Here is a 115,343-nt window from a genome sequence, read left to right on the forward strand (position 1 = left end):
TTACCGCATCGTTATATTTTCCTTCGTATACAGTTCCAGAGAACCAGCCAACCAGAGAGCCGGCCAGTTTCCAGCTTCCCAGCCAGTTCAGTAGTCCGAAGGCTACGATAAAATAAGCGATAGCAAGCAGGCTATGCTGGAGAATAATGTTTATCCTTACTTGCTTCAGCAGGTAGACTGAAATTATGAATATCGCTGCAAACATGCTCTGGATGAACATCATATTCATAGCTGTATAATTGGACACGGCAACGAATAAGGACAGGTTGTATGTAACCGGCAGCAGCACAGCAGCCAAAGGGATGAGATCACGCTGCTCGGTTATTTTGAATTTGGCAGCATCCAGAGCGATCCAGCCCAGCAGCATCAAGAGGCTTATTAAGGCAGCTATATACAGAGGTTTCTCAAAATCCGCCCTAAGCCCATTAAATAAACCGATTTGAAAAGGGGTCCAGACTAAGAATAGGATAAATGCAACAACCAGGGCCCATATCGGGCTTGCAATCTTTACAGAGCTTTTAAGCTTCACTGCATTTTTACCGTACACAGGATTTGGCACGTAAACAATCTCCTTTTCTTGTAGATATTACAATACTTTATCATACTTATATTTACATAGTCTTCTAATAAATGTTTTTTTGTGTAATTCTAATAAGTTCGCAGGCTTTTGTTTACTACCCTTGTTTTAATAAAAAAAATTTGAGACAATAAATAGGCATTGTTAGCCTGGCTGGAACACGCTAGAATAGACTGGACTTTATGTGTTGAAAAGAGGATAACCAATGAATAAAGAATCCATTTATGGATTGACTTTTGAACAACTGACGTCATGGCTGCTGGAACATGGGCATAAGAAATTCCGGGCCACCCAGGTGTGGGAATGGCTGTACCGGAAACGGGTCACAGACTTCGCCGAGATGACGGATGTAAATACAGACTGTATCGCCCTGCTGGCTGACCACTTCGTGATTCGTACGATGGAAGAGCATGTGAAGCAGGAATCTACAGATGGCACGATCAAGTTCTTGTTCCGTTTGAAGGATGGCAACCTGATTGAGACTGTACTCATGCGGCAAAAATATGGCTTGTCTGTCTGTGTAACCACACAGGTGGGCTGCAATATTGGTTGTAGTTTCTGTGCCAGCGGACTATTGGCCAAGAGCCGGGACCTCTCAGCTGGAGAAATTGTAGAGCAAATCATGAAGGTGCAACTCGATCTCGACAGTAAAGGAAAAGGCGAGCGAGTAAGCCATGTGGTCGTGATGGGGATTGGTGAGCCGTTCGATAACTTTAAGAACATGGTCGACTTCCTTGGAGTCATCAAGGATCATAAGGGCTTGGCGATTGCCGGAAAAGGCATCACAGTATCGACAAGTGGTCTGGCCGATAAGATCAGAGAATTCGCCGACGCCAATCTTCAGGTGAACCTTGCTGTGTCTTTGCATGCGCCTAACAATGAGCTACGGACACGGATTATGAAGATTAACCGCGCCATTCCGTTGGAGAAATTGATGCCTGCCATCGATTATTATCTGGAGAAGACCAATCGGAGACTTACGCTGGAGTACATTCTGTTAAAGGATGTGAATGACCAGCGGGAGCAAGCGCTGGAGCTGACGGAACTGATCGGGGATCGGAGACAGCTCGTCAACGTGAACTTGATCCCGTACAATCCGGTGGATGAGCATGGCCAGTATCAGAGACCTGAGCGGGAAACGGTGCGCGCGTTTTTTGATACACTCAAGAAACAGGGCGTTAGCGTCAGCACCCGTCTGGAGCACGGAACCGATATTGATGCTGCTTGCGGTCAGCTGCGCAGTAAGCAGATCAAGAAGACTAAAGAAGGCAAGTCTGCACAGGATACAGTTGCGGCTGGCTAAGCATGATATTGCGGGCGTCCCTTCGGGGACGTCTTTTATTATGCCTAAACACAGATGCTGTCTGTGCTCAAGAAGACATCAGAACTTATGGATACTCAACCCCGTTTGCCGCCCAGCGGATGTTAGGTTATGATACAGGTAAGCGGCAGTTACGAGGAAAAGAGGCTGATGGAGCAGTGTTAACAGTTAAAAGCTACATAGTGGAACATATCAAGGACCCGTTCGGAATTATTTCCGGCAAACGATATGAGTTTATGGTTCATCTGGATATTGACGAGGACGATGAGTTGTATGTGGACGGCGGCGTTACCGCACGGACCATTGTGAAGGTCGAAGATGATGTTACCAGTATCGTGACCTATGATCTGCTGGGGACGACAACTCACCAGATTCTGGAGTTCGACCTGGAAGAAGATGAGGAAGCAGAGCTGCTGCAGTTCTGCAAAGACAACTTGCCGGAAGCATAAGGCATAACGACAAGACAATCACAAGAGCGCCCCGGGCAGGATGCCCGGGGCGCTTTAACGTCATCAGGACTTAGAGGCAGTCGCTGACATAATGATGAATTTGCCGGTTCCACCAGGGCCAGTCATGGTCGACATCTGTGCCCCAATAGTCGATACGTGCCGGGATCTCCTTGCGTTCCAGCAGATCCTGTAGCAGGTGTGTCTCTTCCAGCATCTCGTCTTCATAAGCACCCTGGCCGCAGCAAATGATGATGCTGCTGTGCCTGTACTGGTTCAGGTAATAGTCATCGTGCAGTTGGGGCAGATAGTCCAGTGGTGAGTTGAAATAGACAGATTCACTTACATAATCCCCAAAGAAATATCTTGTAGAGTAAACCCCGCTAAGGGCAATCAAGGTATCGAAATATTGCGGATAACGGAAGAAGAAGTTGCCGCTGTAATAAGCGCCCATGGAGCAGCCGGAGATCAGGATGCGCTGCTCGTCACCGCCGTTATTCCATTTGCTCTGCTGAAGGATACCAGGTACTAGCTCTTGAGTAATGTACTTATCGTATTGCTCATGTCTGGCGACCCTGTCTTCAATATTCCAGTGCGTAGAGAAAAAGGTCTCCTCATCAATGCTGTCGCAGGCCCAAATCTGCAATTTTCCGGCATCGATAAATTCCCGGAGCGTGTTCACCATGCCAGAGTCTTCATATTGATAGAATCTGCCCAGCGAGGTGGGGAATACCAGCATCGGCTTGCCGGTATGGCCATAGATTTTATACTCCATATCACGGTTCAGAAAATGACTGTACTCTTTATGATAGCTTATCCTCATCCTCACACTCCCTGTTCTTCTTGTTGGATATAGCGGACAATCTGTCTGATCTTATCCAGATCTTCTGCACGGAATTGATAGGCGCTGTTCCCTGAGGCCCTGCTAAATACCTCCTCGATCACATTGAAATGGACGATATTTGCGCCAAAGGTGGCCAGAATATCTTCATGGCTATAAGTATAGGTTTTGTGATTTTTACGGCTGGCATAACCGGTGTAGTATTTGCCTTCGTAGGGACCACCAACCTCGTTATGGACAATCATGGAGGCCCATTCCTTGTATACATCGATATCATGAGTGTAGTTGATAGCATCCGTCATCCAGGCTCCGGGCGGCCGCATGTTGACCTCCAACGCAATGATCCGGCCATCCTTGTTCGATTTGAACAACTCAATATGGAAGAAGCGTTCGCGAATATCGAAAGCCTTCAGAATACTCTTGCCTGCCTGCTCCACATCCGGACTGATGTACTTGAGGCAGAAGTAGAAGAGATGATCATCATTGTTGACGACGTCCATGACACTTTGCTCAAAACGGTGGCTAGTCGCAAAACGCACGGTCCCATTAATATCGACCAGTCCGTCATAGGTGAGGATGATGCCGTCGATGAATTCCTCGATGATAAAAGCCACGTCCCCGGGCTTAGTTGCAAAAAATTCGTTCAGTTCTTCTTCATTGCTGATCTTGTAAGTCATGCTGGCTCCTGAACCAAGGTCAGGCTTAACGACCAGAGGGAAATCGACGGTCTGAAGGAAGGGATCAATGTCAGCATGGGTGGTTCCTGTAGAGAACTGCACGGTACTTACACCGCTTTTATGAAAAAACTCTTTCATCTTGGACTTTTGCTTTAGGTTATACACAAAATCCGTTTTGGTGCCATAGATATTGAAATCGGTTCGAATGCGGGCGTCCTGTTCCAGCCAGTATTCGTTCAGGGATTCGAAGCGGTCGATTTTGCCGTATTTATGGGTGAAGTACCCTACGGCCCGCAGAATCTCATCATAATTCTCCAGATCCCTTACCTTGTAATACTCTGTAAGCGAGGTTGTCAGCTTGTCCTCCAAGTGGGCATACTCGACATCGCCAATCCCTAACACAGTTGCTCCCTGTTCATGTAGATGGTAACAAAACTCTGTGCTGTTCTTCGGGAAGTGAGGGGAGAAAAATACAAAATTCATGATAACAACCCCTTTAGCTTAAAAGTATTAATTCCGAGTTGAATTGTATGATTTAGATTCAATCTACCAGCTTCGTCCTGATCCGTCAATGCTCATTCACCGGTATTCTTGCTCTTGCTTTGCTATTGCAGCACGATCTTATAATCCTTGGCCAAGTACTGATGGATTATCTTGAAATCGGCCGGTGTCAGGTCAACCAGCCGCTTATTCTTTTCTCGTCCTAAAATAATCCCAATCGTTTGTGCGGCAAGCGCTGTGGTTGGCATAATTCTGGCGCTGCCGTATGCCTTGATGGCAGCACCGACATTTTTTCCAGTTACCAGCACATTATCATAGGATTTCAGCTCGAACGAACGCAGCGGGAGGCCGTAACGATCCGGCTTGCCGAAGCCGATGCCGGTTGGAATGGCCCGCGTACCTTGCAGATCTATCGAATAGCCGCCGATGCTGACATTATCCCAGAACATCTTGCTGTCCATGAGATCAGGGTAGTCCAGAACATATTTCGTCTCGAACCGGTTATAGTCGCGGATGTACAGATAGTCAGGGAAGCCGTTCAGCTCCGCCTTGGCGAAACCAGGGATATTGGCCCGCAGGAAACTCAAGATGTGCGGCGCTTCAGCACGGCCTTTGGCTACCGCACCCTGTACAGAGATGGGGTCAGCAGGATCGACATCATAAATGAGCAGAGCGTTGATGATGGCCTGGCCATCCTTCTGATAGGTTACGTTCAGCCCGCGCAGCTTCAATAGCGTAGTTAGTGCCTTGTACTGGCTGGTAATGTTGCTGAAGCCGGTGGCAAATTGCCAGTCTACATAGGTGTTAGGACCATATTTTTTGGCCACGTTGGTTAATGGATAGTCTTTCAAAACAGCCTGGTGCAGCTTGCCCCAATCCACATTCTTAAAGTTCAGCATATAAGTAGCTGCCATGTAATCCGGCTTTTTGCCGTTGTACAGGGTTTCCATTCCGGGGATACGCTTGCCAGCAAGCTTACCGGATAGGGCATTGAAGTCTGTATTTTCCACCCAGTATCTGGAGGTGACGTTAGTTTTGGAACCGTCCTTGAGACGGTAAGTCAGGGATTGCAGGGACTTATCCTTGGCACCACTCAAGGTGGACACGGAATCAATGGTGATGCCGCTCTTCAGCGGAATGCCTTGGAGTAATTTCTCATAATAGAGCTCGAAATCGGCAGCCTTGCGGATCTTGCCTTTCTTGTAGTCATTGAAGAGGTTCTTGATCTCGCCTTGAACCAGGTTCTTCTTGCTGTTGTCGTTCACATCATCCAGGAAAAACATCTGACCCTGAATTAATTCGCCGCCCGGACGATTGCGCGGGTCTAGAATCAGTACGTTCAATCCCTGATTCCGCGCCTCTCTGGCCAGCAGGACGCCCTGAATTTCGCTTCCAATCACAACGACATCATACTGGGCAGATCCTGAACTGGATGCTGAAGCGACCTGGGTCGTTGAGGAGAGAGGAATAGGGGTGAGCAGCGACAGAATAAGTGTAATAAGCAGCCATCCATAAGTCTTCTTGAGCTTGCTTTTAGTCGGTTTGAGATTCACATGCCATACTCCTTACTGTAGTTATTTTAGAGGCATATTCCTGGAAACGTGGAACATTCATGCGACTATGGTACAGTAAGTTTATACTTTCCAGCAGACGGAAAGTTCTTGCAAAGATTTTAAATCGTAGATTATCGTCTGGTTTCGCGTTTTCTTTTCGCAAGTTTGGCCAATATAGGTTACACTACAGTAAAGGAAAGCCAAATAGGAGTTGTAGAATATGTCCAATGAAGAGGTATTGTTAACCAAAGAAGGGTTGGCCAAGCTGGAAGATGAGCTCAGAGACCTGAAGACCGTCAAGCGGAAGGAACTGGCCGCACGTCTGAAGCTGGCAATCAGCTATGGGGACTTGAAGGAGAACAGCGAATACCACTCTGCGAAGGAAGACCAGTCGTTCATGGAGACTCGGATCATGATTTTGGAGAAGATGCTGACTAAGGCCCGGATCGTGGATGAGAGCAGTGTGGATCTCTCCGCGGTTAGTGTAGGGGCGACGGTCACGCTGAACGATATTGAATATGCGGAGAAAATCGACTATAAGATCGTCGGCCCAGCCGAGGCAGATGTGCTGGACAACAAGCTGTCCTATGAGAGTCCTCTAGGCAAGGAATTGCTGGGAAAGAAAGTCGGCGATGTTATCCACGTTAATGCACCTGCTGGCGTCATCAAGTACGAATTGCTTGAAATTAAAATGGTATAACCGACTCCCGGGAACTCTGGATCAGAGCCCCGGGAGTTTGTTTTTAGAGCAGGGGATAACCATGTTTTGCGAAATGGATGAAATGGTTTATTTCATTAAGGCAGGGAGAAACACCCTTAAAATTTTGCTTGTAACACCTGAGCTGACCGTGTAAGATAAACAAAGTATTCAATCGGAATATTCATAAAAACTCATATAATCATGGGGATATGGCCCATAAGTTTCTACCGGATGACCAATGTAATTGTCCGACTATGAGTGAAGTAGCGCATCTAGGGTTCCGCTTCTGCTGCTGCGGCGAAGAAGGACTGGTCCAAGCGATGCGGACACTATAATGTGTTACACCACTAAGGGACAAAAACCCAGAAGGACAGATTCACTTGAGAGAAACTGCTCAAGGAGTCTGTCCTTTTTTATTTTTCAACATGAGAAGGGGCGACGAATTTTCATTATGAAGGTACTAGAGGAACGCATTAGACAAGAGGGCTTGATTCTATCGGACAAGGTGCTGAAGGTGGATTCCTTTCTGAACCATCAGGTCGATACGGAGCTGGCACTGGCGATCGGGCAAGAGTTTAAGAGGATCTTCGGTCACTTGCCGATTACAAAAATACTCACGGTGGAGGCCAGCGGAATTCAGTTTGCGATGGCTGCGGGGATTGCCCTGGGCGTTCCGTTCATCTATGCCAAGAAAAGAAAGGCAGTCACTCTATCCGAAGCAGTATATTCTGCTCCTGTACATTCTTTCACCCGTCAGGAAGATTACCAAATTAGCATTTCGCAAAAATATCTTGGGCCCGAAGATAAGGTACTCGTTGTCGATGACTTTCTGGCTACGGGCGCAGCCCTGGTGGGGCTGGCTGATATTATCGAGGAGGCGGGCGCAGAACTGCTCGGCGTAGGCTGCGTGATTGAGAAGAGCTTCCAGGAAGGACGTGGACTGCTGGAGCAGCGGGGCATCAACGTTCATTCTTTGGCCCGTATATCTTCTATGGCACCAGGGGAGATTCATTTTATAGACAATGATACAAAGGTAGAATCACAATTAATGAAGGAGAGTGCAGGATGTTAAGCAAACAAAAAGTATTCACACTCGGGCTTCAGCATGTACTGGCGATGTATGCCGGCGCGGTCATTGTCCCGCTGATTGTGGGAGGCGCGCTGAAGCTTAACAATACGCAGATGGCGTATCTGATCGCCGCCGACCTATTCACCTGCGGGCTGGCAACACTGCTGCAGGTCATGGGCACCAAGTATTTCGGCAGCCGTCTGCCGGTCATTCTCGGCTGTACCTTTACGGCCGTAGGTCCGATCATTGCGATCTCCCTCTCCAGCAATCTGGCGACGGCCTACGGAGCTATTATTATTTCAGGTATATTCGTCGTGTTGGCGGCTCCCTTATATGGCAAGCTGCTGAAGTTCTTCCCGACTATCGTTACTGGCTCTGTCGTAACGATCATTGGTCTTTCGTTAATCCCGGTAGCCATGAACAACGTGGCTGGCGGCCAAGGCAGTCCTGACTTCGGACAGCCCCGCAATCTGCTGCTGGGCCTGATTACACTACTGGTCATCCTGCTCGTCAATCGTCTGGCGACTGGCTTCCTCCGCTCGGTATCCGTTCTGGTCGGATTGGTTGTCGGTACGGCCATCGGCTACGGTATGGGTATCGTGCATTTCTCCTCTGTAAGTGAAGCCTCTTGGGTGAGCATTGCCCAGCCTTTCTACTTCGGCTGGCCGGAGTTCAATCTGACGGCGATCGTGACTATGATTATCGTGAATATCGTTAGTATGGTCGAGTCCACAGGCGTCTACTTTGCAGTAGGCCGTGCGACAGATCAGAAGGTAGAGCAGAAGCAAATTGTGAACGGACTGCGCTCGGAAGGCCTTGCCATTATGCTGGGCGGGATCTTCAACGCCTTCCCGTATACCGCATTCTCCCAGAATGTTGGCTTGATCTCTCTGACGCGCGTGAAGACACGCAATGTTATTTTTGCCGCAGGCGGAATTATGATCGTGCTTGGTCTGCTGCCTAAGCTTGCTGCACTGACTACTGTCATTCCTAATGCAGTGCTTGGCGGAGCCATGATCGTAATGTTTGGCTCGGTAGCTGCCTCTGGGATGTCAATTCTGTCGGAAGTAGATCTGCGCAAGGACGGCAACCTGCTGATTGCTGCCTGCAGTATCGCAGTAGGTCTTGGTTCAGCTACGCTGCCTGCCATGTTCGACCAACTGCCTGAGTTTGCCAAAATGTTGCTGCAGAACGGCATCGTGTCCGGTTCGCTGACCGCCATCATTCTAAATATTTTCCTATCCAAAACCAAGGATAATGCGGCGCCTGTAGCGGTTTCGCAGGAAGCCCAATAAGATATCCCTATTAGGGACAGCAGAAGAGCAAGCCTATTCCCAGGCTTGCTCTTCTTTGCATGAAGGTTATACTGGATTCATAACAAGAGATAGGGATGAAACCTGATGAATGATAAAGTCGTGATGCCGCTTTGGACCTTTTGCCTCTTTATTGTCGTGATGAATACAACGATGTTTAACGTATCCATTCCAACGATTATACAGGATCTGCAGATCACCGCCGATTTGGGTTCATGGGTGATCTCCAGCTATTCGATCGGATATGCGTTGTCTACAGTGATATACAGCCGATTATCGGATCTGGTGCCGATTCGCAGACTACTCAGCGTGGGTCTGATTACGCTCGGACTAGCTTCGGTCTTCGGGCTGTTTGCACATGATTTTACGGCACTCTTAATCACGAGAATTTTGCAGTCGGCAGGATCGGGTTCTATGGCAGGACTCGGTCTTGTTCTGGCCAGCCGGTATGTGCCAGCCGAGCGCCGGGGCGCAGCGATCGCCATGATCTCGGCGGGGAGTGCTATGGCCTTCGGCCTCGGACCGATTGTGGGCGGCCTCATCAGCCAGTATTGGGGCTGGAACGGACTGTTCGGGGTTACCTGTCTGGTGTTGTTAGTGTTGCCGGTGCTTCTTCGCCTGCTGCCCAAGGAGATGCCGCAGCAGGCGAGCTTCGATGTGACAGGCGCTACTCTTACAATCATTAATGCGGCCAGTCTGCTCATTGCTGTAACGGGTCAGTCGTTGATCTGGCTTAGTATCAGTATCGTTTCGTTCGCGGTGCATGCGCTACATCTTAAACGGGCGAAGAGCCCGTTTATAAATCCTCAGCTACTAGGCATGTCAGGCTATAGAAAGCTGGTCGTCATCGGATTTTGTATCCTGGTGTTGAATCTTGGCAATCTATTCCTGATGCCGCTCGCTCTCGCAAATCTATTCCATCAATCGGCGCTGGCAATCGGCCTGTTTATTGCCCCTGGCGCAGTCTTTTCCGCTTTCTGTACCCGCTTTGTCGGCCGCTGGATCGACCGTTATGGCAATATGCGCTTCCTGCTGATCGGGCATGCCGTCATGGCCATCACGCTGGGAGTGTTCGCGCTGGATCTTTCGGCCTCGCCAGCGATTATTCTGCTCGGCTATCTCTGCTTTTCCCCAGCCTTCTCAGCAACGATGGCGTCGCTCAACAATGAGACCTCACTGATTCTTCCGCCTAAATGGATCGGGTCCGGATTGGGGCTGCTGCAATTAATTCAGTTCTTCGGCGGATCGGTGTCTGTGGCTGTCTGCGGTTTACTGCTGCATGCCCAGAAGGATCTTGCTCCAGCTATAGCTTACAAGCAAGTATATGGGGTACTACTAGCAGTCTGCCTATGTTCACTGGGTATGCTGATGTGGTACAGAGGGTCACGATCAAGGCGCCAAGTCATCGTAGAAGGGAAGTGACGTGTTGAAGGGAACAATGAAACGAAAGATGAGCGCTATTGCGGCGATAGCCGTCACTATGACCGTGTTGTCCGCCTGCGAAGCAAAGGTAAAACCTGTTGTCCAAGACCCAATTAGCCATACGGAAGCTCCAGAGCAGATAGACAGAGCGGTGCATAAGGCAGGCGAGATACAGGAGGCGAAGACGCTCTATTCCTTTATCTCCTCCAGACTGACTGGAGAGTATGGCGTATACACGAACCTGCTGGATACCGACCAGAAAGGCGAAGCTGCCACTGGACACGAGATTCTGAGCGAATCAGCGTCTCTGATAATGAGATACGCAGTGCTAACTGGTAACCGAGCATTGTTCGCCGCGGAATGGGAGACGGCCAAGAAGACGTTTGATATGGAAGGCGGCTTTAGCTATCGCTTCAGCCCTAAGCTACAGAAGCAGTATCCTGTAAATGCGGCAGTGGATGATCTGCGCTTGATTGGGGCGCTGGAGGAAGCTGGAGCGGCCTTTAAGGATGAGGGCTACTCGCAGGAAGCAGAGAAGTACGGGCAAAGATTTTATAATTACAATGTAAAAGATGGATATATGTATGATTTTTACGATAGGAACTATAATGTCACTAACAAGTTTGTAACTTTATGTTATATTAATCTAAGTGGATTGCAAAAAATGTCGATTCCTGTTGAAAAACGCGCCGTCCTCATGCATAACATGCAGGAAATTCAGGAGCAGGGCTATCTCTCGGATTCATTTCCTTTCTACGAGACTCGTTTTGATTATGAGACCGGAAGGTATAGCTCTGAGAACATTAATACAGTAGAATCCCTACTAACCATTTTGGCTCTATCGGAGGTCCATTTGCAGAAGCCTGCTAGCATCCAGTTTATCCGTCAGCAGGTTGAGGCGGGAACACTGTATGGTCAATACACGCGGGAAGGCACTCCGGTGAATGATATTCGTTCCACAGCGATTTATGCCATAACGGCCCTGATCGGGGCGCAGCTCGCAGATGATGAGCTCTACCGTACAAGCATTGAACGGATGAACGAGTTCCGTGTGCAGGACACTGGTAGCGTGCTGTATGGGGGATTCGGCGACACGGCGAGCGGACAGGCTTACTCTTTTGACAACCTGATGGCGCTGTTGGCTTACTGTTACGAAGACTAATCTATACAGAAGGAAAGGAACCTGTATGCTTGAATACAATCTCAGACCGTCTTTCCGGCAAAGGCTGGTGCTTTCAAATCGCCTTACATCTCCTGCGTTTATAGCAGCATTTGGGGTATTGTTAATTACAATCATCGCTTTATTTACAGCCCCCTATATTGGTATGGCCGATAATGGCGATTTCTTTCGCATCACTTACAGCAACGGGCTTTATTTCAACCAGCCGGACTATGACAGTCAGTACTTTGGCTACTTTATCAAGCAGTTCGGAATCTTTCAGTATTACAATGAGAACCAAGCGATTCTGAGCTCTTCCCAGTCGTTGTTTATCAAGCTGGCGATCGGCCTGAACAAGTTGTTGTATAGCGATAAGGTGTTTGATGTTCGTTTTCAAGCTGCGATGTATACCATACTGTATGTGTGCGCTATTTATATTCTGATAGAATCGATTACGTGGAAAATGTCCCGCAAGCAAGGGCTGCTAATTGCAGCGATTGCTATTTTTATCTTTGGCGATACGGCCTATACGGCTTTTTTTAACTCTTTTTTTGGTGAAAGTGTGGTCACGATCATGATGATTTTCGTGTTCGGTTCATGGCTGGCTTTATACCGCAAACGATACAATGACTACGCGATGCTGGCCTTGTTAGTCACCAGCACTGTTATTCTGACCACCTCCAAGCAGCAAAATGCCCCAGTGGGCATGATTATCTCCGTGTTAGCTATCACACTTATCTGGATTCGCAAGGATAGATTATTTCACTGGCTGACCATGGGCTCCGTGATCTTGATGATGTTCACTGGCGTTGCAACCTACTTGAACATTTCCAAAGAATTCGTGGATATCAACCAATACCATGCCATGACCCGCGGGGTGCTAAATCAGTCCTCGAACCCGGAAGATACACTGAAGTCCTTTGGCATCGATGAACAGTACGCCATTTTGAAAGGGACGATTTACTATGAGCAATACAGTACGATTGATGTGAACTCACCTATTCTCCAGAGAGAGTTCTACAGTCAATACGGGTTCGTTCCTATTCTGAAATACTATGCCAGCAATCCGGGGCAGTTGACTTCTATTCTGAATGTAGCTGCCAAAAGCGCGTTTACAATAAGGCCGCCGGCGATGGGGAATTACGAGAAATCTGTGGGAAAAGAATATGGTGCACACACCTTTTTTTTCTCTGGCTACAGTTTACTTAAACAAAAGCTTGCTCCTCATACATTCGGTTTTGTTGTTATCTGGGTGCTGCTAATTTTGGGGTTGTACATGCCGTCCTGTATAGCAGCTGTCAAGGAAGGGAACCTGCGGGGAATTCAGCGCATGGCGCTCGTGCTGGCAACGATGGGTGTAGGGGTATCGGGTATCTTGGTTTCGATTATCGGAGCGGGTGATGCCGATTTATCCAAACACGAATTTCTGTTCACGTTATCGTTCGATCTCGTTACCTTCCTGGCTGTGTCCAATGTCATTGGCCGTTCCATATTCAAGGATGTAGAACGGAATACAACCGGCGGTTACAATCCGGAAGTGCAAAAGGGTGTGGGCGCATGAGGACTCGAGTTACAATGGTTGTACTGCCGTTATTCCTCTGTCTGCTGCTCCTTACGCCTGCCCCTGCGCAATCCGCCGCCGCGCCGCTGCGTGTCCTGCTGCTGTTCGATAGTCTGGCGAAAGGGACCGTACACGAGGGCAATGTTGATGAGCTTCAAAAGCAGCTGGCGGCCTACAGTGCGCAGGTTACAGTGGTGCACCTGGATCAATATGTTAAAGGCGCCATGAATGATTATTCCAATGTGATAACGGTAATAAATGCCGCTGATATTACTACTGACAATCATGTTTTTCTGGAGGATTTAGCGGATTATAAGGGGCAATATTTGCATATTGGGTATAACCCTATGGCCGATATGAAAGACGCCCTGCATCTATCGGTGGCTGTACAGCCTGGCGGTAGCGCAAGTCTAAGGATTGGCGGGCTGCCGGAGGCAAGCCTACAGGTGCAAGATATGCCTTACATTGCTGCAAGCGAAGCAGACCGTTCATATGGGAATCTATTGTTTCTTGGAAGCAGTGTACAGGCTCCTTATGCTGTGAGCAGCGGCAAATATACGTATGCTCCATATTTAAATCAGGGAGATGGAAGTTCGCTGGCGATGGCCTGTGTCCTGAGAGAGTGGCTCCGTATTACGGATATCCCTCATTCGTATCTCATATTAAAAGAGATTTATCCGTTCACTGATCTAAGCCTGCTGCAACAGATGGCGGAACGGTTATATCAGGAGGGCATTCCTTTCATTGCGAGTATCCGCCCTGTCTTTACCAATACTGACTTCCCGGCAATGATGCGGTACCTGGAGGCGCTGAAGGCTGTTCAAGCCCGTAACGGCAGTATTGTGGTTAATGTCCCGGTGATTGGCCCCGTCATTAGCCGGAGCGACGATACGCTACGGGAGAAGATGAGCAGCTTCATCAATCTACTGGCAGATCAGGGCGTTGCTCCACTTGGCGTCGGCGCAGAGAGCTACTGGACCTATGACAAGGAATATGCACAGGACGGCCTCCTTTTCTTTGACTCGGCAGTGCTTTTTCCCAATAAGGAACTCCATTATATGGAGCAGACCAATACATCGAAGGCATTTATCTCCTCACTATACAGTGTGCCACTGGATGATCTAGTGACACAATACAAAACAGGGAGCAGTGGACTGACAGATCTACCAATGGACACCGCTATAGTCGCCGATTTTCCGGAGGATGAAGCTGGAATGGAGAAGCTATTGCAGAAGCTGGAGCAGTCCTGGATTCCTTTTGCAGATTATAAACAGGAAGCGCATAAGGTGGCTACAGACACCTATACAATCACCTCCTCGCAGGGCGTGATCTCTATAAATGGTCAAGAGCTGAATATAGATTACAGCCCCAAGGCCGTGAGTGCAGATTTCGAGTATTCACAGAAGCAGGTCAAGAGCTTCACAAGGCTGTTCAGTGTACAGAACCAGTTCTTCATTGTGGCGATTATCGTATCCTTGGTGTTCTTCGGTGGACTGCTCATTATCGGCTACCGGATATATCGCCGTAAATATATGAAATAATAAAATAACTTGTTCATAGGAGAAAACCATGACAATCTCGGATGTGTTGATGGTCATTGCAGTGGTCTGCATCTGGTCGCTGCTGCTGGTGAATGTGGTTCTTATTATTGCCGGGTACCTGTATTACATTAAATCTGAAGATGAGGAAGTGCCTGATATCAAGGGAGAGATCCCCTTCGTCTCCATCATGGTGCCAGCCCATAATGAAGGTGTTGTCATCAGCAGAACGGTGGAATCATTGCTGGAGCTGGATTACCCGCATGACCGCTATGAGATCATTGTCATCAATGACAATTCATCGGATAATAGTGCTGAATTGCTGCAGAATATCAAGGATCGCCATCCCGGGCGGAACCTGATCGTGATCAATACGGATGCTGTAACCGGCGGTAAAGGCAAGTCGAATGCCCTCAATATTGGCTTCAGCCATAGTAAGGGGGAGCTCATCGCCATCTATGATGCCGACAATACGCCGGAGAAAACGGCGCTGAGGTACCTGGTAGGGGAGATTATGAATGATGCTACCTTAGGCGCGGTGATCGGGAAATTCCGGACCCGCAATCGTGATGCCAGCTTACTGACCCGGTTTATTAATATTGAGACCTTGTCTTTTCAATGGATGGCACAGGCAGGTCGCTGGAAGCTGTTCAAGCTGTGCACCATACCTGGCACCAACTTCATTATGCGCAGGTCGATTGTGGAGAGTATCGGGGGCTGGGATGTCAAGGCAATCGCAGAAGATACCGAGATCAGCTTCCGCATTTATATGATGGGCTACCGGATCAAATTTCAGCCCAAGGCCGTGACCTGGGAGCAGGAGCCGCAAACGGTGAAGGTCTGGTTCAAGCAGCGGACGCGCTGGGCTAAGGGCAATATTTATGTCATCGTTAAGAATATTCCGTTGCTTTTTAATAAGTCTGCCAAGCGAGTACGCTTCGACATCCTGTACTTTCTGTCCATCTATTTCCTGCTCCTGACCTCGCTCGTAACCTCTGATGTGCTGCTGATTCTGCATGCATTGGGCTACGTGCATACGACCATTGCCGGATTAAGCAACTTTCTGTGGCTGCTGGCGGTCATCCTGTTCATAGTAGGCACTTTTATTACACTGACAACCGAGAAGGGCGAGATGAGCCTCTCCAACCTGTGGATTATCCTGCTGATGTATGTCTCCTACTGTCAGATGTGGATGGTAGTTGCCGCTTATGGACTTTATAACTATATGAAGGACCAGATCTTTAAACGGGAAGCCAAATGGTACAAGACCGAGCGTTATTAGTGCCAGACGGCAGACAGAGCTTGAACCCGATGCGCACCGAAGAGAAATACAAGAGTACAGGAGAGTTTAACTATGATTAAAAAACAACTGGCACTATGGGCGGTCTGCCTCATCCTTTTCCTGACCCCTCTGCAGGTCGTGGCTGCCGAAACGCTCCCCGGAACCCAAGGAAAGAGCTATGAGACCTTCTTTACCGGAACCGACTCCTCATTGATGGGGACAAGCTCCCGGCAGCAGTTCTTTGAGGTCATGGATTACTGGAATGTGCAGGATCTCAGAATCAACTTGCATTTTCAAATATCGCAAATTACCGAAGATCAGTTGTCCAGTGTGACTCTGTCGCTCAACGGCAGCCCTTTTTACACCTTTCGTCCTTCCCTTGGAAACAATGGAGAGCAGCAGTTGACGATTCCTGCACCAAAGGGATTTCTGAAGCGGGGGACGAACACGCTCAGTATTCAGGGATATTTGCGGACCAAACTCACTGATGATCAGCTCTGTTCTGTCGATAATACGCCGGATAATTGGTTACATTTATTCAACACCTCCAGTGTAAGTGTGACTTATACACCGAAAGACCTGACCGGGGGGATCAGCGACTTCAGCAGGCGGTTCTCAGGCATTGATATGGTCAAAGGGGGCAAAAGCCTGCTTACCGTGCCGGAGAACGCTACAGCTGTGGAATTGGAAGCCGCAGCTTACGCCCTCTCTGGGTACGCCAAGGCCAATACATTGAATGACCGCACCATCCCGCTGCTTCCCTACCGGAGCGATACCCTTCAGGATAAAGAAGCGGTAGTGCTGATCGCCATGTATGACCGCCTCCCGGCCAGCCTCAAGGCAGCAATTACTCCATCTCAGGATATGGGAACTCATGCGGTGATTGAACTGGTGAACAAAGAGACCCGACCTACATTGGTTGTCACCTCCAGAGACGAGAATTTGCTGATTAAAGCCGGTCGGCTGCTTGCCAATGGGGAGCTGACCCGTCAGATCAGCAGTGATCTGAAAGTCGTTGGTGATACAACAGAAGTGGCTTCACCTCCGTTCGATCTTAGCACCAACATTACCTTTACTGAGAATGGGGATAAGCTAACCGGACCGTATCATCAGGAGCAAACTTACTTTGTCTCGTTGCCTTCCAACCGTTCGATTGCCGATTCTGGTAAGATCAGTCTGGATCTCCGCTATGCGCAAAATCTGGACTTCGACCGTGCGATGGTGACGGTGAGCATCAACGATACCCCGATCGGCAGCAAGAAGCTGAATCGGGAGCTGGCGAACGGGGATACCCTGAATCTGGCCATTCCGCAGAATCTGAACATCTCGGGCAACTTCTCGGTCAAGGTGGCTTTTGATCTGGAGATGACGAACGCGATTTGTACGCCGAATACAGAGCAAATGCCGTGGGCGTATATCGGCAAGGACTCTATGATGCATTTGAATACAAAGGACCGCACCGATCTCTTGTTCAACAACTATCCGTATCCGTTCCTGCGCGATGGAGTTTATAATCATGTGGCTGTGGTGCTTCCGCAGAAACTGGATGATTACGCGTTTCGCAGCCTGTCCAATGTTTTCAATTTGCTAGGCAAATATGCGGGCAGCAATACAGGCGACATTATTTTCTACCCGGACAATGTCAACGAGGATCGTCTGAAGAACAATAACATTATTGCCATCGGTAGCTTCAAAGACAATAAGGTCATCCGGGATACGAATAACAAGCTATATTTTCAATATAATTCTGACGGTACTAGATTTCGCTCGAATGAGAAAATGAGCATTGAGGACAACTACGGAGGACAGATAGGTACCCTGCAGTTAATTGAATCGCCATTTCAAGCTGGCCGGGGGATGCTGGCTGTTACGGGCGCTCGCTCCGAGGATTATTATGTGGCTTCCAGACTGCTTGCCACGGAGAAGGACAGATGGAAGGTGTTTGGCGATGGCGTAATTGCTGACAAAGATGGCAATGTCAATGCCTATCGTTTCAAGACTGTCACCGGTGCTCCGAAGGACTCGGCAGTACAGCAGGTCTTGGAACGAGGCGACGTGCTAGGTTTTGTGGTTGCGACCGTAATGGTCATTGCGCTGGTACTGATATCCCTGATTCTGCTGCTTCGCAAACATATGAAGAAACGTGGTGATAAGCGTGAGACGTAACCGCAGCATTCTGGTATCTGATGCCGCCTTTCTGGGATTTCTTGTTCTGGCCTACATTTGTATTGTGTTCATTGCCGGATCACCAGATCATTACATTCAGAACATTATTATTCTGAATGTGGCTTTTATCCTGGCGGTAGTCACTTATTTCACTACAGTGACGGCTGGACTGGTGCTGAATCTTGCGTTTATTTTCGGCTACGGGTTCTTCGTTATGTTCCAGACGATATCGCAGGGTGAGACCATTGGTCTGAACACCTATTTCTGGCTCATCATGACCCCGCTTCTGACCGTTGTGGTCTGGATCTTCACGCTCGGCAACCGCCAGCTTCAGACGGAGAACGAGAACCTCAAGAAACGTGCAGATCAGCTGGCGACGGTGGACGAGAACACCGATCTGCGCAACAGCGTGGCCTTCCAGAAGGACGCCAGCCTGTTCACCGGCATCTCTACACGGTACAAGATTCCGCTCACCCTACTTGTAGTCAAGGTCAAATATTGGGATGAGATCCGGCGCCTGATTCCGGAAGATCAGCTTACAGAGGCCATCTATGATGTCTCACAAATCAGCCAGTCCAGTATCCGTACCAATGATGCGATCTACCTCTTGGACAAGGAGGATGCCACGTGGGGTCTGCTGCTGTTCACAGACCGCGACGGGGCAAAAATCGTCATTGAACGGATCAAGTATAAGCTGCAGGAACTGAACGATAACGGGTTTATGAGTAAATACAAGGTTAAGCTGGGACTGAAGATTGGGGCTGTGCAATATCAGCCGGATACCATCGAGAACCCGCTCGATTTCATTGTTCAGGCCAAGAAACAGTTGGAGTACGATGTTTGATCAGATAAGGCCATGGATTTATTGAGCTGCAAGTGGACTATAAATAACCGGTTTTGGGAATGCTGTTTCATTAAGATTGCTTTCATGTCAGAGTTAGCGTATGATGTAGACATGATTTAAATCGTAATGATTACTATTTAAATCCAATAGCTCAGAAAGAGGGTCATCGGCCATGAGAGAAGGCATACATCCCAGAACCAACCAGGTTATATTCCTGGATGCCAGCGTAGGCTTCAAATTTCTCAGCACCTCCACCAAGTCGTCCAATGAGACGATGGAGTGGGAAGACGGCAACACTTATCCGGTGATTCGGGTAGATGCCAGTTCTGCCTCCCACCCTTTCTATACCGGTAAGCAGAGAGAAGCAGAAACCGGCGGACGTGTGGACAAGTTCAAGCAGCGCCTGGCACAGAAGAAATAAGATACCATTTTCGGACCAGACAACCCGTTCAAGTGGAGGGTTGTCTTTTTTTGTCTGCTAAGTGTCTATTTCTGCCTATACAGGAGGTCACATCCTGCATAATTAGTGTTACAATTATAGGATCATACATTTTATCATGCGCTGAAGGAGAGTCAGGATGACACAAGAGATCAAGGTGGATACCGAGTTAAGCGGCGGAGATGTTCAGGAGTTTAACCTGTGGTTCAGCCTGAATAGCAGAATTATCATCACTTCGTTCAGTGTGGTTGCCTATTTCGCAATTATGCTGGCGATAACTAAGAATTACAGTACTTCCAGTCTTTCGATTCTCGCGGTAACAGCAGTTGGACTTGCTGTAGTTCTCTGGTTTATTACGCGAACAAACTTGATCAAAAAGTCGAAAAGAGCTTTTGAAAATGACAGTCAATCGAAGTTACCCCAAAGCTATGTAATCTCGGATGAGGGCATCCGGCATCAGTCTGATTCAGGCTCCGGGCACGTCAAATGGGAAGAGATATATAAGATTGGGGAGACAGCTAGTTTATTTGCTTTTTTTCTCTCTCCCAATCAGGCGCTAATCCTTCCCAAACGTTTCTTCCATTCGGAGGAGGACAAGCAGTTCTTCAAAGAACTGGCCAGAAAGCATATGTTCTCAAATCGGGTTAAATTTAAGGGATAATCCTATAACTACAGCGGCTACGTAAATATGCCTACCAATATTATCCTTGAGGATTATGGAAGAATGATTCAATTGTTAGTGAGAGTGAGCTATAATAAGGCAAAGCTATCTAATAATAGGAGAAATTTTACATGCCGTGGATACAGGGTTATCCGTATTACTTAATCATGGGCAGTATTCTCAGTCTTTACATGGGTGTCAAAGCTTATCAGTTTCGTAAAACACCAGGAAGACACTATTTATGGATTTTGATGCTGCTGGTTAGCTGGATATTTGCAGCGACGGCCGGAGAGATAATTGCTATTCCTTTTGAGGCTAAGCTGTGGTGGAAGAACCTGCAGCAGCCTCCGCTGTTTCTGAGTACGATTTTTACATATGCCGTAATCAAGGACTACGTGTCCCGCTCCACGGCAGAGCTACCGCGTCGGCTATTTCTGTTCTCTATCCCTGTTTTCGCGTATGTGCTGCTTATCTTTACGGATTCCTATCACCATCTGATGCGCAGCGAAGTCGGCATGGCAACAGAGGCGGGAATCAGCGGAATTATGGTTCAACCTACATTGCTCAGTATGAGTCTGATCGCCTATGATCAGCTTTTTGGCGTCTATGCAGTTTATTTGTTGGTCACCTCTATGTGGGGTGCTCCCAAATACTACTTGAGGCGCAATTTGCTGCTGCTTGGCGGACTACTGGTACCCGTGGCTTCCATCTTTCTGCTCCCGATTCTGAAGATTACGGTTACAGGCTTCACAGCCTTTACGTATTTGCCAGCAACGATAGCCGCGTACTTCACCGTATTTAGAGATCCGTCTCTTGCTTTGTACCCACTAGATAAGAACAAAGTTTTTGAGAATATGAAGGACGGCATTGTTGTGATTGATCCCCATGACATCATTATGGATATCAATGAGAATGGTGCCATGATGTTATCTGATTTGTTTGGAGAATGGCCTTCGACTTGGATTGGCAAGAATATTACTCCGTTCTTGGCAGAGGATGCGGAGCTTACCCAAGCCTACAGACAGAGACAGGCGGGCGAATACGAGATTGAGGCCGCTGGCCCGAGCGGTTCATATTATGGGGTTTCACTGATTGTGACAGAGCCTAATGAGCTTGAGACAACAGGCATGCTGCTGGTCTTCAGCGATCAGAGTGAGAAGAAGCGGTACGAGCGGGAGCTGCTGCATCAGGCTACGGTGGACGATCTGACCGGGCTCTACAACCGCAGGCACTTTATGGGACTGGTACAGAAGCATGGATTGCAGGAAGGAAAGGGCACAGCGCTGCTGCTGTTCGATATTGATGACTTCAAATTAATCAACGATACATATGGTCACCTGGCGGGTGACCAGGCGCTAGTCGACTTGGCCAGTAAAATTCTGAGTGTATACAAAGACATAGGCATCTCCGGAAGAGTGGGTGGTGAAGAATTCGCGGTCTGCTTCTTTGCCAGCAGCGAGGCGGCGGCGCTGGAGGAAGCGGAGTTTTTCCGGACTATGATCAGGGATCATGTCGTGAAGCTGGATGACCAACATAACATATCCCTGACTGTGAGCATCGGAATCGTCTATACCCAGCGAGGTGATGTGACTTTCGAGGCACTGTACCGCGAGGCGGACGAAGCGTTGTACGTATCCAAGACGACAGGTAAGGATAAAGTTACTTTGGGTGGTCAATCGCCAGCTCAGGAGGTCCTGAAGAGTTAGCGCGTAAGTTATACTAAACAAAGAAGCCCTGACTTCAATACTGGAGTCAGGGCTTCTTTGTGATATGTGCTGCCGTTGGTACGGTATTGCTTTAAGGCCTAGCAGGTGCAGGCTGCACGACGATTTTGACGGCTGTGCCGATTGGCGGCAGACTCTTGGTCATCATCGGAGTATAGAAGCCAATAACTTTGGCCCCTTTTACAAGACTGCTACTGTCCATAGCCTCGCCTTTTCCATTCACCACTTCGGTGTCCTTAGCCAAGCGAAGTACAATTTCACTTTGCGAAAGATCGGTGAGAGGGTCGCCTTTCAGACGGAAACTGATACTACCATCTGCATCCTTCAGCACTTCCTCCAGGGTTCCTGCAGTTCCGAGCAGGTCACCCTGTTTCTTTTGATCCAAAACGGTTATGGAATACGTAGGGGTTTGCGGCGGCAGACTGAAGGTGCTGATTATGGAATGGGCTGCCTGCACGGTCATCCCGATATGAAGATCAGTGAACGCAAGAGTCTTTCCGTCAGCCGACTTAATGACAGTATCCGGACTGACAGTGAGGATGATCCCGTCTGTACCTGCGCCTTGAATCTGAACAGATTTGTATTTGCCGTTTTCGCTTTGGTAAACCGATGTAATAACGCCGGTGTCGATCAGAGTATCTTGATCTTGAGTGTTGGTATGAATAACAATCGAGGCTCCTTTCACCGAGACGGATTGATGCAGCACTTCGCTAGCGAAGGAAGCTGGTACATACAGCTTGTCTCCCTTGAGCACAGGGGCGGTGCCAAGCGTGGTGTACATTCTATTGATGACATAGCGGTCCTCGCCAGTCTTTACGGTTGTGAAAATATTACCTTGGCTCAGCTCGACCGATTTGGTCTTGCTGTTCCACTCCAGCTTGAATCCCAAGGCCTCGGACATTGCCCGCAGAGGAACCAGCGGTTCCTTGCCTCCAGGAAGCTGATAGCCTGTGTCTGTAAGAGAAGCTCCGTTAATCTCAATGGTGAAGACTTGTTGTCCTGCGCTCGTCGCAGACGGCTGCACACTATTGTTCTGATTAGCTGGTGACGGCTTGGCCAGGGCTGAGCCTGTGGTCAAAGCCATGGACAGGGTCAAGAGGACTGCACTGGTTTTAAGTATGTTATTCATGTTGTGAGGCTCCTTTAATCATGAGTATTTTAGACCATTGTTACGTATCTGACGCTGGTTTCTTCCAGAATGTTGCACCAGATGAACCAAAAACCGCAAATCTGTGGGCAAAACAGGCAAATCTCTGTAGTTTCAGGCAAATTGCATCGAACTATTGTTCATTTGTAGTAAAATGAAAATATTAACAAATAAAGACATGGGGAGGCGCTATGGAGCAATTCAGAGAACGGATGAGGTCCGTGCAAGAGCGGCAGAATGAGCTTCTGCAAGACTACGGAAAACTGATCGCTGAATATGAAAGTCATGACTTGGTACATGAGCATGAAGCGCTGAAGAAGCAATATGACGAGCATCTCATTGTCCTGGATGAGCTGAGAGTCAAGGCTTCCCGTCTGGAGATGGAGAACTCCGAGCTGCGTATTGCTCTGTCAGAACAAATGATGGACGAGAAGCGCAACATTCTTAGAATTTCACAGCAGAAGCTACATACTTATTTTGCATCCCAAAGCCGTGGTTATACGGATCGTCTGACGGCTCTTGAACAGGAGGCCAAACACCGTGTGGAGCGAATGTACAGTACCGCTAACCGTCAGTTGGGTGAGGATAAGGAAGCAATCACCGCCCGACTGGGGGGCCTTGCTGTGGAATTGAACCAGCGAATTCAACTACGCCGTGAGCGGCAGAGGGAACTAGAACAGATTCATCAGGCTGGGCTTTCCGATAAATACCGTGAGCTTGAAGCCGAAGGGGTCAGTGAGGAGGTTCTGCAGCGTAGAAGGAAGCAGAATCAGATCGAGATGAAGATCGGCCTGAACTGGATCAACCGGCTGGGTATTCTGCTCCTAATCCTCGCCGTCGGCGCAGGATTCAAGTACAGCTATTCCACCTGGTTCAATGGCTATATGAAGGGCAGCGCCTTTTTCCTGCTAGGGGCCTTGTTATTGGGCGTTGGGGAATGGCTGTTTCGTAAGGGTAGAAATACGTTCGCCCTAGGTCTTCTTGGCGGCGGGATTTCCATTCTTTATGGATCCATCTTTTACAGCTATTTCTTACTGGGGATTATAAGTATTTATGTTGGGCTGTCCCTCTCCATACTCGTGACGTTAACGGCAGTGCTGCTGTCGTTAAGGTATGAGTCACGGACAATCTGCTCGCTCGGCCTTGTCGGCGGCTACTTACCTCTCTTTTCCTACATACTGGCGTTTGGACTGGAGGGCAGCGCAGTCTATGTCGCGATGGGTTATCTATTTTTGCTGAACCTTTCGGTGCTGCTGATCTCGCTGCGAAAGCGCTGGGTGGTCGTGAATTACATCAGCTTCTTGTTTAATACGCCATCCATGCTTCTGCTGATCATGTTGTCTGGTAGTGATGGCGCAAGTATGTTATATGCCGTGCTGACTTTTGCCATGTATCTGTGCATTACCTTGTGGTATCCGTTCAAGTATCGCATCAAGCTGTCCTGGTGGGATTTCGCCTTGCTGGGTTGCAACACGCTAGTTAGCTGCATCACCTTGTACGTGCTGCTAGTGGATACTGGACTGGGCCATTACAAGGGTGCTCTGGCACTGCTCTTCTGTCTCATGTATCTGGGACTTGGTCGATTGCTGGAGAAGTATATGGTGCAGGAGAAGCAGAGTATGCTGCTGTTCTACGCCACCTCATTAACCTTTGCGGTGCTGATGATTCCCTTCCAGCTGGGTGCAGCCTGGTGGTCTATTGGCTGGCTGGTGGAGGCGGTCGTTCTAACCGTTTATGGCAGCCAGTATCGGTTCAAGGGACTGGAACGGGCAGGTTGGGGGATACTTGCCCTTTGCTTGGGAGCCTTCTTTGGACTGTCGGTACCGATGCAGGTGATTATGGAAAATACGGTCATGCCTGATGGCGATCCTTATTTTGCCTTGAAATATGCTTTTGTTACTGTCGGGATGATGATTATTGCTGTATTGTATGCCATCCGTCATAACAACAAAGAGGCGTCGGCAATGAGCGGACTAATGGAAATTCGCTTGGCCGTCTGGTTTAAGTATGCTGCCCTGCTGAATGTTTGGGCCTTTCTACTCTACGGATCGGGCCTGCTCTATCAGCGTGTGGTTCCCGATGACTTCACCCATACGGTTTTCTACCGCTGGGTATTGGTTGCTGTAATCTCCATAATTCTGGCCTATTTACTGCCGAAGGTGAAGATACTGTTTGACACTATAGTCAGGTATTTTGCAATACTGCTATATGGCGTCGGTTATGTTATTTGTATCGGAATTACAGCCGGACTACCGAGCCTGGAAGGCGAACTGGCGCAAAATACTTCAGCCGATTACATCGCGCTGGGGCTGCTTGTGGTCTTCAACATCTTCGTCTGGTTTAGCAGTCGTCAACTGCTGGTCGCTATCCTGAAGCGGGAATATAAGAGCATGGAGTTATACCCTGTCATTCTGGCGATATATCTACTCGGCATTATTACTGCATTCCTGGGTGTGCAGCTTCAATTACATGATGCCGGTCTGATCTTCAGTATGGTCTATCTGCTGCTGGCTGTACTGTTCATTTTGTATGGTTTCAGCCAACGGTATGTATATATCCGCCGCTTCGGCCTCGGGCTTACACTCTTGGCAACAGGCAAACTGCTGCTGTATGACCTGAGCCTCCTCAGCACGGGCCACAAGATCATCGCGTATTTCAGCTTCGGGGTTTGTCTGCTCGGGATCTCCTACTTGTATCAAAAAGTATCGAACAGAATGGAGGAGGCTCATGCGGAGGCAAAGACGGATACGCAGGGTTAGTATCACGCTGTTTTTTCTAAGCTGTCTGGGACTGAGCGGGATAGGAGCAAGCATGCTCCCACCGGGTCAGATTAGTGGAGTGCGTGTTGCAGAAGCGGCTGCATCCAAGACGGATGGGGCAAATAACAGTGCCCAGTGGCGATTCGCCAAGGCTATCGAACCAGGTGATGGCGCGATATATCAGAAGTTATATCTTGACGAAGAGGTATATAAGCACGCCAACAGCAGTTTGAGCGACTTGCGAATTGAAGATAACCAGGGGCAGTTTGTCCCTTTCTATCGGGAATCCAGAGAGGCGGAGTGGAAAGAGCAGAGTAATAGCTACAAGACCGACTTAACCCTTAAATTCAATAAGAACCTGGAGACGACCTTTGATTACAGGGTGATCCCGAATGAAGAGAATCGTGATATTCAGGGCAGCAGGCTGGAATTCGATCTACCCGGCGAAGCGTTCCTGAAGCATGTTCAGATCTACGGCGGATATGACGGGAATACGTGGGAGCCTCTGGCCAAGGGCGATCTGTATAGGGTGGGGGAATTTGCGCAGAATGGCATTGATTTGGGCTCGGCTTACAAGTTCACCCACTACCGTCTGGTGGTCCCGAATAACGCTGAGAAGCTGGAATTCGGTCAAATGAAGCTGATCCACAAGACAGCTATGGTGACTGTCCAAGACTTCATACGGCAGCGAGATCCTGTCTACGAGATGAAGCAGGAGGGTTCGAAGACACAGCTTGTTATCCGCAATGATGACCGGCTGCAGGTATCGATGGTCCGGCTGGAGGCGACCGGGAATTTTACTCGTACTTATGTGCTGCGCGATGACAGTGAAAGGGAGCTTGGTGTTGTAGGGAGCAGTAAGCTATATCGGCTTGACTTCAAAGATTCCCGAATTGCTGGGACAGATATTATTCTCCAGGAGCCCACGACCGCGCCTTATTTTGCAGTTGTCATTGAGAACCGGGATGATGCTCCTATCTCACTCCAGGGAGTCCATCTGGAATACTTGGTGGATAAGCTGGTGTTTCCCGCTGAAGGCGAAGGACCTTTCCGGTTAGTGTATGGGAACATTGGGGCTCTAGCGCCCCAGTATGACATTGTAAGCTTCAAGAGTCATATTGAAGGGGAAAAGATAGGCACAGCCAGATTAGGACCTGAGAACGCCCTACCGGAGGTGTCAACGGTATCTTCTACCGGGTTGCGCTGGTTGACTGGTGCCACGGGGTTTAATACTGTGATTATCATCGTATCACTGTTGCTGATTATTTTGCTGGTTCGTAAACTGAATCGGAAATAAGCTGACAAAAGTCCCGTATCCAGCGATGTGTGTCATTTTGGCTGGATACGAGACTCTTTTTGGATATAGAAGAGGGACCCTTAAATTGCAGGGTCCCTCTGTCAGTGGCCGGCTATTGAATAATCGGCCTTATTATATTAGATAACACCTTCAGCGAGCATAGCGTCTGCAACTTTCTTGAAGCCGGCGATGTTAGCGCCAACCACAAGGTTACCAGGGTGTCCATATTGCTCAGCCGCTTCTACGGACTGTTTGTAGATGTCGACCATGATATCATGCAGCTTGGCATCTACTTCTTCGAAGGTCCAGGACAAGCGCATGCTGTTCTGCGCCATCTCCAATGCCGATACGGCTACACCGCCTGCATTTGCAGCTTTGGCTGGTCCGAACAGAACGCCGGCTTTATGGAACTGCTCAATAGCCTCCAGAGTGGATGGCATGTTCGCACCTTCACCAACCGCTTTTACTCCGTTCGCGATCAGTTTCAATGCCAGGGTCTCGTCGATTTCGTTCTGGGTTGCACTTGGCAGCGCGATGTCACAAGGAATTGTCCAGATCTGGGAGGAATCCTCGGTGTACACAGCGTTCGGATGCTCCTTCACGTATTCGCTGATCCGTTTTCTCTCTACTTCCTTCAGACGACGGACAGTGTCGAGGTTGATGCCGTCTTCATCATATAGGTAACCGGAAGAGTCACTACATGCTACGACTTTCGCACCCAATTGTACAGCCTTCTGGATTGCGTAGATAGCAACGTTACCAGAGCCGGAGACAACTACACGGCTGCCTTCAAAGGACAGGCCTTTGGATTTCAGCATCTCATTGACGAAGTACACGGTTCCGTAACCTGTTGCTTCAGGGCGGGCATGGCTTCCGCCGTAGACTACGCTCTTACCAGTCAATACGCCGGCAGGGTAGCCGCCGCGGATGCGCTTGTATTGTCCGAACATGTAGCCGATCTCACGTGCGCCGACACCGATGTCGCCAGCCGGAACGTCTACTTGTGGTCCAATGTAGTTATGCAGTTCTGTCATGAAGCTTTGGGCAAAACGCATGATTTCGCCTTCCGATTTGCCTTTAGGGTCGAAGTCGGAGCCGCCTTTACCGCCGCCAATATGCTGGCCGGTGAGGGCGTTCTTGAAGATTTGCTCGAAGCCGAGGAATTTGATGATACTGGAGTTTACGGACGGGTGGAAGCGGAGTCCGCCTTTGTATGGTCCGATGGCACTGTTGAACTGTACCCGGTAGCCGCGGTTCACGCGAACCTTACCTTGATCGTCTACCCAAGGCACCCGGAAGAGAACAAGACGCTCCGGTTCAACAATTCTTTCGAGAATGGAATTCTCTTGGTACTTAGGCTCTGCTTCCAGGACAGGAAGAAGGGATTCCAGGATTTCCTTAACGGCCTGGTGGAACTCAGGCTCATGCGGGTTCCGTTTCACAACGTTGTTGTAGACCTTCTCAACATAGAGTTGAGCATCGTTGCGGGAGGTGTCTGTATCGATCGAAGGTACTAAGCTCATGAATTCAACCGCCTTTACGTATAATTATTTTTCCTTGGTTTTAATGCTTCTTCGCGTTACTGCTTTCACGCTGGGATATATTTTTTATTATTTTGGCATAAGAACGCGCCGCTAACAACTGTTTTTTAAAAAAACTTTACTCTGAATGATACGTTTTATTGGAGAAGGGGGTGAATAATTATACGTCTATGGGAGTAATTACAAGGCAAAACAAGGGTTCTTGGCTATATTTATGCGGGTAATTCCCGAATTTGAACGCTTTCGCACAGTTTGTGCTAAAGTTAAATCTCCCGGCTCAGGGCATACTGTGTTACAATGACTTTGCAGCAACTTGTAAGGAGATGACAATCAATATGAGCGAACAGGTGAATGAGCAGGAATTGGTGGCGGTGTTGTCTGCCAAGACTAAAGTCGATCCCGGACTAATCCGGCTGGTGCTGAAGCATGAACAGACCTTTATTAATAAAGCCCAAGCTAATGCTAAGGGTGAGGTAGACATCGATAATGATGATCTAGTGGATTATATCACAGCCCAGCGTGATGTGAAGCTGGACGAGCTGACTGTGGAGACGATTCTCGATGCCGAGATGGATTATCTGATGGACAAGGGACTCGCTGGATACATCGATTAAGCTTCAATTTTGTTGATGTATTGCGGGTACCTGAATATTGTCTTCTGTTTCTATGAATTAAGCAAGCATAAGTCGTGCACTTATGCTTGCTTAATTTTAGAAGTGTGACGGGTATTGTCCAAGAACAGCCTGCCCCTGATGGAGGGGCGGGCTGTTACCTGTTGTCCGAGTGCGCCAGGATACTCGGTTATTGGATGCTGAATTTGAATTTCTCCCAGCCGTCAATGCTTGTACGATTGGCTATCAGTGGGCTATTGCCGTAGTTATCAGCCGTCACGTACCTGTTGTTGGCATTCGATAGCAACGAGAAAGTGCCATCCCCGTTGTCAATCCATTTGAACTGCTCCCAGCCCTGAACGGTGTCTCTGCTGGCAATGAGACTGTCAGCGCCGCCGTTTTCTGCTGTCACATATTTGTTGTTCGCCAGTGCTCTCAAGGAGATGAAGCCGCCCCCAGCATCGGCCACCAGGAATCTCTCCCATGTGCCGACCGTCGCCCGGTTGGCAATCAGGGGACTGGCACCTGCATTATCCGCTGATACATACAGATTGTTGGCCATCGATTGGAGTGCGATGGTGGAACCGATTGGCACGCTGCCGCCACTACCGCCTCCGCCACGGGTCCAGATGTACGTACCTACAGTCTTAGCGGGAAGGGTTCCGAGAAGCTGCTGACCTTCAGAGAGAATTTTGAAGCTCTTGGCGGAACTGGTCTGGTTAATGACGACTGTCACGATGCTGTTGTCAGGATTCAGGAAAGCGACATTGGTGACTGTCGCGGCAGAGCCATAGTTGCTGTCGATCCGCTTGGCTCCTGGCTTCACGAATTTGGCGTACTGACCGATAAAATTCACCTCTGGCGCTACCCAGTACGTATTGCGGTTCGACGTGCTCTGGATTAGCATGGTCGGTCCTGGCGTTCCTGTCCACTTCTCGGGCTGAATATTCTGGTCTAGCATTGTGACCCAGTTGGTGTAGGAACCGGACCAATTGCGGAAATATTGTGCCATCCTGTCGGCTCCTCCCGTGCCCCACAAGGCACGTTCGGTCATTTGCATGGATTTACTCGGATAGGTGTTGCGCACCGCTGTCATAGCCGTAGGATCGCCGGAGTAGTCATGGAAAGCGACCCCTTCAATAGCAGCATTCGCTGCCGCATTGTCCAGAACACCGGGAAGATGAGTCCAGACCTCGCCGAAGTTATGATCGTACGCCCATAGCTTGGTGGAGATGTTGTAGGTGTCTAGCTGGGACTTCAAGGCAATCGCCAGTTCTCGTTCATTGCTGGAGGTCAGCAGCATGCTGGGATAATCAGGCGCGGCATACAACGGTTCATTCTGCAGGGTCATAGCGTAGATGGGGATGCCGCGGCTTTGGTATTCCTGAATGGCGCGGCGGTAGTAGACCGCCAGATCATTTGTATTTTCCCGTTTTAAATAGCCGCCAATCAGGCTATTGTTAGTCTTCATCCAGGCTGGTGCGGTCCAGGAGCTGGCGAAGATTTTGACCGGATTGCCGGTCTCGTTCCCGATAGCGATGGCGCGCTGCACGGTAGAGATGATGTTATAGTCAATATCCTTCTGGATGGAGAAGCTGCCTCTGGTATCCTCATAAGTGTAGAAATTCCGGCTCGTAAAATCAGAGGTACCGAAAGTGATCCGGAAAAGGTTCATGCCAGCTCCGTTCACGGGATCAATCAATCTGCGCAGTACCTCATCCCGCTTGGTTGTGGACATCAGGGACAGGTTATAGATCGTAGACTCCTCCAGCGACGTGCCGAATCCCAGCATATTTTGATACTGGACATCTGGATTTACGGTGATGGCTGTGGCAGTGGAGCTTGTGGGATTGGTGAGGGGAATATCGGCCTGCTTGCTTGTAGCGTACTGAATTCCGGCAGCAGCGGCGGCGGGATTATTGTACCAGATGCCGCTACCCGGCGAACCTGTGGATGACTCGGAGCTGAAATAGACCTGTGCGGCTCCTGGTGCGGCCTGAGCGGAAGGGGTCTGGAACGGTATAGCGAAAGAGGTGAACAGTACAGCTGCAGCTAACATTAGCTTAGAGAGCGGCCTGGGCCGGGCGTGCTTCTGTCTACGCTTGCGGGAGTGCTGAATCATTGAAATTCCTCCTTTTCAACTATATTTGATAACGCTTACATTATAATAGGAAGCTTGTCAGAAAAAATATGTGTTAAAATTTAGAAAATAGTCCTCATTTTTTAAGAAATTAAATAAAAAGGGCAATTCTTGGCGTCTGAATGACGCGAAGAACTGCCCTTTTTTTTAGTATAAATTAATGTACAGCTGCCATTGTTGAAGCGGAGGAGGACTCCGGACGATCCGGTTCCAGCAGCGCATGTTTTTCCCAAGCCCGGCTCTTCCAGCGGAAGTACATGATAACCGCTCGTAACCATTCATCTGCTGCTGTGGCAATCCACACACCGGCAAGACCAAGGTGAAGCTTGAACACCAGCACATAACCGAGCGGCAAGCTCATGCAGACCATGGAGATCAGACCCATGTAGACAGGAAACTTGGCATCACCAGAAGCGCGCAGGGAGTTAATGATAACTAGATTGGTTGTACGACCCGTCTCCAGGAAGAAGCTCAGCAGGATAACCTGGGCACCCATAATAATGATGTTCTCATTATTGGTGAACAGTCCAAACAGCGGCACCCGGAACACAATAACGATAACGTCAATGATAACGGTGACGAGCATGGCCCATTTTACACTGGAGAATACACGTTTATACGCTTCTTCCTTACGTCCTGCACCCACCAGATGGCCCACGATAATGGAGGTACCCATGGATACAGCTACACTGAACAGATAGATGTAGTTAGAGATGTTGAGTGCATACTGACGGGTAGCCATGGCTTCCGCGCCCAGGTACGTAATATAGAGCGTAAATACAAGCTGACAAGCTTGATAGATAATCGATTCAAAAGCGGATGGGATACCAATCTTGAGAATTTGCATCACATAGTTTTTGGTCAGGTGGGTATAGTATCTCCACTTAACCCGCACTTCCATAATTCTGTAGAGCAGCCAGAAGAATAAAGCCAGACAGATCAGACGGCTCGCAACCGTCGAGATAGCGGCACCTTCCACGCCCAGCGCAGGGAGACCGAAATGTCCGTAAATCAGCAGATAGTTGCCAATTACGTGAAAAATGTTCATCAGCAGGGAAATTACCATCGTCTGCTTGGTGAAACCATGTGTACGGATCGTGGCAGCAAGTCCGTTGATCAAGGCTTGAAAGAAGATCAGCCCGCCAACAATATTCATATAGGACAGCGCATAATCGAAAATATCGCCCTGAACATTAAGGGCATGTAACATAGGACGGCCTAGTCCGAACAGTAACACACTCAAGATCAGCCCTACAATCAGATTGAGGGTAATGGCATTCCCGGTCACCTCTGCGGCTTCCCGTGGTTTTTTGGAACCGAGGTACTGGGAGACGACGATAGATGCGCCGTTCCCGATTACGCTGAGAACCAGAATGGCAATGGCGATAATCTGATTGGCTGCGCCTACCCCGGATACGGCATCATCTGAGACGGAGCTGATCATAAAGGTATCGACACTACCCATGAGCATGAACAGGAAGAGTTCCAGAAAGATCGGCCAAGTCAGCTTCATTAGATTAAATTGTTGATGATTTTTGTTTTCCATGATGCACCTTCTTATTATTTATATACTTATATAGTGTAGGCTCACACTCTATATAGTTTTTTTATCCTCCAAACAAAGTGTAATATTAGCACAGCTTTTCTGAAAATGCAGCATCTTTTCTCCGAAATATTCAGAAAATTGCTTGGGTAATCTGGGCAAAATAACCTTGGGTGAATTCATCCACCATAAATACAGGTGTTTATGTGGAGAGAACAGTGGAAGCGAATCTTGTTTGCGTGGATTAATTGAGTGATTATGCGTGGATTAATTGAGTGATTAGAGGGTATTAAAAAAGCCGGGCAGAGGATTTATCCCTCTGCCCGGCTTTTGCTATTATGCTTTTTGCTCGAATAGCTGGGCTATTTCTACAATGACTTGAACCGCCTTCACCATGTTATCGGCGGAAACGTACTCGAACTTCCCGTGGAAGTTCTCTCCCCCGGCAAAGATATTGGGGGTTGGCAGCCCCATATAGGAGAGCTGCGAGCCGTCGGTCCCACCACGGATCGGGCGAATGATCGGCTTGATGCCGAGGTTCACCATCGCCTCGTGTGCGATATCGACGATCTGACGCACGGGCTCAATTTTCTCACGCATATTGTAATACTGATCCTTGATCTCCAGAATCACGTTCTCATTACCGTAGGTGGCCTTGAACTCGTCCACAATCGCTGTCAGATGAGCCTTACGTGCCTCAAACTGGCTGCGGTCAAAGTCACGGATAATGTAGTTCAGCTTGCTCTGCTCGGCCGATCCCTGAATGGAGATCAGGTGGTAGAAGCCTTCGTAACCCTCTGTGAGCTCGGGAGCTTCCTCCTCCGGCAGTCTAAGATGGAGCGCCATGGCGATTTTGGAAGAGTGAATCATTTTCCCCTTCGCCGTTCCGGGATGGACGTTTACGCCGTTCACAGTGATTTTGGCTGCGGCTGCGTTGAAGCTCTCGTACTCCAGCTCCCCTAGCGGTCCGCCGTCCATCGTGTAAGCATAAGAAGCGTTAAAAGCCGCCACATCGAATTTATGTGGTCCGCGACCGATTTCCTCATCCGGGGTAAAGGCCACCCTGATCTTACCGTGCTTAATCTCTGGGTGCTGCAGCAGATAATTCATGGCCGTCATAATCTCGGCAATTCCCGCCTTGTCGTCTGCGCCCAGCAGCGTCGTTCCATCTGTGGTGATTAGCGTATGTCCCTTGTATTCAGCCAGCTCAGGGAAACTCTGCGTGGACAAGACCACATTAAGATCTTTGTTCAGAACAATATCGCCACCGTCATAATTCTCTACGATCTGTGGTTTTACATTTGCTCCGGTAAAATCCGTTGCTGTGTCCAAGTGGGCCAAAAAGCCGATGGTCGGCACTTCCTTGTCCGTATTGGACGGCAGCGTAGCCATCACATAGCCATGCTCGTCCACCGTCACTTCCTGCATGCCAAGCTCTTTCAGCTCTCCGACCAGCTTATGGGCCAGCTCAAACTGCCCTGGTGTGGAAGGACAGGTATCATTGTCTTCATTAGACTGTGTATCTATTACTGCATATGAAATAAAGCGTGTCATCACTTCTTGCTTCAATTTGTCTCAGCTCCTCAACACAACATTTTCAAATCCTCTCTCTTTATAGTATCACGTTCCATCGCTGGTCTCATCCTCAGGCCATCTTTCAAAATGAACCGAGTGGTTCTTTCCCCACTAGCCTCGCAGTGAGCAGATACCGGTCAGGCGCCGAACCGACGAAAGAGAATGGATAACATGTAATCAGCGTGAGAACAGGCTCTGCACTCGATTTGATCGCTCCGCGTTCGTCCTTGTCCACAATTACACTTCCTGTAATTTCGTACGTGAATTTTCCACTTGCGGTCTCCACCTCGATGGGATCATGGATTGCCAGCTCCCCGAGATTGCGGAATACAGTGTCACGATGTCCAGCCAGCACGCTATTGCCGTCCATACCTATAGCTGCACTTCCTGCGTAGTGCCCGGCTCCTTTTTTCAGCTGCGGGCTGTCCGTCCCCTCCAAGATAGCTACTTTTTTATTCAAGGTGGGGAAAAAAATCTCCCCGATCACTTCGCCCTCCGTATAGGATGGCTTGGAGCCGGGGTCTGTCGCAGGGACATTAATCATCCCTTCCGGCAGGGGCTGTTCTTCAATATGGGAGGGATTTACAGCTTCCTCCCTCTTTTTCTCCCAGGCTTGCAGGGCTTGCCTGGCCTCTATAGGGGCTTTAACCACCTGCACGACAGCATACAGCAGCACAGACAAAGAGAGTATGAGGATCAGCTTCACGGCAATGACGGCACCGGAACGCTTCTTCTTCATACTCTCTCCTCCAGACTTAGGGAAATTCAGTTTACCCCTTCGATCTCAATCTGCGCAAAATGATGACACTGATCACAGCGACAGCCAAGCTGATGAGAATCAGATTATACCAAGGCTCCGCGGTATCCGGGAGCTTATCACCGGCATCCGGAGCCGCCAGCGGCAGCTTATCGTCGGTCAAGGTGACATCTTTACCTGGTGACGATGTCGGTGATGGTGCTGGTTTAGCTGTACTACCAGCAGTGGTGCCTGCACCTGGTGAAGCCGATGGAGCAGTTCCGCCACTGTGATCACCGCCACCCAGTGGGACCGAATCGTCGGTGATGATAATGTCGCGTGGCACTGGTGTTGCCGTTGGCGTTGGAGCGACCGACGGTCCAGGCGTTACAATGAAGCCTGGTATACCCGGGGAAGCCGTAGCCGTAGGTCCGGATGTAGGCTCACTAGTAGCCGGAGCTGTCGGCTGAGTACTAGGTCCAGCCGATGGTCCAGGTGAGGCCGTAGCGGACGGAGTCGGGCTAGGACCAGTAGACGGCTCAGGCGAAGCAGAAGCTGTTGGCTCAGGACTAGGCTCTGACGATGGTCCAGGTGAGGCCGTAGCAGACGGAGTCGGGCTAGGACCAGTGGACGGCACCGGCGAAGCAGAAGCAGTCGGCTCAGGACTAGGCTCCGCAGATGGTCCAGGTGTTGCCGTAGCGGACGGAGTCGGGCTAGGACCAGTGGACGGCACCGGCGAAGCAGAAGCAGTCGGCTCAGGACTAGGCTCTGACGATGGTCCAGGTGTTGCCGTAGCGGACGGAGTCGGGCTAGGTTCGGTAGACGGCACCGGCGAAGCAGAAGCAGTCGGCTCAGGGCTAGGCTCCGCAGATGGTCCAGGTGTTGCCGTAGCGGACGGAGTCGGGCTAGGACCGGTAGACGGCACCGGCGAAGCAGAAGCAGTCGGCTCAGGGCTAGGCTCTGCAGACGGTCCAGGTGAGGCCGTAGCAGACGGAGTCGGGCTAGGTTCGGTAGACGGCTTAGGCGAAGGTGTTGGCGTCGCTGTGCCCGAAGCCGTGAATTCGAACGCTACCGTAGTCTTTTTCCCTTGGTATTCGTTACCGGCCTCCCATGGGAACGTGACATCCATGATGATGGCTTCCTGCCCGCCTCCGGCGAGCGATCCTACCGCTACTCTTCCGGCGGCTTCGCTCATCACCCCGGAATAGAGGATTACTCCCTCTTTTTGCAGGGTCATTTGCAGTATTTTATACAGTTCAACGTCCCCGGACTTGAATTTAAAGTCTACATAATAATCGAAACCCTCATTACCCTCATTAATAATCGTGTAGTCGGAGCGCATCTGATCGCCAGGCTTCATATTGTTCATTGTTGCTGTGCTCGTCGTATGCGAGTTTACTTTAAGTTTAATGGTGTCCTGTGCGCTTGCCCCACCCGCATGCCAGATGACACCTGCCAGAATAATCAGGGCATACGCAGCTATAAAGGCCGAGCGATATTTCTTAATCACAGTCTTCGCTCCTCTCACTTGGGGCCCTTTGCCATGTGCATAGACAAACTATGTCGGTACCCGCCAAAATACGCTGTTGATTTACACATATATCCTCATACTTTGTCGAAAAGTAGTTCTTTTAAGAACTACTATAAAAACGAAGTCAACCGTTCTCTACAGTCTGTAATCGTTAGAGGCACAGAGAAGAGGATATAATGAACACAATTGTTCGTTATAGCGAATAACTAAAGTATAATCAAAATGCGATATAAAGAAAAATGACCAATTTCAAGTGTTATACCTGAAATCGGTCATTTTCTAATCATTATATGATTTTATTGAGTGATTCCTCTTGTTATCTCTTTATTTTTAGAGATTACACCAGATAAGGTGTATTTTATTGCGAACAGTTTCACCTGAAGATATTAGCTCTCCTTGATGGCTTCGGCCACCAGCTCATAGGAATGCAGTCGTGCAGCATGGTCATAGATCTGAGAAGCAATGATCCATTCATCCGCATCTGTTTCTTCGAGAATTTGTTGTAGTCTTTCCTTAATGGCAGACTTGTCTCCGGCAATGGCATATTTCCCTTTGTCGAGAAGTATAGCTTTCTCGTGCGGAGTCCAGAGCTCATCCATGCTGTCAACCGGTGGCTGAAGCATCCCGGTACGTCCGCGGATCAGATTCAGGAATTGCTGCTGCTGGGAAGTAGCAAGCCGCTTGGCTTCCTTCACGGTATCTGCTGCCGTAATCCCGAGACCGACCATAACATGCGGTTTCTCCAACACTTCAGACGGACGGAAGCTGGTGCGATACAGATGCAATGCAGGCAGCAGATATTCTGGTGCAAAATGGCTGGCGAAGGCGAATGGCAGACCTAGCTGACCAGCAAGTCTGGCGCTAAAACCACTGGAGCCCAGCAGCCAGATCGGAATGTTCTGACCTTCGCCAGGAACGGCGCGCACGCCTGCTGGGCGGAACTCCGCGCCATTCGGGTCAAAGTAAGCCCGCAGCTCGCTAAGCTGCTCGGGAAAATCACTTCCGTCGCTGCCGAGTCCTCGGCGTAGCGCACGGGAAGCAGGCTGATCCGAGCCAGGAGCCCGGCCAAGGCCCAGATCAATACGGCCTGGATATAAGGATTCCAATGTACCGAATTGCTCGGCAATGGTGAGAGGCGCATGGTTGGGCAGCATAATGCCGCCAGAACCAACGCGGATCGTCTTGGTTCCTGCTGCCACATGGCTGATCACAAGCGATGTTGCGGAACTGGCAATACCGGGCATATTATGATGCTCGGCCAGCCAGTAGCGGTGATAGCCCCAATCTTCGGCATGGCGAGCCAGGTCGAGTGAATTATTAAAAGAATCGCGTGCCGAACCGCCCTCCACAATCGGAGCCAGATCGAGCACAGAGATACGAACGTCCTGAAGTTTTTTCAAGTATAATCCCTCCCATACTATTGATAACAGTATTTGCAATGCTGTGCGGAGATACACAGGACATTATACCATGATTAATTATAATTTACACACTTCAAGTAAGTTAATTGCTTTTTGAAATTCCGGATTCTCTATAGAGGATCTGCTAGGCAACATATTTTTGAAAGCGCATAACAAAATCTCTTGTCAATTTCAAACAGCCTTGCTATAATCCCCTTGAAAAGGTTTTCTAAAAAGGAAGTATCTATAATGAAGCCAACAATCAGAGATGTGGCCAGGATGGCCGAAGTATCCATCAGTACCGTATCCAGAGTGATGAATTCCCCTGATTCGGTGGTGGAGAGCAAGCGTAAGCGGGTCATGGAAGCAGTGCAGAAGCTGCAGTACCAGCCGAACGCTTTTGCACGTGGTCTGATTTACAAGAAATCCTTCACGCTAGGGCTGTTAATACCGGATATCGAGAACCTCTATTTCGCAGGAATTATCCGGGGCATGCAGGATGCATGTATTAAGCTAGGCTACAGTCTGATGATCTGCAACACAGACCGTGACAAGGAACGCTTGTTGTCCTACATCGATAACTTCCATGAGAAGCAGGTGGACGGCATCGTGTTCGCCAGTGACGTTCTTTACCCCGAGTATTACGACAAGCTTGTTGGTTGCCGTATTCCTTTTGTACTCTTATCCTCCCACACCTACGACTATGAAATTCCTTCTATTGAGGTTGATGACGAAGCGGCTGCCTATGATGCGGTAAAATTCCTGATTGAGCTTGGCCACAAGGAAATCGGTATGATCGGCTTTAACCATGACAATTCCATCGCTGGTCCACCACGTTATGAAGGGTTCATCAGGGCCTTGACGGAATGTGGTCTTGAACAGAATATCGGCAAAATCAGATACGCCAATCATCGTTTTGAGCATGCTTATGAGGCTGCACATGAGTTGTTCACGGCATATCCGGAGCTAACCGCCGTCTTCTGCGTAGCTGATGAATTTGCGATGGGTACGATCTCCTATCTTAAAGACCGGAATATTCATGTCCCAGGCCAGGTATCCGTTGTCGGCTTTGATAACCTTAGAATGTCTAGTATGTTCATTCCGAAATTGACCACCATCGCACAGCCAATCTATGAACTTGGATATCGTGCCGCTGAGAAGCTGCATGAGCTGCTTGTGACCGGTTCGGTTGCTATTCTGCGGGAAAGAATGGATCACAGACTGATCGTAAGGGAATCTTCAAGGGAAAAATGAGTGGCAGCATTCTTTTTCCATCTATTTTGAAAAGCTTTTCACTAAAATAACCATAACTTCATGCATCGTATTCTCTTCTCCTATCCCACCATGAATTACACCCAATCCAACTTTAGAGTTTACCTATAAAAATAAAACTGCAAGCGCATTCATTATAAAATAACACTTAAATGTAAGCGCTATTATAATGACTGCTGTTTAATCCGACTATTTAAGTACGGCAATATCCATATTTTGAAAACCTTTGCAAAGGGGGTGATCCAGGAAAGCTGGTAGCGTCGGGCTACCTGGCGTGATTAACAGCAGAAACTTCTCTAAACCACTAAAAGGGGATGTATGCAAAGATGAAAAAATCTTCAACACGCAAAGTAACTCTGCCACTTGTACTCTGCTTGTCCTTCGCTATGATGCTAAGCGCATGTGGCGGCGGCAACAGCAATAACGGAACAGCACCGACAGATCCTCCAGCAAAAGCCAACAATCAGACGAACAATACTCCGGATTCAACAAATTCAGGTACGGACACCGTAGCGGGATCACCGCTGGATTTAGCGATGAAAGGTGAATATAAAGGGACCAAGGTCACTATGTTCGGACCGTTCGTAGATGCCGACCAGGTGAAATTCGAGAACAGCATCAAGGAGTTTGAAGAGAAGACCGGCATTGATATTCAATACGAGGGCTCCAAAGAATTCGAAGCGACGATCAACATCCGGGTAGACGGAGGCAACGCGCCTGATATCGCTGATTTCCCGCAGCCGGGGCTACTAGCCGCCATCGCCAAAACCGGGAAGGTCGTTGATCTGACAGATGTGCTGGATCAGGAGAAGATGAAGTCCAACTACAACAAGAGCTGGCTGGATATGTCCACGATGGACGGCAAAGACGGCAAAATTATGGCTGGTGTCTGGAGCCGCAGCAACGTGAAGAGCCTGGTGTGGTATCCGAAGAAGCAATTTGATGAAGCCGGCTACAAGATCCCTGAGACCTGGGATGAGATGATGGCTCTTACGGAGCAGATCGCCAAGGACGGGGACCCTGCTTGGACCATCGGTATCGAGAGCGGTGCGGCTACTGGCTGGGCAGCTACAGACTGGGTGGAGGATATCATGCTCCGTACCACTTCTCCAGAGAACTATGACAAATGGGTCAAAGGCGAGCTACCGTTCACTTCTCCTGAGGTAAAGCATGCTGTGGAAGTGATGTCGAAGATCTGGATGAATAAAGACTATGTCTACGGTGGCACGAAGTCGATTGTAACCACAGCGTTTGGTGATGCGCCAAAACCGATGTTCGACAATCCGCCAAAAGCCTGGTTCCACCGTCAAGGAAATTTTATCACCAGCTTCTTCCCTGAAACTGCCAAGGTGGATGTCGATTACGACTGGTTCTACCTGCCGCCAATTGATCCTCAATACGGCAAGCCGGTGCTTGTAGCTGGCGACATTTATGCGATGTTCAACGATCGTCCGGAAGTCCGGGCCGTAATGGAGTTCTTCACAACAGGTGAATCGGTCAAGAGCTGGGTTCAATCTGGCGGGATGATTGCTCCGATGAATGATGCTTCCCTGGATTGGTACAGCTCCGAATCCGATAGACGTATGGCGAAGCTAGTTCAGGACGCATCAACTCTGCGCTTCGATGGATCTGACCTCATGCCGGGCAAGGTGGGTGCAGGGACCTTCTGGAAGGGCATGACCGATTATGTAAGCGGGACGGCTACCCTGGATCAAGCACTGGAGCAAATCCAGTCGGGATGGAACAACTAAACGGAATACGTAAACACAGGACTGTATGACAACAAGAAGAGAGGCGGGCCACAGCAACCGTAAGCTGCCTCTCTTTTTCTTGCTTGCAAAGAGAGTTTTGCTCGGCAGAACTTATAGGAGGAAGCTAACATGGGTGCACAAGCAAAGCAACGAATCAGTGTATCGGCGGTGTTGTTATCCCTCGGTGTATTGCTTGCTAATATCGTTGTGAATGGACTGATTTTTCTATTTTTCCGGGATTCAACGCTGAATCCGCTGGTGACCGCCGTTCTTGCCGTGCTTTGGGGCGTGCTGGGCGTCTATCTGATTTACTATACACTGACCTGGGCAGTTGAGCGATACCCCGCCCATATTCGCAGGAGAGTGCTCCCCTATGTTTTCATAGGACCAGCGGTGCTGATATTGGGTTGGCTGCTGGTGCTGCCTGCATTGCGGACACTGTACTTGAGCTTCTTCAATGCTTCTTCGGAGAAATTCGTTGGACTGAGCAACTATACGGCGATTTTTAATGACCGTCTGCTGGCGACGGCACTGCGTAACAATCTGCTCTGGGTGTTCGTGGGAACACTGGCATGTGTAGCCTTGGGGCTACTCATTGCTATTCTTGCCGACCGCAGCAGCTATGAGAAAATCGCCAAAGCGATTATTTTTATGCCCATGGCGATATCTTTTGTGGCCGCAGGTGTCATTTGGAAGTTTGTGTACTACTATCAGCCAGGTGATGAACAAATTGGGTTGTTGAATGCAATTGTGACTTATTTTGGCGGTGAGCCGCAGGCCTGGACTAGTATGATTCAGCCGTGGAACAATTTCTTCCTCATCATCATTCTGATCTGGATGCAGACAGGGTTTGCCATGGTCATTTTTTCGGCAGCGATCAAGGGGGTTCCTGAAGATATTCTGGAGGCGGCAAGAGTGGACGGTGCGGGTGAGATCAAAATTTTCTTCAGCATCATGATTCCCTACATCTCAACCACGATCCTGACGGTTACGACAACCATTATCGTCTTTACTTTGAAAATATTTGACGTCGTCATGGTGATGACGGGAGGTCAATACGATACAGAAGTGGTAGCCACACAATTCTACAGACAGTTTTTCATGTACCGGAATTTCGGTTACGGCTCGACGTTGGCGATTGTTCTGCTGATAGCAGTCTTACCGGTGATCTTCATTAATCTGCGTCAGTTCCGCAAGCAAGGGGGATTCTAATGGTCGGTAACAAGAAGAGAAAAGGTAGCAAAACAGCTGTTAACATCGTGCTGGGCATTATCTGCTTCATCTGGCTGCTGCCGACACTGGGCCTTTTCATTTCCTCCTTCAGGCCGGCGGCGGATATTTTGCAGACCGGCTGGTGGAAGGTGTTCCCTCATCAGACCTGGACGGCAGGGGAAAGCATTCAACTCTCCAAGGATGTGGATCTGCGCCAGCCAATAGAGGTCAAGGGCAAGACCTATACGGATGACCAGTTAAAAGCGGGGGTAACGGTAGACGGCAATCGCCTAATGTGGGAGAACCGCCGGGCACGTACCCTGAACATCCAGGAGCAAGGCTGGAAGACCACGCCAGATCTGACACTCGAGAACTATAAGAATGTGCTGTCCGGTAAGGAATACAAGCTGAAGGAAGCCGATGGCAGTGAAAAGGTGCAAAAAGGCTCTGGTCTGTCACAGGCGTTTTGGAATACGCTCACGATTGCCGTGCCGGCCACAGTGATTCCGGTGCTGATTGCCTCCTTTGCCGCGTACGCTTTCGCCTGGCTGCGGTTCCCGGGGCGCAAGACGCTGTTCGTCACCATTATTGCCATGCTGGTGATCCCGATTCAAGTAGCACTTATTCCAGTGCTGAAGGATTACACTGCGCTTGGTCTGAACGGGAGCTACCTGGGCATCTGGCTGGCGCATACTGCGTTTGGACTGCCGCTGGTGACTTACTTTATGTACAACTTTATTAGCCAGCTGCCTAAGGACCTGTTTGAGTCAGCCTTTATAGACGGGGCTAGTCATTTTACGATTTTCAGCAGACTGATTCTGCCATTGTCCGTTCCGGCTCTGGCTTCAATCGGCATCTTCCAGTTCCTGTGGGTGTGGAATGATTATCTGGTGTCGCTGATCTTTATCGGCAGCCAACCATCCGTGCAGGTCATGTCCATGAAGATCGCCGACCTTGTCGGCTCGCGCGGCAACGATTGGCATCTGCTTACTTCGGCCGCATTCATCTCTATGCTGATGCCACTGGCGATCTTCTTCCTGCTACAAAAATATTTTGTCAGAGGTCTCATGGGTGGATCGGTAAAAGGGTAAGCACTGCGATAAGATAACGCTATGAGAGAATGAAAAAAGGCCCTCGTCCTGCTTCCTACGATGGAAGCGTGACGGGGGCCTTGTGAGTTTTAAAGGAAATCAATATCCGGGAATATTTGTTTCAGGTGGTGCACTATATGATTCAGATAGTCTTCTACCAGCCACTGTAGGGTGACGTTGTCCCCGTTAGGTAACTTACAGGACAACGATAACTGAGCGGGCTTCAGATCCGAGATTACCCGTAATATAGATTGATTCAAGCTAATCCAGAGACTCAGCACCTCTTCTACGGAGGCCTGGTTGTAACGCTGCGCATCTACCCAATGATTTTGTTCATAGGCAAAAACCACCAGGGGCTGTGGCTCGTACGAAATCCGGATGAACCTCGATACATTATTGATAGCTGAATCGCACAGATGTCCTAGAATCTGCAGCCGGGACCATTTGCCAGGTGCTAGTGGTTCTAACGCCTCGGCATGGGTGAGACTTCGAAAGGTCTGCGGCACTTCTTGCAGCAGCACCTGTATACATGGAACAGCGTTCAAAGTCATCGTTGTGACCTCCTTATTCATGTAGCGGTCTCACCATAGCGAATCCGCTGTTATGTAGTGGCGCCTTCCTCCAGCTCTACCGGCAGGATATGCTCGGAGGCGACAGCCTTGCCTTGCATTTGCTCGATAATCAGTTCGACCGCGCGTTTGCTAATCTCTTCAATCGGTTGGCGGATAGTGGAGATCAGCGGCGTTTGCAGCTTCCGCTGGGCTATGCCGTCATAGCCGATGATGCGGACATCCTCCGGAACCCGTCTACCACTGTTCTGGCAAGCCTTGAGGGCATACGCCGCCAGAATATCGCTGCTGGCAAAAATTCCGTCGATATCCGGGTGTTCCAAGAATAGTCGCTCCAGCAAAGCATCGTATTCCTCCAGTTTATAGCCATTAACATCTGTGTGCAGCGAGGTATGCCATATCCCGCGTTGCTCCGCAACGTCCCGAAAAGCGACATATCTCTGGTGGGACAACAGATTAAGGTGCGGATGTACGCCAATGTGGGCCAGTTTCCGGCAGCCTTTGTCAGCCAGTAAGCTCGTTGCCAGTACTCCCCCCCGGTAGTTATCGGAACAGACGTAAGGGATCTCTGGTGATATCTGCCGGTCAAAGGTGACCAGCGGCAGATGAATCTGGCGGTAAGCCTCCACTTCTAGCGTATGGCTCCCCATAATAATGCCATCCACACGGCTGGAGCGCAGCATGTCGATATATTCGAACTCCTTGAGTTTGTCCAATTGAGAGTTGCAGAGCAGAAGCTTATACCCATTCCGGTAGGCATGTTCTTCAATATGGCTTGTCAATTCACCGAAAAACGGGTGCGAGACAAAGGGAATAATGAGGCCAATAATGTTAGACTTGGAGCGGCTTAATGAACGGGCCAATTCATTGGGCCGATAGTTCAGCTCCTCCATGGTATCATAGACCTTTTTCTTCAGTTCTTCACTGAGATAACCTCTGTTGTTCAGCACTCTGGATACGGTTGTCACTGAAACACCAGCCTTCAGTGCCACATCTTTAATTGTCGGCATTTCATTGATCTCCTGATTCCATTATATATTTGTTAATACTAACTTGGAGGGGGCTTTGTGTCTATAATCGTAAGGCCTTCCTGACTATTCATAACAACTATTCAGTGCTATTGTCTGAGCCAATCTCACTATATAGTCCAGCTATTATCCCTAAGCATCAGATTCTGTTTTCACTTCGGTAAGGTCACTAATCAGAAATTCTCTAAGTCGCTCGATGAAAATGCCCGTGGCATGACTGATGAATCGGTCACTCCGGTAGATTAGTCTCAATTCACGTTGTGGAGGATGATTAATAATCGGAATGGAGCAGAAGCTGCGGTCCTCCAGATGATTGAGCAGACTGGCAGGCTGGATCGTGCCTCCAATCCCCGCTTTGACCAGTTGGAGTACAGAGGTAGCTGATCCGGTCTCCATGAGGGGCGTGATCTCCAGCCCTGCTTCCCGGAAGCAATCCTCCACCAGCTCCCGACCAAGCAAGCCTCGCGGATACATGACCAGAGGAAGATCAGGCAGCTCGGATAATTCAATAGATTTGCGGTCAGCATAGGGATGATCTTTGCGAATGATCAACTGGTACAGCTCGATGCCTAGATCCTCTTCGACCAGCATAGGGTCTCGCGGGCCTTTGAGGCTGATCCCGATATCCAGCTTGTTATCCAGCACCTCTTGCCGAATCAGAGTGGTGGCGTATACCTGTAGTCGTATATTGGGAAACTCCTGGTGAAATTGTACGAGGAGCGGTGTAAGGCGATAATCGAGGTCAGAGGGAAGCAGACCCAGCCGGATTGTTCCACGGCTGTCGGAACGAAGCTCGTTGATGGCATTTTTGGCGTTCTGCTCATCCTGGATCATCCGGGAGGCATAGGCTTTGAGCAGAACCCCGGCTTCCGTAAGTGCGATTTTTTTACCAATACGGTCAAAAAGGGGCATATTTAATTCACCTTCCAGCACCCGAATCTGCTGGCTTAAGGTTGGCTGACTGATGCCGAGCTGTTCTGCAGCCCTGGTGAAATGCAGTTCTTCGCATAACGCAAGAAAATAATGCAGATGTCGTGTCTCCATGCTCTGCTCCTTACCAATCATAGTTATTTTCTATGATAATAATACAAACAATAGTATTGAACAATTCTTATGCAGGGTCGTATACTCAGGAAGCAGAAATGATACTACTTTGAACAGGAGATGATCCACATGCCAATCGTGCTTTTACTGGCCGCGTTGTTTCTGGCCTCTTTAAATATGCGCCCGGTCATTACGTCTGTGGCTCCGCTGCTGAGCAATATCCAGGGTGATCTCGGGATGAGCGGGTTATCTGCTAGTCTGCTGACCACGTTACCTGTATTATGTATGGGCGTCTTTGCTCCTCTTGCTGTTAAGATCAGTCGCAAAATCGGTATGGAGCGAGCCATTCTGTACTCCATGATCCTGATTGGTGCGGCTACAGCCGCCCGGGCAGTAACGAGCTCCTCCGGGATCCTGATTCTGACAGCGTTCCTGTCAGGCATCGGGATCGGGATTGCCGGACCGCTCTTGTCAGGTTTTATTAAAGCTCATTTTCCCAGCGGTTCCGCGCTGGTCAGCGTCTACTCCGCCTCGCTGGTGTTCGGAGCTTCACTGGCGGCAGGATTATCAGTCCCTCTGTATACCTTACTGGGCGAATCATGGCAGAAATCATTGGCCATATGGGCAGTCCTGGCGATTGCCGCCATTCTTGTCTGGTGGAAGGTCGCCTCGAAGCCTGTGCCGGTTAATAACAACGCCGATTTTACGCTGCCGCTGACTAATAAACGAGCTTGGCTGTTAACCGTATTCTTCGGAATGATGGCCAGTATCTTCTATTCGTTGACGGCCTGGCTGGCCCCGATTGTATCATCCATGGGGTATACCAGACATGAGGCGGGTAATCTGCTAACCCTGTTTACTTTAATTCAGATCCCGGTCAGTATTATCATTCCGATTATGGTAGCTAAATATAAACGGCGCACCTTCTGGCTGGTGCTGTGCAGCTTGTTCGAACTGGTTGGGATCATTACGCTAATCAGTGCAGTATCGCCATTCCTGAGTGCAATCCTGCTCGGGATTGGAGCAGGGGGCTTGTTCCCACTAGCGCTGATGCTGCCGATTATTGAGGCACAGCGGCCTGAGGAAGTCAGTTCCTGGTCAGCCATGAACCAGGGCGGTGGTTATATTCTAGGTGCTGCGGGTCCGCTTCTGATCGGTCGGATTTATGACTGGACGGGTGAGTTCCGGTTGGCCTTGATGGGGCTTATGGTCGTGATTGTTCTAATGATTGGTGTCCAATTATGGATTGGTAGAGGATCAAGAACCCCAGTTGCAGCAGTGACGGGAGAGCCAAAGCCGACGCGTCCTTGAATAAATTGAAAAACAGCAAGTCCCGAAATCAGGGACTTGCTGTTTTTCAGCTTTATGATGCTTATGACAAGCGGTAGTAGGCGAATGGTTCGCCGTAACGAAAGGCGTTACTAGCTTCCTCCAGCTTACGGAGTGTCTCTGCATCAAGCGCCAGCGTGGTGCTTGTGAGATTCTCCTGCAGCTGATCCACACGGGTAGCGCCTACGATGACGCTGGAGACAGCCGGCCTATTCATCAGCCAGGCGAGAGACAAGGCGGTAGGCGTAGTATCTAGCGCTGCCGCCAATTGGCTTACGGTCTCGCCAAGCGCGATCCGCTCCTTGCTGAGGAAGCGGGAGAAGCTTGGATCGGTCTCGACCCGTGAGCCTTGCGGGACATCGCTGACCGATTTATATTTGCCGGTCAGGATACCCCCGGCAAGTGGGAAGTATGGAATGATACCGAGGCCTTGATCGAGGCAGAGTGGTAGCAGCTCATTCTCCGGTGTCCGGTCAGCCAGCGAGTAACTGCACTGAATGGAGACATATCTGGTGAAGCGGTGTGCTTCGCTGATGCCAAGAGCCTTCATCAGCTCCCAGGCGGCATAGTTGGAGGCACCGATATAGCGGACTTTGCCTGAGGAGACCATATCGTCCAGCGTACGCAGGGTCTCTTCCAGTGGAGTATAGGGATCAAAGGTATGAATCTGGTACAGATCAACATAATCTGTTTTCAAGCGGCGCAGACTACCTTCCAGCTCTTGCATTAGATGATGGCGGGAGGATCCGCTTCCGTTCGGGCCCTCACTGCGGATTAGTCCTGCCTTGGTAGCGAGTACCGCATGGTGGCGCCTGTCTTTCAGGGCCTGGCCGATAATCCGCTCCGACTCTGTTCCAGCATAGATATTGGCAGTATCAATGAAGTTAATACCTCCGTCCAGGGCTGCATGGACAATTTCGATGGAAGTACCCTCGTCAGCCCGTTTGCCGAAGGCATTCGTTCCTAAACCGAGTGCAGATACCTGAAGTCCACTGTTTCCAAGTCGATGATAGTTCATAGCCTTCACTCCATATTTTTATTGGTGAATAATTGCAGCGCCGTCTCGATGAAGAGCTTCACCGCAATAGATGAATCCTCCAGCGATTGGACGGCGATATGGATGTCGCGGTAGGCATCCGGGGACAGCTCTCGTACGATTACGCCCGAGGGTATTGAGATTAGCGACAGCTCGGACATAATGCTAACGGCCAATCCTTCCTTGACCATGTTCAATGCGGTGGCGAAATTGCTCACCACATACTTGGGGTTCAGTGTGCTGCCGCTGCGGCGGAACAGGTCCTCTACCGGCGGTTCGTAACCAGCTCTGCAGATTAGCAGAGTTTCCTCCTGAAGATCACTTACATGAATAATTTTTTGTTTGCCAAGCGGGTTATCCTCCTGCACCACACCGAACAATTGCTCACGGAAGAGGGGGAAGGTCTCAAAATCTCCAATGGGAGGCAGGATCAATCCGACATCAATAAAGCGGGAATCCAGCCAGTCCTTAACCTCAGTGACAGAGCCTTCGTACATTTCAATCTCCACACCGGGATATTGTAAGGCGATTGAACGGATAATCTTTGGGAAAAAATAAGCGGCAGCCACGGGAAAAGCGCCAATGCGGATTCGGCCTTTCTCGAGGCCCTTCTCCAGAGCGATCTCCTGATTAACTTTGTCGAAGCCGGCCAGAATTTCACGAAAGAGAACAAGGACACGCTTTCCTACATCGGTAAGCGCCAGACCGTTGCGCCGGTCACGGAGCAGGAGCTTCACATCTAGCTCTTCTTCCAGCGTTGAAATGGCCCGGCTGACAGCGGGCTGGGTCATGTTTAGCTCTAATCCGGCTTTAGTGAAGCTGCCGCTTTCGGCGATTTTAACGAATAAGCGAATCTGATTGTTGTTCATATCATTTTTGATATGCCCCTTATGATTAATATTTATTTCTATTATGAGTATGATTATTGTATCATTTGACATGAAGCCGATTCAAGGAGATGAAACCTACATCTATGCAGAAGAAAAATATACTGCTGCTCTTATTTCTTGTTATTGTTTGGGGCGTTAACTGGCCCTTGTCCAAGATTGCACTGGCCTACGCGCCACCCTTGCTGTTCGCAGGGATTCGCACGCTGATTGGCGGTGTGCTGCTCATACTGCTCGCTCTACCCAGATGGAAGAGCCTGCGCTTTAAAGAGCTGTGGCCGATCTATCTTGTCTCTGCCATTCTCAGCATTGTCTTCTACTATGGCTTTCAGACCATTGGGCTACAATATGTGCCGGCCGGTCTGTTCTCTTCGATTGTTTTTTTGCAGCCAGTCCTGCTAGGAATCTTCTCCTGGATGTGGCTGGGGGAGAGCATGTATGCACTCAAAATTGCCGGACTGATGCTGGGTTTCATCGGAGTAGCCTCCCTGAGCGTCGGCGGATTTACAGGCAGCATTTCCCCTTGGGGCATTCTTCTCGCCCTTGCCAGTGCGTTAAGCTGGGCATTTGGCACGATCTATATGAAGCTGCGGTCTGCCCGTGTAGATACGCTATGGATGACCGCCATGCAGATTACGATCGGCGGACTGATCCTGACGGTTTCGGGGTCCGTGACTGAACGTTGGGGAGATATTGTGTGGAATGGTGCTTTTATTGCCGATACCTTGTTCATTTCGATTTTTGTGATCGCGATAGGCTGGGTCGTGTACTTCAAGCTGATTAATGAAGGGGAGGCGGGCAAGGTAGGTTCGTTCACCTTCTTGATTCCGTTAATCTCGATTGGCACCAGTGTAATTTTCCTTAAAGAACAAATCACGCTTAACCTAGTCATCGGACTGCTGCTAATTGTGTGTAGTATTGTCCTGGTGAATGTGAAGTTCAGGCGTTCGGCCAAACTGTCGGCTAACTGATCAAGACCATATGCCTTATATTGAATAGTAAAAGGAGATCCCTGCTGACAATGCTGCAAGGGACCTCCTTTTCTTTTTATTTCATTTATTGTCGGCGCTGTAGCGTCTGTGGTGTGATCACGGCGTTCTCCAGCAATCCGGTAACCTCTTCTGAGTAGCCGCCAACACTGATTCTGCCGCCGCTCATTTTGTGCAGAACAAGTCTCTTTCCGGCCTTCAGGACGGAGTTGGTTTCACTTGTCCCGCCAACCGTCTGCGCGGTGATGGCACCTGTGGCCTCTAAATTGGAGTCCTCGCAGACCGCATTGCGGCTTGTGTAGGCAATGTCTCCATCGGACTGCAGATTGCTTTGCCGAGTACCCTTCCCATAAATGGTGATGTTGCCACCAGATTGAATGATGCTATTGTCGCTATAGGGCAGATCAATTCGGACTTTGCTCTCCAGCATAACCGTAATGCCGTTGTACATATCCTTTAGCAGCTTCAGGAAGGATTCCACAACCGCATCATTCAACATCCCGATAAATTGATCCGGCTGCAAAAAGACCTCGAGCAATCGTTTCAACTGTTTTATATCCTGAGGGTAGGAATGCTTGATATCGGAGAGAACATGCAGAAGCTCGGGGATCAGAATCGCAAATCGTTTATATTTGGTATCAAGCAAAAGCTGAATGACCTGGCCGTAATTCACAGGCTGTTGGCGGTTTTCTAACTTTTTGGCCAACACCTTGGCTGCCTTCCGTAGCAGATTGCCTTCCTCTAGGATCTGTTTTGACAGATGGTAGAGTCGGTTATTCAAAACTCCATGATATCCCGAATACAGTCTGCTCTCCACCACATCGCCATGTATCCAAATACTCCCGGTTGCAACGATGGTCGCATTCTTCACGTTTCCGTAAATATAGACATTTCCAATCGCTTCAATAATCATCTGCTCTTCCACATCGCCGTGAACAGCAACGTCCCCCGGGAATACGATGTGGCCGGTCTCAGGATTGACATTCCCCAGAACCCTGTGCGCTGCGGCAATGTCAAAGGTTCTGCCCTTCACTCCTGTCAGGCGGGGTCTGCCTGTACGAAGCGCCATGACCTTCAGACCGGATATAAGCTGTGTATGCTCCTTGGCTATAAGCTGGAAATCCTCAGGTGGGGCAGCAGGCAGCAGATGTCCATACACATCATATCCGGGAACCCCTTCGATGGGTGGATGCTTGATAGCTACGATGTCGCCCTCTTGGACTTCTGGGATGTCCGGGTAATTCTGCTCTTCCTGTCCACTCACGTTTCTATGGAAGATTTCTGCGGTCAGGGCTTCCTCGGAAAAAGGGATCTCGATTCTTGCATTGATCGCGGGTTTGGGCGCGGTACCTTCCGCTACACGGACAGGCCGTCCGGTAGGGTGGTTCAATGCCTCGTAAATCGCTGGAATATTGAGATTCTGGGAGATGGATTTTTTGTCAAAGTCGGCAAGGACCTGTTCGATGCGGACTGTAGACAGCAGGGCTTTCTTGTCCTGCTCCGCACTAACCGCAATGTTATTCGTGGCTGCACAATCCTTCAGGCGCCAGGCGTACTGTTCCAACCGTCGCAGGGTAAGGAAAGCCGATAACTTGTCTTCGGAGACTGTAATCTCATACGGTGCGGGCTCTTCAATCTCCCACTCCAGGCGGTCGGATGACAATACTTCGGTAGGGGCAGTAATGATCTGCCGGTTCTTCCTAAGGACAACGGGAGGAACGGGAGAGATGACAGCAGGTTTGCCGCCAGATAAAGGTGAGGTGATGAAAAATTGATTATTTTGAATAATGATGATGCCGTCCTTATTGTTCGTGTCGTCCAGTGGTAGAGATTGTGGAGCACTATTCAAGATTTGTTCGGAGGGCTCTATCGGCAATGGCCGGGCAAATTCTTTTACGTCATTTCGATTAGGGTGTTGCGACATTCTGTTACCTCGCTTCTTTGTATAATCAAAGGCATCTGTACATAGAGAGCACCGGGTTAAGATGCGATATCCGCTAGGGATATCCGCCATGCAGGCGTCTAATTGGCAGCCTGGCAACCATAAATGCAGCTTGTGCATTCTTAGGCCCATTGCTTTGCGTCCTACCCTTTCGAATAGTTTGCCTTTAAAAATGGATCAATGATGTATACTCAGCATCAGGCACTTTAATCGACTAAAATCGACAAAAAAAGAAGGCGCCGGTACGTCGTATATATAAAATTGTCGGCATTAAATCCTTTTAATTTTAGTGCTAAAGTAACGAATTGACAATATAAAATAAATAAATTCACCCAGACCGTCCACATGTAAAAGAGAGGCGTCTAAGCCGGATGGCCCGGGACGTCTCTCATGGGATCAAATAGTCCACAGAAGTACCTATATATTCCACATTTCCTTAATTATAACGCGTAAGATGGTTTTAGTAAAATAAAAGGACGCTCCCGTTTATAGCTTTTGGGAGAGTCCTTTTTTCATGTAATGAATACCTTGTGCGATATTGGTCTTGGCCTCATGCGGTACAACTGAACAGGTGGCATATTCCGCCCGCTCCACCTCTTCCAGCACCCGGTTCAAGTGGGAGAACACTGCACCGAGATCGCGCATGGCTGTCAGAGGGCAATGTCTCTGAAGCTCTGAGAAGCAAGAGAGCTGTAATTCCCGTGCATGGCGCAGGGCGTCTGGGAGGGAACGGGTGCACTCGATATCGGACAGGGTCTTCGTTCCGTACAGTGCGATGCAATCCGCGGTGGCTTCCAGCGAACCAGCCAGCCCTTCTGCAGCTGCATAATGCGGTGGAAGCAGAGCAATCTCATCGGCAATTTCCTTCACATAGGCATGAACGGTTTTCAGATGAGTAGTAGCTGTGCTCAGCTTGTGCAATTCATTACGGCATTGGTAATGGGATAGTGTGTAGTGAATCTCTTTCTGTTGCTTGCGGCTTCGTGTCAGCAGCTCCCCGGCTTGTTTCGATACGGCTTTGCCCTTCTCCGTACTTTGTTCTCCGGCGGCAAGTCCTCTCAGTGCATCTGCGAGCAGCAGGCTTCCTTCAAGTGCCAAGGCTTTTACCTTGACGAACCCCTTCGGCGGAACGATAATCATATTGATGAGGACGGCAATCAGTACGCCGATGAAGGTTTCGAATATTCTAGAGACTACATAATCGTTTTGATAGAAGGAAAGGGCCATAACAGAGGTGACGCCTACTTGGGTCACGGCCTGAATATTCACGCGGCAGGCGGTGGCGATGCCAATGCCGATGAGCAGCATAAGCAGGATAGAGAGCCCGCTTATGTCAAAGAACTTACCGACGATCAGAGCGACGATCCCGCCAAGAATGATGCCGAGGAGCCGGTAGATTCCTTTTTCTACAGAGCCCTTAACAGTACCTTGGGTAATCAGAATGGCAGCTAGCGGAGCAAAGTACAGATAATGATTGCTATAAAGACTGTGCACCACCACCCAAGAGAGCGATGCAGCTAGCGTCACACGTATCATATATAGGGAAAAACCAAATTTCTCAAGGCGGTCCAGTAACCCCTCGTTCATGTTCTTCATCTTCTTTCGCAAAAATAGGAAAACATCAATTAACTTTCATCCGTTTTCATTATATCACCTCATTTTTGACGAAAATCCTGATAAGTTTTACGAAGTTGTTAAGTTTCTGGGGGATGTTAACAATCTAAGCTATCGCATAAGGGGAAGCTATCTATTATGCTATACCTATATGGAGTGTCGAACGAAAGGAGGAATTGTCGCTTATCCGCACTGGGCATGCCGATATCGATTGTTCCCCGCAGGAAGCGGGTAAAATAGGATTGTATTACTAAAGGCAGGGAGGTTGTTAGCTATAGCTACCCAGGAAGGCACTATTATTTCTTTTGAGAAGGTAACGAAGCAATACGACGATGAAGAGGCTGTGCTCAAAGAGGTCAGTTTCGAGATTGAGCGGGGCAAATTTTATACATTGCTGGGTCCGTCCGGTTGCGGTAAAACGACGATTCTGCGGCTGATTGCAGGCTTTGCAGAGGCGACAAGCGGCTCGATCATACTGAACGGCCAGGTGATTAACCACATTCCTGCCAACGAGCGGCAGGTCAACACAGTATTTCAGGACTATGCTTTGTTCCCGCACCTGAATGTGTTCGAGAATGTGGCGTTTGGTCTGCGCATCAAGAAGATGAAGAAAGATGTCATCACGCAAAAGGTACAGGAGGCGCTGGGCTTTGTGAACCTTGCAGGCTACGAACAGCGGGCCATTAACGAAATGTCCGGCGGTCAGCGGCAGCGCGTAGCCATCGCCCGTGCCATCGTCAACGAGCCACAGGTCTTGCTGCTGGACGAGCCCTTGTCGGCGCTGGATTTGAAGTTGCGGACGGAGATGCAGTACATTTTGCGAGAGATGCAGCAGCGACTGGGGATCACGTTTATCTTCGTCACGCACGATCAGGAAGAAGCACTGGCGATGTCGGACTGGATCTTTGTCATGAACAAGGGCAAAATCGAGCAGAGCGGCACACCGCACGATATTTATGATGAACCGATTAACCGTTTCGTGGCTGACTTCATTGGCGAATCCAATATTGTTCCGGCGGTTATGATCGAAGATTACCTGGTGGAGATCAACGGGCGCCATTTTGAGTGTGTCGATGCTGGGCTACGCCCAAATGAGTCCGTAGAGATCGTCATTCGCCCAGAAGACTTGGAAATTACGACTCTGGAGCAAGGCAAGCTGCGCGTGCGCGTCGATTCCCAGCTGTTCCGGGGTGTGCATTATGAGATCAGCTGTTATGACGAGTCCGGGCATGAATGGCTGGTCCATTCCACACGTCAAGCTACTGTCGGCAGTGAAATTGGCCTTTATTTCGATCCTGAAGCGATTCATGTTATGCGATTCGGGGAAACGGAGGAAGAGTTCGACAGACGTCTGGAAGCTTACGGCGAGGTGGAGAGTCATGAACAATAAGGGCCGGTCGTTCTATCTCATCCCTTATTATTTGTGGATTGCCTTGTTTGTTATTGCTCCGGTATTGCTAGTCATCTACTATTCTCTGTTTGATCTGGACGGTCATTTGACGCTGGACAATTACGTGAATTTCTTTACACCTGTATATTTGAAAATGACGCTGACCTCCTTCTGGTACGCGTTTCTGATCACACTATTCTCGCTGCTGGTCGCCTATCCGGCGGCTTATCTGCTGACGAGAACGAAGCATAAGCAGCTGTGGCTGCTGCTGATTATTTTGCCGACCTGGATTAATCTGCTGCTGAAAACATATGCTTTCATCGGGATCTTCGGCACCTTCGGACCGATCAATAACCTGTTCGATGTGCTTGGGATCGGTGAGCAGCAAATTTTGTTCACGGGCTTCAGCTTTGTGTTCGTGTCGGTCTACATCTTTATTCCGTTCATGATTCTGCCGATCTTCAGTGCGCTAGAGGAGCTTAATCTGTCTCTGCTCGATGCCGCGCGTGATCTGGGAGCGTCCGGCTGGACAACCTTCCGGCGGGTGGTCTTTCCACTGACGATTTCGGGTGTGCGTTCTGGCTGTATGGCGGTATTCATCCCGGCGCTATCTCTGTTTATGATTACGCGCCTCATCGCCGGTAGCCGGGTCATTACGCTCGGTACCGCGATTGAGCAGCACTTTTTGGTTACACAGGATTGGGGCATGGGCTCCACAGTAGCCGTATTTCTGATTGCGATTATGGCGCTGTTCATGATTCTGTGGGGCGGCGCACGGAAAGGGGTGCAGAGATGAGGAAAAGAAACGGATTCTCGAATCTGTATCTCGTTTTAGTGTTCGCTGTGCTGTATGCACCGATTGTTTATCTGATGTACTACTCGTTCAACAGCGGGGGGACGATGCACAAGTTCGAAGGCTTCACCCTGGAATATTACCGTGAGGTGATTCAGGATACCCGGCTGATCATTATCGTGATCAATACACTGGTCATTGCGCTGCTGTCTTCGGCGATTGCCACGTTGATTGCGACGATTGGTGCGCTGGCCATCTATCGCATCCGTAGCCGCCGGGCGAAGAACACCCTGTTGTCGTTGAACAATGTACTCATCGTGAGCCCAGACGTCATCATCGGGGCTTCGTTTCTGATCTTGTTCACGATTGTCGGGATCAAGCTGGGCTTCATGTCCGTGCTGCTCTCGCACGTGGCCTTCAGTATCCCGATTGCGGTGCTGATGATTCTGCCGCATTTGCAGGAAATGAGCCCTACATTGACCGATGCGGCCCGCGATCTGGGTGCCAGCCGCCGGGATGTACTGACCAAGGTCATTCTGCCGATCATCAAGCCGGGTATTTTTAGTGGATTCTTCATGGCGCTAACCTACTCGCTGGATGATTTTGCGGTTACCTTCTTTGTGACCGGTAATGGATACTCGACCTTGTCGGTTGAGATTTATTCCAGAGCGAGACAGGGCGTATCGTTGTCTATCAATGCGCTCTCGACCTTGATTTTCCTCTTCACCATTCTGCTTGTGGTCGGTTATTACTTCCTGACAACTCGCAAGAACCGCACAGCCGCTCCGGTTGCAGAATCGGTGTCAGAAGCGGGGGTGCCTAGATGAAACAGTTGGTTAATGCTTTTCTCGCCATTGTCATCGTCGCTTTTGGCTTGATGTATCTGGGGTCATGGATGAACTCCAACCAGGGCTACACGGGAAAAAACACGCTGACCATCTACAACTGGGGCGATTATGTTGATCCCGCCATGCTGAAGGAGTTCGAGAAAGAGACCGGGATTACGGTCATTTACCAGACCTTTGATTCCAACGAAGCGATGCTGACCAAGGTAGAGCAGGGGGGAACGACCTTTGATGTCGTGATTCCTTCGGATTATGCCATTTCGAAGATGAAGGAAGAGAACCTACTGCTGCCACTGGATCACAGTAAAATCCCGAATCTCGTTAATATCGATCCACGGTTCATGAATCTGTCGTTTGATCCGGATAATCTTTATTCCGTTCCCTATTTCTGGGGAACAGTCGGGATTATCTTCAACCCGGAGATGACGAAGGGGATGGATTTCAGCAGCTGGGATTCCCTGTGGGACAGCCGTCTGAAGAATAACATTTTCCTCGTGGATGGGGCACGTGAGGTCATGGGCATGGCGCTGAACAGCCTGCACTACTCCGTTAACGATACCAACGAGGAACACTTGCAGGAAGCGCTGACCAAGCTAAACAAGCTGTCGCCGAACGTGAAGGCCATCGTCGGGGACGAGATCAAAATGCTGCTGGCGAACGAAGAAGCCGCAGTAGGTATCGTCTGGTCAGGCGACGCCTCGGAGATTATGGGCGACAATGACAAGCTGGACTTCGTTGTGCCGAAGGAAGGGTCGAACAAATGGTTCGACAATATGGTCATTCCGCGTACAGCGGGCAATGTGGAAGGTGCGCACAAGTTCATCAACTTCATGCTGCGTCCTGATGTAGCGGCAAAAAATGCCGAGTACGTCGGCTACTCCACGCCGAACGCTCCGGCGCTGAAGCTGCTGCCGCCGGATGTTTCCGAGGACACTCGCTTCTACCCGCCGCCCGAAATCACAGACCACCTGGAGGTCTACGACAACCTGGGCAAAAAAATGCTCGCCCATTATAACGAGTTGTTCTTGAAGTTCAAGATGAACAAGAAATAATCACCGTCCGTATATGGGGATGGTGAACTAAAGTAATCATCAGTCCTCTTACGAGAAGGCTGATGGACAAAAGAAGCGCCCAACTGCGGAGTACCGCGGTTGGGCGCTTCTTTGGATTGGGGAGCAGGGTTAAGAGGTTTGAGTGTAGTTAGCAACCTGTTATTTTTATTTTCATTAGCCTGAGATTAAGGATGGCACCGGCTTGTTTTAAGAAATTAAAACCGAGTATGCCGTCGATTTCCATGCCATAGTCCATATTTCCGATTTCAACTTGAAAATTATTAAGTGCCGTATCGCCGAGCGTTAAGGAATCTAGAGTTTTAGTGTAAACATACTCGACCCCGCCCACACCTCGAATAATATCAACTACGTCGTTTTCTTCGGGTACCATTCCTATGTCTCTTACAATATCGGCGTTCAGTAGTGTGCTGGCAGATCCAGTATCCAAGAGTACTTTTCCGAGCTGCACTTCTGTCCCCCGAAATGCTACAACGAGGCTAATAAAGGGGAGTTCGTATCTTTCTATAATGTTCATCTTAACCCTCGTATTCCTACATATCTTTCCTTCGCCACCACGCTAGGACGGGAAGTGTGGAAGAAACAATACTCTCGGTGGGGGGCCTCCTTGTGTAACTCACTATATCGTTTCAATGCCTTAGTAGAATCGTCAAAGGATTCAATGACGTCCATCTCTTCAATATAACGGTGCCCTTCCTTTGAATATGCTTTAGTTGCCTCAAGAACGACCCATTCATCGGGAAAACGCTCCTTAATTTCATCCCATCGCATCCTGGACACCTCCGGGTTGGATAATTGCTGTTATTATACCATTTTTCATTACAAAAATATCAGGAAATGCTTCCTCAAATCCCACTATTCTCACCCTTTCATAAACATAAAAAAACGCCCCGAATCCCTTGCTTAAAGGGATCGGGACGTTCTTCGTCTCTTACTGGTCAGTATAGGGTAAATTCCGTTCTCTGACCAGTCTAGTTAATGTGTATTTTGGAGGAGGACTCAAAACCAAACTCAGCGGTTGTTGCCAGGTGAATAGTAACGATGCAGGATCGGAGGATCTTACGATCGCTGATTAAGCCCGTTTCCTGTTTGAACAATGAATATAGGTTTGTGTAGAGCTTTAAGCGCGAAAACACTAATATGTTTTATTTAACCCCCAGCCGCATCCGGTAGCTGATCAACACATCCAGAGTTCTGCCTTGAAAATGCTGCTCAACCGCGGTCTGGAATTCGGTGATATAGTTGTCAAGATCCTTGGAGCCGAGCTTCCACACGGTTTGGATGCCTCCCTGGCTGAGGGCCAGGCCGATATATCGCGCTGCATCACAGGTCTCCTTATTGTGAAATACGATTTCACGAGCGAAGGAGAACAATCCGCTGTTCTTGATGCTGTCCAGGTGGCTCTCTTTACCCCACTTGTGTGCTCTTTCCGATGCTGGTACCAGCGTGTCCAATATCTCATTGGCCTTGTCGATCAAGTTGTTATAGAGAACTTCGACATTGGCTTGCAGAGCTAGCGGCCAATCACAGTCATATGCAGCGAACACACCTCCGTCCCGCAGGACACGGGAGACTTCCTGGAGTGTGCTCACAGGCTCCATCCAGTGAAAGGACTGCGAGCAGGTGACAATGTCTACACTGCCTGTTGCGAAGGGCAATTGGTTGGAATAGCCTTGTACAAAAGATATTGCTGCAGCATCCGACATCTCTGCAAGCTTCTCCTGCGCTTTGCCCAGCATGTCAGGATTTGGCTCAACGCCCAGCACGGCATCTGCGGCATGGTTCCAGATAAAGGTGGACAGTCCGGTGCCACAACCAATATCTGCGACAAGGGCGGGGCGATGCCCGAGGTAAGTGGTAAGCAATTCAGTTACCAGTTGTGGGGCTTCAGGGCGGTAGCGATCATAGTCCTCCTGAAAGCCAAGAAAACGGTCGATATTGGCCTTGCTGTTTCTGGCAGGAATCATAGGGTTCTCCTCCTTGGGGTAAAGTGAGCTCATCTATTCCTGAGTCTATAGTTACTATACACCTTCCTGATTCAATGCAAGAATAGCAGTTTTATTTCGCAAAGTCACATTATTAGGTGGCTTACATATTAAGAATCCCCGGTGCCAAATGGCATGACCGGGGATGGTATGGTTTGTAGAGGGCAGTCCTGTAGATTACCGGTGTTACTGGAGTAATTCCGGGAACAATATAGTTGTATAGGTCCACAATAGCCCTCGGGTGCTACCTGAGCAACCTAGTTGTAGAGGGTTTCACCGTAACTGTCGAAGGCTACCGGAGCAACTCGGGGTCTATTGCCGGAACAAGACCTTCAGCAGCGGCTCGGGTCAGTAAAGATGTGATGGCATCATAGCCACTGTCACCGAGGTTCATGCTAAAGTCGTTGACGTAGAGATCGATATGAGACTTTGCCACTTCCGGGGATAGCTCCTGAGCATGGCTCAGCACGTAATCGCGGGATTCCGTCGGATGATCCCAGGCGTATTGCAGGGAGCTGCGAATCCATCCGGAGATGGCTTCGGCATCCAGGTCGCGGCGAGCGACAATCGCTCCGAGCGGGATTGGAAGTCCAGTATCTTCTTCCCACCAGCTGCCTAGGTCGGTCAAGAGATTAAGACCATAGGAAGAATAGGTGAAGCGTGCTTCGTGAATTACCAGCCCGGCATCGATTTTTCCGTCGCGCACGGCAGGCATGATCTCATCGAAAGGCATGACGACGATCTCTCCCACACCACCTGGAACGTGCTGGGCTGCCCACAAGCGGAACAGCAGATAGGCAGTGGATCGTTCACTAGGTACAGCGATTCTGCGTCCGGCGAGTCCGGCCGGACGTCTTACCGCGAGCGGTCCGTTGCCGGTCAGCACTAGTGGTCCGCAGCCGCGGCCCAGCGCGCCACCACAGGGCAGAAGGCGGTATTTCTCCAACACCCAAGGCAGGGCGGCGTAGGAGATTTTGAGTACTTCCGGTCCAGTGCCGTCGGCAGCGAGTCCGTTTGTAATGTCGATATCGGCGTACATCACATTCAGTGCCGGGGCATCCGCCACCAGCCCATGCGCCCAGGCATGAAATACAAAGGTATCATTTGGACAAGGGGAAAATGCAATATTAAGCTCGTTATTCATTACAGCACCTCCTTTAGGATAGCGGCTGCTGCCGCAAGCGCGTCCATCGCTTCGCCGATGGCCCAAGCTGCCCGGTCGCGGGGACCGACCGGGTTCGAAATCGCGCGGAGCTCCAGCACCGGGAGCCCCAGCGCCTGTGCGGCCACGGCAACCCCGTGGCCTTCCATGGCTTCGGCGGCCGCCCCGGGATGGCGCGCCGCAAGAGCGGCGGCCGTCTCTGCCGTGCCGGTCGCCGTGGACACCGTCAGCACAGGACCTGTGCTGACGGTAAGACCGGCCGCTCTCAGCGCGGCCGTAACGACCTCCACCGTGCCGGAATCCGCCGGCACGGTCACGCTGCCGAAGCCAAGCTCGGCAGCACTGCGGAAGCCCTCCGGCGTCTCCGCCCCGAGGTCGGCCGCAATCAGCTCGCTGGCAATCACCAGCGAGCCTACCGGGGCCACCCCCGGGAACCCGCCGCCGATCCCGGCGTTGATCACGCAGCCGTAGGAGCCGGCTGCCAGGGCCGCGGCGGTACCCGCCGCAGCGGCTGCGGTGCCCGCGCCCGCAGCCACTACGTGGAACCTACTGCTGCCCTGCAGTCCGCGCAGGATGGCGTCGCGTTCTGCCGCGACCGCAGTCACGATCAGTACACGCCGCTCAGCCTGCCCCGCGGCGTCATTTGGTGTAGCAGATGTCATGAGTAGGCCTCCTTAAAAACGAAAAGTAATATAGTGGTATTTGTTAAGAAATGAAGAGGCTTACATTTTAGATATTCGTAAGACAAAGAATACGCCGTTTTGCGAGCCAGGTCAATTCGGACAAAATTCCCACGGAAGATTGTTGACAATGGTAAGGATGGGGTATATATTTATCTTAAATTAAAGATAATTAACTTAAAGACAAATGCACTTTCATTCGAAGCAATTTCATAATGCGGATTTCAATCCGAATAGGTATGATATCTAGTTATACCCAAATCATGTACAACTAGATATCGATGATTAGACGCTCACTTATGGATTTATGAAATTGATTCATTCATAAAGTAATTACGGGGAGGTGGAAACCCATGAGCATTGAACAAGAGCCTTTACAAGGAAATGCGAACGGAGCAGAGCAGGAACGGGATGAAGCATCTTCCCTGAAATTGTTCGTTGTCCTCTCCAAAGCCTATAAGACCTTAATGGATCTGGCAGTGAAGGATATGAAGAGTCACGGCTTGTCTTCCGCTGAATTTATGATTCTGGAAGTACTGTATCACAGAACCCGCATTCCGCTGCAGCAGATCGGAGAGAAGATTCTGGTGACTAGCGGCAGTATTACGTACAATATCGACAAGCTGGAGAATAAGGGCTTGCTGAAGCGTGTTCCGTGCAGCGACGATCGGCGGGTAACCTATGCTGAGATTACAACTGCAGGCCGGGAGCTATTCGATAATATCTTTCCGCTTCATGTTTCTTCCCTGCATCGTTTGATGGGCGGATTAAATACGGAAGAGAAGGAACAAGCAACCGAACTACTGAAGAGACTTGGCAAAGGCGTATAGGGCGGCAATGAACTGCTGTCCTTGCCTAAAGGCCGGTAACAATAGTGTTAGGAGCAAAGAAATCGATCTAAACAAGAAGGACTTAATTTTTTTGCCTAATATCTTAATGTTAAGATAATTAAATCAAAGAGAATGGAGTGGGGTAAAAATGGTTAGCGTAGGCTTATTGTTGCTCAGACTGGTGATCGGGATTTCTTTCATCGGACATGGTAGCCAAAAGCTGTTTGGCTGGTTCGGAGGTTATGGCCCCAAGGGAACCGGAGGTTGGATGGAGTCCATCGGCATGAAGCCTGGTGTAGCCATGGCGGTGCTGGCGGGAGTGATGGAACTGGTTGGCGGAGTGCTGTTCACCTTCGGGCTGCTGACTCCGCTAGCTTCGGCGCTGATTATTGCCACCATGTTTGGAGCGATTGTGAAGGTTCACGCGCCGAACGGGTTCTGGGCAACGGCGGGCGGGATTGAGTTTCCATTGACCCTGCTGGTAGTTGCCGCCGGAGTGGCTCTGACCGGGGCCGGATCGATTTCACTTGACGCACTGTGGTTTAACTAAGAGAGGGGTAGATCAATATGACATTACGAAGCGCAGGTATTCATCATATTACAGCTTTTGTGGGCGACGTGCAGCGGAATGCTGACTTTTATGCTGGTATTCTCGGACTGCGGCTGGTGAAAAAAACAATCAATTTCGATGCACCTGAGGTGTACCACCTCTATTTCGGGAACGAAAGCGGGTCTCCCGGCACGATTATTACGTTCTTTCCTTGGTCGATGGGCCGTAAGGGGAGAATTGGCGGCGGGCAGGTTGGTGTAACCACCTATGCCATTCCGGTCGGATCGCTGGACTTCTGGGAGCAGCGACTCGCAGCATACCAGATCTCGGTAACCAAAGTCAGTCGAATCTCCGAATCCTACTTGTCCTTTGCTGACTACGACGGTCTGCGAATTGAGCTTGTGGAGCGTGAAGAGGGCCCGCTTAGCACCTGGTCCTTTGGCGGTGTTCCTGCTGAACACGCTATCAAGGGCTTTGGCGGGGCGGTCCTGTACAGCACAGAGCCAGCTAAGACAGCGGATACGCTGTCCCGTACACTGGGTATGGAAGTCATTGCGGAAGGTGACGGTTATATCCGCTTCAGGGCAGCAGGGGAAATCGGCAATATTATTGATCTGAAGGCAGAGCCTGTACCGCATGGCTCGGGAGGCACAGGAACGGTACATCATATTGCCTGGCGGGCCAGTGATGATGCCGAACAGCTTGCCTGGAGTCATCTTGTGCAGAGCCACGGCTACCAGCCAACGCCTGTCCAGGACCGCCAGTACTTCAACGCTATTTACTTCCGTGAAGAAGGCGGTATCCTGTTTGAGATTGCGACCGACCCTCCTGGATTTGCCCGCGACGAGGACCCGGACGCGCTAGGTGAGAAGCTGATGCTCCCTGCCTGGTACGAGCCGCATCGTGCAGCGATTGAAGCTAATTTGCAGCCGTTTGACATTCGAGAGATTGGAGTGAGACCAAGATGATACATGTATTTCGTAAGGGGACAGATGAGACGCAGCCCGTAATGGTTATGTTCCACGGAACCGGAGGTGATGAGCAGGATTTGCTGCCGCTGGCAGAATTGCTCTCCCCAGGTTCATCCGTGCTCGGCATCCGTGGCAATGTGCTCGAGAACGGGATGCCCCGTTTCTTCCGGCGGTTGTCCGAAGGGGTATTCGATGAAGAAGATCTGATCTTCCGCACGCAGGAGCTTAAGCAGTTCCTGGACGAGGCGGCAGTCAAGTACGGGTTCTCAGTCGACAATGTGGTTGTCGTTGGTTATTCCAATGGCGCCAATATTGCCGGAAGCCTGCTGTTCCACTATGGAAAGGCCTACCGGGCCGCAGTACTGCTGCACCCAATGGTGCCGTTGCGGGGTCTTGAGCTGGCGGATATGAGCGGTCTTCCGGTCTTCATCGGAACATCGATGAATGATCACATGGTTCCGGCGCATGAGAGCCGGGAGCTGGAAGAACTGCTGCAGGGCGCAGGTGCAGTTGTGAATACGTATTGGGGCAATCAGGGGCACCGTCTGAATGTGGAAGAGGCGGAAGCGGCCAGGGACTGGCTGAAGCTTCAATAAGCCTATTGGGGCTGCGTGTGTACAGCGACAGCGGACAACTACATTTTCAAACAAGTTCGGCGTATTGAATGAATTCAAAGGGTAATAGAGAGCAGAAACAGTATATCCATTTGCTAATCTCGGCAGGGCGATGGACGTGCGCGTTATCTGCTCTTTCTGCTGTAATAAATGTTATATTGGTAGTAGCGGATAGAGCGACACACTCATGCTAGGAAAGGGGCAGCGCCCATGTCCATTGAGGGACAGACTGTTTTACCTGCTATCCGAAAGATGAAGCATCTGGAGAAGCTATTGCAATCCTCCTACGAATATATTGTGCTGCTCGAGAGTCATATCGGGCAACTGAAGGACATTGTTGATCTGGCAAAATCGCACCGGAAAAAGCTGCTGCTGCATATGGATTTGGTAGAGGGATTGAAGAATGATGAGGCCGCCGCAGATTTTCTATGCCAGAGCATCAAGCCTGCAGGTTTGATCTCAACCCGAGCCAATGTGATCCTCAAAGCAAGGCAAAACGGCTTGCTGGCCATTCAGCGGGTATTTCTGCTGGACTCCAGCGCTCTGGACAAAAGCTATGCTCTGCTAGAACGGACACAGCCCGATTATATTGAGGTGCTTCCGGGTGTCATCCCGGGCCTCATCACAGAAGTGAGGGAGCGTACAGGTATCCCGATTTTTGCTGGCGGCTTGATCCGTACGGTGGACGATGTGGAGAAAGCATTGGCAGCAGGGGCAACCGCTGTGACGACTTCCCAAATGGATCTGTGCCGGCATTACGCGAAGAAAAAATGAATCTGGGGGTGCAGCATGGACAAAAAGTATATTCTGGCCTTGGACCAAGGCACGACCAGCTCAAGAGCCATTCTATTTGATCGTACAGGTACGATTATTCATATTGCCCAGCAGGAATTCAAGCAGCATTTTCCCCAACCTGGCTGGGTGGAGCATGATGCCAATGAGATCTGGATCTCCATTCTGGCGGTCATCTCGTCATTGTTCACCGAGACGGCGATTTCTCCGGAAGAGGTTGCCGCCATCGGGATCACCAATCAGCGGGAGACGACTGTAGTTTGGGATCGAACCACAGGGATGCCGGCGTATCATGCAATCGTCTGGCAGTCCAGACAAACAACAGAGATTTGCGAAGAACTCAAGGCTCAGGGTCATGAAGAAGTCTTCAAACAGAAGACGGGGCTGCGTCTCGACGCGTACTTCTCGGGCACAAAGGTAAAGTGGATTCTGGACCATGTTCCGGGCGCGCGGGAGAAGGCAGAACGCGGAGATCTGCTGTTCGGGACGATGGACACTTGGTTAATCTGGCGACTGACCGACGGAAGCACTCATGTTACCGATTACTCTAATGCATCACGAACGCTGATGTACAACATCCACGAGTTGCAGTGGGATGAGGAGCTCTTGGCGCTGCTGAATATTCCGCGCTCCATGCTGCCAGAAGTCCGGTCGTCCTCCGAAGTCTATGGCTATACGAACCGGCAGCATTTTTTCAATGCCGCTGTACCGATCTCGGGCGCTGCGGGTGACCAACAGGCCGCATTATTCGGGCAGACCTGCTTTGAGCAAGGGACCGCGAACAATACATACGGCACCGGGGCGTTTATGCTGATGCATACCGGAGAGCAGGCGATTACCTCAGGGAATGGATTGCTGACCACGATTGCCTGGGGATTGAACGGGAAGGTCGAGTACGCGCTGGAGGGCAGCATCTTTGTCGCTGGATCGGCGATTCAGTGGCTTCGTGACGGGCTGCGGATGATCAAGAATGCCGCAGTTAGCGAAGAATACGCTTCGCGGGTGAATTCAACAGAAGGCGTCTACGTGGTACCTGCCTTTGTTGGCCTGGGCACGCCGTATTGGGACAGTGAGGTCCGGGGTTCGGTATTCGGCCTGACACGAGGTACCTCGAAGGAGCATTTGATCCGTGCGACTTTGGAATCGCTGGCTTACCAGACCCGTGATGTACTTGCGGCCATGGAGGAGGATTCCGGTATTTCGCTTAAGAAGCTGCGGGTGGGAGGTGGCGCGGCCCGAAATAACTTCCTGATGCAGTTCCAGAGCGATATGCTGGGTGTTACGGTAGAGCGGCCAGTGATTAGCGAGACCACGGCGCTTGGAGCGGCGTATCTCGCGGGGCTAGCTGTAGGGTTCTGGCAGGATCAAGATGAGATTTCTGCCTTATGGCAGATTCAGCGCGCCTTCGACAGAACGATGGACGAAGGGGCAGCAGATGCTCTGTACAGTGGATGGAAAAAAGCGGTGCGTGCCGCACAGGCTTTTCACTAAAAAGTAGGCATGGTATACTTACCTCAACAAGTTAATACAATAGGTTGGAGAACTGGAGAAACCACAACAGCCGCTGCGCAAGATATCGCAGCCGGCATGTTTGTGGTTTTTTTTTGCAAATATAAGAATTTATATGTTTTACAGTGTAAATCATCCTTATATTTCTCGCTGTAACGGATGCCGCCTCTTAGAGGACGGCAAGCCGTTTCTACTTGTATGGGAGGAAACAGACATGGGAACTTTTTCGGCAGGCAAACGGGATCAATATCTGAAGCAAATGACGGAACAGGAATGGGATGTATTGGTGATCGGGGGAGGCATCACAGGTGCGGGAATTGCTTTGGACGCACAGACCCGCGGCCTGCGGACTGTCCTTTTGGAGATGCAGGATTTTGCCGGGGGTACTTCTAGCCGCTCGACCAAGCTTGTACATGGCGGACTCCGCTATTTGAAGCAGTTGGAGATTGGGGTGGTGGCAGAGGTGGGCAAAGAGCGGGCGATTGTTTACGAGAATGGGCCTCATGTCACTACGCCGGAATGGATGCTGCTGCCGATTTACGAGGGGGGTACCTTCGGGAAAATCTCGACATCCTTTGGACTCCGAGTCTACGACTATTTGGCCGGTGTCAAGAAGGGAGAGCGCCGAACGATGCTGAGTGCCGGGGAGACACTGAGCAAAGAGCCGCTGCTGAGGCAGCAAGGTCTTAAGGGCGGGGGCTATTATGTGGAGTATCGGACGGACGATGCCCGTCTGACGATTGAAGTATTGAAGGAGGCTGTGAGGCACGGGGCGCTGGCTGTGAACTACGCCAAGGTGGAACAGTTTATTTATGATAATAAGCAGTTGGCGGGTGTTGAAGTATTAGATCAGTTCAGCGGACGTTCTTATGAGCTTCGTGCGAAGCATATCATTAATGCCGCCGGACCTTGGGTAGATACCCTGCGGGAGAAGGACCATTCCAAAGAGGGTAAAATGCTGCATTTATCCAAGGGCGTTCACCTGGTGTTCGACCAGAGGCGTTTTCCGCTGAAGCAGGCGATTTACTTTGATACTCCGGATGGGCGCATGATGTTCGCGATCCCGCGGGACAACAAAACTTATGTTGGGACGACCGATACAAATTATAAAGGCGATCTGATAAATCCGCTGGTTACTGAAGCTGATAGGGTATATATCCTTCAGGCGGCCAATGAGATGTTCCCCGGCATGAAGCTGACGGACGATGATGTGGAATCCAGCTGGGCAGGATTGCGTCCTCTGATACATCAAGAGGGTAAAAGCCCGTCCGAGATTTCCCGCAAGGATGAAATTTTTGTCTCGGCCTCAGGTTTGATCTCTATGGCTGGAGGCAAGCTGACCGGCTACCGCAAAATGGCGGAGACGGTGGTGGATTTGGTCGCAAAGCAACGGAGCGCTGCCGGACTTAATGCTATTTCTGGATGCCAGACTGTGCACATGCCGATCTCCGGCGGTGATGTCGGGGGCTCCATTCAATATAAGAACTTTGTGCAGGAACGTATTCCGGAAGGAACGAGACTGGGGCTATCGCCGCTTGAGGCGGAGCAACTGGTACGGAGATACGGTTCTAACATCGGCGAAGTTTATGCGTTAATGGAGAAGCACGATCTTGAAGCAGAGTCGGCAAGACTGCCGGTATCCTTGCTGGCTGCTCTTCTGTATTCAATAGAAGAGGAAATGACGCTGAAGCCGGTGGACTTTTTTATCCGCCGCACGGGTGCGCTTTTCTTCAATATAGCCTGGGTAGTGGAATGGAAGGATGAAGTAATTGCCTATATGGAAAAATATTTCGGATGGACGACAGAATTGACGGCTCAGTATGCCCAGGAATTAAATGACCGGTTGGCCGAGGCGATTCAGGCTGCGGATGCTTAAGCACAAAAATCGTTGAATTCTACCCCTCCTGTAGTAGTATAAAGATTACGTTAAAAAGAGTGATCTAGAAGGGAGGGGCTTTGAAATTGGGCCGTAAAGATTTCTCAATGCTGCTTTTATTGGCTCTCATCTGGGGCGCATCCTTCTTGTTCATGCGGATTGCTTCCCCTGTGTTTGGTCCTGTCTTCACCACGGAGCTGCGGGTGAGTATGGCTGCCGCCGCTCTGCTTCTCTATGCGCTGGTGACCCGGCGTAAACTGGGGTTGTGGCGACACTGGAAGCCATTTCTCGTGCTGGGTGGTTTGAATGCGGCGTTGCCCTTCACGCTGATCTGTATGGCTGAGCTGCATCTGAGTGCTTCGCTGGCCGCCATACTGAATGCCACCACGCCCATGTTCACAGCGTTGGCAGCTTGGGGCACGCACCAAGAGAAGCCCGGACGTTCTAAGAGCCTAGGATTGATCATTGGTGTGCTTGGTGTCATTGTCCTTGTGGGCTGGAGTCCGGTGCCGCTGGAGGGCAAGGTATTGATGTCGGTATTGTTCTCCCTTGGCGCCGCGTTGTCTTATGGTTTTGGGGGCTTGTATGCTGCCCGCGCCGGGAAAGGGGTAGAGCCGTTGACGCTTGCGATCGGACAGCAGCTCGGAGCGAGTGTACTGCTCTTGCCACTCGCAATTATATTTATGCCCCGGCAGATGCCTACAGCGGCGGCGGTATACTCGGTTATTGGGTTATCGATCTTGTGTACCTCCATCGCATATCTAATCTACTTTAGACTGATCCACAATGTGGGCGCCGTGAAAACGGCCAGTGTAACATTCCTAGTGCCTGTCTTCGGGGTGGTCTGGGGTGTGTTATTTCTACATGAACAAGTATATTTGAACACGATACTCGGCTTGGTCATTATCTTGCTGAGTGTAACACTGGTTAACCGAAGAGGCGGCCGGCGTAAGACGGTCGATATAGCCGGGAATTTGGACAAGGGGGCATAGCTCCAGTTCGTTTTCTTACCTGGGAACTAGGCAATCTAATATGGGGGAAGGTGCCTTTAACAATTGGACGGGGCTCTCTTTCAGCGAAAGAGGACGGAATCAGGTGGTTATACCTGACTTCGTCCTTTTTTTCTTGGAACCAAGCAGCCGATAAGCTCTCGATTGCAGCCAGCCGTTTACCTGTTGGAAAGTGGCAGACTGTCTGCCGTAGTTGTTTTCAATGGTATAGAGTTTGGAAAACATCGGGGAGACAATACTGTAGATGCCTCTCGCTCCCGCATCGTATTCGTATTTTTTGGAACCGAATGAGAATCTGGAACGTAGCCTGCCCAGTACATTTCCTTCGTGATTCGACACTTCCCACTTAGAAGAGAAGAAGGGGAACCGACCGTGGAAAAGCTTGTTTTTATCCGGTCCGTATACCGATATTGCAGTACTAAATGCGCTGTGTAGGTCGAGTTCCCCGGCGAACTGGCCGGATACGTCCATGATCGGAGTAATTCCCTTACTGAAGAAATTGTCACTGAAATAAAGTTCTCTCATGCGGCTCCCTCCGTTATGTGCTATTCATCACCTATTTCTTTTTTACGTAGCTATCAATACCTGCGTTTCCACTATAAAGTTGCACAGGCGTACTTTTTTGGTTACGCTCTTAGTAAACTATGGAAGCAGGCTCCTATAGGATGGATGGTAAAGGGGATACCAGAACTAGTTTTTGGTAAAATAAAAAAGTTCATATTGCAGGGAATAGGCTTTAAATTCAGTCTTATAGATTAGAGGTAATCAGATGGCTACTGGTGCTGTTTGTTACATGCCAGCCGGTTTACGTATTGTTATAATGGACAAGTTGAAATTCTTGCACATGAACTGCTGTCCGAACCAAGGACAGTGCGGCAGGTTTTGCCGGTGGAACGTGTGGCAGCAGCAAGGGCAGGTGGAGTTATGCATTCAATGAAAGAGGCGCTGGAGCGGTTCAAGATTGTAAGGCTATTGATATCCATTTACCGGATTCGGGCAGTACGCGCTCTTTTTCCGCTGGCGATTATTGCGCTTGTATATTGGGAAGGACAGCATGAACTGAAACAGGTTCATTTGGGACGCACGCTCCGCGAGCTAAAGGGAGTTCCGGCATCATCCATCTTTCAGATGATGGGCATTGCATTGCTTGCGGTAGCGGTAATGAGTGCGTATGACTATTTGATTCGTGCTCATTTCAAGCTGAAGGTTAGTGTATGGAGCACGTTCCGTTATGCATGGATTGCCAATACATTCAACAACCTGATTGGCTTTGCCGGGCTGGCTGGTGTAGGCTTACGGACCTTGCTATACAAGAAGAGCGGCGTGTCCTCGGCCGTTCTGACACCGGCGATCGTCTTCCTGTCGCCACTTATGATTACAGGGTTGTCCCTGTTATCCTGGGGCAACATCTTTGGTATTCTACCCGCAGCGGGACTGATGCATGAGCACCGGTGGCTGGTGTTCGCAGTCTGGGGTATGGCGCTTTACCTGCCATTCTTTGTATTCGTACAGCGGTCGGCGCTGTATGCGAAGTGGATTAACCGTGGGCAGGGACGAACACCGTGGATCACGGTAGGCAGTTCGGTCGGTGCATCTTTCCTCGAATGGCTGTTTGCCGGTATTACATTCTGGTCGATTGGTCATCATCTGCTGGGTGGTGTACATTTTGTGACCATCTTCAGCATTTATACGGTTGCGGCCATCGCTGGTATTCTCAGTATGGCTCCCGGCGGGATCGGGGCGTTCGACCTTATCGCGCTTCTGGGGCTGACCCAAATGGGGTATCAGACTGATCAGGCTATGGCGGTGCTGGTAATATTCCGTTTGTTCTATTATCTGATTCCTTGGCTGATCGGCCTCGTGCTGGCCGCATTGGAAATCGGGCTGCAGGGCAGAAAGATGCTTGAACGCGCAACGCAGGGACTGGAGCCCTCACTGAACCTGTGGCAGAAAATCTGGCGCTGGCCGGGACAGTACACCTTCCTCAGCGACCTTGGGGTATGGGCGCTAGGCAAACTGGTCTTTGCCAGCGGTCTCATTCTGCTGCTGTCGGCAGCAACGCCGGAACTGTTGTACCGGCTGGAGATCACGGAAGAGCTGCTGTCATTTCCGATCATGCGGCTATCGCATCATTTATCTGTCTTGATTGGCTTTATGCTCATCCTGTTGTCGCGAGGCATCTCCCTGCGGATCCGCAGGGCCTATACTTGGACCAGCCTCTCGCTCTTGGGCGGTGCGCTGTTTGCGTTTACCAAAGGTTTTGATTACGAAGAGGCTATCTTCCTGCTGGTGGTTGGGGTGATCCTTTGGATTTCTAGAGCGCGGTTTTACCGGGTCAGTGCACCGGTCAGCCGGCAGAGTACGGCTAGGTGGTTGGCGCTGACTTCAGTGATTGCCGTGATCTATTATTTGCTCGGCAGTCATGTGCATCGTGGTTTTCTGAAGCATCTTCCGCCAGGCATTCATCCGGAGTGGCTGCAACGACACAGTAATGTTGCCTTTACTGCTGCCAGCGGGCTTATCTTCTCCTGGCTCCTGTTGACGATGTTCGTCACACTCAGGCCCCACCGCAGCTCAGAGGAGCTATCTGGCCCTGCGGACATGGACCGGCTCACACAGTTTCTGAATAAGGTGCCCGGTAATTCCCTGACCCATATGCTGTTTCTAGGGGATAAAAGCTTCTATTGGGCACAGGGTGGGGAAGTGCTGCTCCCTTATTCCCGGGTGCGTGACAAGCTTGTAGTACTTGGTGATCCGTTGGGACCGAAGGAGCTTATTAACAACGCCATCAGCGAGTTCCGGCAGGAGGCGGACAAGTATGGGCTGTCTGTTGTCTTCTATCAGGCTACGCCTGCGTTCTTGCCGGTGTATCATGAGCAAGGCTACCATTTCTTCAAACTTGGGGAAGAAGCTATGGTACCATTGGAGACGTTCACGCTCAGTGGCCGCAAGAATGCCGACCTGCGCAGTGTTAACAACCGTTTTGAACGGGAAGGATACCAGTTTGAAATATCGCAGCCGCCGCATTCTGCCCTCCTGATTACAGATTTGCACTCGATTTCGGGGGAGTGGCTGGGCGGACGGACGGAAAAAGGGTATTCGCTCGGCTGGTTCAAGGAATCCTATCTGCAGCTTGCTCCGATTGCACTGCTGAGAGGGGCTTCCGGGGAGGTGGTGGCCTTTGCCACCCTTGTTCCGGGGTATGACGGGGGTATGACACTCTCCATCGATCTGATGCGTCACCGGAAACAGGCGCCGAACGGGACAATGGATTATCTATTCATCACATTGATGGAATGGGCCAAGGAGCAGGGCTATCGAAGATTCAATCTTGGCAATGCCCCTCTCTCCAGTGTCGGTCAGAATGCTGGTGCGCTTCGAGAAGAGAAGCTCGCCCGTCTGGTCTTCAAGAAGGGGGGCCATTGGTACGGCTTCTCCGGTCTACGCCGCTACAAGGAGAAGTTTGGTCCGGAGTGGGAACCTCGTTATCTTGCGTACCCGGCTTCCCTGCAACTACCGATTCTGACAGTGGATCTCGTGCGGCTCGTATCCAAGCATCCGGAGACGGAGGAGTAGATTTTCTGGACTAGATATACATAAAGAACCCATTCTCACCATTACGTGGAGAGATGGGTTCTTTTATTTGCTGCCAAATATGTGATTGATATTGTCTGCCCTATTCTTCATTCGCCTCGCCGGGAAGGGCCCAGACGGAGACGCTTCCGCCACTCACGGGAAAGACGGCCCAGCCGTCCTGTCCAATGGTAAGCGATTCCTTGTGGGTACCGGTGAAATCCACCCATACCTCACCAGCTCGGTGCTTGCCTACCAGCATCCGCTTCTCACCCTTGTCTCCATTGGAGATCACAACTGCACAGCCGGAGCCTGCAATCTCCTTCACACCAAGACGTACCCAGCCGATCGTATTGGGGTGGTCAAAATAATCCTTCTGCTCCCCGTAAGCCTTGTGGTAGCGAGCATATAGCAACGGGTCGATCGCGGCTTTTTTGCCTTCGATCGGGGCTGGGCCGCCGATTCCGTAATAGTCGCCGTAGAAGACGACCGGGTACCCGTCGCGGCGCAGCAGAATGAGGGCATAGGCAATCTGCTTGAACCAGTCACCGACCCATGATTCCAGCGCCTCATGGGGCTGGGAGTCATGGTTGTCGACGAAGGTGACGGCATTGCCGGGATGGCTCTGCACCAATGTATCATTAAAAATGGTGCGGAGATCAAAATCCCGTCCGCCAAGGGCTGCAGAGTACAGCTTGTAATGCAACGATACGTCAAAGAGATCAATCCGATAATCCACCGTGTCCAGAAATTCGCGGCAGGAGGCAAGGTCGGGATTCCAGAATTCCCCTACAAGGTAGAAATCCTCCCCGCGCTTGTGTACCATTTCCGCTGCAAATTCCTTTATGAATTCATGGTTAATGTGCTTGATGGCGTCGAGACGATAGCCGCTGCATTGCAGTGTATCCACCAGCCACCCTCCCCACCGGAGCATTTCCTTTCTGACTTCGGGATGACTGTAATCAATATTCGCGAACATCAGATAATCATAGTTGCCGAATTCATCATCCACATTCTTATTCCAGGTCTTGTTCTCACCTACAATACGAAATACGCCGGAGCGGCCTTCCTTGGCATTGAAGTCTGTGCCATTGAAATGGTCGAAATTCCACTTGAAGGGAGAATGCTCCTCTCCGCGTCCCGGAAAAGTGAACTTGGTCCATCCCTCGATTTCGAACGGCTGCGAAATTTCTTTCGTTCGGTCATGGGGATCGACCTCGACTACCTTGAATACCTCAGTCTCATCCGCACCGGCTTTATGGTTCATGACCAGATCCACATATACAGCGATGGCGTTTTTTTGGCACTCGGCAATGGCGTCGATCAGCTCTTGCTTGGTACCATATTTGGTGCGTACTGTACCTTTTTGGTCATATTCACCCAGATCATAGAGGTCATAGACACCATATCCGGTGTCTTCTGCGGAGACGGCCTTGGTCACGGGCGGAATCCATATGGCGTCAATACCGGTGCTTCTCAGCCCTGGCGCCATTTCCGCGAGATGTTTCCAGTGCTTCCCGTCGGCGGTGACATGCCACTCGAAAAACTGCATCATCGTATGATTTCTCTGCATCCATCTGCCTCCTTCGCTGCTGTTAGCAACTTTCAGATCTCTCTTTAGGCTTCTTCTGTTATTCTTCACTTTTTAAAGGGAGGGAATACCAGTTTCTTGCAGATGTCATGATCTTTTTTCAAGTCATTGAAACAGATCTAGCTGGCGCGGAGCCAGGCCACCGTCTATGCCGAGCATGTCCTGAAGCTCCTTGGCGTTGTCTGTAGCATCGCCGCCGGAATTGTTGTTGAAGACTACGTAGAGCTTACGACAGTTCTTCTCCAGCTGTTGCAGACGTTCCTTCCACTCAATGAGTTCCTCCCGGTCATACCGGTATAGATAGCGCAGTTTACGCCAATCGGGGTGGCTGCTTTGATGCCAGCCGGAGATATTGCGGCCGTGCAGCCGCACATAAGTGATATCCGGGGAAGTCGCTACGGCTACAATTGGAATCGAGCCAGCCCCGGCCTGTGGTTCATCCACTACGGTATGAATCCAACCCTCACGCGCCATGAAATGCAGCGTCTTATCGCGGAACGCCGGGCTGTACCAGCTCTCATGGCGAAATTCCAGAGCGCAGGGCACCTCTTTCATCCGAGCTCTGATATCGCGCAGCATATCCACATTCTCCTTCGTGCAGTCGAACCAGGGTGGGAATTGGAACAGGGTCATGGCCAACTTGCCGGATTGGATAACAGGCTGGATCGATTCGTGGAAAGCGGCGAACATGGCGTCTTTTGTATCAAAGTAATTCTTTTTATCGCGTAAATGGCCAGTCATCCCCTGATAGGCCTTCACGATGAACTGAAATCCGTCTGGTGTCTGGTTGACCCATTTCATATAATTTCTGACTGGCTGAACCGCGTAGAAGGAACTATCGATTTCTACGATGGAAAAATGGGCGCTGTACGTAGACAATCGCTCGGCCGGTTTGATTTTACCGTACAATTCTTCATGGTCGCCGAAGCCCGTCAGCCCTATTTTGATCAAAGGTGTTCTCCTCCTTGGCTGCTTTCTCTGGATGTTCTTAAAATACAATGTAACTTCTATATAAACTAAAAATACTCTTTCGCAAACAGACAATACATCAACGGCAGGTTAAGGACCGTAGGGTATTTTAATGGCCGGACCTAGGCCCGTCCTTCATACTCGGGCCGTAGGATGGACATGATCCGCAGTGATTCAAAGGTGTCGCCGACCTTGATGCATTCTCGCAGAGTCCCTTCCAGTCTGAATCCCTGGCGATGGTAAATACGCTGCGCCCGCGTGTTCTCATCCCTGACGTCCAGCCATAGCCGGTGCGTCTCCGTATGGTTAAATATCCAATCGATCAACAGTCGCAGTGCTTCAGGTCCATATCCGTGCCCTTTGGCCACAATGACAAGGCGCATGATGCAAACGGTTAGATTGGGGTCGTGCATTCCTGTCAGAATAACATATCCGGCCCGTTCTCCATTGGCATCCAGTATGATGAAATGAAGTACATCCTCTTCAGCAAGCGCCGCCTTATGCTGCTCCCGCTTCCATTGGCCAATATATCTGCGGTTGTCCTCCGCCTGTTCAGCGGCCAGCACGAAGTCAAGGTCCTGCTCAGTGGTTGTCCGTAAGTGTATGGAACTCGATTGAATATACATGATCGGTCTCCTTCCCATCAATTAACCCAGATTATAACAGAGCTATGGGTGTAAGATGAAGGTGTCCATGCCGAATTCACGACGTCAATTTGTCCTAATGTATTGTATAATTAGATGATTAACCTGAGGTGGCATGGAGCTACTATTACAGGATGGATGAGGAGAGCGGCCCGTTATGTACTATCTGGATATCGCTTCATGGCTGACAGAGGATAATCTGCGGCACATGCTGGAACAATATCGTTCGTTCGGACCTTTTCCGGGCATTGCGTTAACTTTTATGAAATCATTTGTGCCGCCCCTGCCTACCATTGCTATCGTCGGTTTGAACGGTGCAGTGTATGGCTTGTGGCTAGGCTTTCTGTATTCGTGGATTGGTCTGGTCGCGGGCTGTGTAACGACCTTTCTGATTGTCCGCAAAATCGCTTCTCACCCTTATCTGCGCAAATGGGCTTTGCGCCCAAAGGTGGCGAAGAGCATGACTTGGGTACGCCAACGGGGCTTCAGCTATGTGTTTCTGCTTAGTTTGTTTCCCGTTGGGCCATTCGTCGTCATTAATATGGCTGCAGGACTTGCCGGAATGCGGCTGCGTTCCTATCTGCTCGCCTTGATCGCGGGCAAAGCCATTATGGTGTTTGCCGTCTCTTATATCGGCAATGATCTGGAGCGATTTATTCATCATCCTGCGGAAGGACTGTATGTACTGCTCTTTATAGCGTTGTCTTTCTGGGGCGTCAAAGCCATCGAAAGCTATTTTACCAGAACAGCAATTGATGGCAGCAGTGGCAAAGAGATTGAACAGAAAGTAACATAGAGGACAAGTAGTGAAGATCTAAGTTTAAATTAAACTCCAGATATGAAAGGAAGAGGTGCCGTTATGAAATACCGTAAGCTTGGAAGCACGGGACTCAATGTGTCTGTGATCGGAATTGGGACCTGGCAGTTTGGCGGGGAATGGGGAAAGGATTTTACCCAGAACGAAGTTGATTCCATGCTGGACAAATCCGGAGAACTTGGTATCAATCTGATTGATACGGCAGAATGTTACGGCGACCATTTGTCGGAGAGGTTCATTGGTAACTATCTGGCTCGTCGCAATCGCGAGGACTGGATTGTGGCGACTAAGTTCGGCCACGGATTCACGGGACATCTTCAGCGGGAACAGCTTTGGAGCGCCGATCAAGTGCTGAAGCAACTGGATGATTCGCTTAAATCGCTCCACACCGAGTATATCGATCTCTACCAGTTCCATTCGGGAACCGATGCCGAGTTTGATAACGATAAACTCTGGAGCATGCTGGATAGACAGGTGCAGGCCGGCAAAATTCGCCACTTAGGGATCTCCATCAGCGCCTCTGGCAAAGGTGTTCACCAGACAGCCTCTGCTCAGGCAGTTGGAGCAGAAGCGATTCAAGTCGTGTACAATCGCCTGGAGCGCGGACCCGAAGAAGAAGTCTTCCCGCTATGCGCTAAGCATAACCTGGGTGTGCTAGCACGGGTACCGCTTGCCAGTGGCTATCTTAGCGGCAAATATAAACCGGATGCAGCCTTCCCGGCCGGTGATGTTCGGGCGAATCATAATGCGGACACGCGGCATAAGCAGCTGCTGGAAGTTGCGAGGATTGCAGAGAACGAAGTGCCGGAGGGGATTCCGATGGCGCAATGGGCTTTGGGTTGGTGCCTTCAGCATTCTGCAGTTACAAGTGTAATTCCTGGTTGTAAGGATGTTGCACAGGTTATCGCCAATGCGGCTGCCGCCGATCTGGACATGGTAAAGGACGGGCAATCCCAATAGTGGGATGTTTTGCTAATAGGGCGCCTCGCTGACCAGAAATCCAGATTTTCGTTATGCGGGAGATCAGCAAGTTAAACGGCCCTCACAAAGTAAACCACCCGGCGGCATCCTTCGTCGCCGGAGCGGCGGTAGTGATGTGCTGCCAGCCATTGGTCGTGGGATTATACCTGTAATCCTGTCTCCACTCTTCAATATGCAGTATGATGGCGCGAATGGCTGAGACCATTCGCGCCACTTCTTTATCCGTCATGGTGGGGTGGAGCGAAAGCCGGACCCAGCCTGGCTTGAGTGACTGATCCCCATTGTGAATAGCCTTGATGAAACCAGCGGAGACCTTGGGACCGAGCCCCAGCAGATGATGGCCATAGGGACCTGCGCAAGAACAGCCGCCACGGGCCTGAATGCCAAACCGATCGTTCAGTAGCTGTACTGCGAGGTTATAGTGGATATCACGCATCGTAAAGGAAACAATCCCGAGTCGCTCCTGCTGGTCTCCAGCCAATACGGTTAAGCCGGGTATGGTTTGTAGTCCGGCCAGTAGCTGTTGGCACAGTTCCCTCTCCCTGAGCAGTATGTATTCACCGTCTCCGTTCATAGCCTCCTTCAGGTGAATAGCTAGTGCAGTGCGGAAGGCCTGCAGAAATCCAGGCGTGCCACCGTCCTCACGGGTTTCTATATCCTCTATGTAGCTGCGGCCGCCCCAGGCATCGACCCAGACAACGGTGCCACCACCGGGCTCATCAGGAAGGCGGCTGCTATAGAGGGCGGAGTCGAACAGCAGCACGCCGCTGCTTCCGGGCCCGCCGAGGAATTTGTGCGGGGAGAAGAAGATCGCATCGAGCTTCTCCAGCGGTGAAGCCGGATGCATATCAATCGGCTCATAGGGTGCACTTGCGGCAAAATCAACAAAGCAAACCCCGTCGTGGCGATGCATGGCCGCGGCGAGCCTATGGTAGGGCGTGCGGATGCCTGTCACATTGGAGCAGGCCGTGAAGGCGCCGATCTTCAGGCGCCGGTGCCGATATATACGCAGCAGGTATTCAAGCTGATTGAGGTCGATGTTTCCGTCCGCTCTCGGCGGAATGGTAACGACATCAGCCAGACTCTCCTGCCAGGGCAGGAGGTTGGAATGATGCTCCATGTGGCTGACGAAGATGACCGGGCGGTCTTCGGGGCTAAGGTGCCTACCGTCCAGCCATTCTGGCATTTTCAGACCCAGAATGCGCTGGAGCTTGTTAATTGCCCCAGTGGTGCCGTTGCCGCAGAAGAGCAGTACATCCTGTGGCCCAGCGTGGACATGGGCTTTAATAATATTCCGGGCCTCAGTATAGGCCAGGGTCATCGTCAGTCCAGTAGTGTTAGATTCAGTATGAGGGTTACTGACATAAGGGCCGAAAGTCTCCAGCATTCGGCGCTCAATGGGCTCATAGAGACGTCCGCTGGCGGTCCAGTCAGCGTACAAGAGAGGCTGTCTGCCATAGGGCGTCGTAAGGGTAAATCCTGTTCCGATGATATGCTCCCGAAAGGATGCAAAATAAGTTTGCAGCGAAGACGGCGTCTTCCGGGGAGAGGTGGGGATGATATTCAGCAAGGACATTCCCTCCAGCCTGTAGTTTCTTTGGCCTCAGTATATGCCCCGCCCCGGGAATAGGTTAACGCCTAAGCCCATGAACTATATGAACAGCTGCATGTCACTCTCAAGCGCATCCTTCAAATAGGCTGCCGCATCAATAATCTCAACTTCCGGCAGAAATTCCTCCGGCTTGAAGCCCATGATTTCCACAGAAAGCTTGCAGGCGTAGAACTTGATGTTCTTTTTACGTGCCCCCTTGAGAAAATGAATCAGCTTCGGCGCACCCTGCGCTTCCATCATCTCCTCCAGCATCATCCGGCCCAGCCCGCTGAAATTCATCCGCGACAGGGGCAGCTGTTCCGGCCCTTTGGGAGTCATGACATCCATCAGCTTCTCGTAAATAGTTTTGTCCTCCAGTGTCATCTTCTCCGGATCACGCACTAGGAACAGTCCCCAAAACGCAAAGAACATGGTCACCTCACATTCGATATCCCGAGCAGTATTCGCCAGAATCAATCCGGCCATTGCTTTGTCATAGTCCCCGCTGAACATCAGCAGATTCATCTTTTTACCCATCAGCCATCCCTCCGTGATCCTCTTGGAATGAGCTTAGTATGGTTAGGCCAGCAAGAACTATGCTTTTGTCACAACTTGTTCGCACTCCAGCAGGAGCTTATGAAAACCCGTGAGGAACAGCACATCTGCATAAAAAAAGGATAAACGTGCTCCCCCAGAATGGCAGATGTGTACGTTTATCCGTTGTTTTTGATACAGGAATTGAATCCTTATTTTTTGAAAATACGCAGTGGTGCGCCCATTGGCAGGAACGAACGTCCAAAGTGAGCGTTCAGAACCGATGCACCACAGCCATAGAAGGAGACCATAGCGATACCTAGCTCTGCAAAGGCAGCCAGCTTATGAAAGGCTTCAGCCGCAATCCCGAAAGAATCAAACGTCAGACCCAGGAACAGGAAGTCGATCAGGATGAAGATGATCAGCAGGACCTTATTGGCTTCCACGGCACCGATCGTCATGAAGAGGGTGAAGATCAGGTATCCAAGGAACACAAATCCGAGTTGCTTAGGATCCACAGCTTCAGCCAGGGTTGTTCCGAATACACCGAGCTTGATCAGCCAGCTAGCAGCCATACCGAACCAGAAGAAAGCATAGGCTCCAAAGGCGGTCATACCGAAGGTATTATTGTGCTTGGCATCCTGAATGCTGGCAAATAGCTGGGCGAAGGCGCCCAGGAAAATAGCCCAGGGAATGACATAGCTGAGACCCGAGGTAATCTCGAGCTTCTGTGAAGATGCGACCAGCGTGACGATAGCTAGTCCGAACAGGCCAATGGCACCAGGATCGGCAGTGATGATCTTGACGGATTGGGGGGATTGCGGTTGCGCTGACATAACAGTTAATGCCTCCATTATTTAAAAGTGTTCGCTCATGACAACAGCACCCGGAAAGGGCGCTGTTATTGGCCTGCCTATCATATCATATTGCCCTGCTTCTCTGGAATGATTTTTTGTTCATTTCCTGTCGATTCCTGACAGGCAACTTACAATTTACGATATAATGTCTCTATGTTATGAACGTTTCATTTAAGTGATAAGGGTGATGGATTTGAATGTAAAAAGTTTTCTGAAGTTTGTAGAGTTGCCGACGAAGGCAGCCAGCATGATTCCTTTTCTAATGGGGACGCTATATGCCTTGTACCGGTTCGAGGATTTTTATGTACTGCGGTTTGGACTGATGTTCATTTCTTTGCTGAGCTTTGATATGGCTACGACGGCGATTAACAATTATTATGATTTCAAAAAAGCGTCCAAAACCGATGGATACGGCTATGAGACACATAATGCCATCGTTCATTTTAAGCTGAAAGAGCGCACGGTGGTCACGACCATTATCATCCTGCTGGCGCTGGCTGCCGGGGGCGGAATTGCACTGGTATCACAGACAGGGCTGCTGGTCTTCCTGCTGGGCGGATTGTCGTTCCTCATTGGTGTTCTGTATTCCTTCGGACCGATCCCGATCTCGCGGATGCCGCTGGGTGAGCTGTTCTCAGGGTTATTCATGGGCTTCGTCATTATTTTCATCTCGGCCTATATACATACCGACAATAGTGTCGTCTCGCTACTGATTCAGGAAGGCTGGGTTAATCTTCATATTAATCTTGTAGAGGTCATCTACCTCTTCTGGTTCTCTGTACCAGCCATTCTGGGGATTTCGGGCATTATGCTGGCGAACAATATATGCGACATTGAGGAGGATATCGAGAACCGTCGATACACTCTTCCTGTCTATATCGGTAAAGACCGTGCACTTTTATTGTTCAAGCTACTATATTATGTCTCTTATCTTGACCTTGTAGTGCTATTGCTTCTTAAGGTCCATCCGGTGCTCGTCCTGCTGATTCTCCTGACCCTGATTCCGCTTCGTCGCAATGTCGTAGCATTCCATGCGAAGCAGGAGAAGGCCAGCACATTTATTCTTTCAGTCATAAATTTCATCCTGATGAATGCTGCCCGCATTATAGTTCTGGGAATAGCAATACTCCTGCAGAATTTCGTTTGATATCATTCATTTTATTCTAGCAGCACCTTTCGGAAGGGTTCCGAGGGTGCTGCTTTTTGAATTGTGCCAAATTATTGCAGTTTGTGCAAAGCGTCATCTTTTTCCCGAACAATGTGTCATTAAGGATAGTAAGAGGGCACGGTTTCCGCTAGAATAAGGTAATGTAATCCAATATAAGGGATTACCTCCGTCAGTTTCCGGATATTCTTACGGACACAGTTTCAACAGGCAAGAGTATGGTTGCTCCGGAAGATGCGGTGCTTATTATGGCGCTAATCAAGGTTGCTCTGGCCTCGGCAAGAGCGGCCGGAGGATCAGCCTGGTACAACAGGCTAACTTGGAGGGAGCTGAAAGGGATGGCTGTTGCAGAGAAGCCGGTGATTTCGATCTCTGGTTTGTGGATGAACTACTCGGACAGAATGGTTCTCCGGGGGATTGATCTGGAAGTCTACCCGGGGCAGATTATTGGTTATATCGGTCCGAACGGTGCTGGCAAAAGCACGACGGTTAAGATTATGCTCGGTTTGGTTGAGGGATATAACGGAACCGTAGAGATCTTCGGGAAGGATATCGCTGATGGCGACAACGCTTATAAAAGGCGGATCGGCTATGTGCCGGAAGTTGCAGAATTATATGATAGCCTTACGGCACGGGAGTATCTGTGTTTCATAGGCGAACTGTACGGCATGCAGCGGAGCGATGCTGATGACAAGGCCAAGCGATTGGCCGCTTTGCTTGGTCTGGAGAAGGCTTACGACATGCGAATTTCTTCCTTCTCCAAAGGAATGAAGCAGAAGGTACTACTGATCTCCAGTATGCTGCATGACCCGGATATTCTGTTCCTCGACGAGCCGTTAAGCGGTCTCGATGCCAACAGTGTCATGGTGGTGAAGGAAATTTTCGCTTCACTGGCTGCTCGGGGCAAGACCATTTTCTACTCTTCTCATATCATGGATGTTGTCGAGAAGATCAGCAGCCGTATTGTGCTTATTGCCGGAGGGGACATTGTGGCCGATGGCAGTTTTGCGGAGCTGAAGGACAAGAGCCGAGAAGGCTCGCTTGAAGAGATTTTTAACCAGTTAACTGGCTTTGACAAATACCGGGACATCGCGGGTGAATTCGTGTCCGTGATTCAAGAAGGTGCTCCACATGAATGATTTTCGGGTACTGAAGCTGTTGGATCGGCTGGAGGGATTGTTCTGCAGAATCGGCATTGATTACGGCATTATGCGCAGCATTCTGCAAGTGAAGCTAACGATGGATGGGAGAAGGCCGCCCACGGTTCTTGCGGCTACACAAAGATCGGCTGAGCCGAAGGAGGGTTCGCCGTTTCGCCCGCAGTGGGTTTACTTGTTAATGGGCGTGTTCTTGATCCCGCTCATGATTTCATCCGGCCATTACATGCTGCAAATGAGTTTGGTTCTGGGGGTGGTGATGTTCATGATTACCACTACACTGGTCTCCGACTTTTCGTCCGTACTACTGGATCTTCGGGACAAGAACATTCTCTTCTCCAAACCAGTGAATCGCCGTACCCTGAATATGGCCAAGAACATCCATGTGCTGATCTATCTGTTCACGCTCACGTTAAGCCTTGCCGGGCCCACGCTGATCGTCTCACTGTTCCGGCAGGGGCCGTTGTTCTTTCTTTTATACTGTGCAGCCATTGTGCTGATGAACTGCTTCATCCTGGTGATTACAGGGCTGTTGTACCTGCTGATCCTGAAGCTTTTCGACGGAGAAAGATTGAAGGATATCATCAACTATGTGCAGATTGTACTGATGATTGCTATAACGGTTGGCTATCAACTGATTTCAAGGCTGTTTAACCTGGCGGAGTTTAGCGCGTCCTTCAAACCGGCATGGTGGCAGTATCTTATTCCTCCAGTCTGGTTTGCTGCCCCGTTCGAGCTGGCATTTGGCGGAGGGAGAGGCATTCATTTTACTGTGTTGTCCGGTTTGGCCATTATTCTTCCGCTCCTCCTGATCATTACATACATTAAACTTATGCCCCAATTTGAGAAAAGCCTGCAAAAGCTTTCCGCGCAAGAGGTCGGTGGCCATGGAGCAGCGAGATTGTCAGGATGGCTATCTTCTGTGGTGTGCCGGAGCCGGGAAGAGGGCATGTTCTTTCGTTTCACCTGGTCCATGATGAAGACAGAACGAGACTTTAAGCTAAAGGTGTATCCGACGCTGGGCTTCTCCATCGTCTTCCCTTTCATTTTCATGTTAAATATGACATGGCAAGGGCAAGGGAGAGGCTTCGCAAATTCAAAGTCATACCTGTGGATTTACTTTAGCGCCACGCTGATGATGACCGTTGTGCAGATGCTGCGGTATTCAGGAAGTTATAAGGGAGCCTGGATTTACAAAGTCATTCCGTTGCCTGGGGAGCATACAGTATACAGGGGCATGCTAAAGGCTGCCCTGCTCCGGTTATTTGTACCCCTCTTCCTGGCAGAAGCAGTGGTGTTCACTATGCTCTACGGGATTCGGATCCTGCCGGATCTTGTGGTTGTAATGTTTGCCACGTTTATTTATGCAGTGCTGTGTTTCCTGCTGATGCCTCGATCGCTTCCTTTTTCAGAACGCTTTGAGGCAGCCAAGCAGAAGGAATTCATGGGAAGCAGCTTCTTGATGCTATTCCTGTTGTTCGGCATGGTGGGCGTGCATTATTTGGCAACCTTACTGACAGGCGGTGTCTATATATATCTTGTGCTGCTGGTTGTCAGTAATTATCTGCTCTGGCGCCGGATATTCCCTGAAGGGAGCAGGATGAAATCCTCCACAATGTCAAATATGGACATTTTTTAACGGACCCTAAAACAGGGGGCAAGTTCCAGTATTTACTTAGACACTCAGGTTAATAAAAGGTAGAATTACACCTAAAGTTGCTTTCCAGGGATAGCCTATAATCTTTACGCACTCTTCCATATATCCGATATACGTGTACTGATCCTTCTTGAGAAACGCACTATGGCGATGATGATAATTACTATACCGGTGAAGAGGTTGACATATGGATCAAATGGGAATCCGTTATAATATTTGGATCGTTTTACTAACTTTCGCGCTGGTCTCTGCCGCGGTTTATGCTGCATTGAATTTGATTTCACAGGTTACCCGTTCTGCTGGCAGAATCCGGCATATGTGGTTGCTGTCAGCATCCTGTGTTCTTGGTAGTGGTCTATGGGCAATGCATTATATAGGCATTATGGCCGGCCGTTTACCATTTGAAGTCAGCTACCAGCCAGGTAAATCGCTGCTGTCCCTGCTGGTGAGTATGTTATCCTGTTATGCTGCGTTCTGGATTGTACTAGCGCATCGTCTCAAGCTTTGGCGAGCTGGTGTCGGTGGCCTGCTGCTTGGCGTGGGGAGTTTCGCTATGCATGATATCGGGATGTCTTCGATCCTGCTGGAGGAGGGGGGCCAGAGTCCAATCCTCTCACAGGTCATCTCGATTCTGGCGGCTGTGCTGATGTCCTCCATGGGGCTCTATTTGCTCCGCAAGTCCAAGGATCATCCTAACTTCAATAAGTGGAAACTCTATTTAGCAATATTAATTGGACTATCGGTGACAGGCCTGCATTATTTCAGCCTTAGAGCCAGCTGGTGGGAATATTATAAAGGGGCCGGCTCCTCCTCCCTCCTGATGGATACGGATGTAATTCTATTGAGCGGCGTATCGATTGTAACGGTACTGATGCTTGCAGTCTCCGGAGGTGCCGTTTTTCTGGATCGGCATATCCTTGAACGGATGGCTTATCATGATCCGCTGACCGGATTGCCTAACCGACATGGTCTGGAGCGTTACTTTCTTGAAGATTTCTTCGGTGGAACATCCGGGGCTGTATTCTTTGTAGATCTGGACCGCTTCAAATCGATCAACGATACACTAGGTCATGATATCGGCGACATGCTGCTGCAGGAGGTTGCCAGAAGACTGGAGGACTGTGTCGGTACCTTGGGGAAGGTGTTTCGGCTGGGCGGGGACGAATTCCTGATCGCCCTGCCTCAGTGTTCCGTGCGAGAAGCAGAGGAAATAGCCGAGCGCATTCTACAGGAGCTCAAGCATTTTTATAGCATCCAGGGTAATGAACTGTACGTGACAGCAAGTCTCGGGATTAGCTTAACTCCTCTACATGGCACTGACCGGTCGTCCTTGATGAAGGCCGCAGATACTGCGCTATATACCTCCAAGGATTCCGGCAAGAATAAATTCAGCATTTTCGATCAGGAGATGAATCGTCACCAGCTGCGGCGGATGTCGCTGGAGAAGGATCTGCGTAAGGCGCTGGCTCGTTCCGAATTCATGGTCGTATATCAGCCTAAATGGGATTCGCTGTTGAATGTAACCGTTGGGCTTGAAGCCTTGCTGCGGTGGAGACATCCCGACCATGGAATCATCTCTCCGTCGGAATTTATTCCGATAGCGGAGGAGACCGGGTTGATCGTGCCGATCACCTATTGGATGCTGCATGATGTATGCAAACAGAACAGGCTCTGGCACAAGGAGGAAGTGGCGAGCGTCGCCGTCTCTGTCAATATGTCGGCACGGATGTTTGAAGGGGGCGGGCTGTATGAGGTTGTGGAAGAAGCGCTGGCGCAATCGGGGCTGGAGCCGCATTTTCTGGAACTGGAGATTACGGAATCTATCGCTATGAACAACATGGAGGAGACTGTAGCCCAATTATCCAAGCTTCGGCAGCTGGGCGTACGGGTCTCGCTGGATGATTTCGGTACAGGCTTTTCTTCACTCGGCAATCTGGACGAGATTCCGGTTAATACGCTCAAGATTGATCAGGTGTTTATCCGCAAGAGCAAGATGAATTCGAAGAAGGCGATTATCAGCAATATTATTGCCATTGCCAGTAACCTGAATATGGATGTCGTTGCTGAAGGCGTAGAAACGACCGAGCAGATCGAGCTGCTGCAATCGCTGGGCTGCAGAGTGATGCAAGGATATTATTATGGCCGGCCGATGCCTGTAAATGAGTTGGGGCAGTGGTTTATCGAGAATGCTGCCGTATAACGAAATTACATGTAACCATTTGTTTTCATGACCGATATACATAACTTGTGGAATCATGCCGAACAAGAGACAACTTGTCTACGGCTACATAATTCTGTTATACCAAAAAGCAGGCCGGGGCGTTCCTCGGCCTGCTTTGCTGCATTGAAAGGTGTTCTACTTAAGACCTATGGCTGCTACTGTTTCAAATCTTGAACTGCTCCACCAAAAACCTTAGCTTGTCGGCCATTGAGGACAGTATGGTTGCAGCTGCCTCTACCTCTTCCATCGCGGCAAGCTGCTGCTGGGATGAGGCCGACAGGCTTTCCGCCCCTGCCGCAGTTTGGTTGGATACCTGAACGATATGCTGAATGGTCGTGACCAGTCCGGAGGCTAACTCGGCGAGTTGGCTCACTACGGTAGAGATTTGTCGGTTTTGCTCTGCCATACCGGTTGCCGACATCTCAATTTCGCTAAAAGAAGCCCCGGCCCGGTCGATCATTTCGCTACTCTGTTCCATTTCTTGTGTGGAGTAGAACATCATCTCCGTCGCCTTTTCCATCTGGCTCACGGTCTTTTTGATGAGATCGCTAATCTGGGTAGCGGAATGAGAAGATCGTTCTGCTAACTTGCGGACGGACTGGGCGACAACGGCGAAGCCCCGACCTTCCTCATCAGCCCGTGCAGCTTCGATGGCTGCATTCAGTGAGAGCAGATGGGTCTCCTCGGCAATGCTGGAGATGACGGTAACAATGCTCTCGATTTCCTTGGAGTTGCTTGATAGAAGATTGATCATGCCTGAGAGCATGCTGATGCTGCCGCTCATGGTCATCAGCTGTTCTGTGGTGGAATCCATCGACTCTCTGCCCGTTCGGGCCTTCTCAGCATTTTCATTGGCAAGATCAAGCGCGCCACCTGCCATAGCAGCAATCTCCGAAATGAAGTTCGACATGTTCTGTACGGCCTTGTAACTGTCTTCGAGATTCTGGAGCTGGGCATTCGCCCCATCGGCAAGCTCAAGGGTAATTCCCACACTATGTTCCCCGGCCCGGTTGGTCTCCTGAGCGCTGGCCGACAACTCTCCAGAGGAGGAAGCCACCTGATGCGACGTATCATTCACCTCTGTGATCAGTAAGCGAAGACTGCCAGTCATGGCATTGAAGTCACGGGCCAAAGTTCCGACCTCATCTTTACTACCGAGAACAATAGGGTCCTGTGTTAGATCACCTTGGGCTACGAGATTGACGGAACGAGACAACCGGGTTAACGGGCTGACCATGCGGCGGATAAGCAGATAAGCGACTACAATGGCCATCACAAAAATGGCTGCGCCGATAATAAAAGGCTGTACAACCACATCCAGCGTTCTTTCCTGAATAATTGAGCCGTCAAAATTAATAGCCATTAAGGCGATAATGGGTTTGGCAGGATCGTGATCCTGGTAGATAGGACCGTAACCGGTTTTGAGGGAGGTTCCATCGTATGTATAAACTTTGGAATATGTGGAATGCTGCATTTTGTTGATCATTAACTTGTCTTCGTCGCTAAAATAAAACGTATCGCCTGCTTTATAGCCGCGCTTCTGGAAGTTGCTATCAGCGGCTAGAACTTTGCCATCCAGCGACAGGATGAAGGCTTCTTTGAAAATAGGCTTGTGAGCAGTGATCCAGCCTATGCGCTCTTCTATCTTAGCAAGCTTGCTTGAATCTCCCGCAGCAAGTGCGGAGATGTCTTCTGGATTCACCAAGCCGGTTGTAATATTGGCGCAGCCTACCAATTCAACCCCGGCGGCCTCGTCCACTTGGTTGTAAGCGGCACGATATCCGAAGAATCCGATGGATGAGCCCACAAGTAGCAGCACACTGAACATCATCCAGGTTAATTTTGTTGCCAATTTCATTCTTCTTCCCCACCAATTATGACTAATTGTTTGCAAAGAGTCACCTTCTCCATGCGAACTGCTACGATTATAGCGCAACAAACTCAGCATGCTTGTGTCGAAAATTGCTTGTTTGAAGAATAGTTGTGACAACTCTATGTCTAAATCAGCAAAATATTACCTCAGAGTCATTGAATCCGGGAGTGTTAAAATGGTACGCTGGTTTCAGGACAAAGTGATTGGGAGCTGAAGGAATGTCGAAACAAATAGATCCGGTGATTGAAGGCATCGGGATATCCATGTGGAGGGTGCAGCGAAAAATTGTGTCCCAAATGTCTTTGCATAAGGAAATTGGCCTGACTTTTCCTCAATTAGGCCTGCTCAATATGATTGCCCATGAGAAGAAATCACGTGTGATCCAGTTAGCTGAGAAAATGGAGGTGAAATCCAGCGCCGTAACGGTGATGCTGGATCGCCTGGAGCTGCTGGGCTTCATCGCCCGGGTGCCGGATGAGCAGGACCGCAGGGCAGTTGTGGTCACCATCACGGCCAAAGGTGAGGAATCGCTGAAGGAAGCACAATACCGCTCCAAGGTACTGCTGGCTGAGCATTTGGCCATACTGGAACCGGAAGAGCTTAAAGCCTTTGCCAAGTACTATGAAATACTGGACAAGCAGGAGCGCTGAACAGACTACGCCTTCAACCATACAAAAACGGCCACACTCCATATTTAGGGGCGTGGCCGTTTCTTCTTGTGGTTGCTCTATTTAGTGTCTTCTGCCTTAAGCGGCAATTGGGTTACATAGCTGTCCGAGAGCTGCAGCAGCCGCAGCGCCCGGTTATATTCCTCCTCCGTCGCGGCAGGCGTTTTGCCACCTGTGGCGATCGGATATTGTGTATTGTCCTCAAAGCTACTGCCCGGGATTAGCAGGCCGGAGCTGGCAATGAACGATCCTGATGGTAGATAATAACGCTGCGGCAGCAGATTGACAGGCTGACTGAGCAGGTCCTGGCCGAAATGCAGATTGTTCTCCATAGAGACACCGAGCAGCGCGGCGGCTGTCGGCATGATGTCAACCTCCCCGCCAACCTGATCCAGTACCTGAGGATTTGTGATGCCTCCGCCATGTATAATCAACGGGATGTTCATCATATTAGCATAGCCGTAATCATGGTCGTAGATTTCTTGCATCAGTGCCTTGTCGTCATGATCCAGCGAGTAGATGGGCAGCCCCATATGGTCGCCGTAGATCATAATCAGGCTGTTATCCCAGACGCCGTTTGCTTTTAGCTCTGCCACAAATTGGCCGAACGCCTCATCTGCATAGTTCTGGGACCGGATATAATCACCGACGAAGGTGCCTTCATAACGCTCAGGCAGCTTCATCCGGTATTTCTCGGCCGGAATGGTGAACGGATGATGGGCAGACATTGATATGATCTGAGAATAGAATGGCTGATCCGCCATATCCATTTCCTTTAATTTATCCGCTGTCTTACGGTATAGCACTTCATCGGATGCCCCGAAGAAGAATGAGTCCTCATCACCGAAGAATTGGCGATCATAATAATGCTCCCAGCCCAGGGAACTATACAATTCTCCGCGGTTCCAGAATTCCACATCATTCGTATGGAAGGTGGCTGTCTGGTAGCCATTGGACTGAAGCAGGCGCGGCAGACTCGGCAGTTTCTTGTCTACATACGACATCGTGGCTGCGCCGCGGGGAGGAATGTAGAAGGACGTATTCACGACAAACTCGGCATCCGAGGTGTTGCCCTGACCCACCATTTGATAAAAATTCGGGAAATACAGACTGTTCTCCATCAGACGGTTCAGATTTGGCGTGACTTCCTTGCCATCGAGTTTGAGTCCAAGCAAGAAGTTCTGGAACGATTCCATCTGGATAATGATCAGATTCTTACCCTTGGCAACGCCTTGCAGGGCTGAGCGGTCTTCTGCGCGGACCCCTTTTAGCGTGTTCACAGCATCCTGCGTGATATCACTAGCACTCACAAGTTCTGTTTTGTCTTTGGCAAAGATGGTGTAGGCCTCATAATTGAGAATCCCCATCTCCTGTGCTTTCTTGATTTCATTCATACTGGCCTTGTTAGGCAAAATATTGAACAGGCACAGTGCTAGCGACACTGCAAATAAAATACTGAATTTCGCTGTTCCGCTACCACGGTTGATCTTCGTCTTCTTGTAATTCCGTCCATTCTTGTTGAAGAAGAAGTAGAAGCCGAGTACGATGACATCAGTGAAGATCAGGAGATAATAAGGGTCCATCAGTGAAAATACGCTTTTGCGGACAGCCGTGACCTGATTCACCTGCTCGGCAGCATGATAGGTGACAATAACTCCATAGTATTTGAAATACATAATGGCAGCAAAAAAGATGGCGGTCACCAGCAGGTTCACCGTCATGTAATATCCTAATTTGCGTTTGGAAGCAAAACGTTCAATAATGCAAAAAAGTGCCCACACAAAAGGAATCTCCGTAATTAGGGACTTCCAGGAAAGAACATCACCAAAGATAACGCCCCAGGCTAGAAAGCTCTTCAGAACGAAAATAATGGTGAAGAACACAAAGGGTTTGATGATCCACCGTTTCAAGGTATTGGATGACACAGCTCCGCCTTCTTTCTACGTGATGACACACTTCTTCCCGGAAGAGAGGAAGCGGCGTAAGGACAAAGGAATTCCATATTAACAAATTTTATTATCTCCCCCTGCATAGTAAATGTCAAAAACACTGCGTGCCAGCATTAGCGCAATGTAAAGCGGAAGTGGGTGACAGTGCAGCAGCCCCTGCTGTTCCTGCCGCCAGATGACTTTATACAGCGAATAAAAGACAAAAACGACGAACGGAATGCGCTAGGTTGACAGTAAGGGACCGGAAAAGAGGTGGAAGTATGAAGCATAGGATATCCATATCCGTCAGAACGCTTGTGGAGTATGTATTCCGCAGCGGGAGCCTTGAGCCGGGATTCCGTAGTGCGGCTTCGATGGCGGAAGGAACGCGTATTCATCAGAAGATTCAGAAGCGGTACAAGGAAGGCGACCAGAAGGAAGTCTATTTGAAAACAGAGATTCCATATAAGGAATTGCTGCTGGTGGTAGACGGCCGCTGTGATGGTCTTCTGCTGTCGGAAGAAGGCTCACTGGTGGTTGAGGAAATCAAGTCCACGGGGGAGCCGCTGGACTTGCTGGGTGAAGGTCGTGAGGTCCACTGGGCGCAGGCATTGATGTACGCCTATATGATCGCGCTTGAGCAAGAGCTTACTTCCATGGAAGTTCGGCTTACCTATGTTCGCCGAGGGGGAGAGGAGGAGCGGAGCCTGCAGCGGAGTGTCAGCATGGAGGAATTGGCGGACTTTGCCGCTGATACAGTGGCCCGCTATGCACCCTATGCTGAAATGCTGCTTCGGCATGATATCGCCAAGGAGCAGAGCATTCGCGAATTGGGTTTCCCCTTCCCTGCCTATCGGAAGGGGCAGCGGCATTTCGCTGGCGCCGTGTACAAGGCGGTCTCGGAAGGCGTCAATCTCTTCGCCCAGGCGCCGACGGGAATCGGCAAGACGATGTCCACCCTGTTCCCGGTGATTAAGGCCATTGGTGAAGGGCGGGCCAAAGGATTCTTCTATCTGACCGCCAAGACAATTACCCGTATGGCCGCCCAGGAGGCGCTGGCGCTCCTGTCGGCCAGGGGCCTAATTCTGCATGTCATAACACTGACCGCCAAGGATAAAGCATGCTTCCGGGAGGAGGGGCTGTGTAGTAGTGAGCATTGCCCGTTCGCCGAAGGATACTACGACCGGATCAATGGGGCGCTGTTGGACATGCTGGGGCAGGAAATACTGATGACGCGCGAGGTTATCGCCAGTTATGCCAAGAAGCACGGGGTCTGCCCCTTCGAGTTCTCACTAGATGCCGCTTATGCTTGTGATGCTGTGATTTGTGACTATAACTACATCTATGATCCCCGAATTAGCCTGAAAAGGCTGGCCGAGGAACGAAAGAAGGATACAGTTCTACTCGTCGATGAAGCCCATAACTTGGTGGACCGGGGAAGGGAGATGTTCTCAGCAGCGTTGCAGAAAGCTCCGTTCCTGGGACTGCAGCGGCAGTACAAGGTGAGCAATCCCAGCTTAAGCGCTGCTGCCAAGTCGGTGAACACGTTCTTCATTACGATACGTAAGTTGTGCAACGCAGAGGGACAGGGCTGGTGGAACGACTTCCCTGAAGAGCTGCCGGGTCTGCTGGAGACCTTCACCGCAGAGGCGGAACTGGAATTAATCCATCCGTCGATCATGCTGGCTGCCGTTCCAGAGGAAGGAGAAGCCAGTCTGCTGGAGACCTTCTATGCTGTACAAGGGATGCTTCGCACCTTCAAGACCTATGACGAGCGCTATGTGACCTATGCCGAGAACCGTCGCAGTGATGTGTATCTGAAGCTCTTTAACCTGGACCCTTCCTATCTGCTGCGGCAGATGTCCAAGGGCTATCGCAGCCAAATTCTGTTCTCGGCCACCCTGGCGCCGATGTCGTATTACAGAGATATGATCGGTGCCACAGAAGAGGACTACAGCTTGACCGTGTCTTCTCCTTTTCAGAAGGAGCAATGGGAGGTCTCTCTACTCCCGCTGTCAACGCGCTATCATGATCGGGAGGCCTCTCTGCCGCCATTGAGCGAGGCCTTGCACAGAATGTGCAGCAGACCGGGGAATTACTTGGTCTTCTTCCCTTCCTATGTATACTTGCAAAATGTATATGATTTATTTAGCGAGCGCCATCCGGAAGTGCCTACCTTGGTACAGGACTCCGGCATGAGTGAGGAAGCACGCGAAGATTTCCTCGCAGCGTTCCGTCCAGACACAAGCCAGACACTTCTTGGATTTGCCGTGTTGGGCGGTATTTTCTCGGAGGGAGTGGATCTGCCTGGAGACCGGTTAAACGGGGTCATGGTGGTTGGAGTAGGGCTGCCGCAGCTGGGGCTGGAACGTAATTTGCTACGCTCCTACTTCAATCGCCAGGGTAAAAATGGCTTTGACTATGCCTATGTCTATCCGGGAATGTGCAAGGTGTTGCAGGCTGGAGGAAGGCTGATCCGCACCGAGAACGACCATGGCATAATTGTGCTGGCGGACGACCGTTTTACGCAGCAGCCGTATCATAGGTTGCTCCCCGAAGAGTGGCGGGACTACCTTATCTGGCAATAACATCGTATAATCTATGAAAGGGCATACATTTCAGACTCACAGGAGGCAGATCATGACACTTAACATCGGATTGATTGGTACAGGCTGGTTTGGTAAGGTTCACGCGGATTTACTAGCTGGCATGGAGGATGTTCGTCTAGTAGCGGTATGCGGTAGCAGCAAGGAGAAGGCGGAGGAGATGGCCCGTCATTATGATGCTGAGGGCTATGGCGATATTACGGAGATGTTAGAAGCTCATAAGCTGGATGCTGCTTATATATGCGTTCCCCCACAGTCGCATGGTGACATTGAGCGTGCGTTGATTCGCCGAGACATTCCCTTTTTTATCGAGAAACCGCTGAGCCACAGTACCGAAATCCCGGCCAGTCTGCTTCAGGAGATTAAGGAGCGCAATCTGTTGACCTCAGTGGGTTACCACTTCCGTTATCAGGATAATATCCAAAGGCTGAAGGAAACGTTGACCGGGGATAAAATCGGGATGGTTGTCGGTCAGTGGATGGGCGGTATGCCAGGAGTAGCTTGGTGGCGCAACCAGGAGCAGTCCGGTGGACAGTTCACGGAGCAGACGACGCATATCGTAGATTTGCTACGCTATCTGGGCGGTGAGGTAGAAGAAGTATACGGCTTGTATGGCAATCGTATTATGCATGAGAAGCATGAGAACGTTACAGTTGCCGATATCGGTACGGTGACGTTAAGGCTTGCCAGTGGTATCATTGCCAATATTTCCAACACTTGCGTGCTCCCTGGAGATATCGGCCGGGTCAATCTGACTTTCTACAATGAACAAGGGTTGCTGGACTGGAATCTTGATCGTCTGCTGACCGTTCGCACCGGAGACAGCACAGAGTATGCGAACAGTGGTAATCCCTATGCCGCCGAGAGTGAAGCATTCCTGCATGCTGTACGCACTGGCGATCGCTCCCGGATTCTCAGCGACTACGAAGACGGTTACAAGACACTCAAGGTGACCTGTGCGGCTTACGAGTCGGCACAAACTGGACTACCTGTTAAACTATAAAGTGAAGTAGAATCGAAATCATAGTGAGATCATAGAAAAAAAGCACGTAGCTCCGGGGACTTCTTCGGAGCTATGTGCTTTGGCCCAAGCCGGGACGGCCTTAGTGGAGGAACACCGCGAGCAGTGGCGGCGCAATGCCGATAGTCAGTAGCGCCGTCAGAATCATCGCGATGCTGGAGATGGTACCGGTCAGCGAGCTAAGCTCGAAGGCCTTGGAGGTACCTGTACCGTGCGCTGCGGTTCCCAGCGATACGCCGCGCGCAATTTCATTGTCAATGCGGAAGAGACGCAGCACTGAAGGCCCCATCATGGTGCCGAGTATCCCGGTCAGGATAACGAAGACTGCCGTGATACTGGGTACACCCCCAATACGCTGCGAGATACTCATGGCGATCGGAGTAGTAACCGATCGCGGGACCAGGCTGGTAGCCAGATCGCTGCTAAGATGCAGCCATTTGGCAAGCAGCATGGAGGAGATCACCGCTATTATCGTACCTGAGAGCACGCCTGCCGCAATTTCGGCGGCGTGTTTTTTGAGTACCTTGAAGTTCTTATGCAAAGGGATAGCAAACGCAATGGTTGCCGGCTGCAGCAGGTTAGTCAGCCACTTGCCTCCCGCATTGTAAGATTCATAAGGGATGCCTGTCATCAACAGAATGCCAACAATCAGCAGAGGCGTGATGATAAGCGGAGATAGATATACTTTGCTGTGGAACTTATAGGCGCGCTTGGCAAGGAGATAAAGTCCTATGGTCAGCGTAAGGAATAACAATCCGGTCATCATGAGGGTTTATGCTCCTTTGCCTTGGATATAGCTCCTGTGAGCAGACCGGAGCAGGTCATGACTGCGAATGTGCCGACTACTACGACTGCCAGCACCCGCAGCCCATCGGTCTCCAGCATATCTGTATATTTCATGACGCCGATCGCGGAAGGAATGAAGAACAGGAGCAGCTCAGCCAGCAGCCAGGAGGCTCCGACCTCCACCCAGTTCAAGCGTACGACGCCGAATTCAAGCAGAAGGAATAAGATAACCATGCCCAGAATGCTACCGGGGATGGGAAAATGCAACCATGAAGCCAGTGAGTTGATCAGCAGAGAGAATATAGTAAGGCCGCCTATTTGCAGCAATCCTGAGATCGTTTTTTTCATAAGAGCTCCGCTCCTTTCATCGTAATGAAAGTTTACATTATTTATTTTCATAGGTAAAATGAATAGATAGAATAGCTGACATTCCTTTCGTCTATATATAGGAGGCTGAACCATGGACATCCGGCAGCTGCAATATTTCGTTCAAATCGCCAGACTGAACAGCTTTTCCCAGGCGGCCAAATCGCTATATATCTCACAGCCCACGATTAGCAAAATGATCAGAAATCTGGAGACTGAACTGGGCGCCGACCTGTTCTATCGGGAAGGCAAAAGTATACGGCTGACCGATGCGGGTGAGATTCTGCTGACCAAGGCGCAGAATATTGTTGATTCATTCACCAGCCTGTCCTCTGAGCTGGACAGCTTGCGCGAGCTGAAGCAGGGCCATATTCAGATGGGGCTGCCGCCAATGGTAGGTGCAAGCTTCTTCCCCGCCGTTATCGGCGAGTTTCATCATCGATACCCGGGGGTGACGATCCGCCTGCATGAGGATGGTGCCAAGAAAGTGGAGAATGATGTGGAGACGGGGCTGCTGGATATCGGTGTCATTGTGCTGCCTGTGGATCAGGGCAAGTTTCAATTCTTCTCAATTCTGGAGGAGAAGCTGGAGCTGCTGGTTCCGGCAGGGCACCGCCTGGCTGGACAGGAATGTGTGAAGCTGGCGGAACTGGCAGAAGAAGAGTTTATCCTGTTCCGTGAGGATTTTATGCTGCATGACCGGATTATTACAGAATGCGTCAAAGTAGGCTTTCAACCTAAGGTGGTATACGAGAGCTCACAGTGGGATCTGATCAGTGGAATGGTAGGGGCGGGGCTCGGAATTGCGCTGCTGCCAGAGACGATCTGCCGTGACATCGACCGCTCACGGATCGCTGTGATTCCTCTTACAGCCCCGGTCATTCCTTGGCAGCTGGGCATTATCTGGCGCCGGGATCGCTACCTATCTTTTGCGGCGCGGGAATGGATTTCTTTTGCTAAGGGAATCTTCCTAGGTCATTAGTCTCCCGTTTTGTTGAATCATCGACAAATTTTTCTTTTTTTTGAAAATATGTTTTTTGGCATCATGCTATATGATAGGGAAGAAGTTGATAGAGAGAAGGTGAGAGAATCGTGAGCCTTTACGATGCTTCCTCCCGTAACATTCATAGGAGAGATATAAGAGAAGACGAGCTGCTGATTACGATTGAAAGCTTGAGATGCCAACTGCATGAGGTTGCCGAGCAGCGTAGTCTGAGTGATCGTGCTGTAGTAGAGTTGAGCGAACGGCTGGACGGTTATATTTTGCTGGCCCAGAACAAAATGATGGAGAGTCTGCGCAGCCGAAAGGCGGCAAATGGCCCATCTGCCAAAAATTCTAGGACTTCGCCGTTGAGAAGCCAGACCGCGTTGCAATAGTTCGTTAGTCTTTTGCATCCATAATCATATAGATGGTAGAATTAGGGGAGAGAACAGCTCCTCTTTTTGTTGTGCTTTCTGAACAGTTATCCTATAATTATGTAAATAATTAGGAGTTGCTATATATATCATCACAGGAGGTGCCGGGTGGAGGCGAAATTTACAACTATACGCTCAGAAATTGAGAAGAATCTATCCCGTTCGGGTCATAATCTCGCTTCTTTTGCGAAAGTTTCGGGCCTGAACCGCGGCAGTCTCAGTGCTATATTGCATGGGAATCCCCCAAAGCCTATCTCTTTAGGGCAAATGGACGCCATTACTCGGGCTTTCGGGTTTCCTGACGGTTGGCTATATCCGCTTTATATTGATGAATGTTTTTATGAGGACAAGGTTTCCCGTCGCAGAGCCGAGCCGTTCCTGATCCGATGCGCTGAGATCGGCAAGCAGCCTTGTATTGATGAGCTTCTGAGCAGAATTCTTGAGTATCCGAAACAGATTGACTTGATTTATTCAGTCGCAGAGAAGCTTTTCAATCATGGAAAGATCAGTGAATCTGTCATTTTCTATAAAATTGTAGCCGAGAATGAGCAGGACAGTTACTCGGAGCGTCTGGCTATCAGTCAATATCGCATTTTCAAATCCATGCAGTCTGTAGTTGATATGGAGGAGAAGTTCAGGGCGGTGATCACATTCGAGCCGTTTCGGGGACGTCTGCCAGAGGCGATGCAGCTGGATGGCTTGCTGAAGCTGGCCAACGTCTGCTTTACGCTGCACCGCTGGCGGGATGTGGAGAAATATGCGGACGAACTTCGTGCGCTGGCCAATGGACTGTACCGGGATGAAGTGCGTAAGAATGCTGGCAAGCGCCGGGAAATGATGGATACGGAGCGGCCACTCGTGGTGTATTACGGCCATGGCTATTTGTTGAAGGCGGCTGCGCTGACCAAGCAGGGGCGATATGAAGAAGCCAAGCGGTATACGGCCGGATATGCGGACCTGAGCTGGTTTGAGATTTTGGATGAAGAAGGTCACAAAGCGGTTGAGGACTTCAAGCTCTTCTCCGAAGCCAACAGCTTCACGCTGGAGATGCTGGACGGCAACATTTCCATCCTTCCATCTTATATTTCCTTCCTAGCCGATCATCCGGGCGAAATTCTGCCTGGCCTAATCACGATCATGGAATCGGCGAACCAGTTCGGCTTTTCTGCCGATACCGCACTGACCAAATTCTCACGGGAAATGCTGCGCTTCGGCCAATTCCAAGACCCCATCAATGTAGACAGGCTATTCCGGCTCAACTATCAGATAGCCATATACCTTATCAACCATCAGGAGTACCCACGGGGAATCGACCATATTATCGAATGTCTCCAGCTGTCTGCCAGACTGAATAATGAGAAAGGCTTCATCAATTGTGTCACTCTCTTCGAGATTAACAGGGAATATGCCAGCGACAGGCAGAAGCAACTGTACACAGATCTTATGAAGGAGGTGAGACAAAATGAAAAAATCGCTGCTGACGATGACCGCCGTTTTAGCGTTGTTTAGTTTTATTATCATTGGAACACCGGCAGGCAAAGGAGGTAACGGAGGAACGTTTACCACACTGGAGCACGGGGTGGGGTATTAATCCGTAGGAACATTCAGGGATGTAACCACTTTTTGACCTTTTATGATCACAGAACGCGGCAGTATGCTGCATTGTAATATTACTTTTATACCAGCAGAACAGTAATGACTCCCAAGATAACTTTGGTGGCGCGCTGTAATGACAGAAGATGATGCCCGGTATCTTAGGGGTCATCTTTTTTAATACCCTTCGAAGCTGCTTTAAACAGCAGAACGAAGGGTTCTTTTTAGTGCAAGAAGCAAGGCCATGAGTGTTTTGGATTTCGTGAAAATGATAACGTGTTCAATATTTGACAAAGTGTTTTGCCGTAAATATAATTTAGGTTACCTAATTAATAAATAGTTTAATTATTAGCTAACCTAATTAATTTGCGAGGTGATAAAGATTGGGATAAATGGAGAAAATACAGTCGCGAATAGGCTTTTCGTTGCATTGCGCATGTTGCACAAAGTCCAATGGCAGCATACGGTCGAGGGCAATAAGCCGAGTGAGATGACTTTGATGATATGCATTCGCAAACACCGGCATTCCAACGAACAGGGACTGAAGGTCTCGGAGATCGGACGCATTCTCGGATGGGCTGCTCCTACGGTTACTCAGTTGGTTAATAGTCTGGAAGCTAGAGGAATGGTGGAGCGGCAGGCTGATTCCGAGGACCGGAGGGCTGTTCGCATTCAATTAACAGAACAGGGAAAAAAGGTCACGCGAAGAGTGCATGCTTATATGAATGAAGAGCTTGTTAAGCTGGTGGAGTACTTGGGTGAAGACGAGAGCAACCAGCTGTGTGATCTGCTGTTGAAAGTCCATGCGTATGCCCTTAGCAGTCCCCGACCTGATTTCGATCGGTTACCAATGAACGGAGATGAGAATCTTGATTAAATTACTAAGACAACTAAAGCCCTTTAGGCTGGCGGTTATCGGTGTACTGATCCTTGTATTTTTGCAATCCATGGGTGATTTGTATCTCCCTACACTGATGTCTGACATCGTAGATAAAGGGATTGTGCAAGGCGACCGCAGCTATATCTGGAGAGTCGGCGGGTTCATGCTACTGGTGGCTGCCGGCGGAGCGCTGTGTTCAATCATTGCCAGTTATTTCTCAGCCAAGATTGCTGCAGGTTTCGGCAAAAATACGCGAGCGCTAATGTTCAATCATGTAGAAAACTTTACGCTCCACGAGTTTGACAAGGTGGGTACAGCATCACTGATTACCCGTACGACTAATGATATTACACAAGTACAGACCGTCTTGACAATGATGCTGCGGATGATGATCGCGGCACCGATGATGATGATCGGCGGGATCATTATGGCGGTCTCCGAGGATGCCAAGTTGTCATTGATTTTTGTAGTCGTCATTCCATTGCTTGTGGGTGCGATTTTCCTGATAGGTATGAAGGGCTTGCCGTTGTTTAAAGCAATACAGGTCAAGCTGGATAAGCTCAACCTTGTGCTGAGAGAACATCTGACAGGTATCCGTGTTATTCGCTCGTTCAACCGAATTAACCATGAGAACAAAAGGTTCTCGGAAGCTAACCGTGATCTGACCGAAACGGCCATTAAGGTTAACAAGATCATGGCTGGACTGATGCCGCTCATGATGATTGTTATGAACTTTTCCATGATTGCTATTCTGTATTATGGAGGCATCCGTATTGGTGACGGTGACCTGAAAGTTGGTTCGTTGATGGCCTTCATTCAATACGCCATGCAGATTATGTTCTCGCTGATTATGGTTTCGATGATGTTCGTGTTGATTCCCCGTGCTTCCGCATCGGCTGTACGGATCAACGAGGTATTGGATATGAAGCCGGAAATTCTGGATCCGTCGGCAAGTGAGCTTGACAACACTGCTGTATTGACTAAGCGTGATGGCCGCGATGGGTTGCGCGGATACGTGGAATTCGAGAACGTTAGCTTCTCCTACCCGGGTGCAGAACAGCCTGCGTTGTCTGGGATCAGCTTCAGTGCCCGGCCGGGTGAAGTCACGGCGATTATTGGGGGTACCGGGTCTGGTAAATCCACAATGCTGAGCTTGCTCCCTAGATTCTATGATGTGGCTGAAGGTGCCGTACGAGTGGATGGCGTCGATGTTCGTGAAATGACTCAAGAAGAGCTGCGCAGCAAGATCGGCTACATTCCACAGAAAGCAGTGCTGTTCACTGGCACGATCAAGGAGAATATCCGTTACGGTAAAGAGGATGCGACCGATGAAGAAATTATCCATGCAGCCAAAGTGGCACAAGCCTTCGATTTTGTATCGGGCATGAAGGATGGATTCGATTCGGAAATTGCTCAGGGCGGGAATAACGTCTCTGGGGGTCAAAAGCAGCGTCTGTCTATTGCCCGTGCACTGGTCAGAAGACCAGAAGTATACCTCTTCGATGACAGCTTCTCGGCGCTTGATTTCAAGACAGATGCCAATCTGCGCGCCGCTCTCAAAGGGGAGACGACAGAATCCACCGTGCTTATTGTGGCTCAGCGGGTCAGCACAGTAATGGATGCGGATCGGATTATTGTGCTGGATGAAGGCAGAATCGCTGGTACGGGAACGCACAAGGAACTGCTGGAGAACAGTGAAGTGTACCGCGAGATTGTGTCCTCGCAGTTGTCAGAGGAGGAAATAGCATGAGTGAGAAGAACAGCCAGATGAAACTTCCGGGCGGTGGAAGAGGACGGGGACCTGGCGGTCCTGGCGGTCCTGGAATGATGCTGCCAGCGGAGAAGGCCAAGGACTTCAAGGGTACACTCCGCCGTCTGATTCGCTACCTGCGCCCACGCCAGGTGCAGTTGATTGTTATCTTTATTATGGCGATTGCCAGTACGGTATTTAGTATTCTAAGCCCGAAGATTATGGGTAAAGCAACGACCAAGCTGTTCGAAGGCGCCTATGGGAAGTTGATGGGCGTAGAAGGGGCCTTTATTGATTTTGGCTATATTAACGATATCCTGCTGATTCTGGGTGGTCTTTATCTGTTCAGTGCCCTGTTCAGCTATTTGCAGCAATATATCATGGCTGGTGTGGCCCAGAAGGTTGTCTATGATATGCGTGAGCAGATCAATCTCAAATTGGAACGGCTGCCGCTGAAATATTTTGACTCCAGAACCCATGGGGAGATTCTCAGCCGGGCTACCAATGATGTAGACAACATCAGTACCACCTTGCAGCAGAGCTTAACACAACTGATAACATCTATTGTTACTATTATTGGTGTTATTATCATGATGCTGACGATCAGTCCTTGGCTGACCCTGATTACAGTGGTGACACTGCCGCTTAGCTTCATTGCCATAATGGGGATCACGAAACGCTCGCAAACCTATTTTATTGGCCAGCAAAAATCACTTGGGCAGTTGAACGGACACGTAGAAGAAATGTACACCGGTCACCGTATTATCAAAGCCTTCGGCCGTGAAAAGGAATCGCTTCGTCAGTTTAACACGATTAACGACGATCTCTACAATTCCGGCTGGCGCGCCCAGTTCATGTCAGGCATGATTATGCCGCTGATGACTTTTATCGGGAACCTAGGTTATGTGCTTGTCTGCGTAGTCGGCGGTATTTTTGTCACCAAAAAGATGATCGAAGTCGGGGATATCCAGGCCTTTATCCAGTATTCACGACAATTCACTATGCCGATCACACAAACCGCGAACATTGCTAACATCATTCAGTCGACAGTTGCCTCCGCAGAGCGGGTATTCGAGCTGTTAGATGAAGAAGAGGAAGTTCCGGAGAAATCGGCTGCTGTGAAACACGGAGCTGTGGAAGAAGGCGCGGTGGAATTCCGTCATGTGAAGTTTGGATATAAAGAGGATGCTATCCTCATTGAGGATATGAATATTGAGGTCAATCCGGGCCAGACGATCGCAATTGTAGGACCGACCGGTGCCGGCAAGACCACGATGATCAATCTGCTGATGCGCTTCTATGAGCTGAACGGCGGCCAAATCCTCATCGACGGTGTTGATATTACGGATATGAAGCGCAGTGATCTGCGCAGCAAATTCGGGATGGTGCTTCAAGATACGTGGCTCTTCAATGGTACGATCCGTGACAATATTGCCTACGGACGTGAGGGTGCCAGTGAAGCCGATGTGGTGCGTGCGGCCAAGGCAGCACATGCGGACCACTTTATCCGCACACTGCCGCTGGGCTACAATACGGTGCTGAACGAAGAAGCCTCTAACATCTCGCAAGGGCAGAAGCAGCTTCTGACCATTGCCCGCGCTATCCTGGCTGATCCGTCCATCCTCATTCTAGATGAGGCTACAAGTAGCGTCGACACTCGGACAGAAGTGCAGATCCAGAAGGCGATGAACACGCTGATGGAAGGTAGAACAAGCTTTGTCATCGCCCACCGCCTGTCTACAATTCGTGATGCGGACCTGATTTTGGTTATGAACAAGGGAAGTGTCATTGAGAAAGGCAACCATGAAGAGCTGATGGCGCAAAATGGCTTCTATGCTGATCTTTACAACAGTCAGTTCTCTGAGGACCCTGTTCCGGAAGTTATCTGAGGTTGACAGCAAGAAGTGTAATAACGGTTAGTGGCCTTAAAATACCCCTTGCCGCCGTGCGTAATGTGCGGTGGCGAGGGGTATTTATCTTTCAGGACATGGAATGACTCATGCTGTCCAGGCCGTGTACAAGCTGCACGAAATGCAGCTTGATTCGTAATTTAAACCGCGCAATTGCGCGGTTTTTCATTTTACAAGAGGCTCTGAATGCGTGAAATCACGGATGGTTTTTAGATAGGTCTGCGTGTATGATATGAATATAAAAATGACCCGCGGTTCATTTCATGTTCCGCAGGCTCTGCAGAGAGGATGAAATAGATGTCAGGCTACGGAAAATGGATTACGGGCAGCAAAACTAAGTGGATCACGCTTCTCGTGTGGATTGCAGTAGTCGGCCTCCTTAACATGCTATGGCCTGCTGTGAATTCACAGGTGGTAAACAATGCCCCCAATCTGCCAGAGAATGCGCAATCGGTTCGCGCGGAAGCTGTGGCAGGAAGAGAATTCCCTGGCGGCAGCGGTGTTCCAGCTTTATTGGTGTGGCACCGAGAAGGCGGAATGTCTTCGGAGGATCTGGTACATATCGGGGCAATCTACAATACATTGGAGCAGCAGCCGGTGTCGTATCAAAATTTCGTGCCCCCGCTAGGCAAAATTCCTCCACAGGCGCTTCAAGCTTCGCTCTCGGAGGACGGCAGCACGTTGGTGACGCCTGTACTCTTCGATTCTTCAGCAGATAGTGGACAGCTTAAACAAGCGGTCACGGAGCTCAAGGAGATCATCCGCACGGAAACCGGCAGTGATCTGACAGCAGCCGATACAGCGGACAGCGAGTTAAGTCTGCGCGTCACCGGACCTGTAGGTATCTCCATTGATGCCAGCAGTTTGTTCAAAAATGCCGATGTATCCTTGCTTATTGCGACTGTTCTGCTTGTACTTATTTTTCTGCTACTAATCTATCGTTCGCCGATTCTGGCATTCATTCCGCTGGTTGCGGTGGGCTTCGCTTATGGGGTTACGGGACCGCTACTGGGTAAAATGGCGCAGGACGGCTGGATTACTGTAGACTCGCAAGCCATCTCGATTATGACCGTCCTGCTATTCGGAGCAGGCACAGATTATTGCCTCTTCCTCATTTCGCGGTTCCGTCAATTGCTGAAGACAGAGGATAGTAAGGGGCGTGCACTGCTCTATGCGGTTACGGATTCTTCCGGGGCAATCGCCATGAGCGGCTTCACCGTAGTGCTGGCACTGTTTGCGCTGTTGCTGGCGAAGTTCGGGGCGTACCACCGCTTTGCGGTTCCTTTCAGTCTGGCGATCTTTATTATGGGAATCGCTAGTCTGACACTAGTTCCGGCACTGCTATCGATTTTTGGCCGGGCTTCGTTCTATCCATTCATTCCGCGTACACCGCAAATGGAAGCAGAGCGGGCAAAGGCCAAGGGCAAGCCGCTACCACAGCCACGAATGTCCCGCAAAAAAGGCATCGGCGAGCTGGTGGTTGCCCGTCCATGGGCCATTGTAGGCGTAACTGTACTGCTGCTTGGTGTACTGGCTTCCTTCTCCAGCGGAATTAAGTTCACGTATGATATCCTGTCTTCTTTTCCGAAGAATATGGAGTCACGTCAGGGATTTGATCTTATTGGCACACAGTTCTCGCCTGGCGAGCTGGCTCCGGCCAAACTGATGATTGATACTCAAGGCAAGGCGGAGGGCGAAGATCTTAAAGTTGTCCTGGGCGCACTCTCTTATGTGAGTAAGGTTTCTGATCCTCAGCAAGGCGCAGTCAATAAGGAGATTCTGGGCTTCGATATTGAATTCAAGAGTAATCCCTACTCCCTTGAGGCCATGAGCCATATTCCGGCGCTTCAGGCGACGGGAGAGCAGGCGCTTGTGGATGTGGGGGTGGAGAATCCTGAAGGAAAAGTTTGGATTAGCGGCCAAACAGCAACACAGTATGACAATAGAGCCACTGGCGAGCGGGATATGGATCTCATTATTCCAGTAGTCATCGGAATGATCACATTGCTGTTGCTCCTGTATTTACGCTCAATCATCGCTACCATCTATCTGGTGGGGACCGTAATTCTATCCTTCTTCTCGGCGCTTGGACTGGGCTGGATCATTATTCACTATGTCCTGGGCGCAGAGGCCATTCAGGGAGCGATTCCACTCTATTCCTTTGTATTTCTGGTGGCACTTGGCGAGGACTATAACATCTTTATGATCTCGAACATATGGAAAAAACGCAAGGTTATGCCCTTGAAACAGGCGATTGCGGAAGGTGTTAACGAGACAGGCTCCGTCATTACTTCTGCCGGTCTCATCTTAGCCGGGACCTTTGCTGTGCTGGCTACGCTGCCGATTCAAGTGCTTGTGCAATTTGGTATTATCACAGCCCTCGGTGTTCTGCTGGATACCTTTGTAGTACGCCCGTTCCTCGTACCGGCCATTACCTTGTTATTCGGTCGGGTGGCTTTCTGGCCGGGCAAGCATGTGGAAGTGGCGGAGATGCAGTCTGAGGTTGGGGAGTAAGAGAGAGGTTCACCTATGAAGCCAGAATAAATGATGCGTTTAGAACAGCTTCGCCGATCGGAACTGCAAGTAATAAGATCATTAAATCATTGAGGTGATAAGAATGAATAAAAAATTACTTGTCGGCATTTTCGCTCTCGGTTTTACTGTTACGGCCTCTATTTATGCAATGCGTGCCGATGCATCTGTTGAGAAACAAATTGATGAGAATCTTAATGGTTTGGCAAAACAGTTACAAACTGAAGTCGCTAATAAAGCTGAGCTTGCCATGAGTAGTAATCCTTATGATTACCTTAAAAATAGTGTGGAGTATGCGAATATTGTAAATCTTGGTACGGATGCTATCCCGGTATTGGAAAAGAAAATTGATGAGAGTGAAGGAAGTAGTCTTTTCGCTTACATCTTTGCAGCGGCCATTGAGGAAATCTCGAAGGTTAATCTTAAAGAAGATCAGAGTACGACTTGGGCTTCAGGAGATATTTTTTCTGCGAAATGGAAACTAAAACTAAGTACTCTTCCTGAGGAAGTTGAAAAAATTGCAAATTCTGAGTTGCCTGAAGATCAGAAGCTAGCTTTGTTAACAAAGCTAGGTGTACCAGCAGTGCCATTTATTATTGATCAGGTAGAGTCTGGGAAGACGGAACTTTTCCCGGTGGTGGGGTCTCTTATTCCAAGTTCTCAAGCAAAGTCCTTTACAGCAGCTGATGAAATACAGTGGGCAAAAGAAAACAAAGATGAGTTTAAAGACTTGAAGGAGTATGTTTTATCGAAGAAATAAGCATTAGCAGAGGTCGCCTTATCAGTTTACAAAGGGAAACAGCGAAATAAAGCTATACACTCCCAACTAAGTGCGTTTTTGCACCTTAATTTCCTCATTTTTAGCTGAAATAGGGATATAGAGGCATTAATGTACCTTATTTTTTTGAAAAATCCACTGGAGGGGGCATTTTGGAAGAATTAAGGTACAAAATTGCCTCTAATTGAACTCGATGCTTAGCTGCAGCCTATTTAAGGTGCAAAAATGCCGTTATATCGTCTTTGGAAGTGATGTGCGTACTTCTCTTTTCTACTCAATACAAGGTGGGGAGGAGCGGAGGGGAAGTTAGGGCCTGTAGGAGTGAGGCGCTCAACTGAAAGGTCTCCAGAGAAAAGCTCATGTATATATATGAACTGCTTCTCGATCTCAACCGCTACAAGGGTTAATAAAGCAAGAGCTGCTATCCGAATCTTAACTGCTACAAGCGGTTAAATAGAAGAAATCTAGAGACAATAGCGATTGGCAGCCCAACAATCCATCGTAGTGACGACCGAGACTTTCATTCGGACATTAGGTTCATCTTATTCCGCCTTATGTAGCTCTCCAAATGCAATAACAAAGCAGCCTGAGTCCTAGGTTAAAGAGGAGTCAGGCTGCTTTGTTCCACTTGGAAACACTTATGATTGTAGAACTGGGGATAGTTCTGAACAATCTTTTTCAACAAATCAAAAACTAGCTTCAAAGGCTAATGTGTACTAGTTCTCAGCTGTGCTAGTTCCCAGGCGTACGGCTAATCAGCAGCTCGTACTTGTCGAGCGAGGCGCCCAGAATGACGTCGCTGCCGCCGGCACCGCGGTGAGATTGCTTGAAGGATTCGCTGGAGGTCCAGCTCTTGAAGCCCTCTTCATTCTCCCACACGGTACTGATCTTTAATTCCTCCACGCCTTCCTTGGCACTGCCATGCCATACTTCCATGCGCACAAAGCCCGGCATATCCTGAACACCGCCTGAACCTGCAAAACGCTGGGCCATAGCGGCCCCATGGCCTTCCTTGACTTTAATCGTATTCGTAACTACTAGCATGCAATTACCTCCCTAAGGCAGTATGAATAAAAGAATATGAGCAGTAGATGATTTATTGCGGGTTCGTGGTCCAAATACCGGCGGTCTTGAGGAAGACACGATCCGGCAGCTTCAGGGCTGCAATAGTCAGTTCTGCTACGTCCTCTGGCTGCATCATACGATCCTCGTCGCCAATCTTCAGGCCTGCATTCTCAGCCAGTGGCGTGTTGACTGTACTTGGTGTCAGCGCGGTCACGCGGATATTGTGTTTGCGCACCTCTTGAGCCAGCGATTCGGTCATACCCATCAGTGCGAACTTGGAGGAACAGTAGGCAGAGCCTGTAGCAAATCCGCGTTCACCCGCTGTGGAAGAGATGTTGATGATATTACCGCTGCTGCGCTCGATCATAGCTGGCAATGCTGCTCTGGTAACATAGTAAACACCGAAGAGATTGATCTCAATGTGGCGTTTCCAGTCCGCAGGATCCATCTCCAGAAAAGTACCGAACTGGGCGACCCCGGCGTTATTGATAAGGGCATCGAAAGCCCCAAGGTCATTCTGGAGCGAAACCACAGCGCGTTCGGCTTCTTCCTGTACTGAAATGTCGGCAACGGCAATGCTAACCTTGACGTCGTAGACTTCCGTCAATGCTGATTTCAAAGCTTCCAAATCTCCCGATGTTCTGGAGATTAGGCCCAGGTTAGCTCCTTCTTTGGCTAGTGCAAGGGCCAGTGCTTTCCCGATTCCTTTACCTGCCCCGGTAATCACAACGCTTTTTCCTCTCAGATCCATAACTTCGCTTCACGTCCTTTTAAAGTATCGATAACAACTTCCACTTTAATTATACCTGAGTGGGCAAAGACAAGCACGCCGCCCCAGTAGGTAGCGGCGCTGTGCTTGTCTTAGGTATCCGATGCTCAGGGGATCTCCGGACTGATGGTGTCCAGCGGGAGTGTGGCCGGTCCTTCCAGCACGGCACCATCATAGGAGAAGCGGGAGCCGTGGCAGGGGCAATCCCAGGTTCGTTCTCCATTATTCCACTCACATTCGCAGCCCAGATGCGTACATGTTCGGTCGACCAGATGAAGGTTGCCTTCAAGGTCTCTGTACGCGCCGACGCGCTTTCCATCATGAAATACAACCGCCCCCTCGTCCCGCTTGAGTTCACTGGTCTTCTTATGGACAATCTCGACCTTGCCTGAAACAAACTCCTTGGCGACATTGGCGTTCTGCACGATGAAGTTCTTGATGCTGGGATTTGCTTTGAAGCGTGAAGGATTGTACAGCGCTGTGTAGGGGTTATCCTTGCGCTGAATTTGATCCGCAATCACTTGTGCTGCCAAGGTGCCGCTGGTCATCCCCCATTTGCCGAAGCCGGTGGCGATGTAGATTTCTTCTTCGGCGGAGACCTTGCCGATATAAGGAACTCTGTCGAGCGTGACCAGGTCCTGGGTCGACCAGCGGTATGGCATTAGCTTAATTCCCAGCAATTGTCCACCGAACCTCTCAAGGTTCTCATAGTGTCCAAAGGTGCAAATACCTTGGCCTGTCTTATGATTCTCCCCGCCGACGATCACTAGCTTCTTGCCATCCCATTCCACGGTTCGCAAGGAGCGGGTTGGCTGCCCGGCGCTCAGATACATGCCGCCTTCAAACTCCATTTCAGGCTGAATGGCCAGGCAGTAGGAGCGCTCGGCATGCAGGCGCGTGAAGTAGAGCGCCCCACCGTCATAGAACGGGAAGTGGGAAGCGGAGACGGCGTGACTGCAGGTAATGGCATGCTGATCCTGCTCGGTGAAAAGCGTGAGCTTGCCGCTGTTCTCTACATTTTCAGCAATGGTTGTGTGTTCGTACACTATACCGCCGTTTTCAAGAAATGCCTGAAGTAGCCCCAGCAAATATTGCAGGGGGTGAAAGCGAGCTTGTCCTGGCAAGGTAATGGCCCCTTCTGCCCGCAGGGGGAGAGATACTTTATCCAGCCATTTTCCCGGCAACCCCAAGGTCTGATAAGCGGCGAATTCCTGCTCAAGCTGCTCCCGTGTCTTGTCATCTCCGGCATCGGCATACAGAATGGCATCATCTCGTGTCATTTGGCAGGACAGGTGCAGGTCTTGCGCGGTACGGATCATCCATTCCATGGCCTCGTTGTTCGATTTATAGTAGAGCCGGGCCTGCTCCTCTCCAAAGTGTTTCAAGAGATCGTGGTAGATCAAACCGTGTTGGGCAGTGATTTTGGCGCTGGTGAATCCGGTGGTTCCATTAAGGATGGTCCCTGCTTCTAGCAGGGTCACCTTATAGCCGGCTTTGGAGAGCAGGTAGGCTGTCGTAATGCCCGTGATTCCCCCTCCTACCACCGCGACGTCCGTCTGGTGATTCCCGTTCAGTCGCGGAAAGGCCGGCATATCGACAGTATCCCGCCATAACGATTCGGGAAATTGCGGCAAATTGGCCGTAAGCCGATTCTCTGGCTTCATGCTCTGATCCCTCCATACTTTTGCATTACGTTGTTCAATTATTACCATAACCTGGGCAAAAGAAACTTCAGTTCAGAGGTTAGTGCATGATTTGCGGACGATGATGCCAAAATAAGGGCACGTCTTTCATAAAATGCAACCAGAGAGGGGAGGGATTTAGAGTGTCTGAACAACCTCAGAAGCACGCGGCTTCCTTGGAATGGATCACTGGAAAGCTGGATAATATCGCAGATCTGGAGGACAAGCGGCTGCTTGCGCCTGCCGGTGATGCCCGGCTAGTCTTTATCAAGAGCATTACAGATTCAGATAAGGTCAGCCATAGTGTGATTGCTCCATTCTATGAGATGGAGGATACCGAAGCTTATAAGGATTACATTCGTACCTATCCAGGCACCGAAGAGGCAACGACGGGTGAGCGGGCACTGGAGCTTCTACTGAGCGGCTATGCTGCTGTTGGTGTCCTGGAGCAGCTCTATTTCTTTGATGTTCTAAAGTCCGAGAACAGCGCTGTGTCGGAGACCATCACAGAGAGTGTGACCCAGGGACCGTCCGACGGATTCACCGAGAATCTGGCAATCAATCTGAATATGGTGCGGCGACGCTATCAATCCTCGCAACTAAAAATGGAATCGATGCTGATTGGCAATCTGTCACGGACCAAGACGGCAATTCTATATGATGAGAGCCGTGTGAATCATGATGTGCTGGCTGAAGTCAAAGAAAAGCTTCAGACCCTGAGAGTGGATATTCTGCAGGCCACAGGCGAGCTTGAAAAGTATTTAAGCAGCGACAAGCTGCGGATTTTTCCCAAGACTATTGTAACGGAGCGGCCGGACCGCGTTGTATTTAACCTCTCCGAAGGCAAAGTGGCGCTGATGATGGATACTACAGGCTATGCCATTGTTCTGCCCTCCATCTTCAATGATTTCTATACGGCAATGGATGACAAAATCCAGTTTCCCTTTGTCGGAAGATTCCTGAAGTTTCTGCGGGTCATCGGGGTGGCGATGACGCTGTGGCTGCCGGCTCTGTATGTTGCGTTCACCTCGTACAACCCGGAGATTATCCGGGTGCAGATTGCGCTGCTTGTTGCAGGTAGCCGTGCCACCGTGCCATATCCTTCTTTTGTGGAAGTACTGATTATGCTCATCATGATGGAATTCCTGACAGAAGCGAGTATCAGGCTTCCCAAGGCGATTGGTCCGACGGCGACCACGGTTGGCGGTTTGATTCTAGGTCAGGCGGCAACCCAAGCCGGTCTGGTCGGCAACATTATGATCATTCTAGTCTCGGCAGTCGCCATCTCCAACTTTTTAATTCCACTGAATATGATGAGCTTCTCTGTCCGTGTACTAAAATATTTCTTCGTAATTGCCGCCGCTCTTCTAGGCTTGGTCGGTGTTGTAGCTTGTCTGGTAGGTTTAATTATTTATCTATGCAGCCAGCGGAGTTTTGGCCAGCCGTATTTCCGGCTGTTCTTCATGGACAACATCAACTTCCGCAAATTCAAGAAAGGCGGGGGCACTGATGGTTAAAAGCCGTTATTTCTACTGTCTTTTTCTGATGAACAGTCTGATCAACATTATTAACTTTGTGCCAAGAGAGCTGATGGACAGACGTTTTGACGGAGCGTTGATGTCGATCCTGATTGCGGTGCCGATCGGCACCATGTTTGTCTATGTGTTTACCAAATTGATGGACAAGTTCCCTGGCAAGGGAATTCCCGAAATCTTCAATTCGCTTATGCCCAAACTTGTGACGACGCCGATGCTCTTAATCTACGCGGTGTTATGGTATACAGCCGGGGTGATCACATTGCTCTCATTCGTGGACATCACCTTGCGATTCATCAGCCCCGACACTGGGGCTTACCCGGTAGTTATTGGGTTTTTAATTCTGGTTTGTCTTTGCTGCCGGGCAGATGGGCTGTCCTTATTGTACGGGCTCGAGGTGATCTTGGGCATTACCTTGCCTCTAATTCTGTATGCGAGTGTAAAAGCATTGATCAACCCTAATTTTAGTTGGGACTCTGTGTTTCAGATTATGACGTTTATCTGGCATAAGCCGGATATCAAGAGTGTGGCTGCCGGTACTTTTCTATTTAGTGGCTACATCAATTTGGCCATTTTCAACCGGCTATTTCACAAAATTAAGCTAAGACATGTCTGGCTCATCGCTGTGGAGGGCTTGATAGTGCTATTAGTGACGTTTCTGGTACCCATCGGATATTTTGGAACGATCGGAGTCGAACGTCATGTATACACTTGGTTCTCAACTGCAGACAGCATTCGGATCGAGACGTTTTTGATTGAACGGATGTTGTTTATTTTTTATATTGCCTATATGACCCTATCTATCATGAGTGTGATCGTACACTGGCATGTGGGGCTGGAGCTGTTCAAAAGTATTATGCCATTCGCAGACAAAAATTCGTCTAGAGCGAAGCTATGGAAAGAAGGGATCATTCTAGGGGTATTCTGCGCAGCTACTCTGCTGCTGATGTATATGGATCAGTATGAGCTTAATCAACTGGCTGAGTGGTTTCTGCAGATTCGCTGGCTCGGAGAAATGTCGATGATAGCTACACTGTTCTACTGCGCTATAAAAATGCGGAAGGCCAGGAGGCGGGATCTGTGAAGAAAACCGGTTTGTTGCTAATAGCCATTCTGTTGCTACTAACGGCCGGCTGTGATTTCAAAGATATCGATCGGCGAATATTCGTCGTTGCCATGGGGGTGGACCCTGGAGAGAAAGAAGGCAACCTCAAGGTTAGTCTGAAGCTGGCCGTACCGCAAGGCGATATTACCAAGATAGATGAGAAAATGCAGATATTGACGGAAGAATCCTACAGCATCTCAGAAGCGCTCCGCTTAATGAAATCCAGAGTGGAGAAGGAATTGGATTACGTGCATTGCAAATCCATCATTATGGGAGAGAAGCTTGCGGAAAAAGATATCCGCCATGTCCTGGACTGGGCTGTACGGCGCAGGGATATCCAGCTGATCCTGAACTTTGGTGTAGGTAGACCAGAGGCGCTGAAGGTGCTAAGTATAAAGCCTCAGTCGGAGCATATTCCCTCTAATTCACTGATCATGGCGATGAGCGGGGAAGGGACGGAGTCGCCATTTATCGCTAGCGTGTACTCCTACCAGCTGATGAAAAACGTCTATGAGGAGGGAATAGATCCCACTCTTCCGATTGTTGAGTCTAGAGGAAAAGAGCAATTTCTGATTAACAAAATTGCCCTGCTTGATAAGCAGAAAATCCGGATGACACTTTCGCCGGATGAGACTCGGCTTTTTAATCTGCTGACACGCCGGGAGCTCCGGACCAATCTTCCCGCTCATTACAAAGGGGGGATGTACCAATACTATACGGAGAGTTCCTCAGCAAGCTATCGAATTCATACGCCTGAGCAGGGAACGCCTTTCATTAAATACAAGTTAAAGATCGTGGGTATTCTCGAAGAGAATAGCTCTCAGGATATGGTTACTCATCAGGACCTTCTGCAGATCTCCAAGGCTGGTGGAGAGGAGTTGAAGGAGGGGATTGAGAAGCTTCTGGTCAAAATTCAACGAAGCGGGCTGGACCCTTTTGGCTGGGGATTGCGCTACGCTTCAAGACATTTTAACAATGACACTGAGATGAAGGAATGGAAGGCTATTTATCCAAAGCTGGAATTTAAAACGATGGTGGATGTGGATATCAAATACTCTGGCATGATTAAATAAGCTGCCTCTCATAGGCTTCATTCTCGTGAGAATAAGGTGATTCGGAGCAGACCTTGTTTCGCCCTGAATTTTTGGCACGGTAGAGCGCTTGGTCCGCGTGATGGGTCAGCAGGCGACTGACAGCTTCATCATAATCAGGGTGGCAGCAAGCCGCACCGACGGAGATGGTAACGGGAATCCGCTGTCCATCCGGGAGCAAGAACAAGTCCTGCTCTACAGCTGCGCGAATGCGTTCCCCAGCTTTCTCTGCTTCATGTAGCGAACAGACGGGCAGCAGTACTGAGAATTCCTCGCCACCGTTGCGGGAGACAATATCCTGAGGACGAGCTGCTTCG

The 115,343-nt window shown here is 49.9% G+C and carries 97 protein-coding genes and 2 riboswitches (2 of these 99 running past the window's edge); of the genes, 58 read left to right on the plus strand and 39 right to left on the minus strand.

Annotated elements, in window-relative coordinates:
* A protein-coding gene (locus AC3Y23_RS11600) for an O-antigen ligase family protein (protein WP_379198894.1) crosses the window boundary here: on the minus strand, positions 1-559 show its beginning. Its footprint begins 2,222 nt before the window's first position; only the first 559 of its 2,781 coding nucleotides appear in the window; its start codon is at positions 557-559; the stop codon falls past the left edge of the window.
* Positions 560-782: 223 nt separating this feature from the next.
* Here AC3Y23_RS11600 and rlmN point away from each other — a divergent pair, with 223 nt between their 5' ends.
* Both rlmN and AC3Y23_RS11610 read left to right on the plus strand, forming a co-directional pair.
* On the plus strand, positions 783-1,880 hold the full coding sequence (rlmN, locus tag AC3Y23_RS11605) for a dual-specificity RNA methyltransferase RlmN (protein WP_379198896.1): 1,098 nt from the start codon (positions 783-785) through the stop codon (positions 1,878-1,880).
* A 200-nt stretch (positions 1,881-2,080) separates the two neighbouring features.
* Complete coding sequence (locus AC3Y23_RS11610; protein WP_379198898.1) at positions 2,081-2,347, plus strand: DUF6509 family protein; 267 nt, start codon at positions 2,081-2,083, stop codon at positions 2,345-2,347.
* Positions 2,348-2,417: 70 nt separating this feature from the next.
* Here AC3Y23_RS11610 and AC3Y23_RS11615 read toward each other — a convergent pair whose 3' ends face one another.
* From AC3Y23_RS11615 to AC3Y23_RS11625, 3 genes are all read right to left on the minus strand, one after another.
* Entirely contained in the window at positions 2,418-3,167 is a 750-nt protein-coding gene (locus tag AC3Y23_RS11615) for an esterase family protein (protein ID WP_379198900.1), read from the minus strand.
* Between the two features lie 2 nt (positions 3,168-3,169).
* On the minus strand, positions 3,170-4,345 hold the full coding sequence (locus AC3Y23_RS11620) for an ATP-grasp domain-containing protein (protein WP_379198902.1): 1,176 nt from the start codon (positions 4,343-4,345) through the stop codon (positions 3,170-3,172).
* A gap of 122 nt (positions 4,346-4,467) precedes the next feature.
* Positions 4,468-5,916: an FAD-dependent oxidoreductase gene (locus tag AC3Y23_RS11625; RefSeq protein WP_379198904.1), complete on the minus strand. Its 1,449-nt coding sequence runs from the start codon at positions 5,914-5,916 to the stop codon at positions 4,468-4,470.
* Positions 5,917-6,136: 220 nt separating this feature from the next.
* Between AC3Y23_RS11625 and greA the strand changes: the two genes are divergently transcribed.
* The 13 genes from greA (at position 6,137) to AC3Y23_RS11690 (ending at position 21,776) form a co-directional block, all read left to right on the plus strand.
* Complete coding sequence (greA, locus tag AC3Y23_RS11630; protein WP_379198906.1) at positions 6,137-6,616, plus strand: transcription elongation factor GreA; 480 nt, start codon at positions 6,137-6,139, stop codon at positions 6,614-6,616.
* Between the two features lie 171 nt (positions 6,617-6,787).
* A riboswitch (purine riboswitch) is annotated at positions 6,788-6,891 on the plus strand.
* A 176-nt stretch (positions 6,892-7,067) separates the two neighbouring features.
* The gene (locus tag AC3Y23_RS11635) at positions 7,068-7,688 is read left to right on the plus strand and encodes a xanthine phosphoribosyltransferase (RefSeq protein ID WP_379198908.1); all 621 of its coding nucleotides are present in this window, start codon (positions 7,068-7,070) and stop codon (positions 7,686-7,688) included.
* Entirely contained in the window at positions 7,682-8,980 is a 1,299-nt protein-coding gene (locus AC3Y23_RS11640; RefSeq protein ID WP_379198910.1) for a nucleobase:cation symporter-2 family protein, read from the plus strand. The genes AC3Y23_RS11635 and AC3Y23_RS11640 overlap by 7 nt, the downstream gene beginning before the upstream one ends.
* Before the next feature lie 105 nt (positions 8,981-9,085).
* A complete protein-coding gene (locus AC3Y23_RS11645; protein ID WP_379198912.1) occupies positions 9,086-10,420 on the plus strand; it encodes an MFS transporter in 1,335 nt (444 codons plus the stop codon).
* A 16-nt stretch (positions 10,421-10,436) separates the two neighbouring features.
* On the plus strand, positions 10,437-11,582 hold the full coding sequence (locus AC3Y23_RS11650) for a hypothetical protein (protein WP_379198914.1): 1,146 nt from the start codon (positions 10,437-10,439) through the stop codon (positions 11,580-11,582).
* Between the two features lie 25 nt (positions 11,583-11,607).
* A complete protein-coding gene (gene wsfD / locus AC3Y23_RS11655) occupies positions 11,608-13,140 on the plus strand; it encodes a glycan biosynthesis hexose transferase WsfD (RefSeq protein WP_379198916.1) in 1,533 nt (510 codons plus the stop codon).
* Complete coding sequence (locus tag AC3Y23_RS11660) at positions 13,137-14,681, plus strand: hypothetical protein (protein ID WP_379198918.1); 1,545 nt, start codon at positions 13,137-13,139, stop codon at positions 14,679-14,681. The genes wsfD and AC3Y23_RS11660 overlap by 4 nt, the downstream gene beginning before the upstream one ends.
* 28 nt (positions 14,682-14,709) lie before the next feature.
* Positions 14,710-15,960, plus strand: coding sequence for a glycosyltransferase family 2 protein (locus AC3Y23_RS11665; RefSeq protein ID WP_379198920.1), 1,251 nt, complete (start codon positions 14,710-14,712; stop codon positions 15,958-15,960).
* A 72-nt stretch (positions 15,961-16,032) separates the two neighbouring features.
* Positions 16,033-18,126: a cellulose biosynthesis cyclic di-GMP-binding regulatory protein BcsB gene (locus tag AC3Y23_RS11670; RefSeq protein ID WP_379198922.1), complete on the plus strand. Its 2,094-nt coding sequence runs from the start codon at positions 16,033-16,035 to the stop codon at positions 18,124-18,126.
* Positions 18,116-18,970 carry a diguanylate cyclase domain-containing protein gene (locus AC3Y23_RS11675; protein ID WP_379198924.1) on the plus strand — a complete coding sequence of 285 codons (855 nt, stop codon included), beginning with the start codon at positions 18,116-18,118 and terminating at the stop codon, positions 18,968-18,970. Before AC3Y23_RS11670 ends, AC3Y23_RS11675 begins: the two co-directional genes overlap by 11 nt.
* 172 nt (positions 18,971-19,142) lie before the next feature.
* Entirely contained in the window at positions 19,143-19,391 is a 249-nt protein-coding gene (locus AC3Y23_RS11680) for a type B 50S ribosomal protein L31 (protein ID WP_379198926.1), read from the plus strand.
* A 157-nt stretch (positions 19,392-19,548) separates the two neighbouring features.
* On the plus strand, positions 19,549-20,070 hold the full coding sequence (locus tag AC3Y23_RS11685) for a YcxB family protein (RefSeq protein ID WP_379198928.1): 522 nt from the start codon (positions 19,549-19,551) through the stop codon (positions 20,068-20,070).
* Positions 20,071-20,201: 131 nt separating this feature from the next.
* Complete coding sequence (locus AC3Y23_RS11690) at positions 20,202-21,776, plus strand: histidine kinase N-terminal 7TM domain-containing diguanylate cyclase (protein ID WP_379198930.1); 1,575 nt, start codon at positions 20,202-20,204, stop codon at positions 21,774-21,776.
* A 91-nt stretch (positions 21,777-21,867) separates the two neighbouring features.
* On the opposite strand, the gene AC3Y23_RS11695 is transcribed toward AC3Y23_RS11690, so the two are convergent.
* Positions 21,868-22,923, minus strand: a complete 1,056-nt coding sequence (locus AC3Y23_RS11695; protein ID WP_379198932.1) for a copper amine oxidase N-terminal domain-containing protein — start codon at positions 22,921-22,923, stop codon at positions 21,868-21,870.
* Positions 22,924-23,132: 209 nt separating this feature from the next.
* On the opposite strand from AC3Y23_RS11695, the gene AC3Y23_RS11700 reads away from it, so the two are divergent.
* Positions 23,133-25,700 (plus strand): DUF2339 domain-containing protein, encoded by a 2,568-nt coding sequence (locus tag AC3Y23_RS11700; RefSeq protein WP_379198934.1) that lies wholly within the window; start codon positions 23,133-23,135, stop codon positions 25,698-25,700.
* Positions 25,669-26,997, plus strand: coding sequence for a DUF3999 family protein (locus tag AC3Y23_RS11705; protein WP_379198936.1), 1,329 nt, complete (start codon positions 25,669-25,671; stop codon positions 26,995-26,997). Before AC3Y23_RS11700 ends, AC3Y23_RS11705 begins: the two co-directional genes overlap by 32 nt.
* Positions 26,998-27,134: 137 nt before the next feature.
* On the opposite strand, the gene gdhA is transcribed toward AC3Y23_RS11705, so the two are convergent.
* The gene (gdhA, locus tag AC3Y23_RS11710) at positions 27,135-28,520 is read right to left on the minus strand and encodes an NADP-specific glutamate dehydrogenase (RefSeq protein ID WP_379198938.1); all 1,386 of its coding nucleotides are present in this window, start codon (positions 28,518-28,520) and stop codon (positions 27,135-27,137) included.
* A gap of 353 nt (positions 28,521-28,873) precedes the next feature.
* On the opposite strand from gdhA, the gene AC3Y23_RS11715 reads away from it, so the two are divergent.
* Positions 28,874-29,152 carry a hypothetical protein gene (locus AC3Y23_RS11715; protein WP_379198940.1) on the plus strand — a complete coding sequence of 93 codons (279 nt, stop codon included), beginning with the start codon at positions 28,874-28,876 and terminating at the stop codon, positions 29,150-29,152.
* 187 nt (positions 29,153-29,339) lie between these two features.
* Here AC3Y23_RS11715 and AC3Y23_RS11720 read toward each other — a convergent pair whose 3' ends face one another.
* The 6 genes from AC3Y23_RS11720 to AC3Y23_RS11745 all read right to left on the minus strand — a co-directional run bounded on the left by AC3Y23_RS11720 (position 29,340) and on the right by AC3Y23_RS11745 (position 38,074).
* Positions 29,340-31,271, minus strand: coding sequence for a glycoside hydrolase family 30 beta sandwich domain-containing protein (locus AC3Y23_RS11720; RefSeq protein ID WP_379198942.1), 1,932 nt, complete (start codon positions 31,269-31,271; stop codon positions 29,340-29,342).
* A 175-nt stretch (positions 31,272-31,446) separates the two neighbouring features.
* The gene (locus tag AC3Y23_RS11725; protein WP_379198944.1) at positions 31,447-32,835 is read right to left on the minus strand and encodes an MATE family efflux transporter; all 1,389 of its coding nucleotides are present in this window, start codon (positions 32,833-32,835) and stop codon (positions 31,447-31,449) included.
* A gap of 333 nt (positions 32,836-33,168) precedes the next feature.
* Positions 33,169-34,401, minus strand: coding sequence for a peptidase T (gene pepT, locus AC3Y23_RS11730; RefSeq protein WP_379198946.1), 1,233 nt, complete (start codon positions 34,399-34,401; stop codon positions 33,169-33,171).
* Positions 34,402-34,489: 88 nt separating this feature from the next.
* Positions 34,490-35,146: a sortase gene (locus tag AC3Y23_RS11735; protein WP_379198948.1), complete on the minus strand. Its 657-nt coding sequence runs from the start codon at positions 35,144-35,146 to the stop codon at positions 34,490-34,492.
* Between the two features lie 31 nt (positions 35,147-35,177).
* Positions 35,178-36,653 carry a hypothetical protein gene (locus AC3Y23_RS11740; RefSeq protein WP_379198950.1) on the minus strand — a complete coding sequence of 492 codons (1,476 nt, stop codon included), beginning with the start codon at positions 36,651-36,653 and terminating at the stop codon, positions 35,178-35,180.
* 407 nt (positions 36,654-37,060) lie between these two features.
* Positions 37,061-38,074: an LLM class flavin-dependent oxidoreductase gene (locus tag AC3Y23_RS11745; RefSeq protein ID WP_379198952.1), complete on the minus strand. Its 1,014-nt coding sequence runs from the start codon at positions 38,072-38,074 to the stop codon at positions 37,061-37,063.
* Between the two features lie 249 nt (positions 38,075-38,323).
* Here AC3Y23_RS11745 and AC3Y23_RS11750 point away from each other — a divergent pair, with 249 nt between their 5' ends.
* The 4 genes from AC3Y23_RS11750 (at position 38,324) to AC3Y23_RS11765 (ending at position 43,400) form a co-directional block, all read left to right on the plus strand.
* Entirely contained in the window at positions 38,324-39,328 is a 1,005-nt protein-coding gene (locus AC3Y23_RS11750; RefSeq protein ID WP_379198954.1) for a LacI family DNA-binding transcriptional regulator, read from the plus strand.
* A 344-nt stretch (positions 39,329-39,672) separates the two neighbouring features.
* Entirely contained in the window at positions 39,673-41,097 is a 1,425-nt protein-coding gene (locus tag AC3Y23_RS11755; protein WP_379198956.1) for an ABC transporter substrate-binding protein, read from the plus strand.
* A 129-nt stretch (positions 41,098-41,226) separates the two neighbouring features.
* Positions 41,227-42,309 (plus strand): carbohydrate ABC transporter permease, encoded by a 1,083-nt coding sequence (locus tag AC3Y23_RS11760; protein WP_379198958.1) that lies wholly within the window; start codon positions 41,227-41,229, stop codon positions 42,307-42,309.
* Positions 42,309-43,400 carry a carbohydrate ABC transporter permease gene (locus tag AC3Y23_RS11765; protein WP_379198960.1) on the plus strand — a complete coding sequence of 364 codons (1,092 nt, stop codon included), beginning with the start codon at positions 42,309-42,311 and terminating at the stop codon, positions 43,398-43,400. The genes AC3Y23_RS11760 and AC3Y23_RS11765 overlap by 1 nt, the downstream gene beginning before the upstream one ends.
* An 89-nt stretch (positions 43,401-43,489) precedes the next feature.
* Here the strand turns inward: AC3Y23_RS11765 and AC3Y23_RS11770 are convergent, their stop codons facing one another.
* The 3 genes from AC3Y23_RS11770 to AC3Y23_RS11780 all read right to left on the minus strand — a co-directional run bounded on the left by AC3Y23_RS11770 (position 43,490) and on the right by AC3Y23_RS11780 (position 46,041).
* Positions 43,490-43,951, minus strand: coding sequence for a DinB family protein (locus tag AC3Y23_RS11770; protein ID WP_379198962.1), 462 nt, complete (start codon positions 43,949-43,951; stop codon positions 43,490-43,492).
* 50 nt (positions 43,952-44,001) lie between these two features.
* The gene (locus tag AC3Y23_RS11775) at positions 44,002-44,979 is read right to left on the minus strand and encodes a LacI family DNA-binding transcriptional regulator (RefSeq protein ID WP_379198964.1); all 978 of its coding nucleotides are present in this window, start codon (positions 44,977-44,979) and stop codon (positions 44,002-44,004) included.
* Between the two features lie 150 nt (positions 44,980-45,129).
* Positions 45,130-46,041 carry a LysR substrate-binding domain-containing protein gene (locus AC3Y23_RS11780; RefSeq protein WP_379198966.1) on the minus strand — a complete coding sequence of 304 codons (912 nt, stop codon included), beginning with the start codon at positions 46,039-46,041 and terminating at the stop codon, positions 45,130-45,132.
* 129 nt (positions 46,042-46,170) lie between these two features.
* On the opposite strand from AC3Y23_RS11780, the gene AC3Y23_RS11785 reads away from it, so the two are divergent.
* Positions 46,171-47,352 carry an MFS transporter gene (locus tag AC3Y23_RS11785; protein WP_379198968.1) on the plus strand — a complete coding sequence of 394 codons (1,182 nt, stop codon included), beginning with the start codon at positions 46,171-46,173 and terminating at the stop codon, positions 47,350-47,352.
* Positions 47,353-47,413: 61 nt separating this feature from the next.
* Here the strand turns inward: AC3Y23_RS11785 and AC3Y23_RS11790 are convergent, their stop codons facing one another.
* Together AC3Y23_RS11790 and AC3Y23_RS11795 are read right to left on the minus strand one after the other, a co-directional pair.
* Complete coding sequence (locus tag AC3Y23_RS11790; protein WP_379198970.1) at positions 47,414-48,388, minus strand: aldo/keto reductase; 975 nt, start codon at positions 48,386-48,388, stop codon at positions 47,414-47,416.
* 5 nt (positions 48,389-48,393) lie between these two features.
* Positions 48,394-49,275: a LysR family transcriptional regulator gene (locus AC3Y23_RS11795; protein WP_379198972.1), complete on the minus strand. Its 882-nt coding sequence runs from the start codon at positions 49,273-49,275 to the stop codon at positions 48,394-48,396.
* A gap of 89 nt (positions 49,276-49,364) precedes the next feature.
* On the opposite strand from AC3Y23_RS11795, the gene AC3Y23_RS11800 reads away from it, so the two are divergent.
* Positions 49,365-50,264 (plus strand): DMT family transporter, encoded by a 900-nt coding sequence (locus AC3Y23_RS11800; protein WP_379198974.1) that lies wholly within the window; start codon positions 49,365-49,367, stop codon positions 50,262-50,264.
* An 85-nt stretch (positions 50,265-50,349) separates the two neighbouring features.
* On the opposite strand, the gene AC3Y23_RS11805 is transcribed toward AC3Y23_RS11800, so the two are convergent.
* Entirely contained in the window at positions 50,350-52,206 is a 1,857-nt protein-coding gene (locus AC3Y23_RS11805) for a flagellar assembly protein A (RefSeq protein ID WP_379198976.1), read from the minus strand.
* A 101-nt stretch (positions 52,207-52,307) separates the two neighbouring features.
* Positions 52,308-52,399, minus strand: a riboswitch (cyclic di-GMP riboswitch).
* Between the two features lie 311 nt (positions 52,400-52,710).
* Positions 52,711-53,811, minus strand: coding sequence for an FUSC family protein (locus AC3Y23_RS11810; protein ID WP_379198978.1), 1,101 nt, complete (start codon positions 53,809-53,811; stop codon positions 52,711-52,713).
* Between the two features lie 292 nt (positions 53,812-54,103).
* On the opposite strand from AC3Y23_RS11810, the gene AC3Y23_RS11815 reads away from it, so the two are divergent.
* Genes AC3Y23_RS11815 through AC3Y23_RS11830 form a run of 4 tightly spaced genes read left to right on the plus strand, consistent with a single transcriptional unit; the run spans position 54,104 to position 57,918 of the window.
* Positions 54,104-55,228: an ABC transporter ATP-binding protein gene (locus tag AC3Y23_RS11815; RefSeq protein WP_379198980.1), complete on the plus strand. Its 1,125-nt coding sequence runs from the start codon at positions 54,104-54,106 to the stop codon at positions 55,226-55,228.
* On the plus strand, positions 55,218-56,024 hold the full coding sequence (locus AC3Y23_RS11820; protein ID WP_379198982.1) for an ABC transporter permease: 807 nt from the start codon (positions 55,218-55,220) through the stop codon (positions 56,022-56,024). The genes AC3Y23_RS11815 and AC3Y23_RS11820 overlap by 11 nt, the downstream gene beginning before the upstream one ends.
* The gene (locus AC3Y23_RS11825; RefSeq protein WP_379198984.1) at positions 56,021-56,848 is read left to right on the plus strand and encodes an ABC transporter permease; all 828 of its coding nucleotides are present in this window, start codon (positions 56,021-56,023) and stop codon (positions 56,846-56,848) included. The genes AC3Y23_RS11820 and AC3Y23_RS11825 overlap by 4 nt, the downstream gene beginning before the upstream one ends.
* Positions 56,845-57,918 carry an ABC transporter substrate-binding protein gene (locus tag AC3Y23_RS11830; protein WP_379198986.1) on the plus strand — a complete coding sequence of 358 codons (1,074 nt, stop codon included), beginning with the start codon at positions 56,845-56,847 and terminating at the stop codon, positions 57,916-57,918. Before AC3Y23_RS11825 ends, AC3Y23_RS11830 begins: the two co-directional genes overlap by 4 nt.
* Positions 57,919-58,066: 148 nt before the next feature.
* On the opposite strand, the gene AC3Y23_RS11835 is transcribed toward AC3Y23_RS11830, so the two are convergent.
* From AC3Y23_RS11835 to AC3Y23_RS11855, 5 genes are all read right to left on the minus strand, one after another.
* Positions 58,067-58,453, minus strand: coding sequence for a retropepsin-like aspartic protease (locus AC3Y23_RS11835; protein ID WP_379198988.1), 387 nt, complete (start codon positions 58,451-58,453; stop codon positions 58,067-58,069).
* Complete coding sequence (locus tag AC3Y23_RS11840; protein ID WP_379198990.1) at positions 58,450-58,707, minus strand: hypothetical protein; 258 nt, start codon at positions 58,705-58,707, stop codon at positions 58,450-58,452. Before AC3Y23_RS11840 ends, AC3Y23_RS11835 begins: the two co-directional genes overlap by 4 nt.
* A gap of 374 nt (positions 58,708-59,081) precedes the next feature.
* Complete coding sequence (locus tag AC3Y23_RS11845) at positions 59,082-59,903, minus strand: class I SAM-dependent methyltransferase (RefSeq protein WP_379198992.1); 822 nt, start codon at positions 59,901-59,903, stop codon at positions 59,082-59,084.
* Positions 59,904-60,213: 310 nt separating this feature from the next.
* The gene (locus AC3Y23_RS11850; RefSeq protein WP_379198994.1) at positions 60,214-61,065 is read right to left on the minus strand and encodes a 1,4-dihydroxy-6-naphtoate synthase; all 852 of its coding nucleotides are present in this window, start codon (positions 61,063-61,065) and stop codon (positions 60,214-60,216) included.
* Positions 61,065-61,745, minus strand: coding sequence for a futalosine hydrolase (locus AC3Y23_RS11855; RefSeq protein WP_379198996.1), 681 nt, complete (start codon positions 61,743-61,745; stop codon positions 61,065-61,067). Before AC3Y23_RS11855 ends, AC3Y23_RS11850 begins: the two co-directional genes overlap by 1 nt.
* Before the next feature lie 371 nt (positions 61,746-62,116).
* On the opposite strand from AC3Y23_RS11855, the gene AC3Y23_RS11860 reads away from it, so the two are divergent.
* The 8 genes from AC3Y23_RS11860 to AC3Y23_RS11895 all read left to right on the plus strand — a co-directional run bounded on the left by AC3Y23_RS11860 (position 62,117) and on the right by AC3Y23_RS11895 (position 69,897).
* A complete protein-coding gene (locus AC3Y23_RS11860; protein ID WP_379198998.1) occupies positions 62,117-62,593 on the plus strand; it encodes a MarR family winged helix-turn-helix transcriptional regulator in 477 nt (158 codons plus the stop codon).
* Positions 62,594-62,741: 148 nt separating this feature from the next.
* Positions 62,742-63,143 carry a DoxX family protein gene (locus tag AC3Y23_RS11865; RefSeq protein ID WP_379199000.1) on the plus strand — a complete coding sequence of 134 codons (402 nt, stop codon included), beginning with the start codon at positions 62,742-62,744 and terminating at the stop codon, positions 63,141-63,143.
* 17 nt (positions 63,144-63,160) lie between these two features.
* On the plus strand, positions 63,161-64,111 hold the full coding sequence (locus AC3Y23_RS11870; protein ID WP_379199002.1) for a ring-cleaving dioxygenase: 951 nt from the start codon (positions 63,161-63,163) through the stop codon (positions 64,109-64,111).
* Entirely contained in the window at positions 64,108-64,710 is a 603-nt protein-coding gene (locus AC3Y23_RS11875; RefSeq protein WP_379199004.1) for an alpha/beta hydrolase, read from the plus strand. The genes AC3Y23_RS11870 and AC3Y23_RS11875 overlap by 4 nt, the downstream gene beginning before the upstream one ends.
* A gap of 228 nt (positions 64,711-64,938) precedes the next feature.
* Positions 64,939-65,502 (plus strand): glycerol-3-phosphate responsive antiterminator, encoded by a 564-nt coding sequence (locus AC3Y23_RS11880; protein WP_379199006.1) that lies wholly within the window; start codon positions 64,939-64,941, stop codon positions 65,500-65,502.
* A gap of 15 nt (positions 65,503-65,517) precedes the next feature.
* Entirely contained in the window at positions 65,518-67,011 is a 1,494-nt protein-coding gene (glpK, locus tag AC3Y23_RS11885; RefSeq protein WP_379199008.1) for a glycerol kinase GlpK, read from the plus strand.
* A 232-nt stretch (positions 67,012-67,243) separates the two neighbouring features.
* Positions 67,244-68,905, plus strand: coding sequence for a glycerol-3-phosphate dehydrogenase/oxidase (locus AC3Y23_RS11890; RefSeq protein ID WP_379199010.1), 1,662 nt, complete (start codon positions 67,244-67,246; stop codon positions 68,903-68,905).
* 86 nt (positions 68,906-68,991) lie between these two features.
* Complete coding sequence (locus AC3Y23_RS11895) at positions 68,992-69,897, plus strand: DMT family transporter (RefSeq protein ID WP_379199012.1); 906 nt, start codon at positions 68,992-68,994, stop codon at positions 69,895-69,897.
* Positions 69,898-69,996: 99 nt separating this feature from the next.
* Here the strand turns inward: AC3Y23_RS11895 and AC3Y23_RS11900 are convergent, their stop codons facing one another.
* Positions 69,997-70,440: a hypothetical protein gene (locus AC3Y23_RS11900; RefSeq protein WP_379199014.1), complete on the minus strand. Its 444-nt coding sequence runs from the start codon at positions 70,438-70,440 to the stop codon at positions 69,997-69,999.
* 399 nt (positions 70,441-70,839) lie between these two features.
* On the opposite strand from AC3Y23_RS11900, the gene mprF reads away from it, so the two are divergent.
* The gene (mprF, locus tag AC3Y23_RS11905; RefSeq protein ID WP_379199016.1) at positions 70,840-73,491 is read left to right on the plus strand and encodes a bifunctional lysylphosphatidylglycerol flippase/synthetase MprF; all 2,652 of its coding nucleotides are present in this window, start codon (positions 70,840-70,842) and stop codon (positions 73,489-73,491) included.
* Positions 73,492-73,591: 100 nt separating this feature from the next.
* Here mprF and AC3Y23_RS11910 read toward each other — a convergent pair whose 3' ends face one another.
* The 3 genes from AC3Y23_RS11910 to AC3Y23_RS11920 all read right to left on the minus strand — a co-directional run bounded on the left by AC3Y23_RS11910 (position 73,592) and on the right by AC3Y23_RS11920 (position 76,674).
* Positions 73,592-75,061, minus strand: coding sequence for an alpha-amylase (locus AC3Y23_RS11910; protein ID WP_379199018.1), 1,470 nt, complete (start codon positions 75,059-75,061; stop codon positions 73,592-73,594).
* A gap of 123 nt (positions 75,062-75,184) precedes the next feature.
* Positions 75,185-76,030, minus strand: coding sequence for a DUF72 domain-containing protein (locus AC3Y23_RS11915; RefSeq protein WP_379199020.1), 846 nt, complete (start codon positions 76,028-76,030; stop codon positions 75,185-75,187).
* Positions 76,031-76,170: 140 nt separating this feature from the next.
* Positions 76,171-76,674, minus strand: a complete 504-nt coding sequence (locus tag AC3Y23_RS11920; RefSeq protein ID WP_379199022.1) for a GNAT family N-acetyltransferase — start codon at positions 76,672-76,674, stop codon at positions 76,171-76,173.
* A 175-nt stretch (positions 76,675-76,849) separates the two neighbouring features.
* On the opposite strand from AC3Y23_RS11920, the gene AC3Y23_RS11925 reads away from it, so the two are divergent.
* Together AC3Y23_RS11925 and AC3Y23_RS11930 are read left to right on the plus strand one after the other, a co-directional pair.
* Complete coding sequence (locus AC3Y23_RS11925) at positions 76,850-77,488, plus strand: TVP38/TMEM64 family protein (protein ID WP_379199024.1); 639 nt, start codon at positions 76,850-76,852, stop codon at positions 77,486-77,488.
* Positions 77,489-77,551: 63 nt separating this feature from the next.
* Positions 77,552-78,469 carry an aldo/keto reductase gene (locus AC3Y23_RS11930; RefSeq protein WP_379199026.1) on the plus strand — a complete coding sequence of 306 codons (918 nt, stop codon included), beginning with the start codon at positions 77,552-77,554 and terminating at the stop codon, positions 78,467-78,469.
* An 82-nt stretch (positions 78,470-78,551) separates the two neighbouring features.
* Here the strand turns inward: AC3Y23_RS11930 and AC3Y23_RS11935 are convergent, their stop codons facing one another.
* The 3 genes from AC3Y23_RS11935 to AC3Y23_RS11945 all read right to left on the minus strand — a co-directional run bounded on the left by AC3Y23_RS11935 (position 78,552) and on the right by AC3Y23_RS11945 (position 81,451).
* A complete protein-coding gene (locus AC3Y23_RS11935; protein WP_379199028.1) occupies positions 78,552-80,066 on the minus strand; it encodes an aminotransferase class V-fold PLP-dependent enzyme in 1,515 nt (504 codons plus the stop codon).
* A 75-nt stretch (positions 80,067-80,141) separates the two neighbouring features.
* A complete protein-coding gene (locus AC3Y23_RS11940; protein WP_379199030.1) occupies positions 80,142-80,618 on the minus strand; it encodes a DsrE/DsrF/DrsH-like family protein in 477 nt (158 codons plus the stop codon).
* 209 nt (positions 80,619-80,827) lie between these two features.
* On the minus strand, positions 80,828-81,451 hold the full coding sequence (locus AC3Y23_RS11945) for an acetate uptake transporter (RefSeq protein ID WP_379199032.1): 624 nt from the start codon (positions 81,449-81,451) through the stop codon (positions 80,828-80,830).
* Positions 81,452-81,665: 214 nt separating this feature from the next.
* Here AC3Y23_RS11945 and AC3Y23_RS11950 point away from each other — a divergent pair, with 214 nt between their 5' ends.
* The 4 genes from AC3Y23_RS11950 to AC3Y23_RS11965 all read left to right on the plus strand — a co-directional run bounded on the left by AC3Y23_RS11950 (position 81,666) and on the right by AC3Y23_RS11965 (position 87,651).
* On the plus strand, positions 81,666-82,619 hold the full coding sequence (locus tag AC3Y23_RS11950) for a 1,4-dihydroxy-2-naphthoate polyprenyltransferase (protein ID WP_379199034.1): 954 nt from the start codon (positions 81,666-81,668) through the stop codon (positions 82,617-82,619).
* A gap of 356 nt (positions 82,620-82,975) precedes the next feature.
* On the plus strand, positions 82,976-83,776 hold the full coding sequence (locus tag AC3Y23_RS11955) for an ABC transporter ATP-binding protein (protein ID WP_379199353.1): 801 nt from the start codon (positions 82,976-82,978) through the stop codon (positions 83,774-83,776).
* On the plus strand, positions 83,769-85,433 hold the full coding sequence (locus AC3Y23_RS11960) for a hypothetical protein (RefSeq protein WP_379199036.1): 1,665 nt from the start codon (positions 83,769-83,771) through the stop codon (positions 85,431-85,433). The genes AC3Y23_RS11955 and AC3Y23_RS11960 overlap by 8 nt, the downstream gene beginning before the upstream one ends.
* Positions 85,434-85,638: 205 nt before the next feature.
* Complete coding sequence (locus tag AC3Y23_RS11965) at positions 85,639-87,651, plus strand: putative bifunctional diguanylate cyclase/phosphodiesterase (protein WP_379199038.1); 2,013 nt, start codon at positions 85,639-85,641, stop codon at positions 87,649-87,651.
* A gap of 184 nt (positions 87,652-87,835) precedes the next feature.
* Here the strand turns inward: AC3Y23_RS11965 and AC3Y23_RS11970 are convergent, their stop codons facing one another.
* Positions 87,836-89,530: a methyl-accepting chemotaxis protein gene (locus tag AC3Y23_RS11970; protein ID WP_379199040.1), complete on the minus strand. Its 1,695-nt coding sequence runs from the start codon at positions 89,528-89,530 to the stop codon at positions 87,836-87,838.
* A gap of 233 nt (positions 89,531-89,763) precedes the next feature.
* Between AC3Y23_RS11970 and AC3Y23_RS11975 the strand changes: the two genes are divergently transcribed.
* Entirely contained in the window at positions 89,764-90,195 is a 432-nt protein-coding gene (locus AC3Y23_RS11975) for a MarR family winged helix-turn-helix transcriptional regulator (protein ID WP_379199042.1), read from the plus strand.
* 77 nt (positions 90,196-90,272) lie between these two features.
* Here the strand turns inward: AC3Y23_RS11975 and AC3Y23_RS11980 are convergent, their stop codons facing one another.
* On the minus strand, positions 90,273-92,138 hold the full coding sequence (locus tag AC3Y23_RS11980; protein WP_379199044.1) for an LTA synthase family protein: 1,866 nt from the start codon (positions 92,136-92,138) through the stop codon (positions 90,273-90,275).
* Positions 92,139-92,422: 284 nt separating this feature from the next.
* Between AC3Y23_RS11980 and AC3Y23_RS11985 the strand changes: the two genes are divergently transcribed.
* Positions 92,423-94,729: a helicase C-terminal domain-containing protein gene (locus AC3Y23_RS11985; RefSeq protein ID WP_379199046.1), complete on the plus strand. Its 2,307-nt coding sequence runs from the start codon at positions 92,423-92,425 to the stop codon at positions 94,727-94,729.
* A 52-nt stretch (positions 94,730-94,781) separates the two neighbouring features.
* A complete protein-coding gene (locus AC3Y23_RS11990) occupies positions 94,782-95,750 on the plus strand; it encodes a Gfo/Idh/MocA family protein (RefSeq protein ID WP_379199048.1) in 969 nt (322 codons plus the stop codon).
* A gap of 100 nt (positions 95,751-95,850) precedes the next feature.
* Here AC3Y23_RS11990 and AC3Y23_RS11995 read toward each other — a convergent pair whose 3' ends face one another.
* On the minus strand, positions 95,851-96,531 hold the full coding sequence (locus AC3Y23_RS11995; protein WP_379199355.1) for a CidB/LrgB family autolysis modulator: 681 nt from the start codon (positions 96,529-96,531) through the stop codon (positions 95,851-95,853).
* Positions 96,531-96,902 carry a CidA/LrgA family protein gene (locus AC3Y23_RS12000; RefSeq protein WP_379199050.1) on the minus strand — a complete coding sequence of 124 codons (372 nt, stop codon included), beginning with the start codon at positions 96,900-96,902 and terminating at the stop codon, positions 96,531-96,533. Before AC3Y23_RS12000 ends, AC3Y23_RS11995 begins: the two co-directional genes overlap by 1 nt.
* Before the next feature lie 112 nt (positions 96,903-97,014).
* On the opposite strand from AC3Y23_RS12000, the gene cidR reads away from it, so the two are divergent.
* The 9 genes from cidR (at position 97,015) to AC3Y23_RS12045 (ending at position 107,761) form a co-directional block, all read left to right on the plus strand.
* The gene (gene cidR / locus AC3Y23_RS12005; protein ID WP_379199052.1) at positions 97,015-97,902 is read left to right on the plus strand and encodes a cidABC operon transcriptional activator CidR; all 888 of its coding nucleotides are present in this window, start codon (positions 97,015-97,017) and stop codon (positions 97,900-97,902) included.
* A gap of 110 nt (positions 97,903-98,012) precedes the next feature.
* The gene (locus AC3Y23_RS12010) at positions 98,013-98,297 is read left to right on the plus strand and encodes an aspartyl-phosphate phosphatase Spo0E family protein (protein WP_379199054.1); all 285 of its coding nucleotides are present in this window, start codon (positions 98,013-98,015) and stop codon (positions 98,295-98,297) included.
* Positions 98,298-98,444: 147 nt separating this feature from the next.
* Entirely contained in the window at positions 98,445-99,845 is a 1,401-nt protein-coding gene (locus AC3Y23_RS12015) for a DNA-binding protein (RefSeq protein WP_379199056.1), read from the plus strand.
* Complete coding sequence (locus AC3Y23_RS12020) at positions 99,799-99,927, plus strand: hypothetical protein (protein WP_379199058.1); 129 nt, start codon at positions 99,799-99,801, stop codon at positions 99,925-99,927. Before AC3Y23_RS12015 ends, AC3Y23_RS12020 begins: the two co-directional genes overlap by 47 nt.
* A 438-nt stretch (positions 99,928-100,365) precedes the next feature.
* Positions 100,366-100,806, plus strand: coding sequence for a MarR family winged helix-turn-helix transcriptional regulator (locus AC3Y23_RS12025; RefSeq protein WP_379199060.1), 441 nt, complete (start codon positions 100,366-100,368; stop codon positions 100,804-100,806).
* On the plus strand, positions 100,799-102,559 hold the full coding sequence (locus AC3Y23_RS12030) for an ABC transporter ATP-binding protein (RefSeq protein WP_379199062.1): 1,761 nt from the start codon (positions 100,799-100,801) through the stop codon (positions 102,557-102,559). The genes AC3Y23_RS12025 and AC3Y23_RS12030 overlap by 8 nt, the downstream gene beginning before the upstream one ends.
* Complete coding sequence (locus tag AC3Y23_RS12035; protein WP_379199064.1) at positions 102,556-104,448, plus strand: ABC transporter ATP-binding protein; 1,893 nt, start codon at positions 102,556-102,558, stop codon at positions 104,446-104,448. Before AC3Y23_RS12030 ends, AC3Y23_RS12035 begins: the two co-directional genes overlap by 4 nt.
* A 318-nt stretch (positions 104,449-104,766) precedes the next feature.
* On the plus strand, positions 104,767-106,983 hold the full coding sequence (locus tag AC3Y23_RS12040; protein ID WP_379199067.1) for an MMPL family transporter: 2,217 nt from the start codon (positions 104,767-104,769) through the stop codon (positions 106,981-106,983).
* Positions 106,984-107,086: 103 nt separating this feature from the next.
* On the plus strand, positions 107,087-107,761 hold the full coding sequence (locus AC3Y23_RS12045; RefSeq protein ID WP_379199069.1) for a hypothetical protein: 675 nt from the start codon (positions 107,087-107,089) through the stop codon (positions 107,759-107,761).
* 750 nt (positions 107,762-108,511) lie between these two features.
* On the opposite strand, the gene AC3Y23_RS12050 is transcribed toward AC3Y23_RS12045, so the two are convergent.
* The 3 genes from AC3Y23_RS12050 to AC3Y23_RS12060 all read right to left on the minus strand — a co-directional run bounded on the left by AC3Y23_RS12050 (position 108,512) and on the right by AC3Y23_RS12060 (position 111,277).
* Entirely contained in the window at positions 108,512-108,823 is a 312-nt protein-coding gene (locus AC3Y23_RS12050) for an antibiotic biosynthesis monooxygenase (RefSeq protein ID WP_379199071.1), read from the minus strand.
* A gap of 52 nt (positions 108,824-108,875) precedes the next feature.
* Positions 108,876-109,595: a 3-ketoacyl-ACP reductase gene (locus tag AC3Y23_RS12055; protein WP_379199073.1), complete on the minus strand. Its 720-nt coding sequence runs from the start codon at positions 109,593-109,595 to the stop codon at positions 108,876-108,878.
* Between the two features lie 125 nt (positions 109,596-109,720).
* Positions 109,721-111,277 (minus strand): FAD-dependent oxidoreductase, encoded by a 1,557-nt coding sequence (locus AC3Y23_RS12060; protein ID WP_379199075.1) that lies wholly within the window; start codon positions 111,275-111,277, stop codon positions 109,721-109,723.
* A gap of 161 nt (positions 111,278-111,438) precedes the next feature.
* On the opposite strand from AC3Y23_RS12060, the gene AC3Y23_RS12065 reads away from it, so the two are divergent.
* Genes AC3Y23_RS12065 through AC3Y23_RS12075 form a run of 3 tightly spaced genes read left to right on the plus strand, consistent with a single transcriptional unit; the run spans position 111,439 to position 115,008 of the window.
* Positions 111,439-112,812, plus strand: coding sequence for a spore germination protein (locus AC3Y23_RS12065; protein ID WP_379199077.1), 1,374 nt, complete (start codon positions 111,439-111,441; stop codon positions 112,810-112,812).
* Complete coding sequence (locus tag AC3Y23_RS12070; protein ID WP_379199079.1) at positions 112,805-113,914, plus strand: GerAB/ArcD/ProY family transporter; 1,110 nt, start codon at positions 112,805-112,807, stop codon at positions 113,912-113,914. Before AC3Y23_RS12065 ends, AC3Y23_RS12070 begins: the two co-directional genes overlap by 8 nt.
* Positions 113,911-115,008, plus strand: coding sequence for a Ger(x)C family spore germination protein (locus AC3Y23_RS12075; RefSeq protein WP_379199081.1), 1,098 nt, complete (start codon positions 113,911-113,913; stop codon positions 115,006-115,008). Before AC3Y23_RS12070 ends, AC3Y23_RS12075 begins: the two co-directional genes overlap by 4 nt.
* On the opposite strand, the gene AC3Y23_RS12080 is transcribed toward AC3Y23_RS12075, so the two are convergent.
* A protein-coding gene (locus AC3Y23_RS12080; protein WP_379199083.1) for a GGDEF domain-containing protein crosses the window boundary here: on the minus strand, positions 115,001-115,343 show its 3' end. It continues 800 nt past the right edge of the window; the window shows 343 of its 1,143 coding nt (coding positions 801-1,143); the start codon falls outside the window, past its right edge — the gene reads right to left on this strand; the stop codon is at positions 115,001-115,003. The two genes, AC3Y23_RS12075 and AC3Y23_RS12080, sit on opposite strands and share 8 nt — an antisense overlap.

It is taken from the genome of Paenibacillus sp. MAHUQ-45 (genome assembly GCF_058133325.1).

Bases quoted from the DNA above. Each gene is read 5' to 3' on its own strand.
- rlmN (WP_379198896.1), top strand. From the start codon at position 783: ATGAATAAAGAATCCATTTATGGATTGACTTTTGAACAACTGACGTCA.
- AC3Y23_RS11615 (WP_379198900.1), bottom strand. From the start codon at position 3,167: ATGAGGATAAGCTATCATAAAGAGTACAGTCATTTTCTGAACCGTGAT.
- AC3Y23_RS11620 (WP_379198902.1), bottom strand. From the start codon at position 4,345: ATGAATTTTGTATTTTTCTCCCCTCACTTCCCGAAGAACAGCACAGAG.
- greA (WP_379198906.1), top strand. From the start codon at position 6,137: ATGTCCAATGAAGAGGTATTGTTAACCAAAGAAGGGTTGGCCAAGCTG.
- AC3Y23_RS11635 (WP_379198908.1), top strand. From the start codon at position 7,068: ATGAAGGTACTAGAGGAACGCATTAGACAAGAGGGCTTGATTCTATCG.
- AC3Y23_RS11640 (WP_379198910.1), top strand. From the start codon at position 7,682: ATGTTAAGCAAACAAAAAGTATTCACACTCGGGCTTCAGCATGTACTG.
- AC3Y23_RS11645 (WP_379198912.1), top strand. From the start codon at position 9,086: ATGAATGATAAAGTCGTGATGCCGCTTTGGACCTTTTGCCTCTTTATT.
- AC3Y23_RS11650 (WP_379198914.1), top strand. From the start codon at position 10,437: ATGAAACGAAAGATGAGCGCTATTGCGGCGATAGCCGTCACTATGACC.
- wsfD (WP_379198916.1), top strand. From the start codon at position 11,608: ATGCTTGAATACAATCTCAGACCGTCTTTCCGGCAAAGGCTGGTGCTT.
- AC3Y23_RS11660 (WP_379198918.1), top strand. From the start codon at position 13,137: ATGAGGACTCGAGTTACAATGGTTGTACTGCCGTTATTCCTCTGTCTG.
- AC3Y23_RS11665 (WP_379198920.1), top strand. From the start codon at position 14,710: ATGACAATCTCGGATGTGTTGATGGTCATTGCAGTGGTCTGCATCTGG.
- AC3Y23_RS11670 (WP_379198922.1), top strand. From the start codon at position 16,033: ATGATTAAAAAACAACTGGCACTATGGGCGGTCTGCCTCATCCTTTTC.
- AC3Y23_RS11680 (WP_379198926.1), top strand. From the start codon at position 19,143: ATGAGAGAAGGCATACATCCCAGAACCAACCAGGTTATATTCCTGGAT.
- AC3Y23_RS11685 (WP_379198928.1), top strand. From the start codon at position 19,549: ATGACACAAGAGATCAAGGTGGATACCGAGTTAAGCGGCGGAGATGTT.
- AC3Y23_RS11690 (WP_379198930.1), top strand. From the start codon at position 20,202: ATGCCGTGGATACAGGGTTATCCGTATTACTTAATCATGGGCAGTATT.
- AC3Y23_RS11695 (WP_379198932.1), bottom strand. From the start codon at position 22,923: ATGAATAACATACTTAAAACCAGTGCAGTCCTCTTGACCCTGTCCATG.
- AC3Y23_RS11700 (WP_379198934.1), top strand. From the start codon at position 23,133: ATGGAGCAATTCAGAGAACGGATGAGGTCCGTGCAAGAGCGGCAGAAT.
- AC3Y23_RS11705 (WP_379198936.1), top strand. From the start codon at position 25,669: ATGCGGAGGCAAAGACGGATACGCAGGGTTAGTATCACGCTGTTTTTT.
- gdhA (WP_379198938.1), bottom strand. From the start codon at position 28,520: ATGAGCTTAGTACCTTCGATCGATACAGACACCTCCCGCAACGATGCT.
- AC3Y23_RS11715 (WP_379198940.1), top strand. From the start codon at position 28,874: ATGAGCGAACAGGTGAATGAGCAGGAATTGGTGGCGGTGTTGTCTGCC.
- AC3Y23_RS11720 (WP_379198942.1), bottom strand. From the start codon at position 31,271: ATGATTCAGCACTCCCGCAAGCGTAGACAGAAGCACGCCCGGCCCAGG.
- AC3Y23_RS11725 (WP_379198944.1), bottom strand. From the start codon at position 32,835: ATGGAAAACAAAAATCATCAACAATTTAATCTAATGAAGCTGACTTGG.
- AC3Y23_RS11735 (WP_379198948.1), bottom strand. From the start codon at position 35,146: ATGAAGAAGAAGCGTTCCGGTGCCGTCATTGCCGTGAAGCTGATCCTC.
- AC3Y23_RS11750 (WP_379198954.1), top strand. From the start codon at position 38,324: ATGAAGCCAACAATCAGAGATGTGGCCAGGATGGCCGAAGTATCCATC.
- AC3Y23_RS11755 (WP_379198956.1), top strand. From the start codon at position 39,673: ATGAAAAAATCTTCAACACGCAAAGTAACTCTGCCACTTGTACTCTGC.
- AC3Y23_RS11760 (WP_379198958.1), top strand. From the start codon at position 41,227: ATGGGTGCACAAGCAAAGCAACGAATCAGTGTATCGGCGGTGTTGTTA.
- AC3Y23_RS11765 (WP_379198960.1), top strand. From the start codon at position 42,309: ATGGTCGGTAACAAGAAGAGAAAAGGTAGCAAAACAGCTGTTAACATC.
- AC3Y23_RS11770 (WP_379198962.1), bottom strand. From the start codon at position 43,951: ATGACTTTGAACGCTGTTCCATGTATACAGGTGCTGCTGCAAGAAGTG.
- AC3Y23_RS11775 (WP_379198964.1), bottom strand. From the start codon at position 44,979: ATGCCGACAATTAAAGATGTGGCACTGAAGGCTGGTGTTTCAGTGACA.
- AC3Y23_RS11780 (WP_379198966.1), bottom strand. From the start codon at position 46,041: ATGGAGACACGACATCTGCATTATTTTCTTGCGTTATGCGAAGAACTG.
- AC3Y23_RS11785 (WP_379198968.1), top strand. From the start codon at position 46,171: ATGCCAATCGTGCTTTTACTGGCCGCGTTGTTTCTGGCCTCTTTAAAT.
- AC3Y23_RS11790 (WP_379198970.1), bottom strand. From the start codon at position 48,388: ATGAACTATCATCGACTTGGAAACAGTGGACTTCAGGTATCTGCACTC.
- AC3Y23_RS11795 (WP_379198972.1), bottom strand. From the start codon at position 49,275: ATGAACAACAATCAGATTCGCTTATTCGTTAAAATCGCCGAAAGCGGC.
- AC3Y23_RS11800 (WP_379198974.1), top strand. From the start codon at position 49,365: ATGAAACCTACATCTATGCAGAAGAAAAATATACTGCTGCTCTTATTT.
- AC3Y23_RS11805 (WP_379198976.1), bottom strand. From the start codon at position 52,206: ATGTCGCAACACCCTAATCGAAATGACGTAAAAGAATTTGCCCGGCCA.
- AC3Y23_RS11810 (WP_379198978.1), bottom strand. From the start codon at position 53,811: ATGAACGAGGGGTTACTGGACCGCCTTGAGAAATTTGGTTTTTCCCTA.
- AC3Y23_RS11820 (WP_379198982.1), top strand. From the start codon at position 55,218: ATGAACAATAAGGGCCGGTCGTTCTATCTCATCCCTTATTATTTGTGG.
- AC3Y23_RS11825 (WP_379198984.1), top strand. From the start codon at position 56,021: ATGAGGAAAAGAAACGGATTCTCGAATCTGTATCTCGTTTTAGTGTTC.
- AC3Y23_RS11830 (WP_379198986.1), top strand. From the start codon at position 56,845: ATGAAACAGTTGGTTAATGCTTTTCTCGCCATTGTCATCGTCGCTTTT.
- AC3Y23_RS11835 (WP_379198988.1), bottom strand. From the start codon at position 58,453: ATGAACATTATAGAAAGATACGAACTCCCCTTTATTAGCCTCGTTGTA.
- AC3Y23_RS11840 (WP_379198990.1), bottom strand. From the start codon at position 58,707: ATGCGATGGGATGAAATTAAGGAGCGTTTTCCCGATGAATGGGTCGTT.
- AC3Y23_RS11845 (WP_379198992.1), bottom strand. From the start codon at position 59,903: ATGATTCCTGCCAGAAACAGCAAGGCCAATATCGACCGTTTTCTTGGC.
- AC3Y23_RS11850 (WP_379198994.1), bottom strand. From the start codon at position 61,065: ATGAATAACGAGCTTAATATTGCATTTTCCCCTTGTCCAAATGATACC.
- AC3Y23_RS11855 (WP_379198996.1), bottom strand. From the start codon at position 61,745: ATGACATCTGCTACACCAAATGACGCCGCGGGGCAGGCTGAGCGGCGT.
- AC3Y23_RS11860 (WP_379198998.1), top strand. From the start codon at position 62,117: ATGAGCATTGAACAAGAGCCTTTACAAGGAAATGCGAACGGAGCAGAG.
- AC3Y23_RS11865 (WP_379199000.1), top strand. From the start codon at position 62,742: ATGGTTAGCGTAGGCTTATTGTTGCTCAGACTGGTGATCGGGATTTCT.
- AC3Y23_RS11870 (WP_379199002.1), top strand. From the start codon at position 63,161: ATGACATTACGAAGCGCAGGTATTCATCATATTACAGCTTTTGTGGGC.
- AC3Y23_RS11875 (WP_379199004.1), top strand. From the start codon at position 64,108: ATGATACATGTATTTCGTAAGGGGACAGATGAGACGCAGCCCGTAATG.
- AC3Y23_RS11880 (WP_379199006.1), top strand. From the start codon at position 64,939: ATGTCCATTGAGGGACAGACTGTTTTACCTGCTATCCGAAAGATGAAG.
- glpK (WP_379199008.1), top strand. From the start codon at position 65,518: ATGGACAAAAAGTATATTCTGGCCTTGGACCAAGGCACGACCAGCTCA.
- AC3Y23_RS11890 (WP_379199010.1), top strand. From the start codon at position 67,244: ATGGGAACTTTTTCGGCAGGCAAACGGGATCAATATCTGAAGCAAATG.
- AC3Y23_RS11900 (WP_379199014.1), bottom strand. From the start codon at position 70,440: ATGAGAGAACTTTATTTCAGTGACAATTTCTTCAGTAAGGGAATTACT.
- mprF (WP_379199016.1), top strand. From the start codon at position 70,840: ATGCATTCAATGAAAGAGGCGCTGGAGCGGTTCAAGATTGTAAGGCTA.
- AC3Y23_RS11910 (WP_379199018.1), bottom strand. From the start codon at position 75,061: ATGCAGAGAAATCATACGATGATGCAGTTTTTCGAGTGGCATGTCACC.
- AC3Y23_RS11920 (WP_379199022.1), bottom strand. From the start codon at position 76,674: ATGTATATTCAATCGAGTTCCATACACTTACGGACAACCACTGAGCAG.
- AC3Y23_RS11925 (WP_379199024.1), top strand. From the start codon at position 76,850: ATGTACTATCTGGATATCGCTTCATGGCTGACAGAGGATAATCTGCGG.
- AC3Y23_RS11930 (WP_379199026.1), top strand. From the start codon at position 77,552: ATGAAATACCGTAAGCTTGGAAGCACGGGACTCAATGTGTCTGTGATC.
- AC3Y23_RS11935 (WP_379199028.1), bottom strand. From the start codon at position 80,066: ATGTCCTTGCTGAATATCATCCCCACCTCTCCCCGGAAGACGCCGTCT.
- AC3Y23_RS11940 (WP_379199030.1), bottom strand. From the start codon at position 80,618: ATGGGTAAAAAGATGAATCTGCTGATGTTCAGCGGGGACTATGACAAA.
- AC3Y23_RS11945 (WP_379199032.1), bottom strand. From the start codon at position 81,451: ATGTCAGCGCAACCGCAATCCCCCCAATCCGTCAAGATCATCACTGCC.
- AC3Y23_RS11955 (WP_379199353.1), top strand. From the start codon at position 82,976: ATGGCTGTTGCAGAGAAGCCGGTGATTTCGATCTCTGGTTTGTGGATG.
- AC3Y23_RS11960 (WP_379199036.1), top strand. From the start codon at position 83,769: ATGAATGATTTTCGGGTACTGAAGCTGTTGGATCGGCTGGAGGGATTG.
- AC3Y23_RS11965 (WP_379199038.1), top strand. From the start codon at position 85,639: ATGGATCAAATGGGAATCCGTTATAATATTTGGATCGTTTTACTAACT.
- AC3Y23_RS11970 (WP_379199040.1), bottom strand. From the start codon at position 89,530: ATGAAATTGGCAACAAAATTAACCTGGATGATGTTCAGTGTGCTGCTA.
- AC3Y23_RS11975 (WP_379199042.1), top strand. From the start codon at position 89,764: ATGTCGAAACAAATAGATCCGGTGATTGAAGGCATCGGGATATCCATG.
- AC3Y23_RS11985 (WP_379199046.1), top strand. From the start codon at position 92,423: ATGAAGCATAGGATATCCATATCCGTCAGAACGCTTGTGGAGTATGTA.
- AC3Y23_RS11990 (WP_379199048.1), top strand. From the start codon at position 94,782: ATGACACTTAACATCGGATTGATTGGTACAGGCTGGTTTGGTAAGGTT.
- AC3Y23_RS11995 (WP_379199355.1), bottom strand. From the start codon at position 96,531: ATGACCGGATTGTTATTCCTTACGCTGACCATAGGACTTTATCTCCTT.
- AC3Y23_RS12000 (WP_379199050.1), bottom strand. From the start codon at position 96,902: ATGAAAAAAACGATCTCAGGATTGCTGCAAATAGGCGGCCTTACTATA.
- cidR (WP_379199052.1), top strand. From the start codon at position 97,015: ATGGACATCCGGCAGCTGCAATATTTCGTTCAAATCGCCAGACTGAAC.
- AC3Y23_RS12020 (WP_379199058.1), top strand. From the start codon at position 99,799: ATGAAAAAATCGCTGCTGACGATGACCGCCGTTTTAGCGTTGTTTAGT.
- AC3Y23_RS12025 (WP_379199060.1), top strand. From the start codon at position 100,366: ATGTTGCACAAAGTCCAATGGCAGCATACGGTCGAGGGCAATAAGCCG.
- AC3Y23_RS12035 (WP_379199064.1), top strand. From the start codon at position 102,556: ATGAGTGAGAAGAACAGCCAGATGAAACTTCCGGGCGGTGGAAGAGGA.
- AC3Y23_RS12040 (WP_379199067.1), top strand. From the start codon at position 104,767: ATGTCAGGCTACGGAAAATGGATTACGGGCAGCAAAACTAAGTGGATC.
- AC3Y23_RS12045 (WP_379199069.1), top strand. From the start codon at position 107,087: ATGAATAAAAAATTACTTGTCGGCATTTTCGCTCTCGGTTTTACTGTT.
- AC3Y23_RS12050 (WP_379199071.1), bottom strand. From the start codon at position 108,823: ATGCTAGTAGTTACGAATACGATTAAAGTCAAGGAAGGCCATGGGGCC.
- AC3Y23_RS12055 (WP_379199073.1), bottom strand. From the start codon at position 109,595: ATGGATCTGAGAGGAAAAAGCGTTGTGATTACCGGGGCAGGTAAAGGA.
- AC3Y23_RS12060 (WP_379199075.1), bottom strand. From the start codon at position 111,277: ATGAAGCCAGAGAATCGGCTTACGGCCAATTTGCCGCAATTTCCCGAA.
- AC3Y23_RS12070 (WP_379199079.1), top strand. From the start codon at position 112,805: ATGGTTAAAAGCCGTTATTTCTACTGTCTTTTTCTGATGAACAGTCTG.